The organism is Rhodococcus sp. KBS0724, from assembly GCF_005938745.2.
Classification (GTDB): domain Bacteria; phylum Actinomycetota; class Actinomycetes; order Mycobacteriales; family Mycobacteriaceae; genus Rhodococcus_F.
Window position 1 is genome coordinate 229884 of record NZ_VCBX02000001.1, and the last position, 115343, is coordinate 345226.

Below are 115343 nucleotides of genomic sequence, written 5' to 3' on the forward strand. Positions count from 1 at the left end.
CGCTGGGCCGGCTTCTCCATCGGCTGGCTGTACGCGTGGTTCTGGATCATCGTCCTCGGAATCGAAGCCACCGCAGGCGCTCTCATCATGAACCGCTGGGTGCCGGGAGTTCCGCAATGGACCTGGGCACTGATTCTGATGATCGTGCTGACCTTGACCAACATCATCTCGGTCAAGTCGTTCGGTGAGTTCGAGTTCTGGTTCGCATCCATCAAAGTTGTTGCCATCGTGGCGTTCCTCGGAATGGGCGTCGTAGCGATCTGCGGATGGATGCCCGGCGTCGAAGCACCAGGCATGACCAACCTGACCGGCCACGGCGGATTCCTGCCCAACGGCACGGGAGCGATGCTCGCCGCAGTCCTTGTGGTGGTGTTCTCGTTCTTCGGAGCGGAAATCGCCACGATTGCCGCTGGTGAATCGGCCAACCCGCTGGAAGCTGTTCGCGCAGCCGTCAAATCCGTCGTGTGGCGAATCCTCATCTTCTACATCGGCTCGATCGCCGTTGTCGTCACGCTGCTGCCGTGGGACAGCGCATCTGTCGCCTTGAGCCCGTACGTCGCCGTCATGGACTCGTACGGCATCCCGGCTGCAGGCAACATCATGGACGTCGTCGTGCTCACCTCAGTCCTGTCCTGCCTGAACTCCGGCCTGTACACCGCAAGCCGCATGATCTTCTCCCTCGCCGGCCGCGGCGACGCCCCGAAGTCGCTCTCCCGCATCGAGAAGACCGGCGTCCCGATGCGCGCCGTGCTGGTCTCCACCATCGTCGGATTCCTGACCGTCGGCATGAACTACCTGTCCCCGGACAAGGTCTTCCTGTTCCTGGTGAACTCCTCCGGTGCGATCGCGCTCTTCGTCTGGCTCGTTATCTCCGTGTCCCAGTTGCGAACCCGTCGCAAGCTCGAAGCGTCTGGCCAGGAACTGGAACTGAAGATGTGGCTGTTCCCGTACCTCACCTACGCCACCATTGCCGCGATCATCGCGCTCTGCATCGGAATGATCGTTCTCGACTCGACGCGTAGTCAGATGTTCGTGTCCCTGGGCCTGGCGGCGATCCTCGTGGGGATCGGGCTCTACCGCTACCGCAACGACGACAAGAGTGAGGCCGCGCCGGCGGAGGTAACCCCAACGGTGGAAGTCGCAACGGTGGAAGTCTCAACGGTGGAAGTCTCAACAAAGGCCTGACGCCTACGTCCCCATCTGCGCGATACTTAGATGTCCTAGTATCGGCCACGGACCGAGAATTTCGAGCGCCGTGCGCACAGCAGATGGGGACAATCATGACCACACCCGAACCGATCGTCATCGTCGACGGGGCTCGCACCCCGGTCGGTAGCTTCGGTGGCGTCTTCAAGGACGTTCCCGCCCACGAGCTCGGAGCCACGGCTGCCAAGGCCGCGCTGACCCGCGCCGGCGTTGCACCCGAGGACATCGACGAGGTTGTCATGGGCTGCATCGGCCAGGTCGGCCCCGACGCCTACAACGCGCGCCGTGTCGGCATCGCCGCCGGACTGCCCGAGAACGTTCCCGCCTACACCGTCAACCGCCTCTGTGGCAGCGGTCTGCAGGCAATCTGGTCGGCAGCGATGCAGATGCGCTGGGGCGCCGCCGCCATCACTCTCGCCGGTGGCGACGAGAGCATGTCCCGCATGCCGTTCTACGATTTCTCCGCCCGCGCCGGCTTCAAGTTGGGCGATCACGGCCTCGTCGACGGCACCGTCGCGATGCTCACCGACCCCTTCAGCAACGCCCACATGGGCCGCACCGCCGAAGCTGTCGCCCGTAAGTACGGCGTCAGCCGCGAGCAGCAGGACGAGTTTGCCGTCGAATCGCAGCGACGCGCAGCCACCGACGCCGCGAAGGCCGCCTTCGCCGAGGAGATCACCGCCGTCGAAACCGGTGGCCGTCGCTCCGTCACCGTCACCGAGGACGAGCACCCCAAGCCCGGCACCACGATGGAAACCCTCGCGAAGCTGCGCCCCGCATTCGAAGAGGGTGGCTCCGTCACCGCCGGTAATGCGTCTGGCATCAACGACGGCGCCGCAGCCCTCGTTCTTGCAACCGGCACGGAGGCAGCCAAGCGCGGCCTGACCGGTCTGGTCACCCTCGAAGCTGTCACGACGGCAGCCATGGAGCCGGGCCTGATGGGCTACGCTCCCGTGCTCGCCCTCGAAAAGCTCTTTGCGCAAACAGGTTTGAAGCCGTCCGACATCGGCACCGCCGAGGTCAACGAGGCATTTGCCTCGCAGGCCATCGCCGTCATCCGTGACGCCGGCCTCGACCCGGAGAAGACCAACCCGTACGGCGGCGCCATCGCGCTCGGACACCCCGTCGGCGCAACCGGCGCGATCCTGACCCTGCGCGCTGCCCGCGACATGGTCCGCCGCGACCTCGAATTCGGCATCGTCACCATGTGCATCGGCGGCGGCCAGGCCCTCGCAGCCCTGCTCAAGCGAGTCTGATCATGGGAACCAAGCGCAAGCCGTCGTGGTACGACGACGAGATCACCGCAGTCGCAGAACTGGCCCGCGGATTTTTCGATCGTGAGCTGATTGCGAAGCGCGAGCAATGGGACGCCCAGCATCGCGTCGACCGGTCCGTGTGGCTCGAAGCCGGCAAGCTCGGCCTGCTGTGCTGCTCCATCCCCGAGGAATACGGCGGGGGCGGCGGAACCTTCGCGCACGATCTCGCAGTCTTCGAGGCGCAGGGGTATTGCGGCGACTACGCGCTTGGTAACTCCGTGCACAGCGGCATCGTCGCGCACTACGTGCTCGAGTACGGCAACGAAGAGCAGAAGAAGGCCTGGCTGCCGGGCATGGCGACGGGTGAAATCCTCGGTGCCATCGGAATGACCGAGCCGGGAACAGGTTCCGACCTCAAGGCCATCACCACATCGGCTATCCGCGACGGTGACCACTACGTGGTGAACGGGTCGAAGACCTTCATCACCAACGGTGGCAGCGCCGACATGATCGTGCTCGCGGTCAAGACCGATCCCAAGGCCGGCGCCAAGGGCGTTTCGCTCCTGATCGTCGATCTTCGTGACTGCGAAGGCTTTGCCGTCGGCCGCGTGCTCGACAAGGTCGGCCAGCACGGAGCCGACACGTCCGAGCTCTCGTTCACCGACGTCCGCGTTCCCGTCTCGAACCTCCTCGGTGAGTCCGAAGGCCTCGGTTTCGGTCAGCTGATGGCGCAGTTGGTGCAGGAACGCCTCATCATCGGCGCTCAGGCCATCGGCACCATCGAACGGGCCGTCGAAGAGACCGTCGCCTACACCAAAGCGCGTCAAGCGTTCGGGCACAGCCTCTTCGAGTTCCAGAACACGGCATTCGAACTGGCCGAGTGCCAGACGATCGCACGCACCTGCCGGGTGTTCCTCGACAACTGCATCGAGGATCACCTCAACGGTGAACTCGACGGTGCGGACGCAGCGATGGTCAAGTACTGGCTCACCGAGCAGCAGTGTGCCGTCGTCGATCGTTGTGTTCAGCTCTACGGCGGCTACGGCTACATGCGCGAGTACCCGATCGCGCGCATGTACGAAGACTCCCGCGTGCAGAAGATCTACGCCGGCGCCAACGAAGTGATGAAGGGAATCATCGCTAAGAGCCTGTAGACGCCAGCTCTCGAGGACGCCCTGGCCATCTCACTCCAGGGCGTCTTCGATTACGGTGGCGGCAGAACGGACGCGAGAACACATGCTGGCGCGACTGACGTAGGTGTCGTCTTCCCTGATGACCACGATGCTGTTGTCCATCATGTCCAGGACGATCACGCAGCCGGGTTCGAACTCCTCCTCGGATTGGGTGAGAACAAATGCCTGATGTGTGCCGATGGTGATTTCTCTGCTGTCGGCTGAGACTTCCTGCGAAAGGCGCGCTGCAAAGGGGGCGGTGGCAACGTCGTAGCTCGCGATTCGCAACTCGAAATCCGGGCCACGCCACGCGCAGTCGTCCAGCAGCGTGGTAGCCGATTCCATCGACCGCTCAGCGGTGGACTTGTCGACGTTCAACTCCGTCGCGACGTCGTCGGGAATGTTGCACAGACCCTCGTCGGCTGCTGGTTCGGGGGACGGTGTGATGCTGGTAGGGGACTGTTCGAGCGTGGCCGTTGCCGCCTGCGCCCTCGCAGTCCCTTCGACGCTGCGACCACATCCGGTCACCACCGAGACCAGAATGGTCGCCAGCATCAGCGCTCCGACTATGCGTGTCATCTTCGGGCCCCACCTCCCGCTGCCCACCCGGGCAGCCCACGGGCTTGGACGTATCGAACCGGGGTGTCGGTTCCACAGCGGGTGTGATCACGACTGCTAATACGCCCCCGGTAGGGCAGGTCCGATACCCTGGTTCATCGTGACCGCTGCAAATTCAGAGACCGCCCTTGCTCAGTACGACCTCATCGTCGTCGGTTCGGGATTCTTCGGGCTGACCATCGCCGAGCGCGCCGCCACCCAGTTGGGTAAGCGAGTGCTGGTTCTGGATCGCCGTCACCACCTGGGTGGCAATGCCTACTCCGAGCCCGAGCCGGAGACAGGCATCGAGATCCACAAGTACGGTGCGCATCTGTTCCACACCTCCAACAAGAAGGTGTGGGACTACGTCACCCAGTTCACCGAATTCACGAACTACCAGCACCGTGTCTTTGCGCTGCACAAGGGCCAGGCGTACCAGTTCCCGATGGGATTGGGCCTCGTCTCGCAGTTCTTCGGCCGGTACTTCACGCCGGAAGAGGCACGCGCGCTCATCGCCGAGCAGTCCAGCGAGATCGATGCGAAGGACGCTTCCAACCTCGAGGAGAAGGCGATCTCGCTGATCGGCCGCCCGCTGTACGAAGCCTTTGTACGTGACTACACGGCAAAGCAGTGGCAGACCGACCCCACCGAGCTGCCCGCGGCGAACATCAGCCGCCTACCCGTCCGCTACAACTTCGACAACCGCTACTTCAACGACACGTACGAGGGCCTGCCCGTCGGCGGCTACACCGCGTGGCTCGAGAACATGGTCACGGACCCGAAGATCGAGGTCCGTCTCGACACCGACTACTTCGACGTCCGCGACGAATTGCGCAGCGCCAACCCCGACGCACCCGTCATCTACACCGGCCCGCTCGACCGCTACTTCGACTACTCCGAAGGTGAGCTGGGCTGGCGCACCCTCGACTTCGAGACCGAAGTTCTCCCCGTCGGCGACTTCCAAGGCACCCCGGTCATGAACTACAACGACGCGGACGTCCCGTTCACCCGCATCCACGAGTTCCGCCACTTCCACCCGGAACGCGAGTACCCGGCCGACAAGACCGTCATCATGCGCGAGTTCTCACGCTTCGCGGAGTCGACCGACGAGCCGTACTACCCGATCAACACGCCGGAGGATCGCGACAAGCTCGCCGCGTACCGCAGTCGCGCCAAGGCGGAAACCGCTGACAACAAGGTCCTGTTCGGTGGCCGCTTGGGCACCTACCAGTACCTGGACATGCACATGGCTATCGCCAGCGCACTGACGATGTTCGAGAACACCCTGCGTCCGCATCTGGAATCGGGTGCGGAATTGGCAGGGGAGAGCGAATGAACGCACGTCATCTACTCGAGGGCGAAAACGTCGACGCAGGGGACGAGGTGACCTACCTCGGTAAGTCGCTGCTCCAGCGGATCATCCTGCCGCGCGCCGGTGAACCACTCGACGTTCGCACGCTCTATTTGGAAGAGTCCTGGTCCAACAGTCGACGCGCACACTCCACCTCGCGCACCTCGGTAGCCCTCGGCGCCGAGACCGAGGTCTCGTTTGCCACCTACTTCAACGCTTTCCCCGCCAGCTACTGGCGACGCTGGTCCATCCTGAAATCGGTGGTCCTGCGTCTGGAACTGTCCGGCCACGGCCGCGTCGACATCTACCGTTCCAAGGCGGATTCCTCGCGTATTCACGTGGAGGGCAAGGAATTCCACGACGGCGACGCCGGTCTCGAGTTCGAGGTCGAGTTGGCGCCGTTCGAGGACGGTGGGTGGATCTGGTTCGACATCACCACCGATTCGGCCGTCGTTGTCGAGAGCGGCGGTTGGTATGCGCCCGTCGAGGCTCCCGGCGAAGCGACTGTCGCCGTAGGTATTCCGACGTTCAACCGCCCGACGGACGCCGTGAAGGCGCTTGCCGCCCTCGCATCCGATCCGTTGGTGTCCGACGTGATCAAGGCAGTCATCATGCCGGATCAGGGCACCCGCAAGGTGCGCGACGAGCCTGGATTCACCGAAGCTGCTGCAGCGCTTGGTGATCGCCTCACCATTCACGATCAGGGTAACCTCGGCGGCTCCGGCGGATACAGCCGAATCATGTACGAGGCACTCAAGAACACGTCGTGCCAGCACATCCTGTTCATGGACGACGACATCGAGATCGAACCAGACTCGATCCTGCGCGCCCTGTCCTTCTCGCGTTTCGCGAAATCGCCGATGCTGGTGGGCGGCCAGATGCTCAACCTGCAGGAACGCAGCCACCTCCACGTGATGGGTGAAGTGGTCAACCGCGGCATCTTCATGTGGACCGCAGCGCCGAACGTCGAATACGACCACGACTTCTCGAAGAAGCCGCTGCGCGAATCGAAGCTCCTGCACCGCCGCATCGACGTCGACTTCAACGGCTGGTGGATGTGCATGATCCCGCGTCAGGTCGCGGAAGAGATCAAGCAGCCCCTGCCGCTCTTCATCAAGTGGGACGACTGCGAATACGGCTTGCGCGCAAAGAAAGCCGGCTACCCGACAGTCACACTTCCGGGTGCGGCGATCTGGCACATGGCGTGGAGCGACAAGGACGACGCCATCGACTGGCAGGCGTACTTCCACCTCCGCAACCGTCTTGTCGTGGCCGCACTGCACATGCCGGGCAACGGCCGCGGTCTCGTGGTCAACACGGTGAAGGCAACGCTCAAGCACCTGCTGTGCCTCGAATACTCCACCGTCGCAATCCAGAACAAGGCCATCGCCGACTTCCTCGCCGGTCCTGAGCACGTCGCGAACATGCTGCCGACCGCACTCGGCGAGGTACACGCCCAGCGCAAGGAATTCTCCGACGCAGTCGTACTGCCGTCGTCGACGGAACTGCCACTGCCGTCGGGTGCCGACGTCGGGGATGTGAGCTTGCCGCTCACCACCGTCGCGAAGGTGACCCGCGTACTTCGCGCCGCCGTGCACAACGTGAAGCCGGCCAAGGCCGAACACCTCGAGCGCCCCCAGCTCAACGTGCCGACCATCGACGCCCGCTGGTTCCTGCTCTCGCAGGTGGACGGCGTCACCGTCACCACCGCCGACGGCCGCGGAGTCGTCTACCGCAAGCGCAATCCCAAGCAGGCACTCGAACTGCTCAAGGAAGCCACCCGGTTGCGCCGCGAACTCGCCGCCAGGTTCCCCGAACTGAAGAAGCAGTACCAGGATGCCGTTCCTTCACTGACCAGCACGGAAAGGTGGGAACGTGTCTTCGGTATCTCCTGAAGTACGGATTCTGGCCGGAATTCAGTCCACCGTCGGGCAGGTGCCGGGAGCAGTGAAGGTTGCCCGCGGCATGTCCCACTTCGGTGAGCACTCCCTCGGGTGGATCGCGATCGCTGCCGTCGGTGCTGCCGTAGACAAGCCGCGTCGCCGTGAATGGGCCGGTGCTGCCGTCGGCGCCTTCGGCGCGCACGCCGCGTCGGTCGTGATCAAGCGTGTCGTCCGGCGCAAACGCCCGTCCGATCCGTCGTTGCAGGTCAACGTCTCGACGCCGAGCAAGCTGAGCTTCCCGTCCTCGCACGCCACGTCGACGACGGCGGCGGCTGTCCTGATCGGTCGACTCACCGGGCTACCCTTACCGGCGTTGCTTGTGCCCCCGATGATGCTTTCGCGCCTGGTTCTGGGAGTTCATTACCCGACCGACGTGCTTGCCGGTGCGGCACTGGGCGCCGCATCCGCGGCGCTGGTGCATAAGGCCGAACAGAAATATGGAGAGAAATGAGCGAGGAAGCGGCCACGGTCAGCGGACCCCCTAAGTCCCTGCCCGCCGGCATCGTCAAGGCGCTCCGCCCGCGTCAGTGGGTCAAGAACGTTCTTGTGCTCGCCGCGCCCATCGCGGCCGGCACAGCCACCGAAGTCGACGTGCTCCTGCCCGTCGCGCTGGCATTTGTCGTGTTCTGCATGGCGGCGTCCGGCATCTACCTCGTCAACGACGCGATGGACGTCGAGGCAGACCGAGCGCACCCCACCAAGCGCTTCCGCCCCATCGCGGCCGGAGTTCTGCCCGTCAACATCGCGTACGGCATGGCCGTGGTGCTGCTGGCCGGTTCGATCGGTCTCTCGTTCTTCGCCAACTGGCAACTCGCCGTGGTCATGGGCGTGTACATCGTCATCCAGCTTGCGTACTGCTTCGGTTTGAAGCATCAGGCCGTCATCGACATCTGCATCGTGTCGTCCGGATTCCTGTTGCGCGCCATAGCCGGTGGTGTGGCAGCCGAGATCGAGCTGTCGCAGTGGTTCCTGCTGATGATGGCATTCGGTTCACTGTTCATGGCCGCCGGAAAGCGGTACGCCGAACTGAAACTGGCCGAACGTACCGGTGCCAAGATCCGCAAGTCGCTCGAGAGCTACACGATGACCTACCTGCGCTTCGTGTGGACGATGGCCGCGACGGCACTCGTCCTCTGCTACGGACTGTGGGCCTTCCAACAGGACGACATCAAGGGCACCAACTGGTACGCCATTTCGATGGTCCCCTTCACCGTTGCCGTGCTCCGGTACGCCGTGGACGTCGATGGCGGCGAAGCCGGCGAACCCGAGGAAATCGCGCTCGGTGACCGGGTTCTGCAATTCCTCGCAGTGGCGTGGATCGGAGTAGTGGGTGTCGCTGTCTACATCGTCTGAGCCGGCCACCGAAGCCGACCAGGTCGCCGACACCGCGGCACCGAGCACCACCCCTACCCGAGTAGTTTTCCTCGGCGGGGTGGTGCTTGCTGCCGTCCTCACGTTCTGGGGTGCGTGGGAGCGCCGATGGATCGCCGACGACGGACTCATAGTCCTGCGGACAGTGCGAAATCTCCTGGCCGGTAACGGTCCCGTCTTCAACGCCGGTGAACGCGTCGAGGCGAATACGAGTACCGCGTGGACATACATCGTCTACGCCTTCGGTTGGCTGACACAGATCCGACTCGAATATGTCGTCCTCGCAATCGCTTTGGTGCTCACGACCGCAGCCGTGGTCTTGGCGATGCTCGGAACGGCCCGCCTGTACCGCGATATGCGCCCAGGCGTCGGCGGGACGGTTTTCCTCGTTCCTGCCGGTGTTCTCGTCTACATTGCCGTGCCGCCCGCCCGAGATTTTGCGACGTCCGGACTCGAGACGTGCCTGGTGATCTTCTGGATCGCGCTGCTGTGGTTGCTGATGGTTCGGTGGGCCCAGGCGTCAGTGCCGTCGACGGTGTCGATTCTGGTCCTTTCCTTTGTTGCCGGACTCGGGCCACTCGTGCGCCCGGAGATGGCGATCCCTGGTGCTCTGGCGCTGATGATGATCGTCGTCTCCGCCGGTCTGACGTGGAAGGTCCGCGCGCTGATCGTGGTTGTCGCCGGGCTCGTTCCGGTGGCGTACCAGATCTGGCGTATGGGCTACTACGGACTTCCGTACCCCAACACCGCGGTCTCGAAGGATGCCGGCGGCGCAAAGTGGTCGCAAGGATTTGCCTACCTGTGGAATCTCGTCGGACCGTACTTGCTGTGGTTGCCGCTGCTGTTCCTCCTGGCCGGCGCGCTGATTATCTTTGCGATCGGCAGGACCGAGCGCACGTCCGTGGCCCAGGCGGTGTCAGGTTCACGCTGGGTGCGGTTGCAGGCATGGCTGCGCACCCCACGCGCTGTTGTCACGTTCATTCTCGGTAGCGGCCTGATCCTGGGTGTGTATTCGGTTCGAGTCGGTGGCGACTTCATGCACGGCCGCGTCCTGCTCCCCGTGCTGTTCTGCCTTCTGATCCCGGTGGCGGTTATTCCGCTTCGGGTTCCGGCGCGAACGGCATTCGGCCGGAACCGGGACACCGCGATCTTCGGCGTCTCCGCAGTGTTGTGGTTGGGAACCATAGTGTGGGCAGCCGCCGCGGCCAACACGACCGGCATGCCCGAGGGATCGATCGTCGGACGCTCGGGCATCGTCGACGAGCGTGCGTTCTACGCCCTCAACACCGGTCACGAGCATCCGATCCGAGCCGAGGATTACCTCGACTACCCCTGGATGCGAGCAATGGTCGAAACCATCGCAGACACCCCGGACGGTGGACTACTCATTCCGTCTCCCAGTTACAACGCGTGGTTCGTCGTTCCGCCGCCAGGGCCGATCGACGAACCGGGTGAGCACGTCGTTTTCTTCCTGAACCTCGGTATGACAAGCATGAATGTCGGACTCGATGTTCGCGTGCTCGATCAGATGGGGTTGGCGTACCCGCTCGCCGCGCACACGGAGAGGTTGGAAGACGGCCGTATCGGCCACGACAAGAACCTGTATCCGGACTGGGTGGTTGCGGACACCGGGATGATCGACGTCCACCCGTGGCTGCCCTTCTTCCTCGACGAGGAATGGGTAGCTGACGCGAAGCTGGCGCTGACCTGCCCGGAAACGCAGGAGTTGCTTACCTCCTACCGCAGTGAATTGACGTGGGCGCGATTCAAGCAGAACTTCCGTCAGGCATTCGACTTGGCGCAGTATCGATTCGATCGAGTGCCCGCCTACGAACTACAACGATGTGGTCTTGTGCCACTTGAAACCCAAAAGTGATGCGGATCACTGTGCCGCGGGAGAATGCATGTTGCGATCCCGTAACGCTCCCGTGATCGGCACCGATGTATCCGAAGACGATTCACCTACCCGAAATGCTCCCGTGAGCACCAGGGGAGAAGCGCCCGGTGGCTGAGATCCATTTGTCACAACCAAACCTGTGGCATAGGGTCCACCGAGCGCAGTGTGACTGGAACGAGGTCCGCTGCCAGTCTGGTTTGTCCAGGCTGGCGCACATACCTGTTCCCCGACGGAATCCGTCGGTACTTCCTCTCTCGAGGGGAGCTACCGCAGACGAAGAGAGAGAGCAGTATCCATGCGATTTGCCCCGACGAGGCTGACACAGCGCCTCAAGCACCGAGCACTTGCCATCGGTGCGGCAGCACTCGTGCTTCCCCTTGCCGCAGGCGTCGCCGGTAGCGCAGTTGCTACCGCTGCTCCCGCGCACGCAGCGCCGGTTCAGACCGCGCCGTGGGGCGGATTCGAAGAACTGTGGGTACCCTCCACAATGGGCAACATCAAGGTCCAGGTCCAGTGGGCCGCTCGCGGCGGAAACGCTGCCCTCTATTTGCTCGACGGCCTCCGCGCTCGTGACGACGCCAATGCGTGGTCCTTCGAGACCAACGCTCTCGAGCAGTACCGCAACGACAACATCACTCTCGTGATGCCCGTCGGCGGACAGTCCAGCTTCTACACCGACTGGTACGCACCCTCGAACTTCAACGGTCAGCAGATGACCTACAAGTGGGAGACCTTCCTCACGGAAGAGCTGCCCAACTTCCTCGAGAACTACGGCGTCTCGCGCAACAACAACGCTGTCCTCGGCCTGTCGATGGGTGGAAGTGCCGCACTGACACTCGCTGCGTACCACCGCGACCAGTTCAAGTTCGCCGGCTCGCTGTCGGGTTACCTGAACATCTCGGCTCCCGGTATGCGTGAAGCAATCCGCGTCGCGATGCTCGATGCCGGCCGCTTCAACGTCGACTCCATGTGGGGACCCCCGTGGAGCCCGGCATGGCTGCGCAACGACCCGTTCGTCTTCGCGCCTCGCCTCCAGGGCCTGTCGATGTACATCTCCGCAGCAAGCGGTTTGACCGGTAAGTACGACAACCCCAAGGGCTTGGTCGGCTACTACAACACGGCAAACGCCATGGGCCTCGAAGCACTTGCGCTGGCCAACACCCGGGCATTCCAGATCCGGATGAACACGCTCGGTATTCCGGCCACCTACAGCTTCCCGTCCAACGGCACCCACTCGTGGGCGTACTGGTCCGAGGAACTGTTCAAGGCCCGCGGCCAGATTCTCGACACCATGAACGCCTGGTGACCATGCTTCACCGCAAGACTTAATACAGACAAGTGCCGTTCCGGACTTCCGCGAGGAAGACCGGAACGGCACTTCTGTTTTGCAGGGGATGCCGTAAACAGGAACATCGGTAACAATTGCACCACCAGTAACAGCGCGGCAACACCTAGGCGGAGTCGTTTCCGTGTAGAAAGAGTTTCGACAGGGCTCTGGTCGCCGAGGTGGTGTGCGAGGCAGAGATGCCTCGCCGCGTAGGCACTGAACACGTGAGATACCGAGCACGTGAAGACACCGAGTACGTGAGACACCGGGTAGTAAGACACGCGGACCGGAAGTAAGGGAAAGAGAGTGAACTCATGCGAGTAGGCCTTGCCAAGCGGGACCGCAGTCGGTCCTTCGGGACCTATCGAACCAAGGTCGTCGGAGCGTTGGCAGCTCTGCTGGTTCTGCCGATCGCAGCAGGCCTGACCACGGCGGGCACTGCTGCCGCTGCGCCGAGTCCGGCTCTCACCGCGCCCGCCGCAACCCAGAACCAGGGCGGCGCCACCGTCGGCAAGGTCGAATGGCTCAGCGAGCGCCGGGTCGCACTCTGGATCAACTCCCCGTCGATGGGAATCCCCATTCAGGTCCAGATTCTTCTGGCCCGTGACTGGAACGTGAACCCGTCGGCCACCTTCCCGTCTGTCTGGATGCTCGACGGCCTTCGCGCCACGGACATCGAAAACGGCTGGACCGCCGAAACCGATGCCGAGTCGTTCTACGCGGACAAGAACGTCAACGTGATTCTCCCCGTCGGCGGACAGTCCAGCTTCTACTCCGACTGGCTCGAAGCCGACAACGGTGTGTTCTACCAGTGGGAAACGTTCCTCACCAAGGAACTTCCGTCCATCCTCGAGAATGATTGGCGCACAACGCAGACCCGCGGAGTGGTCGGTCTCTCCATGGGTGGCACCGCCGCGATGTCTCTTGCCGCGCGCAACCCCGGATTCTTCAAGTTCGCCGCATCGCTCTCCGGCATCCTCACCACGACGTCCCTCGGAATGCCGCAGGCAATCCAGTTCGCGATGAACGACGCAGGCAAGTTCAACTCCGCAGCAATGTGGGGCCCGCCGTCGAACCCGCAGTGGGCTGCCCACGATCCGTACACCCAGGCCGACAAGCTCAAGGGCGTCAGCCTGTACGTCTCGAGCGGTAGCGGCACCACCGGACCGTACGATCAGCCGTCGGGAATCCCCGGTGTCAGCACCAACTACGCCGGCATGGGCCTCGAGATTCTTGCGCGCCTGACCTCGCAGACGTTTGCGACCAAGCTCAACTCGCTCGGCATTCCCGCGCAGATCAATTACCGTCCGTCCGGCACGCACTCGTGGCCGTACTGGCAGTTCGAGCTTCATCAGCTGTGGCCGCAGCTCGCCAACGCGCTCGGCACCGAGGTCGAGAAGCCGGCGTGTGGCGCTTCGGGTGCCATCGCGGCAACCGCAGCGGCAAACAGCTGGATCGGTGACTGCGTCACTGCCGAGTACAGCGTCGCGGGTGGCCTGGCTCAGGACTTCCGCAACGGTCGCATCTACTGGACCTCCGCCACGGGCGCGAACCCCATCGCGGGCCGTATCGCCGGCGAATACATGAATACCGGCGCAGCTGCCGGTCCGCTCGGCTTCCCGACCACCGCTGAACTCGGAACCCCGGACGGTCAGGGACGGTTCAACCACTTCCAGAACGGCTCCATCTACTGGACCTGGTGGACCGGCGCCCACGCCATCCGCGGAGCGATCCTTTCCGAATGGGCCGCGCAGGGTTACGAGGGTGGACCGCTCAAGTACCCCACCGCAGCGGAGATCGCGACCCCCGGCAAGGCCGGCAACGTACAGGGCTTCGAAATCGGCGCTATGTACAACAGTGCAAACGGCACGTACGCCGTGCTCGGCATGATCATGGGCAAGTACGGCGAACTCGGTTGGGAAAACGGCTGGCTCGGGTTCCCGAAGTCCAACGAAGTGGGGATCAAGGACAACGGTCGCTTCACGGAGTTCGACGGCGGCAACATCTACTGGAGCCCCGCAACGGGTGCCTGGTCCGTCGCCAACGGCCCGATCTTCGACGCTTGGAAGAGCGTGGGCTACGAAACCGGCAAGCTCGGATACCCGCTCAGTGACAAGTTCGACATCGCCGGTGGAACTCAGCAGAACTTCCAGTTCGGCTGGATCACGGTGATCGACGGCAAGACCGAGATTCACCCGTAGGACGCAACGTACGACACACAACGCACGGCGGGCGGGCCCGATCACGGATCGGTGCCTGCCCGCTGTGCGTTGCGTAACCTGATGATGGACTTTCGACTGAAGGCAAGGACGGACATTGATGTCGCTTTTCTCGGGTAACCGAAATACTTTTGCGCGCGCGATCGCAGTGGGCTCGCTGACACTGATCACCGGTGGGATGCTCGTCGCTTGTGGAAGTGACGACTCGACGGTCACCTCCACCCCGCCCACGACGTCCGCCGCGGCATCATCGTCGGCTGCGAGCAGTTCGGCATCCGCGAGCGCGACCACAACGGCGTCCGCAGCGCCCACCAGTCCCGGAGCGGCAGCAACAGCTCCGCCGGAGCAGCCGCAGAGCATCGAGGGCTTCCCAGGTCCGACAGAAGTAGAGGTCAGTCCCGAAGCGCAGGCGTTCCTCGACGGTCTGAAGGCCAAGGGAATTACGCCAGAGGGTGACGGCAGCATCGCGGTCAACACGGCCAATTACATCTGTGCCGCCAACGCTCAGGGAACGTCGGACGAGGAGATCCTTGCTTTGGTGACGGCTGTCGTGGGTTCCGCGTCGACGGATGGCACCGCGATCACGTCCGAGCAGGCCACAGCGAATGCTCAGGTCTACATCGATGTCGCCAACGCCACATTCTGCAAATAAATGATGGCGCGAGGCGGAAAGCGTCGGGGTTGCCTGATCCCGCTGCTGATCATTCTGGTGGTCGCAGCCGTGGTGATCGGCGGTTGGTACATCCTTGCCGGGCGGGTGCCGACACCCGAGCCGTTGCCACCAGGACCGGAGAAGCCGGCGTCGCAGCCGGCTAGTTGCCCCGATGTCCAGGTAGTTGCCATCCCCGGAACGTGGGAGTCCAGCGCTACCGACGACCCGTACGCGCCATCGGCAAATCCGGCTTCGTTGATGCTCAACGTCACGGGGCCGTTGCAGAATCAGTTCGACGCTTCACGTGCGGACGTCTATACGGTTCCGTACGTTGCGCAGTTCTCGAATCCGGTGGCGTTTCCGCCGGACGGGCAACAGTCGTACAACAACAGCCGAGCTGCGGGAACTACTGCCACCAACGACTTTCTGGTGCAGCGGCATGCCGAGTGCCCGCTGACGAGTTACGTGCTCACCGGCTTTTCGCAGGGTGCGGTCATCGCTGGTGACGTTGCCGCGAGTATCGGCAACGGTACCGGCGCAGTGCCGGCCGATCTTGTGCTCGGTGTCGGCTTGATCGCGGACGGGCGTCGTGATCCCGCGTATGGAATTACCGTTGGCCCGAGCGTTGCCGGCGTGGGTGCCGAGTTGTCGCTGAACGGTTTGAAGTTGCCTGGTCTGACGATGACGGGTGCCCGTGAGGGTGGGTTCGGCAAACTGAACGATCGCACCTATCAGATCTGTGCACCGAGTGACGGAATCTGTGACGCGCCGGCAGGAGCCTTGAATCCCGGGAACCTTCTGACGTCGCTGCCCCGCTTGACGGAGTACTACAACAATCCTGTGCATGCGCTGTACAACACCTTCCAAGTTGATCCGGAGGGCACGACGGCGACCCAATGGATGGCACAGTGGGCAGCGGACAAAATTAACGGTGCGCCGACGCCGCCGCACAGTTGATCCTTTTTGTCGGGTTGGGGTGCGTGGGCAGGTACTCTGCTGGATTGGTCGTGGCAAAGTGCGACCACCGCTCGCCTGGTCCTCTAAAGTGCTGTCACGAACGTGACTGGCGAGTAAGTTCGGATGTTCAAGCCTGTTGACAACGGAGGAGTGATTCATGGGTTCCACCCATAGCCTTGGTGCGCGCCGCGCGCCCCGGCTCGCAGTTCGCTGCAGGGTGGGAATGATCACAACTCCAGGTCATGGCCTCCCGCGGGCTGCTGCCGTGGAGCGCACGCGCGGTGCCCCGGAGCCGCCAGGCTCTCCGTGCCTGGCACGTGGCACTTTCGAGGAGCGTGAGTCGGCTGCGTCGATGCAGCTGGGCGGGATCGCGTCGATCGGATCCTCGCTCGCCACGATCCCCGAGGCCGAGCACACGCGGCGATGCGGATGATGCCGATCTGTAACATATCGATGGTTTGGGATCGATGAAGTGATTCAGGTGAGTTGCGCACGTAGTGCGATTCGATTGATTGACGATATACCCGAGAGAGCGAAGGAAGTCTGGGGCGCAAGCATGACCAAAAATGCTTGTGTGATCGCTTCGGAGGAGATGGAATGAACGCGCTGTTCGATGGTTTTCTCGACGAGAAGGGCCGGATTCGCCTGAAAGAGGGCTTCACTCTGGTCGACTACGTCGAGCAACACTCGCGTGTGAACGCGGACGAGCTCGCGTACCGCTACATCGATTACTCGCGTGAGCGTGACGGTGAAGCGCAGGAGCTGACGTGGCACCAGTTCGGTGTGCGTCTGCGCGCTGTTGCCGCCCGCCTCCAGCAGGTCACCAAGCCTGGCGACCGCGTGGCGATCCTGGCACCTCAGGGTCTCGACTACGTCATTTCGTTCTTCGCGGCCATCCAGGCCGGTTCCATCGCCGTTCCGCTCTTCGATCCGGACGAGCCCGGCCACTCCGATCGCCTGCACGCCGTCCTCGGGGACTGTAAGCCGTCGGCAATTCTGACTGCCGGATCGTCGGCCGCCGGCGTCCGCGCGTTGTTCCGTTCGCTGCCCGCCGCCGAACGGCCGCGGATCATCGCCGTCGACGCCATTCCCGATACCGTCGGCGAAACCTGGGTTCGCCCGGACATCGGCTTCGACGACATCGCCTACCTGCAGTACACGTCGGGTTCGACGCGAGTTCCGGCCGGCGTGGAGATCACTCACCGCGCTGTCGGTACCAATGCACTGCAGATGGTCGACTCCATCGAGCTCACCGAAGATTCACGCGGCGTCACCTGGCTGCCCCTGTTCCACGACATGGGTCTGCTGACGGTCATCCTGCCTGCGTTCGGTGGCAAGTACATCACCATCATGAGTCCACGCGCCTTCGTTCAGCGGCCCAACCGCTGGATCAAGGAACTCGCTGCGGCCTCGGACGGCGCAGGCACCTTCGCGGCCGCCCCCAACTTCGCTTTCGAGCATGCCGCTGCCCGTGGTCTGCCCAAGGACGGCGAGCACCTCGACCTGAGCAACGTCATCGGCCTGATCAACGGCAGTGAGCCGGTCACGACGGCGTCGATGCGCAAGTTCAACGAAGCGTTTGCGCCGTACGGTCTGCCCAAGACGGCGATCAAGCCGTCGTACGGCATGGCCGAGGCGACGCTTTTCGTGTCCTCGACCAAGCATTCCGACGAGGCCAAGGTCATCTACGTCGACCGCAACGAGCTCAACAACGGCCGCATGGTTCTCGTCGATCAGTACGCCGACAACGCCATCGCGCAGGTGTCGTGTGGATACGTCTCCCGCAGCCAGTGGGCCGCCATCGTCGACCCCGAAACGCAAACCGAAGTTCCGGACAATCACGTCGGCGAGATCTGGTTGCACGGCGAGAACATCGGTGTCGGTTACTGGGGTCGCCCCGAAGAGACCGCCGAGACGTTCCACAACACGCTGATCAACCGCCTGTCGGAAGACAGTCACACCGACGATCTGCCGTTGGACGCCCACTGGATGCGTACCGGCGACTACGGCGTCTACGTCGACGGCGAGCTGTACATCACCGGTCGCGTCAAGGACCTCGTGATCGTCGACGGCCGCAATCACTACCCGCAGGATCTCGAGTCTTCCGCTCAGGACGCCAGCCCCGCATTGCGTCCGGGATTCATCGCGGCGTTTGCCGTTCCGGCAAACCAGTTGCCTGCCGTCGTCTTCTCGAATTCCCACTCGGGTCTGTCGTTCGACGACGACGATTCCTCGGAGCAGTTGGTCATCGTCGCCGAGCGTGCGCCCGGTGCCGGTAAAGCCGACCCGCAGCCGATCGCGGATACGGTCCGTGCCGCGATTTCCACTCGTCACGGTGTGACCGCACGCGACATCCTGCTTGTTCCGGCCGGTTCCATTCCTCGCACGTCCAGCGGCAAGATCGCCCGCCGCGCGTGCAAGGCAAGCTACATCGAGGGAACGCTGCGTGGTGGCTATCAGCAGACGGCATTCCCCGATAGCGTTTGAGGAACATCCCCTTCATGATCGGTAGCTTGGTGAGTTGATGGTTGAACAAGATGGTGCGCAGGACAGTTCCGTAGACGTGAGCGCTGCTGGTGATGCGAGCGGTGTCGACATGAGCGTTGCGCAGCTCCGCGAGTGGTTGCGCAACTGGATCGCCGACGCGACCGGTCAGCCGGCCGGCGCGATCACGGACGATCGTCCGATGGAGGAGTTCGGGCTCGCATCACGTGATGCGGTTGCCCTGAGCGGCGACATCGAGGATCTGCTCGGAATCACATTGACCGCGACCGTTGCGTATCAACACCCGACCATCGCGTCACTGGCTACACGCATCATCGAGGGTGAGCCCGAGGTGCCGGAGGAGAGCGTCGACGCGTCGTACTACGCGTCAGGCGCCGGCACGGATGCCCATGACATTGCCATCGTCGGCTTGTCGACCCGGTTCCCCGGTGCCGGACATACCCCGTCGCAGATGTGGGAGATGCTGGCCGCGGGCCGCGACGGCATCAGTGACCTGCCGGACGATCGTTGGGCCGAGTTCAAGTCCGATCCCGCCCTCAAGGCCGCGATCGAGAATGCCAACACCAAGGGCGGCTACCTCGACGACGTCAAGGGATTCGACGCGGAGTTCTTCGCGATGTCCCCGCTCGAGGTCGTCAACGTGGATCCGCAGCAGCGCCTCGCTCTCGAATTGACGTGGGAAGCGCTCGAGCATGCGCACATTCCCGCGAGCGATCTCAAAGGCAAGCAGGTCGGTGTCTTCATCGGCAGTTCCGCCAACGACTACCAGCTGCTCGCGGTAAGCGACCCCACGAACGCGCACCCGTATGCGCTGACGGGAACGTCGACGGCTGTCGTCGCGAACCGTGTCTCGTACTTCTTCGATTTCCGCGGGCCGTCCATCGCGTTGGACACCGCGTGCTCGTCTTCGCTGGTCGCGGTGCACGAGGCTGTGCGCTCGCTACGCAGCGGTGATTCCAACATCGCGCTTGCCGGCGGCATCAACATGCTGCTGGCCCCTCCCGGAACTCTCGGGTTCGATCAAATCGGCATGCTCGCTCCCGACGGAAAACTTCGCGCCTTCTCGGCGCAGGCGCAGGGAATCGTTCGCAGTGAGGGCGGCGGACTTGTCGTGCTCAAGCGTCTCGAAGACGCCGAGCGTGACGGGGATTCCATCCTCGCGGTCATCGCCGGTTCGGCCGTCAACCAGGATGGTCGCTCCAACGGACTGCTCGCGCCCAACCCGGACGCCCAGGCAGACGTGCTGCGTTTTGCGTACCGCGACGCCGGCATTCTGCCCAGCACCGTCGACTACATCGAAGCTCACGGCACGGGCACCGATCTCGGTGATCCCATCGAGGCCGACGCGCTCAGCCGGGTTGTCGGGCGTGGACGTGACGACAACAAGCCGGCACTGCTCGGCAGCGCAAAGACCAACTTCGGACACCTCGAGGCAGCAGCCGGCGCCGCCGGCCTGATCAAGGTTGTCCTGGCGATGCAGGAAAACAAGATTCCCGCGACGCTCAACTACCTGGGCCCGAACCCGCACATCGATTTCGAGAAGGCACACCTGCAGGTGACGCCCGAGGCCACCGACTGGCCGCGCTACACCGGTAAGGCCATTGCCGGTGTGTCCGGCTTCGGTTTCGGTGGAACCAACGCGCACGTAGTTGTTCGCGAGTACGTTCCCGCAGCTGATGATGCTGATCTGGATGTCGAGACTGAAGCTGCGGGAGTTCTTGCCGACGCAGCCGAGTCGATGGGGCTCGCAGAAGATCAGACGCTCGCAGAAGATAAGACGGTTGTGCTCGCGGTGTCCGGCGCATTGCCGTCGCGTCGTCGCCGAGCTGCCGCTGATCTGGCGGATTGGCTCGAAACCGAAGAGGGCAGCACGACGCCGTTGGTGGATGTCGCGCGCACACTCTCGCGTCGTAACCACGGCCGCTCGCGCGCCGCTGTGGTGGTCAAGACTCGTTCCGAGGCCATCAGCGCTTTGCGCGCCGTTGCTGCCGGAAAGCCCGCTGCCGGTGTGTTCTCGGCCGACGCGCCGTCGCCCAAGGGTGCGGTGTGGGTGTTCTCTGGCTTCGGTTCGCAGCACCGCAAGATGGCCAAGCAGCTGTATCTGGAGAACGCGGCGTTCAAGGCGGCCGTCGACGAGGTCGACGTGCTGATCCAGGACGAGGCCGGGTATTCGGTGGCGGAGATGTTCCTCGACGATTCGTTCGAGTACAACGTCGAAACCGCTCAGGTTGCGATCTTCACCATTCAGGTCGGCCTGGCGGCAGTGCTGCGTCATCACGGCGCCGATGCCGCCGCTGTTGTTCCGCACTCGATGGGTGAGGCTGCGGCTGCGTACGTGTCCGGTGGCTTGAACCTGGAAGATGCTGTCCGCGTTATCTGTTCGCGTTCGCGTCTGATGGGCGAAGCCGAGGGCGCTCTGGCCGGCGACGACATCCGCCTGATGGCTCTGCTCGAATACAGCGCGTCCGAGATCGAAGCGCTGCTCCCCACGTATCCCAAGCTCGAGGTCTGCGTCTACGCGGCGCCGACGCACACGGTGATCGGTGGACCGCAGCCTGACATCGAGGCAATCGTCGCTGCTGCTGAGGCCGACGGCAAGATGGCTCGCGTTCTGCAGACCAAGGGCGCAAGCCATACGTCGCAGGTTGATCCGCTGCTCGGCGAGTTGGCTGCCGAGTTGGCCGGTATCGAAGCGTCGACGTTGAAGGTGGGCGTCTACTCGTCCGTCGATCAGGACACTTTCTACAAGGCCGGCCACGAGCCGATCCACCAGGAAGCGTACTGGGTCAAGGGACTGCGCCACAGTGTGTACTTCACCAACGCTGTGCGTCTGGCAGTTGCCAACGGACACACCACGTTTGTGGAACTTGCTCCCAATCCGGTGACGCTGATGTCCGTTGCCGCAACGGCATTCGATGCGGGCTTGCACGACATGCAGCTCATTCAAACGCTCAAGCGCAAGGAAGACGAGCCTCTCGGCGTTCTGTCGGCTTTGGCTCAGCTGTACGTCCACGGCCACGCTGTGAATCTCGAATCCCTGCTTCCGGCAGGTGAATTCGCAGTGATCCCGCGCACCGCTTTTGTGCGCAAGCCGTACTGGCTCGACGTTCGGGTCAACGCGGGTGGTGCGGGACGCGTCCCCGGTTCGCACGTTGCCCTTCCTGACGGCCGCCACGTGTGGGAAGCCGACGCATCCGTCGTCTCCGACCTGGCCGCTCTGGTGACTGCCGCGGCAGCTCAGGTTCTTTCGGACGTGACGCTGACCGCCGCCGTGCCGCACGGTGAGATCGCGGGCGCCACGACGGTCACCACCACTCTCAACCCGCATCCGGGCGGCGCGTCAGTGCAGGTGCATGCCCGCGAGAACGGCTCCTTCCAGTTGCTGTTCGACGCTGTTGTCACCTCCGGTGAGGCATTGCCCGAGCTGGTCGTAGCCGCACCGGCTCGTCCGGCCGCTCCGATGGAAGCCCTCACCGCGGTAGTCGAAGACGCCGGCGACAAATGGGATCCCCAGGGTTCGCAGAGCCTCGACGACCGCCTGCGGATCGTTGTCGCGGAATCCATGGGCTACTCGCCCGAGGATCTACCGGCCGAGGTTCCGCTCATCGAACTGGGTCTCGATTCGCTCATGGCGATGCGCATCAAGAACCGCGTCGAGTACGAGTTCGACATTCCTCAGCTGCAGCTCCAGGCAGTCAAGGACGCAAGCCTGCTCGAGGTCAACAAGTACCTGCGCTACGCCATCGAGAACCGTGAAGAGGTTCAGGCGATGGCAGATCAGCAAGCGGCGGAGAAGGCGGCTGCTGATGAAGCCGGCGACGACGTTGCCCCCGCCGAGGTAGCGGTGGAACTGCCGGTCCCGGCTCCTGTTGCGCCCGCCGATTCTGCGCCTGCCGATCCTTCGCGTGCGGGTACGGCTGACGACGCCGGTTCCGACGTTCCGCCGCGAGATGCCGCTGAGCGTTTGACGTTTGCGACGTGGGCAGTAGTCACCGGAAAGTCCGCCAAGGGCATTTTCAATGCGCTACCGACCGTCGACGACGATCTCGCGGAGAAGCTGGCGGTCCGGCTTTCCGAGCGGGCCGGCGGCGAAGTCACCGCCGACGACGTGCGTGGTTCCGGCACGATCGAAGAACTCGCGGATGTTGTGCGTCAGTACCTCGAAGACGCGGGCAAGATCGACGGCGTTGTACGTGTTCTGCGCGCCCGCCCCGAAGGTTCCACTGCCGTACCGGTATTCGTGTTCCACCCGGCTGGTGGATCCACCGTCGCGTACGAACCGCTGCTCAAGCGTCTGCCTGCGGGAACGCCGATGTACGGGTTCGAGCGTGCCGAGGGCCCGATCGAGAAGCGTGCCGCAGAGTACGTGCCCCTGCTTCGGGAGATCCAGGGCGACGGACCGTACGTTCTGGGCGGTTGGTCGCTCGGCGGCGTGCTGGCGTATGCCGTTGCAACCATCCTGCGCGAGCAGGGTGCCGACGTGCGGGTAGTTGCCATGCTCGACACCGTGATGGCCGGCGAAGATACTCCGGACACCACGGAGGAGCGCCGTAAGCGCTGGGAGCGGTACGGAGCCTTCGCGAAGCGCACGTACAACCTGGATGTGCCACTGCCCGTGGATGTTCTGGCCGACATCGAATCCGATGAAGATCAGATGCAGTTCCTCATGGAAATGATCAAGTTGAGTGGCGTCAAGATCCCCGGCGGCATCATCGAGCATCAGCGGACGTCGTTCCTGGACAATCGCGCCATCCAGACCGCCAAGTTCCAGAGTTACGACGGCGACGTCGTGATCTACATGGCCGACAAGTACCACGACGAACTGATAACGCTCGAGCCTGCATTCAAAACCCGTAAGGCAGATGGCGGTTGGGGTGCGTACGTGAAGAACCTCGAGGTTGTCTACATCGGCGGGGATCACCTGCAGATCGTGGACGAGCCGTATATCTCGAAGGTTGCGGCAGACCTCACCACAAAGCTGGCCCAGATCGAGGCAGCCCAGACCAAAGCAGCGGAAACCGGAGTTCAGAAGTGACGACAACCACCGCGGAGAAGCTTGCTGAACTCCGCGAAAAGTTGGAGAAGGCAAAGGAACCCGGCTCTGCCCGGGCAATTGCCAAGCGCGAGGAGGCGGGCCACAGCACGCCGCGTCAACGCATCGACATGCTTCTCGATCCAGGTAGTTTCATCGAGATCGGCGCCCTCGTGAAGATGGCGGGCGACGGCAATCCGTACGGCGACGGCGTCATGACGGGCCACGGAACGGTCGACGGACGCCCCGTCGCTGTTTTTGCGCACGATCAGACGGTGTTCGGCGGCGCTGCCGGCGAGATGTTCGGCCGGAAGGTCGCGGCAGTCAACGACTTTGCTCTCAAGGTAGGTTGCCCGGTCGTCGGCATCAACGATTCCGGTGGAGCCCGAATCCAGGACGCTGTTTCCTCGCTCGCGTGGTACGCCAACATGGGTGCGCGCCAAGAGCCCCTGTCTGGCCTGTGCCCGCAGATTTCGGTGATTCTCGGCAAGTGCGCCGGTGGAGCGGTGTACGCGCCGATCAACACCGACGTCGTGGTCGCGACCGAAGAGTCCTACATGTTTGTCACCGGCCCCGACGTCATCAAGTCGGTGACCGGCGAAGAGGTCAGCCTCGACGACCTCGGTGGCGCGCGCAAGCAAGCGGAATACGGAAACATCCATCACGTCGCCCCCGACGAGAAGGCCGCGTTCGATTGGGTGCGTGAGTACCTGAGCTTCCTGCCGTCCTCGTGCCAGGAAAAGGCGCCGCTGATCAATCCGGGTCTCGAACCCGAGATCACCGAGACGGACCTCGAACTCGACACCTTCATGCCGGACGCCGACAATGCCGGCTACGACATGCACGACATCATTCTGCGGATCTTCGACGACGGTACATTCCACGAGATCGGTGCTCAGGTCGCGCACAACATCATCACCGGCTTCTCGCGCGTCGACGGCCGTCCCGTCGGTGTTGTCGCGAATCAGCCCACGTACCTCAGTGGTGCACTCGACGCTGCCAGTTCGGACAAGGCTGCACACTTCGTGCGCCTGTGCGACGCGTTCGACATCCCGCTCGTCTTCGTGGTCGACACACCGGGCTTCCTGCCCGGCGTCGAGCAGGAGAAGGTCGGCGTCATCAAGCGCGGCGGACGCTTCCTCTTTGCGTATCTCGAAGCCACGGTGCCGAAGGTGACTGTGGTGGTTCGTAAGTCGTATGGCGGCGGCTACGCAGTGATGGGCAGCAAGCAGCTCGGAGCCGACATCAACTTTGCGTGGCCGACGGCTCGCATCGCGGTGATGGGTGCAGAGGGTGCCGTCAACATCATGGGTCGCCGTCAGCTGGCCGAAGCCGGCGACAATGCACCTGCCGTGCGTGCGCAGCTGATCAATTTCTACAACGAGTTTGTTGCCACGCCGTACATTGCGGCCGAGCGTGGATACATCGACGCGGTGATCGAGCCTTCGCAGACGCGCCTCGAAATCCGCAAGGCGCTCAAGCTGTTGCAGGACAAGACGGTGTTCAAGAACCCGCGCAAGCACAACCTGATCCCGCTGTAACTTGGTGTGAGCACAACGGCACCGCACTTTCTTGGAAGTGCGGTGCCGTTGTCGTTGAACGGTGTGCCCGGTCTATTTAATCGCGTCCAGGGCGTCGAATTGTTTGCGCAGCGCTTCGACCGCTGCTCGCACAGCCGGCCGCTCACTGTCGGTTCGCCAGGCCACGTAGATGTCGCGTCGCAGCGGCGGAATGGTGTCTCGCATCCGAACACCTTCCGGTGGTGTGACTCTCGCGAGACGCGGAATCAGGGCCACGGCAAGACCCTGGGCTACAAATTCCACTTGCGCGGGGAACTCGGCGACTTCGTATTCGATTCGTGGGTCGAATCCCTGCGCACGCAGGACTCTGACGGTGAAGGTGTGGAAATCCGTGCCGCGGGTCCAACTCGCCCACGCGTGGTCGGATAATTCGCTGAGCACGACCACCTTGTTGTCGGCCAGTGGATGTGATGCGGGGATGGCTACTACCGCGACGTCGTCGTATACCGGCGTGAACGAGAGTCCTTCAGGGAGTTCGATAGGCAGAGTGCTCCAGCTGTCGACCACAACAACGTCCAGGTCGCGGCGGATGAGGGCGGGGAGCAGTTCTTCGGATTCGCCTTCGGTGAAGGTGATTTCGAGTTGCGGGTGTGCGTGTTTGATCTGGGCGATAGCCTGCGGCACCACGGTCCGGCTGGGGGACACCAGGGCGCCCAGGCGTAGGCGTCCCGTCACTTCGCTTTGCAGTGACGCGATTTCGGCCTCGGCCTGAGCGAGTACCGAGAGAACCTCGGCGGTTCGCCGGGCGAGGACGCGGCCCGCTTCGGTGAGCCGCACGCCGCGGCCTTGGGGAACGAGGAGCGCCACACCAACTTCGCGTTCGAGTTTGTTCAACTGTTGTGAGATGCCAGACGGCGTGACGTGCAGCGTGCGCGCGGCGGCGGCAACTGATCCGTTTTCTGCGACGGCATGCAGGGCACGTAGCCTCTCGAGGTTCAACACGGTAGTAATGCTACGCAATACGCGATCTGAATATTTGCTTGTGCTGAATAGTTAGCGGCAGGAACATTGTCGGAGTGACCACCGTGACCTCGCCAGCGCCAACACCCACCCGAATTACTCAGGGTCGCTTCGATCCTCGACTACTTGTCGTCGGCGGTGCCGCCGCTATCTCGATCAGTTCGATTCTGATCAAGCTGGCGGATGTATCGCCGTCGACGGCGGTGTTCTTCCGGTGCTTCCTGGCCCTGCCGCCGCTGGCGTGGTTGGCGTGGCGGGAGTACCGCCGGGTGGGAATGCCGACCCGGCGGGCGCTGGTGCTGCAGGCAGTGGGCGGCATCCTGCTCGGCCTGGACTTCGCTCTGTGGTCGCAGTCGATTCTCATGATCGGTGCCGGGATGGCAAGCGTCGTCGTGAACGTGCAGGTGATCGTGGTGCCCGCGTTGTCCTGGCTGGTGTTCGGCAATCGCGTTCCGCTGCGCTTTCTGTTTGCCTTGCCCTTCATGTTCACCGGAATTGCCTTGGCGGGAGGCGTATTCGGCGGCGGCGCGGCAGGCGAGGATCTGCTGTGGGGAACAGTGCTGTCCCTGATCTCCGGAATCGCCTACGGCGGCTACATCTTTGTGGTCGGCCGCACCGGTGCGGCCGACCGAGCGGCGAGTCAGGTGCTGGTATCGACGACGTCGGCAGGCATTGCCGGTTCCCTGATCGGATCACTGTGGGGGCAGATCGATTTCACCCCCGGCTGGGAAGCGTTCGCCTGGCTCGTGGCACTGGCACTGGTCGGCCAGGTGTTCGGCTGGATGCTGATGGGGTACTCGCTCCCTCGGCTGCCAGCCGAGGTGGGCGCAACGCTGCTGCTCATGCAGCCGGTGCTCGCCGTACTGCTGGCGGTTGTGCTGCTCGGCGAACGGCCGGGCGTCGGGCAACTACTCGGGTGCATCGTAGTTGTCGGAGCGGTCTCGGCCGTCTCCGTACGTCGCACCCGAGCAGTCTCCCGAGTAGGTGGTGCGGGTTAGTGCACCCGCATCTCGCCGGGCATCCACATGCCCGAGCGAGTTGCCGTACCCGTCTCCACATCTGCGGGAACGGCATTCGGGAAGTACCGGTCGTAGCGCTCGAGGGATCCCCAGTCGCGGGCCCAGTCGTTCTTCAGGTATGTCGGGACCGCGGTGGCCTCGGCCAGGACCTCGGTGAACCCGAGCGGCCCGCCGTTGTCCGCGGACTGCCACGTGTCGGTGGAACTGACGGCCAGCGGCCGGTCGGGGAGGATGCGGAAGTTCGGCATCTCCGCGACGCCGTTCACGTGCGAGAACGGACGCTGGCACGGGAACTGAAGGCCGACAGCCCAGTCCAGGAGAATCGGTTGCTCGCTGCCGAGGTACGAGTTGAGTGTCTCGAGCTTCGGTACCCGCGGCGGTGTGAACGCCATCCACTGATCGCCGGTGAGGTTGGGATCGAACGCAACGACGCGGACAGCGTCGGCATCCGGTGCAAGTTCGTCGATCGGGATACGAACGTTGCGCCACGACGGCGCCGGCCCGATGTCACGGGGCATGTACGAACCCTGCAGTGCCACTGTTCCGTCCGGCTGAGTCCTGCCGTACTCGACCAGTAGTGACTGCCCGTAGGTAACCGCGCCGGTGTTGTCGACGGACCAGACGCGTCCGGCTACCGACATGACAACCAGCGGCGATTGTTCGCTGCGAGTGGGTAATTGATACCAGCTCGAAGTCAGTGACGCGGGTTCCTGCACACCAGCCTGGTAGCTGCCCATGATGGGCGTCGTGGCCGGGTCGAGCCCGTAGGGGAGTTTGGCGGTGGAACCGTTGACACCGATATTGCCGGTGCCGCCGCTGGTTCCGGAGTCCGAACCGGTTTCGAATGTGGGGCCGACACTTTGGGTGTCCGTGTTACCCATGCCCTGCTTGACCTCGATGTAGTCCGCGGTCAGGTCGGTGGGAACGCCATTGGCGGAGAAGCCCTTCGCAGTTTCACCGGCCAAGGGATCTTCGGCATTGAATCCGGGGCCGGGGATGGGCGCCAGATTGCCGGAATTGACGTCGGTCTCGACCAACACGTCTTCGGCCATGCCGCAGGTTTTTCCGGCCAAAGCTTCGATGTTGCTACGGCCCAACGAGTAGGCCGGGTACTGGGAGACCGCGCCTTTGAGGAGGGAGAGGACTTCGAAGAGCACCATGAGGCCGGCAATCACTGTCAGCGGCGCTGCGGCAAACTTGCGAATCCGCTTGCCCTTGGCTGTGTTCGGCTTCTCCGGTGCCGCCGCAAATCCCTCGCGCAGGTACTGCCAGGCCGCGACGGCCAGAGCGAGTCCGAAGAGTGCAAGGAACAGGGTGTTGGATTCGTGTCCGCTCAGGGAGACGGTCTTGTCGAACCACGGCACACCGTAACTCGAGACGTACCAGTATCCGTTGATGCCGGCAAAGGTCAACGCCAGCATCAGGAGTAGCCCCGCCACGAATACCGAGCGGTTGCGGCGTGACCGCAGTGCCGATGCGGATACTGCAACAGCTGTCAGTGCTGCGAGCGAACCGGCGATGCCGGCGTACGCACCGAAGTGGTGAGTCCACTTGGTGGGGTTGAACATCATGAAGAAGATGGTGCCGAAGACAACTCCGACCAGACGCCAGGACGGACCCGTCGCAGCGCCGGGAACGCGGCCGCGTCGGAGCAACACGAAGAGCGTCGTGAAGAGGCACAGGATCATCGTCAGGAAGGCGAAGCGTCGCGCTACCGAGCCGTCGACCGTGTCGACAAAGAGGTAGTAGTACCGCAGGAAGTCCTTGTACCACTCGAGGTTCGGTCCGATGACGGTACGGACGCGGGTGGCTTCGAGAACACCGGCCAGGGTTTGATCCGCGAAGATGACCACCAGCACCAAGGTTCCGGCCGCCGCGATCGGTGCCAGGAGTGGAAGTGTGCCGACCTCGCGGTGACGCTTCACGACGATCCGGACGAGGGGTCGGATACCGGCGAGAAGTGCTGCGATACACATCAATCCGGTGGGGGCAGCAGCCAGCGTGAAGGCGCCGATCAGGACAGCGATGGCCGCCGGGAACAGTCGGCCCGTCGCGATGGCGCGTTCGATGGAGCACCACGTCAGCAGAGCGCCGAGCGCAACGATGGGCTCGGGTCGCAGGCCGTTGTTGTAGGCGAGCCAGAAAGCGAGGAAGACCATGCCGCCGGTCCACAGCGCGACGTTGCTCCGGCGAACTGCACGGCCGAGGCGTGGAACAACTTCACGGCTGATGACCATCCAGCACAGGATTCCGGCAATCAATGCGGGCAGACGCATGAACGGGCTGGCCGTCGAGATCTTGGCCATCACCGCCAGCACGTCGTAGTACCAACCGAACGGGGCTTCGGGGACTCCGAACCAACGGAAGTAGTTGGCCATGTACCCGGCGTCGGGGGCAACGCGGGCCATTGTGAGGAGATAACCGTCGTCGGAGGTGTTCGCGCCGATGAAGTGCCACAACGTCAACGTGCCGACAACAACGCCGTCGAGGGCGGAGAACTTCCACCAACGTGCAGGGAGGAAGCGTCGGTGAGTACGGCCGTCGATTCCGTCGAGCTTGGCGAGGGCGACCAGCGACACAATCGTGGCCAGGGCGGCCACGATCATCGCGACCAGCTTGAGCGTCGTCGGACTGGACGAGAACCGCGAATCGATGGTCATCGAGAATCCGAGGCCCTCGGGCGCCGCACCGTCGGGGAGGTCGCTGAAGACGCCGACTACCTGGGGGCGGAAGTCGCCGTCGAGCTGTCCACGAACCGGGTTGCCGTCTGGATAAGTGAGTCCCACGAATTCTGCGGCGGTCCGGTGGACGTCGGAGTTGAACGTGATGGCGCTGCAGCGGCTGGACTCGACGTCCTCGCGCGCGGCCGAGGCCACGACGACATTGCGGTCCAGGACGTCGACGTTGCTTTCGGACACACGAACGAACATGGAACTGAGGGCCGCACCGTCGCCCTGGGCGGGGGCCGTCGACAGGAGGATGCCGCCGCCCGCAGGAAGCGAGCCGACCGCGGTGCAGGGTATCGACACGTTGACGTCGATGGGGACCTGAGCCATCAGCGGTGCCTCGACGTCGCCGATGACGCCGTTCTGCGGCCAGTTGACCGCCGCCGTCGTCTGCACCACCGGTAGAAGCGGTGTGGCGAGTGCCAGAACAAATCCGATGAGGCCTGCGACTATCGCGATCAATCGCGTTCGCCGGAAGCGCATCCGTGCATCCGGAAGGGATGGCGGCGAACTCGGAGTCGGCGAACTGGGAGTCGAGGGTGGCACTGTAGCGACGTCTGGCACGGCTACCGATGTTATGCGAGTGTTACCCGTGGACCTACCGTGCCCGGAAGGTTTGGTAGGTCCACCGGTAACAGTTACGACTGGTAACGAATCGGACCTGGTGTCCAGGTACCTGAACGCGTCTCCGTTGTCACGTCGATCTGAGCGGGAACTGCCGCCGGATCCAGCGGCGTGTACTGCTCGAGTGAACCCCAGTCGCGATCCCAGTCGTTGTCGAGATACGTCGGCAAGGTGCGGGCTGCGAGCAACTCACTGGTCCAGCCGAGCGGACCGCCGCCGTAGTGGTCCTGCCAGGCATTGGTGGACTCTGCGCCGATGCGATCGGGAAGGATGCGCCAGTCCGGAACCTCGGCCACGCCGTAGAGATGGTCGACCGGACGCTGGCACGGGAACGCAAGGCCGACAGCCCAGTCCATCAGCACCGGATCGGTGGATCCGACGATGTCCTGCAGGGTGTGCATGTCGGAGACCCGCGGCGGAGTGAGGGCAACCCACTTCTCGCCGCTGATGTCGCTGTCATTGGCGATCAGACGCACGGTGTTCGCGTCGGCGGGAAGCTGATCCATCGGGACACGTAGGTTGCGCCACGACGGAGACGGGCCGATATCGATCGGGTCGATCTGGCCGAGCGCGGTCACGGTGCCGTCTGCCTGCGTCTTGCCGTACTCGACGTGAACAACCGCGCCGGGTGTGACGATGCCGTCGGTGTCGACGTAGCGAATCCGTCCGGCCGCAGCGATGGTCAGTAGCGGCGCCGCGTCACTGCGTTGCGGCAAGGCGTACCAACCGGTGGTGAGGGAAGCGGCTTCCGGCGAGCCGAAGCTGCCGAGAACCGGAGTGGTCGCGGGATCGAGGCCGAACGGGAGCGCGACATTGCTTCCGTTGATTCCGGCGGTCGACGCCGATCCGCCTCCGGTTCCGGCGCCGGTTCCCGAGGTGGTGGTGCCGTTTGCCGCGGTGGTGGTGTCGAGGCTGTTGGCGCTACCCGCCGCCTGGTCCTCGGCGTCAGCGGTCAGGTCGCTCGCCACTCCGTCCGGGGTGAATCCGGTTGATTCGGTTGCTCCGAAAGCGCCGGCGCCGGCAAGGTCGGTGGGCCGTTCGATCAACTGCAGAACCCCGGTATTGGGATCCGATTCGACGAGGACCTCACCGGCGAGTCCACAACTTCCGCCGAAGACGGATTCGACGTTGGACTTGCCGATCGAATACGCGGGATACTGCGCGACCGCGCCCTTGAGAAGGGACAACACCTCGAACAGCACAACTGCGGCTGCCGCGATCGTCAGCGGGGACGCTGCAAGTAGGCGAGCCGTCCGGCCGTTGCTCTTCTGCGGTTTCGGCTTCTCGAGCGGTTCACGCACGTGGTACCACGCAGCGAGCAGCAACGCGAGAATGGTCAGGCCCAGGAACGCCGTGGAGAAGCCCTTACCGGCGATGGACGGCGGCTTGTCCCACCACGGGACGCCGTAACTCGAGACGTACCACCAACCGTTGGAGCTGGTGAACGCCACGGCGAGGATGAACAGGATGCCTGCGGCAAAGAGCGCGCGGTTCCGTTTGGAACGCATGCTCGACGCACTGACTCCCACCGCCGCGAGCACAGCCACCGTTGCGGCCAACCCCGCGTACACACCGAAGTGGTGGGTCCACTTGGTCGGTGTGAACTGCATGAGGAGCAGCGACGCGAACACGATGCCCAGGATCCGGCGCGACGGCCCGATCGCGGTGCCCGGAATACGGCCCTTCCGCAGAATCAGCATGACGCAGAAGATCAGTCCGACGATCATCACGAACATGCCGAAGCGGCGCGCCAACGAGCCGTCGGGGGAGATGGTCATCAACGCGTCCCAGCGAACACGCTCCTCGAACCACGGGACGTTGGGGCCGATAGCTGTTCGCACCCTGGTCGATTCGAGCACCGTTGCCAATGTCTGATCGGCAAACACCGCAACAAGGACGACGGTTCCGGCCGCGAGGACCGGCATGATCTGCGAGAAGAATCCCACTCGTTTGCCGCGGGCGATCAAGATCTGCACGATGGGGCGCGCGCCGGCCAGCAGCGCACCGATCGCGATGAGTCCCGACGGGCCGGCAGCGAGCGAGAACGCGGCAATCAGCACCGCAACCGCCGCAGGTAGCAAACGGCCTGTGGCAACGGCACGTTCGATGGAGCACCACGTCAAGAGAGCGCCGAGCGCAATGATCGGCTCGGGACGCAAACCGTTGTTGTACGGCAACCAGAACGCCAGGAACACGAGGCCGCCGGTCCAGATGGCAACCTTGTTGCGGCGCACCGCAACACCGAGCCGTGGGATCACCTCGCGGCTGATCACCATCCAGCACAGAATGCCGGCGATCAACGCGGGCAACCGCATCCACATGCTGGCCGTGCTCACCTTGGTGAACGCCGCGAGGACGTCGTAGTACCAACCGAACGGCGCTTCGGGCACACCGAACCAGCGGAAGTAGTTGGCCATGTATCCCGAATGTTCCGAAACGCGGGCCATGCCGAGGAGGTACCCGTCGTCGGACGTGTTGGCGCCCACCACATGCCACAGCAGGAGCGTTCCGATGACGAGACCGTCGACGCCCGTGAATTTCCACCAGCGCGCCGGAAGGAAACGCCGCGCGCGACGGCCGTCGACGCCGTCGATCCGGTGAAGCGCGTAGAGCGAGACGATCGTGGAGAGTGCCGCGACGATCATCGCAAAGAGTTTGAGAAGTGTTGGGCTGGAGGAGAATCGGGAGTCGACGTCCATGTCGACGGAGAGGCCCGCAGGCGGTGCGCCTTGCAGATCGGTGAAGATGCCGACAACCTGCGGACGGTAGTCGCCGGTCAGGGTTGTTGTCAGACCGTCGATTCCGGTGACGGTGGCGACGGTCTGCTGGTAGTCGCTGGTGATGGTCAGCGCGGTGCATCCGCCGAGTTCGCTTAACGGCGCCGAGATCAGGACCGATTCGCGGGTGAGCGCTTCAAGACGCTCCGCGGTGGTCCGGACGGTCAGGCCGCGCGCATCACGGTCGGGCGCACCGTTCGGCATGGTGGAGATCAGCGTGCCGCCGCCTTCACCGAGTTGGCCCAGCGCCGAGCACGGGATGGTGATGTCGAGGGAGGTCGGGGAGTAGGAGATCAGCGGCGCCGAGACACTGTTCAGCGACCCGTCCTGCGGCCAGCTGAGACTCGCTACCTTCTGGTCGACCGGGAGGAACGGGGTGGCAAGCGCCAGCAACATGCCGAGCAGGCCCGTGACGATCGCGATGAGTCGTGCCTTCTGCACCCGGTGGGCATCCGACTCGGGACGAGCATCGGGGCCAGTGGGGGGAGACTGCGGGGGCACTACTACGTCAGACGGCACAAGGAACGATGTTAGGCGAGTGTCGGCGGTTACATCCTGAGAGACGACTTAAGGGAGTGCTACTTGTTGGTGGTCTTGCCACTCACCAGGGCACGGACGTCCCACACCCAGACGTCGTCGACCGAGGTGGCGTCGAAGCCCACGAGGGCATTGACCGTCTGGCGCAACGCGTTGTCGTTGCTCGCTTTCGGGAGCACCAGGACGTCGGCGCGCCAGAATCGCAGGTCGGTGAGTGCGTCGGCGCGAGTGGTGGCGTCGACAACGGGTATCTGGCCCGTTTCGTTGGTCTTCACCAGAAGCGACGACGTGGGGCGGGACTCAGCTCCGTAGATGCCGCCGCGGGTCACCGAATGCGGACCGACGAAGTAGCCGCCGGCGATCGGGAAGCCGAAATCGGCGTCGATCTGCCAGCGCATGGCCCGGGCTTCTTCGCCGCTGGACACGGGAACCGACACGAGGCTGCCGTCGCTGACGTAGTTCTCCCACGATCCGCTGGTGATGAACCGCGGGGTGTCCGGGCGTTCGACGGTATCGATGCGCGTCGGAATCAGGACGACCACCGCAATAGCCAGCACCGCCAACCACGCTCCGGGCACTATCCGGGCCGGGCCGCGAGGATTACGAAGCTCAATCAGCGCGCGATACGTGCCCAATGTCAGAAGCAACCCGATAGCGGGAATTGCGCCCATGGCAAAGCGCGACTCCAGGACCGACTCGAACAGCGGCAAATGCGCCAGGAACTTCCAGGGCAACGTGATGCCGGTGTGATCACCCTTGTAGACAAGCTCGGACCCCAGTGACAACACGCCCATCACGACGATGACAGCCGCAGCGGCCCGGGTGATTTTCATCTTCCACAGCCAGATGGTTGCAAAGAAGATCAGAATGACGATCGGCCAACCGAAGTACGAGTTCTCCTCGGTGGGGTTCATGCGGTACTCGGCGCCGGTTTTGTCGCCGCCCACCGATTCTGTGGGCAGGGTGGTGAACGCGCCGAAGTCGGCTCCCGCCTGGCCGTGGCCGACGCCGTCGTAGCTCGCGGGACCGAAGAACTGTGAATGGAGCGGTATCGCAGTGATGAGGATGGACACGATCGCGCCGACGGCCAAGCCGGGCAAGCTGCGTTTGATCGCCGCCCGCGCCCGTGGAAGATCCGAGAGTGCGTACACCGCACCGAACACCGCCGCGGACATCGTGAAGATAAGGAGCGGTTCTTCGCCGAGGAAGATCTGCCACGCCATGAGCAGGCCGAGGATGACGCCGTCCCTGACCGGCTTGGTTCCACGTGAAACGCGGATAACCTGCATGAAGATGAACGGAATGACAAAGAAGGCCACGAAATTCGGGTGACCGTTCGCGTGCGAAATCATCGCAGGTGCAAATCCGCAGAACCCGCCGCCGATTGCGGCTGCACACTTCGTCCGAACTGAAACGCCCGTAAGCACATGCCGGGAAAACGTCCAGTACCAGGCGATTGCGGTACCGGCCAGACCTAAGGTCAGCCCGATCGCATAGGTCGGCGTCGGCCCGAAAATCAAGGTGAGCGGTGCTAGCGGCATGCTGATGCCGAACATCGCGGTATTGGCCATCAAGTTCACACCGAGCGGATAATTCAGCAGGTCGCTGAACAACGGTGTGCGGAACTGCGAGAGCGCATGCGCCGTATCGGCGAAGAACCATTCCCACATCGACTGGTCACGGCCCGCGTTGACCAGATAACCGGAATCGAGATTGCGCCAGAGATTCGACATGACCCAGAACGCCGCAAGGACAAAAAGCACCATGACGGCGAGATCGACCATCCGGCCACGGCTGATAACTGAACGGACCCGCCCCGGTGTCGCCTCGACCAGCTGTTGTTGAGGTTCGGGCAGAGTCTCGGTCATGCAGTCGGCGCCTTTCGGATGAAACCAATCTCGGTGGTTGCCTCAGTGGCTGACTCGGTGGTTACGAGGTAGCACTCAAGGTATCGATTCGATAACTTATCCCGCCAGCGTAACGAACAATGCCCTTGAGGCCTGCCTGTAGCTGCGCGAGCAGGCCGTATTCGGGGCAGTTTCGGCACTCTCGTGCCTGGTTCGAGATAACCGGTCGGTCGAGTTTGGCGGCTTTGTGACATGGGTACCTCGGAGGTGTCCTGCTCGAATTCGTGTACCCCGAATTCGTTCACACAGCCCCGACGGATCGCGTTCCCAACAAAACGGGAACCCATCGGGGTCACAACCTGATGGGATGGTGCTTGTGCATGACGAAGACACGGGTTTGCGGCGGCGCAGGGGGTAAACGCGCATCGGGTAGGAACAGGGCTCGTATCGGGGCGGTCGGGGCAGTGGCCGCCCTTGCTGTCGCGTTCGGTGGCACCACCGCGTCGGCGGGGGTCGACAATGCGAGCTCAATCACGGACGTCAAAGGAAACCGGATAGAAGTCCTGCAGATGGATACGTCAATCCACACAGTCCCGCCGCTCGACAGTTCGCCACTGAGCGTCGAGTTCTTCCACGACGGCGTTGCGTCGGTGCGAATCGACGGCCCGGGCGCCGACAGTTTCACCGGAACAAAACTGACGATCGGTTATCAGATCGGCTATCCGATCGCGTTGACGGGTGCCACGGTTGTCCTCAACAGTCCCGGACTCGACTGGGCGGTGGATAGCGGAACGAACCTCGGTATCGGGTTCATTCCCGAACCGGCACTGGGCCTCGATATTTCGAACCACGTCATACTCGGCGGGGACATCATTCCGTCGCAGGAACTCGACGTGGATCTGGCGCCAGGCGGAATCACCGACGTGACGCTGTTGGCAGATCAGGCCTTCGACGGGCCTGAAGCGACGGTGAGGTTGTCAGGAATCCACGGTTACGTGCAGGGAGCCGTCGGCCCGGTCACCATTCGGCCATACGCAAAGGCAGTGACATCCAATGGGGACACTGTCGTCACATACGGTGCACCGCAGAGGCTTTAAGAGGTAAGAGGAAATTCCTCACTCTCACCGTCACGCTGCAACAGTGTGGCGGTGAGAGTTATTGGGAGCCTGAGTATTTGACCGGTAGCTGCTAGTGGTCGACCGGTGGCGAGCGCGGGAGGCGCGCAGGACCTTCATCGTGAGTGCCACTGCCGCCCACGCCGTACATGCCGCCGTGACAAGAAGTAAGAGCGCCCAGTCGTGAGCAAAGAATCCCACTATCGCCGCAATGGTGAATGCCAGCGACACAAAAACGATGCGGCCGGCAAGGTCGGTCGACAGTAAGTAGTCGACAGCAGGTTCGTCGACTGGGTGACTGTCGATCTCGGGGCCGTCGGTGTGAAGGTCGTGGGCGTGAAGCGTTTCCCTGGTGGGGAGATCGAGAATTGCTCCCCATTCCGCCACGGCGACGGTATGTGGCAGATCAGTCGGAAGACTCTCTTGCTCACGTGTTTGAGACACGTCGATGAGGGCCCTCGCCAACGTGAGCACCGCGATTCGATGCTGTGTCGCAACACTGAGCAACTCGTGAAATGCCTGCTCGGGGCCATACGGCTTGCCTCGTGCAATGACAAGAGTGTGCTCTGCTGCGTCCAGGATCGCGCGATGTGGAACCAATTCGTGACTCTGCGCAACGAGTTCGCTCAATGTCATCACCTGCCCCGCCACGATGGGTGCGCAGTTGTTATGTCAACCGCGTCGTGAAGCAGTCGAATACCCCAGTGGTGGCGAGGACAAACTCGACTCCTGTCTGGCTAGGAGTCTCGAGGGATCGGGTGCGATCAGATCTGGGGCGGCGGCGCGTTCAACGCGCCGAGGCAACTCTCGATCAGATCGGCCACGATGAGCTTGGCTTGCGCAGGGCTGTGAACTCGTCCTTCCCAAGTAGCAAATGTCACGATGCTCAAAATGCTGAGTGTGCCGGCGCGAAGTTCCGCGATGTCGGCCGGCAACGAGGACGCCGACGCAATGCGCTGCTGAACATCGCGAAAGGTCGCTGCCTGCAGGTGGTCCCGGATGACCGTCGACATCCCCGGATCGAAGATGGACTGCACCAGAAAACGTGCGTACAAACTGTGCTCACGTTCGATCGTCTGCTCGGCCAACGGCAGCACCGACGCCTCCACGAGTTGGCGCATCGTGGGCGGCTGCTGTGCGACGTCGATCGCGTTGAGGAGATCGTGTCGACGCTCTGCAGCCGGCTTCATCCGTGAGTCGATCACCGCGGACAGCAGGCCTTCGCGTGAACCGAAGTGGTACTGCGCTGCCGACTTGTTTGCCTGCCCAGCCTCGATCTGGACATCGCGCAAGGTCAGTGCTGCCAGACCACGTTCCGCCACCAATCGCTCAGCCGCGTCGATCATGGCTGTGCGGGCATCGGTTTTTGTCACGATATGAAGTTAGGGGTGTGGAGGGGGCACGTCAACGACCGTCGTCGGCAAGCCGACTGTGAAGAATATCCCGTTTGTTTAATGTTATCGGGGGTACCGGGTCAGTTGCGGGTGACAACTACGAACGGTCCCTGCTCGGTGACCGTGAAGCGAGGATCGTCGAACAGTTCCTTGGGGAAGGTAACCGTGTAGCGGCGGACATTGGGATCGTTGGGGTAGACGTCCTCGGCCAGACGCAGGGTGTATCCGTCGGCGCCCTGGCGGAAGACAAAGGCGTCGGGTGCCCGCCACGGCGCCGAGTCCAAGGCAGCTATCAGTTCGTCAGGGGTCGTCAGTTCCGACCACTGCTCGATCAGTTCGGCCCGGGCCCGGAAGTCCGCCAACGGATTTGCATAGTGCGACGTCAGTCCCTGGAAACCGAAATACGGGTAGAAGCTGAGGAATCCGATATCGGCTGTCAGGACCACGAGATCGTGGGGTTCGCGGCCGAGTTGTTCGCGGATGATGCGATCGATGTCCGCGTAGTTGGCCTCAGCTCCCGGCGGACGCTTGTCCCCACGTTCTCCATTGCCGTCGGTATCGCTGTATGCCACAGCGATATCCGGGGCCAGTACCTGCGGGATGTTCTGCGCAAAGGAAATCGCGCCGATGACGCCGAGTGCGACGAGTACCGCTTTGACCCGCGGATTCTCACTGGTCGCCAACACGATCCAACCGGCGAACTCGAAGAAGCCGAACACACCTGCCGCGGCAAGGAGTGCGATCAGCACGGGTTCGAGTCGGAACCCGAGAAGCGTGCTGCCGGCAACCGTGAACATCATCGACAGCAGCGCCCACAGGTACACGGCGATGACGCCGATACCCAGCGCCCGCGCTCGGCGTGAGAACAGGAACCGGGAAATCAACCAGATCGTGCCCAACATGCACAGTGCGCCGACGAGTGAGAAGTGCAGCATCGGGAAGGGAAGTACCGCGCCGGAATCGGGGAGGTAATGCATGGCGGTGCCCGACTCGGCGGGAGCGCCCGAAAGAGCCTCGAGCAAGTAGGGAGCCCACACGGTCAGGGCGATCAACCCTGCGATCACCGCTATCGCGACCAACCGGATCAGGGGATTGAGCGCCGCCTTCCAGGTGTTTTGGGCACGGGCGGCGAGTACCGCCGCAATTACCGCCATCAAGGTCACCGCAAAGGCAGCGAATCCGAGGTACAGCGTGTAGACAGTTGCTGCGTATCCGAGGAACACACCGGTGCCGAGAACTGCGCCCGCTCCGGCAAACCGGGACGAACCCGGCCGATCCAACGCACCCCACGCCAGAATCAGGACCGGCGGAATCAGAAGATTGACGACGGCGCCGTACGCCTCAGGTGAGTTGTACGCCAACACAACAGCGGTGACGGCCAACGCCGCGACTACTGCCCAATCGCGTCGAATGAGCTTGGTCCACAACACGAGTGCAATCACGGCGACAACTGCGATCGACCCGATTGCGTAGGGCTTGAAGGCTTCCCAACCGTCCATACCCAGCAGATTTGCGACGCGTCCACCGACCCAGAACCAGCCGGCCGGATAGAACGGCGGGAGATCCACATACGTCATGTCGTGCAGCGCAGCGGAATCCGTGAGCCGAGTCAGGTATTCGGTGCGGAATTGTTGATCGACCGAAACCCCGTGCAGATACAGCGTGGTCGCGGCGAGGGGGAGTCCGAGCGTCGTGGTGACGAAGCCCGAAAGCCCAGCCCACGAGAGGAGCTTTGCGGTCCGTTCGGCTTTGCGGGCGCGGAACATCAGAACGGCGACGCCGATCACGGCGATACAGACAACCTGCAAGACCGTCGTGACGGCCTGCGTGACATTCGACGACGTGAAAGCCGGCCAATCGACCTGGCTGAACGCGAACAGTCCGACAGCGGCGACGACTACGGCCACCAGTGCCGCGAGCGCCATTTCCACCACCGTCGCCGCGGCATTACGCCACGGCGACGGGGAGACAGTTGTCAGAGCTGGTTCAGCTGTTGTCTGAGACACGAAAAAGAGCTTAGACGGGCAGCTTCCGGAAGATAGGTCGCGGCACGTGGCGCAGAGCCATCATCACGAAGCGGAACGGGCCCGGTGCCCAGACAATCTCCTTGCCCTTGTCCGACGCTGCAACAGCAAGCCTCGCGACGTCTTCCTTGTTGACCGTCAAAGGCGCTTCCTTGACGTGGGCGCTGAACTTGGTGCGCACCATGCCCGGTCGAACCACGGTGACGCTCGGGCCGAACTCCGCCAAAGCCTCGCCGAGGCCCAGATAGAAGCCGTCCAGGCCCGCCTTGGTGGAGCCGTAGACGAAGTTGGCGCGCTTCACGCGCTCGCCGGCAACAGACGACATGGCAATGATCTTGCCGAAGCCCTGAGCCTTCATCTTCTCGCCGATCAGTACGCCCACCGAAACCGCTGCGGTGTAGTTGACGTTCGCGACCAGTACAGCCTTGCGCTGGTTCTGCCACAGTTCCTCGGCGTCACCGTCCAAGCCGAACGCAACGATCGCGACGTCGACATCGCCGCCCGCCCAGGCCTTGTCGATGACGTCGGGGTGGCTGTCGAACTTCACGGCGTCGAAGTCGACGACCTCAACCTTGGTGGCGCCCTTGGCTTCGAGCCCCTTGACTGCGGCATCGGTGCCGGGATCGCCGGGCAGCGTCGCCAAAATGATGCGCAGCGGCGACTTCTTCAGGTACTCCTCGCACATCGCGAGGCCGATCTCGGACGTTCCACCGAGAAGCAAAACAGTTTGCGGATTACCTACAGCGTTGATCACAGTTCCAGCCTTCTGGACATATCGGAGGCGAAAACGCCTGTGGGGTCGTACTTTCGGCGCGTCGCCATCCACTCGTCGATGCGCGGGTACATGGAATGGAAGGTCTCTGCGGATGTCCGCGAATCCTTCGCCGTGTACAAGCGTCCGCCGAATTCGAGGACCCGCTTGTCGAGTTCGGTGACGAATTCGTTGAGGCCCGGCTTGATGCGGAAATCGACGCAGATGTTCCAACCCGGGATCGGGAAGCTGAGCGGCGCCTGATTGCCCTCGCCGAAGAGCTTGAACACATTCAGGAACGAATGATGACCACTGCGCTGAATGTCGACAATGATCTTCTTGAACTCTTCGACAGCCTCCGGCGGAACCACGAACTGGTACTGCAGGAATCCGTTGGAACCGTAGGCGCGGTTCCACTCACCGAACATGTCGAGCGGGTGGTAGAACTGCGTCAGATTCTGGACCTTGCCGCGGTACGTTCCCGACTTACGGAACCAGACTTCGCCGATCGCCGAGAAGTTGAACTTGTTGGCGAGGCCGTTCGGGAAGATATCGGGGAACGTCAGCAACTGCGGCGCATCGAAGGCGAGCGGGTTCTTCTGCAGCTTGGCCGGAAGCTGATCGAGCTTCGCCAGGGATCCTCGCGAGATTGCCGCACGGCCGAGCTTCGGCGGCGCTGCGATCGCGTCGAACCAGGCGCTCGAGTACTCGTAGTTGGCCTCGCTGCCGTCGCTGTGCAGCGCGATGGTCTCGTCGAGGCTGTTGGTGACGTCGCCGTCGGCGATGAAATATGCCGTCTCGGTCGGTGTCATCTTGATAGTGGCGCGCAGGATGATGCCCGTCAGGCCCATACCGCCGATCGTGGCCCAGAACAGCGCGGCCTTGGGATCGTTACGCCCGCCCTTAGGGGTGAGGGTACGAACCTTGCCGTCGGCCGTCAGCAGATCCAACGACACGACGTGGTTGCCGAAGCTGCCTGCGCTGTGGTGGTTCTTGCCGTGTATGTCGGAACCGATGGCGCCGCCGATCGTGACCTGACGAGTACCCGGCAGCACCGGAACCCACAGACCGAACGGCAGAGCAGCCTTCATCAGCTGATCCAGATTCACCCCGGCATCGACGTCCACCAACGCGGTGTCACGATCGATGCGATGAATACGGTTGAGCGCATTCATGTCGATGACCAGGCCGCCCGCGTTCTGCGCCGGATCACCGTACGAACGGCCGAGACCGCGTGCGATGACACCGCGTCGCAGGTGCGACGGCTTGGACTCGTTCTTCTCCGCAACCTGGGCGACCGCGCTGGCGATCACTTCCACGTCGGGGGTGGACAACACCTGTGCGGTGGTGGCGGCGGTGCGTCCCCAACCGGTGAGGGTGCGGGCTTGGGTGTGGAGAGCCTGCTTGGGCGTCTCTTCTGCTGTCGTGGACATCAACGTAGAGGTTACCTGGGAGTAGAGCCGGACGGCTTGGGCCGGAGTCGTTACGCTCGTCGTCGTGCCCGAAACGCCTGCGAACCACCAGCACGAACCCCACGTCCCTTTGCCGGTGGAGATTCCCGTCACGACGGACCTCGCCGATGATGCAATTGACCTGAAGACGCAGATCGTCCGGTTTGTTGCGACGGGTGGGCTGTCCGCGATCGTGGATTACGGGCTGTACGCGCTGCTCCACGCGTTGGGATTGTCGTTCACCGCAGCAAAAGCTCTGAGCTTCGTTGCCGGCACCACTACGGCGTATCTGATCAATCGCCGGTGGACATTCAAAGCGGAGCCGTCGCGTGCCCGGTTTATCGCCGTTGTTGTGCTGTACGCGGTGACCTTTGGCGTTCAGGTCGGTCTCAATGCGGTGATGTTGCACGTGTTGGCCGACGAATGGTGGCGTATGCCTCTGGCGTTTGTCATCGCGCAGGGCACCGCAACGGTCATCAACTTCATCGTTCAGCGAGCTGTGATCTTCAATATCAAGTAAATGAGGGCTGCGTGAATTAGCGCATTCGTCCCGTTCTTGGGGGAGAATGCAGGTCATGATCATCGTCCTCGACTCCTCTGCCTTGGTCCGGGGCGCACGGTTCGACAATTCCGTCGCCGACGCCAAGGCCCGCGGACTCCGCATTGTCGTACCGCGTCTCGCTGTCCTCGACGTCGCCAATCGCTACCGCAAGGAATCCGCGGACATGATCGCCGCACTCAGCGTGCAAGCGCGGATGTACGACCGCCTCGGCCTACGCCGGGATCTCACCCGATTCATCGACGCGGCCCACGACAAAGCGGACGGCTATGTCCAGGATCTGGTCGACGACCTGCAGGGAATCGGCATCGAGGTCATCGACCCAGTCGATGTGCCGCACCTGCTCGTGGCGGAGCGCGCGATAGCGATGCAACGACCGTACGTCGACAAGAAAAAGCGCGACGGCTATCCCGCGACACTGAACTGGTTGACCCTGCTCGATCTCGCCGATCGGAATCCCGGCACCGAAATACTTTGGGTCAGCGACGACACACGGGCGTTCGGTGACACTCAGGAAGCGTCGTGGCATCCGGATCTTCTTCGCGAACTCGACTCGCGATGGTTGGACAGCCGCGTCCGCTGGGCACTGGAATTCCCCGTGTTCGACGGGCCGGCGCAGGTCGAGGCGACGGTTGCCTTGCCTGAGCTTGTCGAAGCAGCCGAGCTTGTTGAAGTAGCCGGGGTTGTGGAAGTGGCTGAGGTTGTGGTGCCTGAGGTTGAAGGGCCCGAAGTTGTCGAGGTGGCTGAGCTGATTGTCGACACCGCGCCGGCCGTTCCTGCTGCTTCTGTTGTTCCTGCTGCGCCCGTTGTTCCTGCTGTGCCGGTGGCGCCCGCTCCTAAACCGGTGCAACGTGCAGCCCGTACTCGCGTTGCACCCCAGCGCATCCCGCCCGCACCCAAGCCGGCATCCGGCGGACTACGCAACCTCGGGAAAGTGATCGGCGGACGGAAACGAAAAGTCACCATCGTCGAAGATCTTGACGAAGTCGACCTCACCGGGAACTGACCGCACATAATCTAGGCGGATGTCCCTGTCTCCGATAATCACTCGCCGAACCGGCACGCGGTACGGCAGTCCGAGTGCCACGTCCCGGATTCTGTACAACGTGTGTCGCGCGATGGTGCGTCCGGTTGTCGGAGTGGCGCCGTTGACGCACGGCGCAATTCGTCGCGCTGCGGTATTGGACTCCGCGGCACGGATGCGAATTCCGTCGGGAATCGATCGAGAGATGATTCGTTTCCCTGATTTCGGCGGGGGATCGGGCTTCGACGGAGAATTGGTGCGCACCGCCGGTTCGACGGCCGATATTCGCGACGGAGCGGTTTTGTACCTGCACGGGGGCGGCTTCATGTGTTGCGGACTCAACACACATCGTCCCGTGGTCGCGAGCATTGCCAAGCGGACGGGCCTGCCGGTATTGCATCTTGCGTACCGGCAGTTGCCGTACACGAGCATCAGCGGATCGGCCGATGATTGCCTGAGCGCCTATCACTGGCTTCTCGAACAGGGCGGACTGCCGGAAAAGACTGTCTTCGTCGGTGATTCGGCGGGCGGATTTCTGGTGTTCGCGACAGCGTTGGCTGCGTCGGCCACTGATCTTGCGCCTGCCGGGTTGGTTGGGTTGTCGCCATTCCTCGATCTGGACTGCACCGCAAAATCTGCACACGACAATGCTCGACGCGATGTCATCGCCCCGGTTTCTGCCTTGACGGCAATCGGTGCTTTGGGCGGGGTGATGGCGTCTCCGGTCGACGGAGACCTTGCAGGACTTCCGTCGTCGCTGCTGATAGTGGCGGAATCCGAAGTGCTCAGAGTGGATTCGGAATTGATGGCGCAACGACTTTCGGTAGCCGGTGTCGAATGTTCACTGCAGATCTGGGACGGTCAGATTCACGCTTTCCCGGCGGTGTGGCCGAGTCTTCCGGAAAGTCGTGCGGCTCTCCGTGACGTCGCAACGTTCATTCGGGCGCGCATCGCCTGAGTCTTGACGGATGCTCGTTGGGCCTGGAGTTCTTGTCGGACCCTCGGAATAGGGTGTGGTGCAAGTTCGAACCGGGGGGTTCAGTGAGCGATATTGCACCAGATGACGGGGGTCATCACCAGTTGGTCGATGTGTTGTCGTGCGCTGCCGAAGAATTGGTGCAGTGCTCGTCTTCGGCGTTGACCGACGACGGCATCATTTCAGCTTTGCGAGATCTCGAGCGAGCAGTTCGGCTGGTCGATGCTGTTGGGTACCAACTCGTGGCCGAAGGAATGGAACGTTGCCTCCACGTGGGGCAGGGGCTTCGATCGCCCAATCAACTGCTCGTGCAGGTTCTCCGAATCTCTGCATCCGATGCGTCGCGGCGCGTACGGGCGGCACGGTCTGTGGTGCAACAAGTCTCGGCGTTCGGGGAATCAACTCCAGCGGTACTTCCCGAGACCGGAGACGCTGCGCGTGACGGGGATATCGGCCGTGATCACATATCGGCGATAGCGGATGTCATGCACAAAGCGCCTGCGGCACTTGATTTCGAGGACCGAGAAAGCCTCGAAATGGTGCTTGCCGAACACGCGCGGACTGGCACTCCCGAAGCAGTGACGGCAGCTGGCATCGAGGCATTGGCCTGGCTCAACCCCGACGGCGAACTAACCGATGACCGGGATCGGCGACGCCGGCGGTACCTCAGCGTGCGAAGGCAAGACGCAGATCTGATGTCGCGGATCTCCGGTGAGCTCGATCCGGTTGCAAAGGCCCAACTTGACGTTGTGCTCGCCAAATGGGCGAGACCAGGAATGAACAACCCGGATGATCCGGAATCGCCTGGTGGGGACTGCTCCGAGGTGGGCGAGTCGGCAATTGCGGCAGCCGCATCTCGCGACACGCGTACCGCCGGCCAGCGAAATCACGACGCGTTTTCTGCACTGATGAAATGTGTTCTCGACGGAGGTGTGTTGGGCAACCATCGCGGCCTTCCTGCGACGGTCATCGTCACCATGACGTTGGAGCAGTTGGAGGAATCGATCGGTGGTGTCGCAACCACTGCGACCGGCGGTATTCTGCCGATTCGAGACGCACTCGCGATGTCCGAGAAATCTCATCCGGTGTTGGTTCTCTTCGATCATGACGGCCGTCCGCTGCATTTCGGCCGTGGGAAGCGCCTCGCAACTGTTGATCAGCGCCTGGCGCTGATTGCAGCTGATCGAGGATGTACGCGGCCCGACTGTGACGCACCGCCGTCGCGGTGCGCCGTCCACCACATGACCGAATGGAATGATGACGGACTCACCGACATCGAAAACCTCACCCTCGTCTGCGACAGCTGCCACGGCCTGGTCAAAAAGGGTTCGCACGGCTGGAAAACCAACTCGCGGAACGAGAACGACGGATACACCGGACGAACGGAGTGGACACCGCCGGTGCACATCGATCCGGAACGGCGGCCACGAGTGAACTCCCGGCACCATCCACGAGAATTGCTGGAACGAGCGCATTCGATCATCGCGTGGCGCAAGAAACTCCACCGAGGAGACCCGAATCGGCAGCGAAGGTCTTCGAAAGAGGATCAAGATCCTGAGCCGAGCTGACGAGCTTGATGCGGTTCAGCGCGGCGGTCCCTCGTCGAGGATGAGGGAACCTGACCGCTGTTGACCTTGCGCGTCGAACCAGATCAAATCGACCGTATCGCCAGGGTGACGCATGCTCATCGCGATATTCAGGTCGGACGTCGAGGTGATGGGAGCCCCGCCGAACCCGGTGATCACGTCGCCTTTGGTCACCCCGGCAACTTCGGCAGGCGAATCGAAGCTCACTGCAACCACTTCCGCGCCGGCAGGCGAGCCCACGTGATCTTTGACTGCCACGCCCAGCACGGGCGTGGGGCCCACCCGTACCGTTTCCGAGGAGCGACCACTGAGTATTTGGTCGACAATCGGAAGAGCCGTGTCGATCGGGATCGCGTAAGACTGCGGGGCGGGCGAGACTTCCGTTCGATCTTCGATGGCATTGCCGGCGCTACTGACTCCGATCAATTCGGCAGCCGCATTCACTAGAGGTCCGCCGGAATCGCCAGGCCGGATATCGGCATTCACCTCGATGAGGCCCTTCAATTGATTTCGTGAGCCATCCGTCGAATTGCGGGTGTTGACTGTGACCCCGAAACCGGTGATGGTGCCGGGCGCAGGAAGTGGAACTCCTTCTCCGTCAGCATTTCCGATGGCGGTAACCGGATCGCCTCGAGCGGCTCTCTGTGAACTTCCCACCGTGGCAGTCGGAAGGTCGGATGCTCCGACGAGTCGGAGTAATGCGAGATCCTGACCGCTGTCGTAGCCAAGTACTTCCACGTCGTAGATCAGTCCGTTGGACATGTTCACCGCCGTGATTTCGGTGCCGCCGCTGATCACGTGATGGTTGGTCAACACAACCCCGTCCGGAGACAGGACGATGCCAGTTCCTGCTGTGGTGGTGAACCTGGCGGAAGAAGTGATGGTGACGATGCTGGGGACGACTCGCGCGACCAGTTCCTGTGGCGTGAGCGAAATCGCAGGCGGCGGTGGGGTGGTGGTGATGACCGTGACTGGAGATTGCGCGTCTGGTTGCAGTGAGCTCGGCGCGTGCAGTGAGCTGGGTGTCAGCGGCGGCGCGGCCAGAGTGAGGCCACCGAGCCCCAGTACGAGTAGGGCGGCGATCCACAGGCCACGTTTGATGCCCCCGCTACCACTGCTTTCGCTCATCCGTGGACCCATGTTGTCGGTGTACCCATGTTGTTGGTGTACTCATGCCGTTGGTGTACTCATGCCAGTCGGTGTACCCAGTACCCCTTGCCGAGTACCCCGTACCCAATAACGCTGTACCTTCTTTGGTGCAGATTACCGATTCGGCGCTGGCGCGATCACAAAACGAGGCACCTATCTATCAGGCCCAGCAATCTAGTAGGCCCTAGAAACGGGGCAACAGTCCTTGCGCACGAAGTGTCTCGAGTGACGGTGCATCAGCATCTTTCGCGGACAGTTCGTAGGCCAGGGGTTGACCTGCCCGGTCGGTGGTGGGCCAGGCGATGTTCAGTTCCGGATCGAATGGGTTGAGATCGCGGTCGAATTGTGGGGAGTACTCGATGCTGCAGAGATACATGACTGTTGATCCGTCTTCGAGGGACAGGATGGCGTGCCCCAGGCCTTCGGACAGGTAGACAGCTTTGCGGTCGATGTCGTCAATCAGGACGGAATCCCATTCGCCGAAGGTCGGGGATCCGACGCGCAGGTCGACGATGACGTCGAGGAATGCTCCTTTGACGCAGGTGACGTACTTGGCTTGCCCGGGAGGGGTGTCGGTGAAGTGGATTCCGCGCAGACTTCCTGCTGCGGATACCGAGCAATTAGCTTGCGCCAGTTCGAGGTTGCGGCCTGTTGCGGCGGTGAAGGCTGAGCTTTTGAACCATTCGAGGAAGACTCCGCGGTTGTCTCCGAATTGTCGGGGAGTGATTTCCCAGGCTCCGGCAATTTTCAGTTCACGGATGTCCATGTCACCATTCCTTGCCGTGTTCGAGTAGGGCGAGGAGGTAGTCGCCGTAGCCAGATTTTCCCAAAGTTTCTGCTTGGGAGCGCATTTGGTCGGAGGTGATGAATCCTTGCCTCCAGGCAACTTCTTCGGGCGAGCCGATTTTGAGGCCCTGGCGGTGTTCGATTGTTCGCACGTAGTTGGCGGCTTCGAGTAGGGAGTCCGAGGTTCCGGTATCGAGCCACGCGGTTCCGCGGGGGAGGATGTCCACTTGTAGGCGGCCGGCATCGAGGTAGTGACGGTTGACGTCGGATATTTCGAATTCGCCTCGGTCGGAGGGCTTCAGGTCTCGCGCGACGTCCACAACGTCGCTGTCGTAGAAGTACAGTCCGGGGATGGCGTAGTTCGATTTCGGAGATTCGGGCTTTTCTTCGATGGAGATAGCGCGTCCGGCGTCGTCGAACTCGATGACACCGTAGGCGGTGGGATCGGAGACCCAGTAGGCGAAGATCGCCCCTCCGTCGATGTCCGAGAATCGTTTCAGTTGAGTGCCCAGGCCGGGGCCGTAGAAGATGTTGTCGCCCAAGACAAGTGCAACGGAGTCGTTCCCGATGTGTTCGGCGCCGAGGACGAATGCTGTTGCGAGTCCGTTCGGTTCGTGCTGGATTGCGTAGGTCAGATTGACGCCGAATTGGGAACCGTCACCGAGCAGTCGCCTGAACTGTTCGGCGTCGTGCGGTGTCGTGATGATGAGGATGTCGCGAATATTCGCCAGCATCAGTGTGGAAAGCGGGTAGTAGATCATCGGCTTGTCGTAGATCGGCAGCATCTGCTTGCTCACTCCGAGAGTGATCGGGTGCAGGCGAGAGCCTGTGCCGCCGGCCAGAATGATTCCACGCATACGTGCAGTGTCCTGTACGCGTGCGGATCGAAGCAAACGGATCGGGCACCGATGGGCAAACGGATCCGGCACCAATGAGCGGTAAGGTTCGAAGGGGTTCGGCAAGCTTGAGGAGATGAACGTGCGACTGCTGGTCACCGGGGGTGCCGGGTTTATCGGCGCCAATTTTGTTCACCAGACGGTGGCGTCGCATCCGGGCGTCGAGGTTACGGTTGTCGATGCCCTGACCTATGCCGGTAATCGGAGCTCGCTTATCGAGGTGGAGGATCGCATCCACTTCGTCCACGGTGATGTCGCCGATCAGGCACTGGTTGACGAGTTGGTATCGCGATCCGATGCAGTGGTCCATTTTGCGGCCGAAAGCCACAATGACAATTCGTTGAATGATCCGGAACCGTTTATCCGGACGAACGTGATGGGTACGTTCTCGCTGCTGCAAGCTGTTCGGGCGCACAAGGTCCGGTACCACCACATCTCGACGGACGAGGTGTACGGCGATCTCGAGTTGGATGACCCGACGCGATTCACCGAGTCGACGCCGTACAACCCTTCGAGTCCGTATTCGGCGTCGAAGGCGTCGAGCGATCTGATTGTGCGGGCGTGGGTGCGTTCGTTCGGTATCGAGGCAACGATCTCCAATTGCTCCAACAATTACGGCCCGTTTCAGCATGTCGAGAAGTTCATTCCACGTCAGATCACAAATCTGATCGACGGCGTGCGTCCCCGGTTGTACGGGGAAGGTCGCAACGTTCGCGATTGGATTCACGTGGACGATCACAACCGTGCGGTGTGGGACATCCTGGAGCGGGGCAAGTCCGGTGAAACGTACCTGATTGGCGCGGATGGTGAAACGGATAACCGGACGGTGATTGCAGCTCTGCTCGAGATTTTTGGGCGCAAACCGGACGAATTCGACTTCGTCACCGACCGTCCAGGTCACGATATGCGGTACGCGATCGACCCGAGAAGAATTCAACGGGAACTGGGATGGCAGCCGCTGTACCGCAATTTCCGCAGTGGATTAGAAGCCACCGTGGAGTGGTACCGCGACAACGAACAGTGGTGGCGTCCGCAGAAAGCCGTCACCGAGGCGGGCTATTCAGCCTCGGAAGCTGTCGTGGACTGAGATCTCAGGCTTTGCTGGGATCCGGCACTCGTGAATGTTCGTGAACAAGCGCGTTGCGAAGAACCCGCGATCCGGACAGCGCAGCTACGACGCCCGCAAATACTTCACAGAGAGTGAAGAGCAGCCGCGACGCCAGGGCGAGGCCGAGCGCGACGCCGGCGTCCATGAATGGTGACAGCGCTGCGACGATGACGGCCTCGCGGACGCCGATGCCGGAGGGCACCACGAATACCAGGACGCCTGCGCACATGCCGAGGGCGAGGGCACCGATGCATTGGACGAGCCCACGAATTTCGAAGCCTGCGGAACTGGATGCGAGTAGCCACAGTTGGATTCCGTAGAGCACCCAACTCACCGCGCACCAGCCCAATGCGAGGGCAATTTTGTGCATCGTGAGCGGTTTGTGGAGTGGCGTGCGGCGGAGCAGTTTCAGTGCGAGGTTCACCAGACGCGTGAGCACCGGCGGGTACGCGCAGACGAGAGCGATCGGGACCAGGATGATCACGCCGACCGCGGCTACCGTGCTGACCTCAAACAGGGCAGGTAGGCCGAAGAGTCCAACGACCAATGCCGAAGTTGTACTCAAACCCACCGTGACCAGCACTGCGACGAAGCCCGCTGCCCGAGATACACCGGCGCGCCTGACAAGTTCCGTTTGCAGAACGAATGCCCAGACACTGCCGGGAAGGTACTTGCCGAGCTGGCCGACCAGATAAGCGCGCGCGGCGTCGAATGCCGGGATCGGTTGTTCGAGGGCGCCGAGTGCGTGTTGCCAGGCCCGCACTGCGGCACCCATACCGAGGAAGATGAACAGCGACGACGCAGCGAGCGTCCACCAGTTCAGCTCGGTGATGGTGTTCTTGACTTCGGCCCATTGGGACTTCACCGCGAAGATGATCGCGACGACGATCGCGAGGGTGACGAGAACCTTGAACCCGTTGATGAGAAGACCGCGCAGAGCGTTCGGTTGTGCAGCCGGTTCGACCGTCTGTTCGGATTCGGGTTGTTCGGATTCGGGAGAAGTACTCACGTGCCTGAAACTTCCCACCCGCTCGTCATTTCGCTGACGATACCAATCAGGATTCTCACAGCTAAACCACGAGTGGTTTGTCAGCCCGCTCGCGCCACCATGTGAATGTCCCGGAAAGTGAGTCGGGGATGGTCGGTGACGCACCGAAGCTTGCGGCAGCGTAGATCGCTGCGACTGCGTCGATGTCTTCTTCGGAGATACCCGAGCGACTCATACCGATCCGGTTGACGCCGTGCAGGGACACCGGATTGCCGAAGGCTTTGGCGAAAGGGGGAACGTCTTTGACCACCACTGTTCCCATGCCGATCATGGACCCGGATCCGATGACGCGTCGCTGGTGGGCAACGGTGTGCATCCCCAGATTGACGCCGTCGCCGACGCTGACATGCCCGGCGAGCGTCGTTCCGGATGACACAACGCACCGGTCGCCGATCTGGACGTCGTGTTCGATGCCGACGCGGTTCATCACGAAGCAGTCTTCGCCGATTTCGGTGCGTCGTTCGCTGCCTTGGTGAACGGTGGTGAGTTCACGGATTGTGGTTCGGGCGCCGATTCGGATTCCGAGGCCCGCACTCTCGGACCACGATGTGGGATGGACTGCGCCGAGGATCTCGGGTGGTGCCCCTAGCACTGTTCCCGCGCCGATCCAGCAGTCGTCGCCGATCTCGAGTGGGCCGGTCAGGACGGCGTTCGGTCCGATCGTCACACCGGTGCCGATCTGTACTTCGGCGCCGACCAGGGCGGTGGGATGGATATGGCAGTCAGGTCGTGAAGACATGCGGGTTCCGGAATCCTCTCGAAGTATCGAATTGCGTTTCGATACGCTTCGTTGGTTGTCGGGGTATTTCGTTCCGACGACAGTCGGATGAATCTATCGGAGGTAACTCAGTGATCGCGATATCCAGCATCTCGTTCGGGGAAGAAGTCGAGCGCGAGGTGCTGGACACTCTGCGATCGGGGATCGTCGCGCAGGGGCCCAAGGTCAAGCGGCTCGAGGACGAGTTCGCGGCTCTCGTCGGCACTCGTCATGCGGTGGCGGTGAACAATGGCACTACGGCGCTGATCGCGGCACTTCAGGTCCAGGATCTGCAACCCGGTGACGAGGTTCTGACCACACCGTTCACCTTTGTTGCCACGTTGAACGCGATTCTCGAGGCGGGGGCAACGGCTAGGTTCGCCGATATTTCGGAGTCCGATTTCAATCTGGACTCCGCTGCCGCCGCGGCTCGAATCGGCGACCGCACGAAGGTCTTGATGCCTGTTCATCTCTACGGTCAGTCAGCCGACATGGGTGCGTTGATGCCGCTGGCGCAGACGCACGGCCTGACCGTCGTCGAGGATGCCGCTCAAGCGCACGGTGCGACTTTCGAGGGACGCGGCGCCGGCAGTTTCGGTTTGGGCTGCTTCTCGTTTTACGCGACGAAGAACCTCACGACCGCCGAAGGCGGAATGATCACCACCGACGACGACGCGACAGCCGACCGACTTCGTGTCCTGCGTAACCAGGGCATGCGGGCGCGCTACCAGTACGAGATGGTCGGCCAGAACTACCGGATGACCGATCTGCAGGCAAGCTTGGCGCTGCCGCAGATGGCGACGTACATGCAGCAGGTCGAGGCACGCCGACGCAACGCGGAAGCCTTGCGCGTCGGTTTGAAAGATGTCGACGGGCTGATCCTGCCGACCGAGCTGTCCGGTCGCGGACATGTCTGGCACCAGTTCACGTTGCTGTTGGCCGAGGATGCACCGATCACTCGCGACGAACTCAGCGAGCGTCTCGCCGCGAAGGACATCGGCAGCGGGATCTACTACCCGAAGGCCGTGTACGACTACGAGTGCTACCGCGACCATCCGCGGGTAGTCATCGAGGAGACGCCGGTTGCCACGTCGGTGGCGTCGCGGTGCCTGAGTATTCCGGTCCACGCGGCGTTGTCCGCCGGGGACGTCGATCAGATTATTGCCGCAGTACGCGGCGCTATGGAGGCCTGAAGATGACTGCGAGCCTGAATACGACTGCAAGCAAGCCCCGTATCGCCCTTGTCGGCTCCGGCCAGATGGGTTCGCTGCATGCGCGTGTCATCGCGCAGTCGGCCTTGTGCGAGTTGGAGTTGCTGATCGAGCCACGCGAGGAGCAGGGTAAAGCTGTTGCTGAGCGCTTCGATACGCGCTGGGCTGCGGATTTCGACACGCTGGACGGCATCGACGCCGTGGTGATCGCCGCTGCTACACCGGCCCACTACGAGTTGGCCGGACGGGTTCTCGATCTGGGCAAGCCTGTTCTGGTGGAGAAGCCGTTGGCCGCGACGTACGAGCAGAGCGTCGACCTGGTCGATCGTTCACGCGCGTCCGGTGTTCCGCTGATGTGTGGTCTCCTCGAACGTTTCAATCCAGCTGTTCGCACTGCTCGTGAGTTCTCCGGCGACGTTTGGCAGGTTAACGGTATTCGTCACTCTCCGTTCGTTTCTCGCATCCCGACGGGCGTCGCGACGGACCTGTTGATTCACGACGTCGACTTGGCTATCGGATTTGCCGGATCGGAGCCGAGTTTGGCGAAAGGCGAGTTCGGCTACTTCCATCCGACTTCCGTGCAGAACCGGTCGGAAGATTGCGCCGACGCGGTTCTGCGTTTCGGTTCGGGTGCGGTAGCGACGATTTCGGCCAGCCGGATCAGCCAGCGCAAGATCCGTCAACTGTCGTTGCTCGAGGCTGACCGACTCATCGAGATCGACCTGCTTCGCCGCGGCATCACGATTTACCGGCACATTGACGACAGCATGCCCGCCGATCGGGACGGCTACCAGCAGCAGACGGTTATCGAGATTCCGACGATCCGCTACAGCGACGAGCCGTTGGCAGCGCAGCTGACGCATTTCCTCGGATTGGTGCAGGGAACAGGTGACGCGGACGGTGAGCGGGCGTCGATCCTGCCCGCTCACCGCGCGGTTCACGAGGTCACGGAATCTGCAGTCGCTGCGACGCTTTCTTCCTGATCACTGCGGCCTTCTTGATCCTTACGGCGCGCTCGGAACGCCCAGGCGCCCTGGGACAAGGCGACGAGTAGTCCGACGCCGGCGATACCCCATCCGAATGTGCTTCCTGGCGGGCTGAATTCGATGGTGAGTATCGATCCGTCGTCGGCGCTCGGCGGTACATCGACCTGCAGCAAGCCGCCGGGGCTGGCCTTCGTTTCTACGGACTGTCCGTCCACTGTTGCGGTCCAGCCGGGCCAGGCGAGCAGTGCGAAGGTGAGGGTGCCGGATCCGGTGTACTCGACGGTTTCCCGAGTGTCCGTTGCGGCGGCATCGCTACGGACGTCGAGCCCCGGTGTGGTTGCGGAAACCCGGCCGTCTGGCCACTGATGTTCGGTGGTGCGTCGACCGACAGTGACGACGCGATCAGGCGAAACGGACCAGTCGCTCTCGGGAAGTGCGTCGAGAGCGCGTTTTCCACCGTATGGTCCGGAATTCTGAACGACGACGGTATCGACGCGCATCGCGTCGAGCCAGGACACACCGGTGCCCGGTGATTCGGCGAGTAGTCGATCGACTGCGTCGGGACACTGCACGCCGCCGTAGTAGTTCAGGCACAGGGCTTGAACGAAGTCGTTGTAGCTGATTCCCGCGTAGCTGTTGACGGCGTCGACACCCGCAGGCTGCCAGGCGTTTCCGAACAGCAGATCGCCCCACTGCCCGGTTTGGTTGTCGGGCGGAATGTTGATGGGATCTGCGATCGCGAAAGTGGTTCCTTGGTATCGGTCTTCGAATTTCGATTCCAGGAAGGCGATCTGCCGCGGGAACTTCCACGGTGTGACGTTGTAGTTTCCGGTGAACCAGAAGTTTGTCTGGGCGCTGAGCACCACGACGATTCCGGCCGCGAGTGCGCCAACCAGGTATCGGGGTTTCCGGTAGGCCACGACCAGTGCGATAGCCGTCAGGACCACGGTGATGACAAGCGACGCAGCGTGAATGCCGATGTCTTCGGGCACATTCGACCACGCGAGATAGAACTGGAGTGCCAGCAATCCGGCGGTGATGATCGATCTCGCGCGGATTCGATCACGATGCAATCCCGCGGACAACGCGACCGCAGTGACGACAATGGCAGGCAACTGCCCGTATTCGAGAAGCCGTGCCGGCCAGCGGAACAGCCAGAGATTCGACGGGCCGAGAAGCAGCACCACGTAGATTCCGCCGAAGACGAAGAGCGAAACACTGTGACGCCCCAGCGCCTTGAGCGAGCTCCATCGAATCCACGGAGCAAGCGGGATGAGGAACCAGGCCAGGTAGACCAGGGGAATCGTCATCGCCGGGAGTGCAAACGCCGTGACGTACGGCTGGTTCGACGGACCGGAGAGGTTGAGCAGGTCGCCGAGATCGGGTCGTAGCGAGCCGTCGTTCGCGATTCCGGACTGCGTGCGCACGGACACGCCGGTGGTGAACAGAAGTGGCAGGTACACGATCAGCGACATCATGAGGATCGCTGCGCCGGTGATCAGAAGGGATTTGATACTGCCTGCCCGTTTGACCGCTATGCATTCCGCGATGACGGCGATGTAGACGACAGCGACGCCCACCGCTCCGTATGGGTTGCCGGTGGTCATGGCGAGATAGCCGAAGGCGATCGGTACCAGCGGATTCACGCGACCGAGTGCGCTGGCCCGCGTAGACCACCACACGTGGGGGATCCACGCGAAGGCGATCAGTCCGGATGCCCAGCTCGAGGCGTCGAAGTAGAGCGTGTAACCGGCGAACGGCATGGCAAATCCGGCGATGAAGGCCATCGACCGGTTGGCGCCGTACTGGCGAGCCACCAGGTAGACACCGATGGCGAGTATCGCCATGAATTGCATTTTGACGAGGGTGATTCCGATGCCCAGGTTCGGAATGAGTGCGATGGCAACCGAATCCAGAAGGATCACGGGATTGTATGTCCCGTACAGGGCTTCGGCGGTGACGTTTCCACCGGCCCACAATTCGGGGATGAGCGTCGGCCACGATCCCGACAGAATTTTTTCGCCGATCGTGTGCCATCCGGGCGTGAAAGCTGCTGCACTGTCGTCCCAGTAGTAGAACCAGCGATTGGAGATCAGTGGGATCGCCGCGACGATCGACACCAGAGCGGCGAGCAGTATCGGCGGCACTACGCGTTGAGCGAGCGTCAAGTCAGATTTCACGATGCGCTTTCGTCGTCGGGTCGATGGCTGTACTTCGGAGGCTGGGGCGTGCCCTGTCTCGCGGAGCCTGGGCCGTGCTCTGTCTTGGAGCCCATTTACCTGGAGCGTAGTATTCCGACGAGTTCGAACTGCAGTCGGGGAAGAAGGAGATCGGGACGTGGCGACATCGCGGACGGAGCCCGTTCGTGGGGAATCAGCTACGCCGGAGCTTTCGGTCGTCATCCCCGCATACAACTCAGGTGAGGTACTGGAGTCGACGGTGCGACAGTTCGCCGAGTACTTCAGCACCAGCCCTACCAAGAGCGCCAGCACTACCAAAATCGCCAGCCCAGTCGAGATCATCGTCGTGGAGAACGGTTCCACCGACAACACGGCGGACGTGTGTGCCTCGTTGTCGGAAGCCTGGTCGTGGCCAGGTGTGACGTTCCGTCCCATGAGCAGCGACAAAGGTATGGGTGCGGCACTGCGCGCGGGAATCATCGCGTCGCGGGGAGAGCGTGTGTTGCTCACCGCGGACGATTTGCCGTTCGGCTTCGGCGACATCGAAGGCGCGAATCGTGTGATGGCGGATTTGGGGTCTGTTCCTCCCGTGGTCATCGGTTCAAAGGCCCACGCGGATTCCGAGGTGCAGCGTGGTCTGCTGCGAGCGATCATGACCGGTGGTTTTGCCACTCTTCGGCGAGCCATCTTGGGTACCCGGACGGGTGATCCGCAGGGAACGTTTATCGTCGACGGCACTTTGGCGCGTCGGATCGCGCCCGCTTTGGCCGAGCGAGGTTTCCTGTTCACGACAGAACTGGACTACGCGCTCGAGTTGGCGGGCGTGCGACCAGTGGAGGTTCCCATTCGTCTCAGTGACGATCACCTCGCGCATGCAAGCCGGATTTCGCCCAAGGACGTCGTTCAGATGGCAAACGGATTGTTGTCCCTGCGTCGGCGTAAGAAGGAACTCGCGGCAGTGGCCGGGACGGACTACAGCGGGTAGAGCTGTGATCTAGAGCAGCGCGGCCTGGTGCTCGCGGCATCGCCGAGTGGGTTCGCGATACCCTGCGGGGTGTGGATACCGTGAAAGTGACCGATGACCAGTCCGACTCCGGGCAGTCCGACAGCGGGCAGTCTGACACCGGGCAGTCTGACACCGGGGTCGAGTTGACCGAACATCGTGCGAGCTCGGACCGCCTGGTGGCACAGCGCACGTTGTTCACCGGAACCTCGCCGGTCGCCAGTGACGAGTTGTACGCGGTCACCAAAGTCGGGATGTCGACACGATCTCGGTTCGAGCTGCGACTTCAGCCCGGAGCTGTTGCGCACACCAACACATTCTTCGGTCGATTCCCGGCCAGCTACTGGCAGCGCTGGACGGCCGTCACCGAGGTCACCGTGACCGCGCGCGTCGTAGCCGAGACGGCCTGCCGCGTCCAGATTCAGGCGTCCGACATCGGCGGTCACCGTCGTATCGTGACGAACGTCGTAGTGACCGGCACCGAGCAGATTTCCATGACTGCTCCGCTCGACACATTTGTCGACGGCGGCGCCTTGTGGTTGCAGTTCGAAGCGCAGGGCGGCGGCGCAGTTGTCAACGACGTCGAATGGTCCGTCGCGTCGCCGGAGACGATCCGGCCGGTAGCGGTTGCGATCTGCACGTTCAACCGCGCCGACGACTGCGCTCGCACGGTTGAAGCGCTTGCGTCCGACGAACGCGTACTGGCATTGCTCGACGCTCTGTACGTCGTCGATCAGGGAACGGATCCGGTCGAGAGCCGCGAGTTGTTCCAGGAAGTGTCGAAGAAGTTCGGTTCACGGTTGCAGTACCTGCGGCAGGCGAACCTCGGCGGGGCCGGCGGCTTCACCCGTGGCCTGTACGAGGCGTCGGAGGCCGGACCGCACTCTGACGTGATCTTGATGGACGACGACATCCTGTGTGAACCGGAATCGGTCCTTCGGCTGAGTGCGTTTGCGAACATGACAACGGAACCGGCTCTGATCGGCGCTCAGATGCTCTTCCTGTTCAATCCCGACTACCTGTTGGCTTCGGGTGAGCGCGTCGATCTGGGCACGCTTCAGCGCGGTGTGCCGACGGACGAGCACGGAGTCCGCAACCGGAGTGTGTTGGAGAAGCTGCCGGAGCGCCGAGTGGACGCCGAATACAACGGCTGGTGGACGTGCCTGATCCCCGCCGAAGCCATCGAGCGCATCGGGTTGCCCCTGCCGGTGTTCTTCCAGTGGGACGACGTCGAGTACAGCCTGCGCGCTGGGCGGGCTGGGATCCCCACGATCACGTTGCCGTCGGCTGCCGTCTGGCATGCGGACTTCTACTGGAAGGACGTCGACGGTTTTGCCCACTACTTCAGTACTCGCAACGGTCTGATCACCGCGGCACTCGACCCGGGTTTTGCGCCGAAGGCACTGGCCAAGCAACTCGCCCGAGACATTTCGCATTCCATCGTCGGGTTGCAGTACGGCCTAGCGCACACACAAATCCGGGCGATCGAAGGATTCCTCGAAGGTCCGGCAGGCTTGGCCGATGGTGGCCAGAAGGCGTTGGCGACGATCAACCAGGAGCGAAAGCGGTTCCCGGAGACGGTGACTCGTCCAGCGTCCGAGTTGCCGGGACGACTGCCGATCCGACGCGTTGCGCCCAGCCCGAAGACCGGTTTGTGGACCGACCTCGTCCTCGCGAAACGTGCTGTGACGCAGGCTCGTAATCAGCTCGAGCGCGGTCCGGTGGCGATCTCGTACGAGGATGCGCAGTGGTGGCACGTCGGACGGTTCGATCATGTTTTCGTGACCGACGCCTCGCAGGGAGGCGTGCGCGAACGCCGCTTCGACAGCGAGAAGGCTGCCGAGATGAGTGGCCGCCTCGCCGGCGTGATCAAGCGATTCCTTTCCGAAGCACCAAGTGTCGCTCAGGCATTCGCTCAGGAGTTCCCGCAGCTCACCAGCCGCGAGAACTGGGCTCGCCTGTACGAGAAGTGACGCTCACCTGACTATCTTCGCTCACCTGATTATCTTGGCGATCACCTGCTCGTTGTCGAAGGTGTAACCGACGTACTCGAACGAGATGCCGGTGCGTGTGACGTATTCCGTCCACGCCCGGTACTCGTGATTTTGCCACCCGGGGTAGTTGAAGAATTCGTCGAACACGATGACCGATCCCGGGACAAGGCGGTCTCCGAGGAGATCGAGCACTGTCTTGGTAGACGAGTAGAGGTCGGCGTCGAGGTGCAGGAACGCAATAGTTTCGAGTTCCTGCTCCAAGAACGCCGGTAGCGTGTCTTCGAAAAGTCCTGGAACAAGTTGTGCCCCAGGTACTTCGGGGAGCGAGTCCTGAGCGAACTCGCCGGCCGGAAATCCGGTTCGCCATGTTTCCGGGAGACCCGAGAACACATCGAAACCTGCGACGATGCCCTCACGTTCGTGGAATTCGTCGGCGATGATCTTCAAGGTCGTTCCGGATGCGACGCCGAATTCGAGTGCTATTCCTGGAATCTCGACCAAATTCAGTGCGTGCCGCAGCGTGTCGTGAGGATGACCGAACGTCTGCGCCGCCCGCATGTGTTCCAGAATGAACGACGCGCTCGACGCGGTTGCTTCCAGATCGACTGCGTACGCAAGGTCGCGGCGTTGGCGGAATTCCAGTTCGTCGATTCTGTTCCGAAGGCCCGCGATATCTTCGCGGGCCCCGGCCAGTTCTTCGTGTGAGCGCGCCAGCTCGTCGAGAATCTGCCGTGTGCGATCGGCATTATGGCGGTCGGCATTCTCGATCACCTCGGATACCGCACGCTGAAGCTTGGTCCTGGCGCTGGAACGGAACTGCTCGAACATGGCAACCTCTCGTCGGGATCACCTCCCATGCTGCCAGGATTCGGCCGCTACTGTCTTCGCCCCCGGTAATGATCTTTGATGCGGCGGGAGAGCACCTTCATCTCTCGCGCGCGTTCCGCCTGCAGACGGGTATCACTGCGGGCGGCATTCCACGCGTTCTCTCGCTGTAGTTTCCGGTAGCTCCGCAGTCTTCGCTCGTCGATGTCGCCGCTCTCGAGTGCGCCCAGGACGGCGCACCCAGGCTCGGAGTTGTGCGCGCAATCGGAGAACCGGCAGCTCGAGATGAATTCTTCGATCTCGGGGAACGTCTTCTCGATGCCCTCGGCGGCGTTCCACATTCCGACGCCCCGCAGCCCTGGAGTGTCGATGAGCGTCCGGCCGCCGGAAAACGGGATCAGTTCCCTCGTGACGGTGGTGTGGCGTCCTTTGCCGTCGCCCGTCCGCACGCTGCCTGTTTCGAGCACCCGGCCTGTTTCGAGGCACCCGTGCCCGGCGAGGAGCGCATTGGCAAGGGTCGATTTTCCCGCTCCGGAAGGGCCGAGGATCGCCACTGTTCCGTCCAGTGCAGCGTCGAGTACATCCATGCATTCGCCGGTTTCGGCGCTGACAGCGAGCGCTGTTGCGCCGGGTGCGATAGCGGAGGCTTCGGCGAGAATGGTGGAAATATTATGAGCTGCATCGGATTTGGTAAGTACGACGACAGGAGTTGCCCCACTTTCCCACGTGAGTGCGAGTAGTCGCTCGATGCGTCCGAGATCGACATCGCCGTCCGACGCCGTGGTGATGACAACAGTGTCGACATTCGCGGCCAGAATGTGGCCTTCGGATTTTCCGGACGCGGAGGATCGAACGATGCTGCTCGATCGTGGAAATATCGAAGTGACCGTGGGTGTTTCGGTCTCACCCGTAGCGTTGGCGACTGCAACCCAGTCGCCCGTACACAGCGAATTGCTGCCACTGAGTGCGCGGACAGTGCCCGCGGCGACCACAACGTCACATTGGCCGCGGTCGACACGGATGACGCGTCCGGGTACGGAATCCCGTGAGCCCAGGTTGTCGGCCGAGCTGTCGGGCAGGTTGTCGAAAATATCCGAGAGTGTTGTGTTCCAACCGTATTCGGTCAGTAATGTGCTGTTTTCCGGCATGGTGAATGTGTCCTCGAGTACGAAGAATCGTGAGTATTGACGGTGCTGAAAGTGCGGAACACGACAGTCATCAATACTCACTCCTCGAAAACTTCAGGACGCACCATGCGTCGATGCAGAATCGTCTCAGGCAGTGGCCGGGCTGTGCAACCGAATTAACGGGCAACCGAATTAACGGGGCAACCGAATTAACTCGGTCGCTCGAACTTCTCTTCCCGGCCGAGTTTGCGCAGTCGCATCCACTCGCGCAGACCGGCCGGATCGCGGCGGGTGATCAGGAAGTACCAGCCGAATCGAACCCATTCCTGGGGAAGCAGTTTGCGCATTCCGGGTTGCGAGAGGAGATACCCGCGATTGCGGTAGGTGAAGAATCGCTTGGTGTCGTTGTCCGGGTATTGCGTGTGCATCCGCCCGCCGAGGATCGGCTTGAATTCTTCGGCGCCGTTGGGATGCACGTAAGCGGTCTGCAGGCACGTGCCGAATTTCAGGCCGGATCGCACGAGCCGGCGGTGTACTTCCACTTCGTCGCCGCGGACGAACAGTCGAAGATCCGGTACTCCGACGGCGTCGATGGCGTCGGCGGTGAACAGTGCGCCGTTGAAGAGAGACGCGATCCCGGGCAGGAGATCCTCGGAGCCCAGCTCACTACGCAGCCGTCGCCAGGAGGTGCCGCGGCGCAGTGGGAATGCCAGGCGGTCTGGATCGTCGATGTCGCAGACGACGGGGGAGACCTCGGCAAGGTCGTGTCGCAGTGCGCATGCGAGCAGGGTTTCGAGCACTTCGGGTCCCTCGGGGCGACCGTCGTCATCGGCGAGCCAGACCCGGTCTGCGCCGAGTGACAATGCATACAGAATGCCCAGGGCAAATCCTCCGGCACCGCCGAGATTGTGCTTCGAGCCGATGTAACTGGTGGGCAGAGAAGCACCCTCGACGAGTTCGCGCACCGCATCTTCGTCGGCGTTGTCGATCACAACGAGGTGATCGAGCGGCCGGGACTGAGTGCTGAGCACCTTCAGGGATTCGGCCAGCAGTTCACGACGCTTGTGTGTGACAACGACCCCGACAATTTTCTCGGGTGTGCTCACGCGGGCGTCTCCCGTTCCATGTCTCTGATCACGTGGCGGACGTGTTCGGCTGCGTCGTCGCCCTCGTACGCGCGGACGACGTCTTCGATGTCACCGTGCATGCGGATCTGGCCGTGGTCGATCCACATTGCGCTGTTGCAGAGTTGCGCGAGGAACTCGTTGGAGTGGCTTGCGAAGACCAGGATTCCCGAGCGTTCCACCAGTTTCTGCAGGCGGACGCGCGCCTTCTTCATGAATTCTGCGTCGACGGCGCCGATGCCTTCGTCGAGGAGAAGGATTTCCGGGTCGATGCTGGTGACAACGCCCATGGCGACGCGCACGCGCATGCCGGTGGAGTAGGTGCGCAGCGGCATCGAGAGGTATTCGCCGAGTTCGGTGAAGTCGGCTATCTCATCCATCTTCGCGAGCATCTGCTTGCGGGTCTGCCCGAGGAACAAGCCGCGGATGATGATGTTCTCGTAGCCGGAGATTTCGGGGTCCATGCCGACACCGAGGTCGAAGACGGGTGCGACGCGGCCGCGGATGGTGGCTGTTCCGCGGGTCGGTTCGTAGATCCCGGAGAGTAGGCGCAGGAGGGTGGATTTGCCGGCGCCGTTGTGGCCGACCAGTCCGATGCGGTCGCCTTCCTTGAGCGACATGGTGATGTCGCGGAGTGCTTCGACGACAACGACATCGGAGTCGTTGCGGCCGATGGATCCGCCGGCCTTGCCGAGGAAGGCCTTCTTGAGGGACCGTGACTTAGCGTCGAAGATCGGGAAGTCGACGCATGCGTTCTGCGTGTGAATGCTGACTGGCTGACTCATGTGTTTCCTCTAGCCCTTTTTCCTCTAGACCCAGTAGGGCACGCGGGCCCGGTACTTGCGGAGTGCCAGGATCGCGATGGCCCAGCCGATCACGGTGAGGGCGATGACGATGTACCAGTGGTAAGCCTGCTGGTCGGCTCCGATGAGTGGTGCTCGGATGATCTCGAGGTAGTGGTACAGCGGGTTGAGTTCGGCGAGCTTCACGCGCTCCGCGGCTTCCGGGCTTTGATCCTTGAGCGCCTGCGTCGTCCACATGATGGGCGTCAGCACGAACAGCAGCAAGGTGAGGCTGCCGAGGATGGGGGCGATGTCGCGGTACCGGGTGGAGAAGATGCCGAACACGATCGACACCCACAGTGTGTTCGCCACGATCAGCACAAACGCCGGTATTGCAGCGAGTGCTGTCCAGCTCATGTTCTGCCAGATGCTGAACGCGAACAGGAGAACTATGTAGATCGCGAAGTTGTGCGCGAAGAACAGCACCTGACGCCACACCAGGCGATACACGTGCACGCTCAGCGCCGACGGCAACTGCTTGATCAGGCCTTCGTTCGCAATGAAGACTTCGGAGCCTTCGAGGATGCTGGCGCTGATCAGGTTCCAGACGATCAGTCCGACCGTGACGTACGGCAGGAACTCCTTGAGCGGGATGTTCAGCAAGGCCGAGTACAGAAGGCCCATTGCCGCAGCCTGGACGCCGGTGGCGATGGTGATCCAGAAAGGGCCGATCACCGACCGGCGGTACCGCTGCTTGATGTCCTGCCAGCCGAGGCTCAGCCACAACTCACGCTGCTGCAATCCGTCGCGCAGGTCTTTGAAAGCGCGATGGAAGCTCTGGGAGTCGGACACGGGCACGGGTTGCTCCGACGTCTCGGATTCGGTTGCGGATGCTGACACGGAGGTCGAGCCTACCGGCCCCGGTGCAGCGCGGACTTTTCCTCGGGTGTTGTGGTGGTCGGAGTTACAGATATTGGCCGGTGCCGGGTGACTGTTGGTCGGGGTGTCCGGGGTTCCCCGGCGTGTGGGGGACGCCGATGCTCATGCCCGGAGGTAGTGCGCCCTGACGCATTTGTTCGAGCTGGGCGCGTGCCGCCATCTGCTGGGCGAACAGTGCCGTTTGAATGCCGTGGAAGAGGCCTTCCAGCCATCCGACGAGCTGGGCCTGCGCGATCCGCAGTTCTGCGTCGCTCGGAACGGAGTCGTCGGTGAAGGGAAGGGTCAAGCGTTCGAGTTCTTCGCGAAGTTCCGGAGCGAGGCCCTGTTCGAGCTCACGGATCGAGGATCGGTGGATTTCCTTGAGTCGTACTCGGCTGGCGTCGTCGAGCGGTGCGGCGCGCACTTCTTCGAGGAGCTGTTTGATCATGGTGCCGATTCGCATGACCTTGGCCGGCTGCTCGACCATGTCGGCGATGGATTCGCCTTCCGGTTCCTTGGCGTCCTGCCGATCGGTGTTTGTCTCCGCGCCGTCGGGGCCGATGACCAGGATCCGTTCTTCCTCTGGCTTGTTCATAGCTCCATCTTGACGTGTCAGGCCGACAAACTGCACTTAACCCCAAAAAGGTAACCGAATGATAACTGTACTGACGGGTATTTCGGTGTCTGCCTTCGACTACAGAGCCGCTTGCCCCTAGAGTGTCGAGCATGGCTTACGACGTTGCCCGCGTTCGGGGATTGATTCCCTCACTCGGTGACGGCTGGATCCACCTCGACCCGCAGGCGGGTATGCAGATTCCCGACGCAGTCTCTCGGACAGTGTCCACCGCATTCCGGGCAGCCGCGTCGTCGTCGTCCGGTCGGCACGTCTCGAACCGTCGTAGCGCGGCAATCCTGGACAGTGCTCGGTCTGCCGTCGCGGATCTCGTCGGCGGGGATCCGGCGGGTGTTGTCCTGGGTTCGGATCGGGCGGTCCTGCTGGCCTGGCTGGCGGAGTCTCTGAGTTCGCGCCTGGGCCTCGGTACCGGGTTGGTGCTCTCCCGGCTCGACGAGGAAGCGAATGTGGCGCCCTGGCTGCGCGTCGCCGGTCGGTACGGCGCACAGGTGCGTTGGGCGGAAGTTGAAATCGAGACTTGTGAACTGCCTAGTTGGCAGTTCAACGAACTTATTACCTCCACGACGCGACTTGTAGCTTTGACTGCGGCTTCGCCGATCGTAGGTTCGGCGCCCAATGTGCGTGCCGCGGCGGATCGACTGCACGAATTCGGTGGCCTCATGGTCGTCGACGCTGTTGGTGCTGCTCCCTACGCGCATTTGGATATGGCCGAACTCGGCGCGGACATCATCGCCGTCAGTGCTCCGTCCTGGGGTGGTCCGCAAGTGGGTGCGCTGGTGTTCCGCGATCCCGGTCTGCTCGACCGCATCCCGGCGGTTTCGCTCAATCCGTACGCGCGTGGCGCCGAGCGTCTCGAAGTGGGTGGGCATCAGTTCGCGCTGTTGTCCGGACTCACAGCGTCCATCGATTTCCTCGCCGGCCTCGACGAATCGGCCACCGGCAGCCGCCGCGAGCGCCTCGAGACGTCGATCAGTTCATTGCAGAACTATCAAGACGGTCTTTTCGAGCACCTGCTGCGTTCCCTGTCCGCGCTGCCTCACGTCATGGTCATCGGGCATGCGCCGACGCGAGTTCCGACGGTCAGTTTCACGCTCGAAGGTACGGCTGCCGACAAGGTGGCCGCTCATCTCGCAGACAAGCGGATTGCGGTCATGAGCGGCACGCACGGCAACTCGCGCCTCCTCGACGCGTTGGGTGTCAACGACGAGGGTGGCGCGGTCACGATCGGCTTGGCGCCGTACACGACGCGGTACGAGATCAACCAACTCGTTGCCGAACTCGGCACGCTGGGCTGACCTCGTACCTGTTACGTCACTTCACGGTGAGGATGACCTTGCCTACCGTTTCGGGCGAATCCAGCAATTGATGAGCTAATGGCGCTTCGGCGATCGGTAGCTCAATGGAAACGACCGGTTGGACGGAACCGTCGGCGATCAGCGGCCACAGTTTGGCTAGGACGTCGGCCACGATTTCTGCTTTTCCGCCCGGGCCGGTCAGCGGACGTCCACGTAGACCGGTCGCGGTGATGCTTCCGCGTTTCCCCATCAACTTGCTGAGGTCCACTTCACCCTTGCGTCCGCCCTGCATCCCGATGACGACGATGTGCCCGTCCATCGCGAGGGCGTCCACGTTCCGGCCCAGGTACGACGCTCCCATGTTGTCGAGAATGATGTCCGCGCCGTGTCCGTCGGTGGCTTCGGAGAGGGCGGCGACGAAGTCCTGGTCGCGGTAGTTGATCGTGATGTCCGCGCCCAGCTCACGGCAGCGAGCCAGTTTTTCCTCCGAGCCGGCGGTGACGGCAACTCGAGCACCGAGGGCTTTGCCGACCTGGATGGCGTGCGTACCGATTCCGCCGCCGCCGCCGTGGATCAGCAGCGTGTGCCCGCGGCGCAGTCCGGCGCGCATGACCACATTGGACCAGACGGTGCAGGCGACTTCCGGCAAGGATGCAGCGACTCGCAGATCCACTCCCTCGGGCGCCGGAAGGAGTTGTGTCGCAGGTACTGCCACCTTCTCGGCGTATCCGCCACCGGCAAGCAGTGCGCACACTTCGTCGCCGACGGCCCAATCGGTGACACCTTCGCCGAGTTGGCTGATGACGCCGGAGCATTCGAGTCCGAGGACGTCGCTCGTGCCGGGTGGCGGCGGGTAGAAACCTTGGCGTTGCAGGAGGTCCGCACGGTTGACGGCGGTGGCGGCGACGTCCACCAGAACGTGCCCGCGAGGCACTTCCGGATCGGGCTGCTGCGCCCAGGTCATGACCTCGGGGCCGCCTGGCTGGTCGATAGTGGTGGCGTACATGGATACGACGCTAGCGAATCCCCCCGCAGTAGGCGGGTTTGGCGCTACGGTCGCTGTCGTGACTTACTTCGGGAACATGCAGAACGAGATCTATCTGAGCGGCCTCGGCGGTACCGTCCCGTCGCTGCCCATGACGGCGGCCGGGCTGGAAGCTGCCGCGCGTGAGCAACTCTCACCCGAAGCCTTCGGGTATATCGCGGGCAGCGCCGGGACCGAGCGCACTGCCTCATCGAACCTGCGGGCGTTCGAGAAGCACGCGATCGTGCCGCGCATGTTTCGGGGTACCGCTGCCCCAGACGCCCGTGATCTGAGCGTCGAGGTGCTCGGTACGCGTTTGGCTGCGCCGATTTTGACTGCGCCCATCGGTGTACTCGGTTTGGTTCACGACGACGCGGAGGTCGCGGTCGGTTCGGTCACCGCGGAATTGGGGATCGGCTCGGTTCTGTCGACTGCGGCTTCGTCGACCATCGAAGACGTCGGCGCGGTGTCGGGCGAGAACTGGTGGTACCAGTTGTACTGGCCGGCGGACGACGAGCTTGCCGAATCGCTTGTCCGCCGTGCTGACCTTGCGGGAGCCAAGGCTATCGTGGTGACGGCCGATACGCCCGGCATGGGTTGGCGTCCAAGAGATCTGACATTGGGGCACCTGCCGTTCCTGCGGGCGAAAGGCATCGCGAACTACCTCTCCGATCCGGTCTTCCGCTCGAAGTTGGCGTCGCCGCCCGAGGAAAGTGCGGAGGCGCTGCAGATTGCGGTCCTGACGTGGGTGTCGCTCTTCGGCAATCACACCGTTCGGATGGCGGATATCGCGAAACTTCGCCAGTGGACGTCACTTCCGATCGCGGTCAAGGGAATTGTGCATCCCGACGACGCTCGCGCCGCGGTTGCGGCGGGCGCCGACGGAATCATCGTGAGCAACCACGGTGGCCGTCAGGTGGACGGCGCGATATCGGCATTGGATGCGTTGGGGCCGATTGCGTCGGCCGTCGGACATGAAGCCGACATTCTGATGGATTCGGGTATTCGGTGCGGTGCCGACGTGATCATCGCGCTGGCTCTCGGGGCAAAGGCGGTTTTGTACGGGCGGCCGTGGGTATACGGCTTGGGGTTGGCAGGCGCAGACGGCGTCCGTCATGCTTTGCGGAGCTTGCTTGCCGATTTCGATCTCACGATGGGACTGGCTGGGTTGTCGTCGGTGAGGGAAATCGACAGGTCCCTAGTGGTGGACACTTCCGGACATTAGCGACAGTGGCCGCTTCAGGACTTCGCACCGATGAAGAAGACTGAATTTGGCCTCTGCAGGTCTAAACTGGGGAGCCGTGACAACTGACACGACAACCGACGAGGCCCCGGTGGTGCGGGAGCCATCCAGTGTGGTGGCGGAGCCGTCCGCTGCGCAGCAGGAAACGCCCACTGCGCAGCAAGAGACAACCACTGCGCAGCAAGAGACGCCCTGGCTGACGTCTGCCGAGATGCGCGCCTGGCGCGGTTACATGGACGGCAATCAGCGGCTCATGGAGGTCTTGAACCGGGAGCTGCAGGACTCGCATGACCTCTCGTTGGCGGATTACCGCATCCTCGTGATGTTGTCGGAATCTCCGGACGGTTCAACTCGGATGAGCGACTTGGCGGACGGCGTCCTGTCCTCACGTAGCCGCCTCACGCACCAGATCCGTCGGATGGAGTCTCAGGGCATAGTCGTGCGCACCACCTGCGCCGAGGACGGGCGAGGCGTGCTTGCGCAGATTACGGACGAGGGGCGTCGACGGCTTGCTGCTGCCGCACCCACCCACGTCGCGGGCGTCCGCAAGAATCTTGTGGATTTGTTGACCCCGACGGAGCTGGAAGTGCTGGCAGACGTCTTCTCGAAGGTTGATGCGGCCATCGGAGATCGCTGAGTAACGGGGAGCCGTTTTCACAGTTCGCGAGTGCACCGGATAGTATCGCCCACGGAAGCGTGGCAGAGCGGCCGAATGCACTCGCCTTGAAAGCGAGCGTGGCGTTAAACCCACCGGGGGTTCAAATCCCTCCGCTTCCGCCAAGGGTCCCCCACCTGCTGATGCAGGTGGGGGACTTTTTTGTCTGACCGAATTTGTCGGTTATTTGTTGCAGTGCGCAACTTTATGGGATATTTCAAGAATAGGATTTCCGCCGCTCGTGAAATTTCCCTCACTAGCGGAATGTAAATGTATTTCTAAATATCCAATGAATGCTCAACTGAACACTTGAGCCACTTTCGACGCCAGCGCCTGGCCAATTGGGTAGGTATCGAGCGGGACCTTTGTAACTTTAAATTCGAGGCTGATGTTTCGGAATCGATAGCTTGCCGAAGAAGTGCTTCAGCTGATATCTCGCTGTGACGATGCTGATCGACACTTGTTACCGATCGGTGATCCTTAGAGTGAAATCTGCTCTGTCCGTTACTGTTTCGATGCCAATTTCAGGACCGATCCCTAAATCAGTAAAACCGCGCAAACCCGCCATTCGGTACAAAATGTGCAACCATGGCACCGACGCCTTCGGTTGGACATTTGCTGTCGGTGTTAACCGCGCACCGTCGTTCATACGTATTACGAGAAATGTCGAGACCTATTGCGGTCTCCTTACTCGGAGGTGGTTTTACCGATGCTTGCGGAAACGGTAATAAATAGTGGTGACACGGCCTGGGTGCTTATTTCTGCAGGTCTCGTGCTCTTTATGGTCCCAGGTCTCGCGTTTTTCTACGCAGGATTGGTGCGTGGCAGTAGCGCGCTGGTGATGTTGCAGCAGAACCTGGTTCCGCTCGGCCTGGTGTCCATCACCTGGATTGTCTTCGGCTACAGCTTTGCGTTCAGCGGCGACTGGGGATCAGGCTTCCTCGGGGATCTGAAACTCTTCGGCTTGCAGGACATTCATACTGCCGCTGCGCCGGGCTTCCACTTGATCGAGGGTGCGGTCGCAGTCCCGACCTTGGCATTTGTGGCCTATCAGATGATGTTCGCGATCATCACGCCCGCTTTGATCACCGGCGCGACGGCAAACCGTCTCAAGCCGTTGGGTTGGGCTGTTCTCCTCGTTTTGTGGTCGATCATCGTCTACCCGCCGATCGCGCACTGGCTCTTCAACCCCGAGGGGTGGCTCGCTCTGCGCGGGGCGCAGGACTGGGCCGGCGGAATCGTGGTCCACGCCTCCGCCGGTGCGGCGGCACTCGCGATCTTGCTGGTTGTCGGTAAACGCCCCGGCTGGCCGAACGCGGAGGCCGTTCCGCACTCCGTCCCGTTGGCTCTGATCGGCGCAGGCATCTTGTGGTTCGGCTGGTTCGGCTTCAACGCCGGCGACGGTCTGGCGGCGGATGGTGTTGCGGCGCAAGCCTTGATCAACACTCACATTGCCGCTGCGGGCGGCATGGTCGTCTGGCTGGTTATCGAGCGATATACCGAGGGCAAAGCCACGGCGATCGGTGGAATCACGGGCGCTGTCGGCGGTTTGGCGACCATCACGCCCTGTGCCGGCTACGTCAGTACGTTCTCCGCCTTGGCAATTGGTGCGCTCGCCGGATTGATCTGCCACTTCGCGTTGGCACTCAAGTCGATCTTCAAGTTCGACGATGCTCTCGACGTCATCGCAGTCCACTTTGTCGGCGGCATCCTCGGATCGTTGCTTCTGGGGCTGTTTGCAGAGAAGGCGATCAATCCGATCGGACGCGACGGGCTTCTGTTCGGCGGCGGACTCGGTTTACTCGGTGAGCAGGCCTTGGCCTTGGTCGTCGTCATCGCCTTCTCGTTTGTCGTGACCTGGTTGATCGCCACGGGAATCGAGAAGACCATCGGGCTCAAGTTGGCTCCGAAAGACCAGGTCAACATCGATCGTCGTCAGCAAGGAATGGACGCGTACCGCTACAACGCGGCATTTGTCGACGCGGGTGGAGCGCCGCAATCGAGCGGCTTCGACGGGGGAGCCACGGTCGAGGGAGAGAAACTTGCTCCCAATCCCGGTGCGCAGAAACATGAACTCATCACCGCCGTCCTCCAGACCATCGAGTCCGAGAAGCTACGCGAGGCGCTGCTGGCGGCGGGAGCGGAATCGATTGTGGTATCGGAAGCCCATGTGTCCGCGGGTGATTCGGATTCTCTCAAGTTCCGCGGCCAACGCAATGACGTCGTCTTCGCGGAGCGATTGCGGGTCGAAGTTCTTGCACCGTCCGACCGCACCCAAGCCGTGCTCGATGCAATCAATCGGCACTCCCTTGGGAGGAGGAGCGGATTCGTGCAGCAATCCGCTGAACCGTTGTCCGGGCCGCGCGCCCCGGAATCGGACGCTGACCCTTTCGACCCTGACCACACGGAAGTGAAGATATGAGCGAGAAGGAGTCGTCGGAATGCATCTGACACCGAGAGAACTCGACAAGCTGACCATCCTCATGTTGGCTGAAGTCGCCCTACGACGAAAAGCGAAGGGGCTCAAGCTTAATCATCCGGAATCGGTGGCCGTCATCACGGCAGCGGCTTTGGAGGGTGCTCGCGAGGGGAAAACTCTCGAGGAAGTCATGGCGGACGCGTCGCACGCATTGACGGTCGACGACGTCATGGAAGGTGTTGCGGACATGATTCCGCGCGTGCAGGTCGAGGCGGTGTTCCTCGACGGTAGCCGCCTTGTCACTGTGCATTCACCTATCCAGTAGCCCGGCACACACTCCAGCATCACAGACATTCCAGCCCGGCCGACCAACTCAGGAGCATCGAAGATGGCATCAAAATCATCGAAGAAGGATTCCGGCGACGACAAGAAGGTTCCGGTCGGGGGATACGTCCTGCGGGATGAACCGATCGAGATCAACGAGGGCCGGCCGCGTCTGAAGCTGCGCGTTCGAAATACGGGTGACCGGCCCATTCAGGTGGGGTCGCACTATCACTTCATGGAGGTCAATCGCGCATTGTCCTTCGATCGTGAGCAGGCGTTCGGTTGGCGCCTGGACATCCCGGCTGGAACGGCAGTGCGCTTCGAACCGGGTGACGAGAAGGAAGTGACGCTGGTGCCGTTCGGTGGCAAGCAGCGCGCCCACGGTTTCAACAGTCTGGTGGACGGTTGGGCTCCCACGCATGCTGCGTATCGCCCGCGCCTGCCGCGTGCCGTCGCTCTCGCAGACGAGCTCGGTTTCCTGTCCGAACCACAATCCGACTGATTCTCGTTCACGGCGGTCGAAGGAGCACAATACCCATGACAAGCATTTCACGGCAAGAGTATTCGGGGCTGTTCGGTGTCACGAAGGGCGACCAGATCAGGCTCGGCAACACCGACCTCTACATCGAGGTCGAGGAAGATCTTCGCACGATCGGCGACGAGTCGATCTACGGTGGCGGCAAGACGCTACGCGACGGTATGGGTCAGGATCCGGCGTCGTGCAGTCGTGACGGCGCGCTCGACCTGGTGATCACCAACGTCGTGATCGTCGACGCCACGATCGGTGTCGTCAAGGCAGATGTCGGTATCAAGGACGGCAAGATCGTCGGGTGGGGCAAGGCAGGCAACTCGAGCACGATGGAGGGGGTGACGCCGGGACTCACGACGGGACCGGCAACGGATGCCATCTCCGGCGAGCAGTTGATTCTGACTGCAGCGGGTATCGATCCGCACGTGCACCTCGTTTCTCCTCAGCAGGCATACCACGCACTCAGCGGTGGTGTGACAACGCTGATCGGCGGCGGTATCGGGCCGTCCGACGGCACCAACGGCACTACCATCACCTCGGGCATCTGGAACATGGAGATGATGCTCAAGGCCAATGAGGGTCTTCCCGTCAACATCGCGATGTTGGGCAAGGGAAACTCGTCGGGCTATCCGTCTCTGATCGAGCAGATCAAGGCGGGGGCTGCGGGATTGAAGGTCCACGAGGACTGGGGCGCAACACCGGCGGCGATCCGGGCGTCGCTGCGCGCGGCGGACGAGATGGACGTTCAGGTTGCCATTCACACGGATACCTTGAACGAAGCCGGCTACGTCGAGGACACGATTGCGGCCTTCGAGGGGCGCACCATTCACACCTATCACAGTGAGGGCGCAGGCGGCGGTCACGCACCGGACATCCTGAGGGTGACCGGTGAGGACAATGTTCTTCCGGCGTCGACCAACCCGACGTTGCCGTACGGCATCAACACGCAAGCCGAGCTCTTCGACATGATCATGGTCTGCCACAACCTCAATCCCAAAGTGCCGTCGGATGTTTCGTTTGCCGAGTCGCGTGTTCGTGCGGAGACGATCGGTGCGGAGAACGTGCTGCAGGATATGGGAGTCATCTCGATGTTCTCGAGCGACTCGCAGGCAATGGGCCGGGTCGGCGAGAACTGGCTCCGGGCGATCCAGACGGCCGACTGTATGAAACGTGCTCGTGGAAAGTTGCCGGAGGACTCTCCGACACACGATAACTTCCGGGTCCTGCGGTACGTCGCGAAGACGACGATCAACCCGGCCATGACGTTCGGATTGTCCCACGTCATCGGATCCATCGCTCCCGGGAAAATGGCGGATCTTGTTCTCTGGGAAACCGCTTTCTTCGGTGCGAAGCCTAAAATGATCATCAAGAACGGAATGATCAGTTGGCACGCCATGGGAGATCCGAACGCATCACTACCGACCCCGCAGCCGGTGATCTACCGGCCGATGTTCGGCGGGTTCGGTAAGGCGCTCCCCGAGAGTTCGGTCTCGTTCGTGTCCCAGGCCGCACTCGACGACGGCATCAAGGATCGTCTTGGTCTCGAGCGTCAGGTTATCGCCGTCGAAGGCACTCGCACCGTGACCAAACGCGACCTCGTGCGCAACTCGGCCACTCCGGAGATCAAGGTCGATCCGGAGACCTTCGCGGTGACAGCGGACGGCGTTCACGCCTACGTCGAACCGGCTGAATCCATTCGCCTGAACCAACTTTACTTCTTCAGTTAGGGGAGACCAGTGTCGGGAACAATCACGCATACGCACGGCGGCGATACGGCGCCGCACACACACGCCGAGCCGCACGGCGAGATGACCACGCCGACGGGCAAGCCGATTCGCGTCGACGCGCTGCTCGGCAAGGAAACCGATGAGGAATGGGCGTCGCGCATCGAAAGCGCTGTGATCGACGTGCTTTCACTGGATCAGTGGGAGGCGCAGAAGAGCCGGTTGCGGCGTACGACGCTCGGCGGTCGTGAATTGGCGGTCTCTCTCGATCGTGGGGTTCAACTGCAGGACGGCGACATCCTGCTGTGGGACGAGCCGGAGAACACCGTCGTCGTCGCCCGGATCAACCTCAAGGACGTTCTCGAGATCGACCTCAGTGCATTGCTCGACGTGACGCCGGAGAAGATGATTCAGACGTGTCTCGAGTTGGGTCACGCTGTGGGTAACCAGCATTGGCCGGCAGTGGTGAAGGGAATGAAGGTCTATGTACCGCTGACGGTAGACAAGGCAGTCATGGGTTCGGTAATGCGCACGCATGCTTTCGAGGGCATCGAGTACACCTTCATTCCCGGCGCCGAGGTCATTCCCTACATCGCTCCGCACGAGGCACGCCGACTGTTCGGTGCGGCAGCGCGCGAGGGCGAGGGCCATACCCATGACCCCCTCATGTGAAGGGTCGCAGCTGAGCATCAACCGTGCGATGCGGATGATGCAATTTGCCGATTCGATGTTTCCGGTCGGTTCCTTCTCGTTCTCGAACGGGTTGGAATCGGCCGTGGCACAGGGAATTGTCACGGACGGTCCGTCGTTGCGGGAGTTTGTACTCTCTGCCGCCCATCAGGGTGCAACGTGCGACGGTATCGCCGTGCTCGCTGCCCACCGCGGTGCATCGGACGGTGATTTCTCGACAATTCTGGCGGCCGATCATGCCGTGATCGAACGCAAATTGAACGAAGAGTCCCGAACGATGACCACCCGGATGGGAAAGAAACTGGCGGAGCTCGGTGGCCGACTCGTAGGCGAGACGTTGTTCACCAAGTGGCTGGCGGCGATCGAGGCGGGCGAGACTCCCGGTACGTATCCGGCGGGGCTTGGAATTGCTTTCGCGGAGATGGGTTCTCCGGAGCAGGATGCCTTCACCGTTCATCAGTACGGTGTGGCGATGACGTTGCTCGGTGCCGCACTCCGTATCGTGCGGGTAGATCACCTTGCCACGCAAGAGATTTTGTTCGAAGTGAATCGGACCACCGACGGCGAGTATGCGGCCGTTCGCGAGTACGGGCTCGACGACATGTCCAACTTTTCCCCGATGATCGACATTCTGGCTGCGGTTCACGTCAAGGCGCATGTCCGAATGTTCATGAACTAGAAGGAGAATCATGAAGAAGACAACGCGCATCGGAATCGGCGGCCCTGTGGGTTCGGGCAAGACTGCCCTCATTGAGGCGATCACGCCGGAATTCGTGAAGCGGGGAACCAGTGTTCTGATCATCACCAACGACGTGGTCACCACCGAGGACGCCAAGCATGTGCGTAAGGCGCTCAAAGGTGTTCTCGTGGAGGAACGCATCGTCGGCGTCGAGACTGGCGCGTGTCCTCATACCGCCGTTCGTGAAGACCCCAGTATGAACCTCGCGGCGGTCGAAGATATGGAGCGAACTTTCCCGGACACCGACATCGTGTTCATCGAAAGTGGTGGTGACAACCTCACGCTGACGTTCAGTCCTGCTCTCGTCGACTTTTTCATCTACGTCATCGACGTAGCTGCAGGAGACAAGATTCCGCGTAAGAACGGGCCCGGGATTTCGCAGTCGGACATTCTGGTTATCAACAAGACGGACCTGGCGCCGTACGTGAAAGCCGATTTGGGGGTCATGGATCGGGATTCGAAGGGCATGCGCGGTGACAAGCCGTTTGTCTTCACCAATTGCATGACCGGCGAAGGTATCCAGGAAGTGGTAGACCTCATCGTGCACGGTGTCCTCTTCGACGAAGAGGAAGTGGGAGCGAGCGCGCAGTGAGCGCTCCCGCCCTTCCGGGAGGCGCGCGGTCGCTGCCGGGGCCGATCCCGACCATTCCGGAACTCGATCAGTACCAGGATCAGCCGAAGCAAGCCCCAGCCGGCAAGGTGGGCAAGACCGGGGTGCTCGAGATGCGTTTTGTCGATCGTGGTGACAAGACGATTCTCCGGGACATGTACCGCAAGACTCCGTTGCTCGTTCAACAGGCGCTGTACTGGGACGAAGCGCTGCCGACAATGCCGTGTGTCTACATGATCTCGACGTCTGGCAGTGTGCTGCAGGGTGATCGGCTGTTTCTGACCATCGACATGGAACCTGGATCCTTGGCGCACGTCACGACGCAGTCGGCCACCAAGGTGCATCAGATGGACGCGAATCATGCGTCGCAGTTGCAGAAGGTGACCTTGGCCGAGAATTCGTATCTCGAATTGATGCCTGGTGTCACGATTCCGCACAGCAATGCGAGGTACTTTGCGCGAACCGACGTCACAGTGGATCCTTCTGCAACGCTGCTATTTTCGGAGATCGTGATGCCGGGTCGCAAGTACCACCGGACTGCCCAGTCCGATACCGAGCTGTTTGTCTACGATCTGTACTCCACCTTGATCAAGGCGCGACGCCCAGACGGACAGGATCTCTTCACCGAGAAACTGGTGATCGAACCGCAGCGGTTCCCGGTGCGACACAAGGGAATCATGAGCGATTACGACGTATTCGGAAACGTCGTACTGCTCACCCCGAAAGATCATGCCGACGAGATACTGGAACAGGTCGTTCCGGGACCCGACGGGAAGGTCTTCTCGGGCGCCAGTCGACTCCCGAACGATGCCGGGTTGATCTTCAAGGTCCTGGGTCCCGAGAGCGAACCTGTCAAATCCAAGGTTCGTGATTTCTGGGCGCTCGTTCGAAAGTCGGTTCTGGATACCACTATTCCGCCCGTCCCGCTCTGGGGATGACGCGGTTCGCCGCGAAAAGGATTGAGGGACGTGCGATGACCATCATCACCAAACCCTGGGACGATATCGCGGACAAGAATGTTGTACTGCGGTTCGTCGACACCAACCTCAAAGGTTCCGGGCAGGTGATGTTTCAGGGCAATGCCCTGACGGGCCTGCTGTTTCTCGTCGGCATTTTCTGGGGTGCGATAGCGGCCGACACGATCACCGTGGCGATCGGCGCGGTAGTGGGATTGGTGGTGTCCACGGTGACGGGGATGCTGCTGCATTCGGATGACGATTCGATGCGCATCGGTTTGTACGGCTACAACGGAATCCTCGTCGGCGCAGCATTTCCCACGTTCCTCGCTGGTGGGGTGATGCTGTGGATCTACCTGGTTGTCGGTGCCGCGGCGTCCACCGTCGCCTTTCTCGCGGTTGCCAACGTCTTCAAGACGTGGGGCGTGCCGGCGCTGACGTTTCCGTTCAACCTCGTCAACTGGTTCTTTCTGCTCGCGGCCTTTCAGTTTCTCCGGATCGAAACGTCGGACCTCAGCGCCGCACAATTCCCGCAGCACATCGGGGATGCGTCGGTTCATGCCGATGTCACCGTGGGATTTCTCTGGGACACCCTGTTTCGCAATGTCTCCCAGATCTTCTTGATCAACAACACCATTACGGGCATCATCTTCGTGGTCGCCCTGCTGGTCGCGTCGCGCTGGGCGGCGGTGTTCGCCCTTATCGGTTCGGCCGTCGCGATCGGGTCGGTTCTCGCGCTCGGCGCCAACACCGTCGACATCGGCAACGGTCTCTACGGGCTCAGTTCCGTATTGACGGCCATCGCCTTGGGTTCTGTTTTCTACAACCCGTCGTGGCGCGTGTTTGTCTACACAGTCTTCGGTGTGCTTGTCACCGTTGTCATTCACGGCACCCTCGTCTCGGCCTTCGCGCCGATCAGCCTGCCCGCCGGAACGGGTCCGTTTGTCTTCGCGACGTGGCTGTTCCTGCTGCCGAAGAAGAAGTTCGTTCCCGTCCAGCACGACACCATCAAGGGTGGAGCGGCCGAGGGCAAGGACTCGATCGTGAAAGCGAACGGTTGAGCGGAGCCTAGATCGTTCCGCTATGGCACCCTCGCGAACCGGTATCGCTCGAGTATTGCCTGGCCTGCGGTAGTCGGGCATGGTCGAAGGATGACGGTGCAGGTAGTTGTGATGGGTGTGGCGGGCGCTGGAAAGAGCACCGTGGCAGTAGGTCTCGCCACGTCCCTCGGAGCAGACTTCGTCGACGGCGACGATCTGCACCCCGAGTCCAATGTCGCCAAGATGCGATCGGGCACGCCGTTGACCGACGAGGACCGAGCGCCGTGGCTCGACGCAATCGCGGCCTGGCTGTCCGAACGCGCCGATGCCGGTCGTACCGGCGTCGTTGCCTGTTCGGCTCTGCGGAAGCACTACCGGGACCGGCTGCGTCCCGACGGTCTCGACGTACAGTTTGTGCACCTGGACGGTGATTTCGAGACGATCGTGACGAGGATGCGTGCCCGAGCCGGTCACTTCATGCCGGAGAGTTTGCTCATCTCCCAGTTCGACGCCCTGGAACCGCTTACGGACGACGAGCGTGGGATCACGCTGAACGTTGTCTCGAAACCGAGCACACTGGTGGGCGAGGCAGCCGATTACATTCATACATCTCAGAGGAGCGTCACAGCGTGAGTAGCACCGTCAATCCCGGCCCGTTCGATATTTCCGGGAAGGTTGCCCTGGTGACGGGTTCGAGCCGGGGTATCGGTTCGGCACTCGCCACGGGACTTGCCGAGGCCGGCGCCGTGGTCGTTCTCAACAGTCGAAATGCCGAGGTGCTGGAGACGGAGCGTCGACGCATTGCCGAGGCGACCGGCGCGAGCGTGCATGCATACGCGTTCGACGTCACCGATTCGGCTGCCGTCCGCGACGCGGCGATGCGCATCGAATCCGAGGTCGGTCCGGTCGAGATCGTCGTCAACAACACCGGTGTCCAGCATCGGGCTCCGCTGCTCGAATTCGGCGACGACGATTTCCGGCGCGTCATGGACACCAACCTGACCAGCGCGTTCTATGTCGGACGTGAATTCGCTCGGGCCATGGTTGAGCGTGGACGCGGCAAGATCGTCAACATCTGCTCCGTGCAGAGCGAATTGGGCCGAGCGGGCATCGCGCCGTACGCGGCCAGCAAGGGCGGGCTCAAGATGCTCACCCGCGGCATGTGCGCCGACTGGGCACCGTTTGGTTTGCAGATCAATGCGATCGCACCGGGATACTTCGACACCGAACTGACTTCTGCACTGGTCAACGATCCGGAGTTCACAGCGTGGCTCTCCAAGCGGACCCCCGCCGGACGCTGGGGTCGCACCGAGGAGCTGATCGGATCGCTACTGTTCTTGGCGTCCCCGGCATCGGATTTTGTCAACGGTCAGATCCTCTACGTCGACGGCGGTATGACAGCCGTTGTTTGATCGTCCGCTGTTTGATCGCCCGCCACTCTCCAATTAGAAAGTACCCACATGACAGACGCCAGCGCCCCCCGCATCCACCTCGGTCCCGTCGAGGAGCCGCACCTTGCCGACGGAATTCGCCGGGCCGGTGGAGTTCTCGTTCCACTGGCCGAGGCCGAGGGTGTCGTCTGGGCGCAGGGTCCGGATACGTTCCCGTCGTCGCTGCCTGATGCGGTTCGCTGGGTACAGTTGCCGTTCGCCGGCATCGAGCCGTGGTTCGACGCCGGTGTCATCGACGACAAGCGGGTCTGGACATCAGCTGCCGGAGCCTATGCGGGCAACGTCGCCGAGCATACGATGATGCTCCTCCTCGCCGGAGTGCGTTCTCTCCCCGAACAATTGGCGGCGCAATCGTGGCGCAAGGAAGAGTTCGATCCGCGAGTGGGCACGTTGCAGGGTTCGACCGTGGCGATCATCGGCTGCGGCGGAATCGGCCGCGCGTTGATCCCGTACCTCGCCGCGTCCAAGGTCAAGGTCATCGCGATCACCCGTTCGGGAACTCCCGTCGAGGGTGCTGCCGAAACCCTCTCGGCTGACCGTACCGGTGAAATCTGGTCCAAGGCAGATCACTTCGTGATCGCCGCGCCGTCGACATCAGCGACGCGCCATCTGGTCGGCAAGGCCGAACTGGACCAGATGTCGGAGTCGAGCTGGATCGTGAACATCGCGCGCGGCACCCTCGTCGACACGGATGCACTGGTCGACGCTCTCGAGGCCGGTTCGATCGGCGGTGCGGCACTGGACGTTACCGATCCGGAACCGCTGCCGGACGGACACCGGTTGTGGAAGCTGCCCAACGCGATCATCACTCCGCACGTCGCCAACCCCGCTACCACGCTCACCCGCGTTCTGGCAGATCACGTGGCCGCCAACGTCGCTCGATTCGCTGCGGGCGAGGACTTGGCTGCCGTAATCGATCCGTCGGCAGGCTACTGACCGCTCGCGTTGGTTCCCTTCACATAGTCGGCCACGACGGTACGCAGAACATCGCGTACCGCCTCGGCCGGCTTGGAGAGGGGCTGATTGGCCGGAGTACCCAGGGAGACATGGACTTCGATGCCCGGCTCGATGCGTCGTAGCTCCAGGGCCTCGACGTCCATGACCCGGCGGGCAACCGACCACGGCAGGACCGTCGCGCCTAATCCGGTGCGCACGGCCTCGGACAGCGTCATCACCGATTCCACTTCGGCCACGACGTTCGGTTGCTGCTCCGCACGGTCGAAAGCCTGCTCCACCACTTTTCGGATGGTGTGCATCCGACCCGGAAGCAACAGGGGCAGTTCGGTGATCTCGGACAGGGAGATGTCGGATCCCGATTCACCTGCCAGTCCGGTACCGAACGGCGCGACCACCACCAATTCCTCGGTGAGCAGCCGTTCGAACGTCACACCCTTGATCGGGCCGGCGTCGTACAACAACGCCAGGTCCATGCGGCCGGTCATCATTGCTTCGCTGAGCACACCACCGAAGTTCTCGTTGATGTGCAACAAGATGTTCGGGTGCTGTTCGCGCACGCGGGCCAAGAGCGGCAAGGCAATTGCCGTCGCGGTGCTGTACGGAGCGAGGCCGACGGAGACGCCGCCCGCGAGCGCCCGCCCGACCACGGATACCTCGGCCTGCGCACTCTCCACCTGACGCAGAATCACCTGAGCATGCCGATACAACGCATGCCCCGCATCGGTCGGTTCGACGCCCTGTTTACTGCGGATCAGGAGTTGCTGACCGAACTGCGTTTCGAGCGACGTCATCTGCTGGCTCAGCGCGGGTTGCGCGATATGCAGAATGTCGGCAGCTCGGGTGATGCTGCCGGCATCCACAATTCGTACGAACGAGTAGAGCCTTCTCGTATCCATGGTGTGCAAACTACCAGCTCAACCGACATATCGAATTCCGATCACCCCAACGCAAAATGGTATTAACAACCCTTTGGAGATCCTGAGTAGCGTCCCAGAAACACAAAAGGCAACACACAGGACAACGACGGGCAACGGCGCCCGTACGACTCCGCAAACAAACCGGGAGGACCGAAATGGCAACCTGTGTTGATCTTGTCGCCGATCTCGGCGAAGGTTTCGGCGCGTGGACTATGGGCGCCGACGAAGCTTTGCTCGACACTTTGACGTCGGCCAATATCGCCTGCGGATTCCACGCGGGTGATCCACGCACGATGGATTCCACAGTTCGCGGCTGCGTGGCCCGCGGAATCGGAATCGGCGCGCATCCGAGTTTCCCGGACCTCGCCGGGTTCGGCCGTCGCGCGATGGATCTCAGTGAGAACGAGGTGCGCACCGATGTGCTGTTCCAGCTGGGTGCACTCCATGCTTTTGCGGTCGCGCACGGAACATCGTTGTCCCACATCGCTCCCCACGGCAAGCTCGGGAATCTTGTTGCCGTACGCCAGGATTACGCCCGCGCAGTGGTCGATGCGGTCACGGCCTTCGATCCGTCGTTGATCGTGCTCGCCCAGGACGGGGCGTTGGCGGACGAGGCGAACACCCGGGGATTGAGCGTCGGCATCGTCGGCATCGCGGATCGTGCCTACAACGCCGACGGAACCCTTGTGGCCCGCAGCGAGCCGGGAGCGGTGATTCACGACATCGACGTTCTGGTCGAGCGGACTGTTCGCATGGTGGTCGAAGAAGTCATCGAAGCGGTGGACGGCACCATGATCCCGGTTGTCGCCGATACCGTCCTCGTGCACGGTGACAATCCCGGCGCCGTCGCGAACGCGAAAGCGATCCGCGCTGCTCTCGAAGCTGCCGGTGTCACCATTGCGCCACTGGCCCAGGTCGTGGCGTCACGTCACGCACGTGATGTCGGGTGTTCGGCGTGAAGACCGCCGTCGACGACTGCGGTGACGCCGCAGTCCGGGTCTGTGTCCGAGGCGGAACCGTCGAGCAGAACTGGGACACCGTCCGCTCGATCGCAGCACGCCTCGACCCCAGCTCGGACGGCATCGTCAGTGTCATCCCGACGTACGACGCCCTGCTCGTCGAGTTCGACAACCTCCTCACTGACCACGACGCCGTCCGCGCACTGGTGTCCGATGCAGCGGCCGCCCCCGAGCCACGGTGGGGCGCACCCCGGACGTTCGAGATCCCCGTCGTCTACGGCGGCGAGTACGGCCCAGACCTGCGCGAGACGGCACAGTTCCTCGGCGTCTCCGACACCGAAGTGATTCGGCTGCACTCCGCGGCTCCGCTCGTCATGCGTTGTTACGGCTCACCCGGCGGCGCCCCGATGCTCGACGGCCCGGCGTTCGGCCTTCCCATCCCGCGTCGATCGAGCCCGCGGCCCCGCGTCGCGGCCGGTTCGGTTGCGGTGGCCGGACGTCAGGCAGTCGTTTCGGCAAAGCCGGCACCCGGCGGTTGGGCCGTCATCGGCCGCACTCCACTCACTTTGGTCGATCCGGCGGCGGAGCAGATTTCTGTCTACCGCCCGGGCGATCTGTTCGTCTTCCGCGCGATCGACGCCGATCGCTGGGACGAATTCGACGGACGCTCGCTCCTTCCGATCGGAGGCGATTCCCATGGCTGAGACCATTACCGTCCTGACACCCGGAATCAGTTCCGTGCAGGATTTGGGCCGTGGATCGGCGTCGCAGTTCGGCCAGGCTACAGGCGGCGCAGCCGACCAGATCAGCGCGGAGATCGCGAACGCGTTGGTAGGCAGCAGGCGCGCGGCCCCGCTGCTGGAGCTGACGGCGCTCGACTTCGCCGCGTCGGCGTCCACGGATCTGCTGATCGCGGTCACGGGTGCACCGGCAACGGTGACCGTCGACGGCCATCGGCAACCGCAATGGGAGCCAATCGTCTGGCGCGCCGGTCAGCGGCTTGCCGTCACCGGAATCCACGACGGGCTGCGCGTCTACATCGCCGTCCACGGGGAGCTGACGGCCGACTACCTTCTGGGGAGCTGCGCTCCCGACCAGGTGCTCGGATTCGGCCATCACCTGACTGCGGGGGAGTCGCTCGTCATCGACGTCGACTGCCCGCCGATCGACCACCCGGTGTTCCGGTTGCCGCTGTTCCGGCTCCTACCGGACCGGCCCGCCTTCGGCAGCGTGTGGACGCTCGACGTGACGGACGGCCCCGACATCGAGGACTTCGGCGACAGCGCTGCCGCGCTCTTCGACACCGAATTTGTCGTGGGCGATCAGAGCAACCACATCGGGCTGAGGCTGGCGCCTACCGATCAGCGACCGCTCCCACAACGCACCAGTACCGGCGAGGTCCTTTCCCGCGGCGTCCCCATCGGAGCCATCGAAGTACCCGCAGGCAACGAACTTCTGGTCCTGCATCGAGGTAGAGGCGTCACTGCCGGCTATCCGGTGCTAGCCGTCGTCACCACCGTTTCACTCTCACAGCTGGGACAGGCCCGACCAGGGCACCGTGTCCGATTCCGGAACTGCAGCGTCGCAACGGCCGTTGCAGAGCACCGTGAACAGCAGCACCGCATCGCCTTGCTGAGGCGGCGTGTGGAGAACGTATTCACCACCCTCCGGATACCTCTTCACACCTCGGAAGCCCGAGTACCGAGCCACGTCGGCACCACACGCCCCGCGAGCGCTCCGCGCCGCGCGTCTATTTTGGAGACAGCATGACCAACACCATCGAAGCGGTAGACGGCCAGGTGGCCGACCCGCGCAAGGTCCGGAAAGTCGTCGCAGCGGGCTGCGTCGGCATCTTCGTCGAGCTCTACGACAACGGCGTCTTCGCGTTCATGGCGACGGCACTGGCCATCGTGTTCTTCGACGTCTCGAAGTCGAGCGACGCTCTCATGCTGGTGTTCGCCGGCTACGCGGTCTCGTTCTTCGTCCGGCCCCTCGGCGCGGTGGTCTGCGGCATCCTCGGCGACCGGATCGGCCGACAGAAGATGTTGGTGTTCGTCATCATGCTGATCAGCGTGGCGACCGCCGGTATCGGCTTGCTGCCCACCTACGCGGCCATCGGCATCGCGGCACCGGCGCTACTGATCTTCCTGCGGATCGTGCAGGGATTCTCCGTCGGTGGTGAAGCGGCCGGCGCCATGACGTTCCTCGCCGAGCACGCTCCGGAAGGCAAGCGCGGCCTGATCACCAGCTACGCGCAGATCGCGTCGTTCCTGGCACTGCTGACCGGAACGATGATCGCGTTTGCCATGTCACCGTGGCTCAATGCCGAAGCCATCAACGGCGGCGGACTCGCATCGTGGGCGTGGCGCATCCCGTTCCTCATGGCGATTCCGATGGGAATCATCGGCTGGTACATCCGTCGCGCGATCTCCGATACCCCGAACTTCGAGCGGCTCAAGGAATCCGGCGGCTTGTCGCGCAATCCGCTCAAGGAAGCGTTCTCCACTCCCGAGCACCGTCGCGCCATGATTCTCGCCCTGTTCATCCCGCTGATGAACGGATCCGGCTACTACGTTCTGTTCTCGTACATGCCCACGTTCCTCAAGGGCGATCAGATCGGATTCTCCACCAGTACGGCACTTCTCGTCACCGCCTCCAGCCTCGTGGCGATCTGTCTCGCGATCCCGTTCATGGGTGCCCTTTCCGACCGGATCGGCCGTAAGAAGGTCATCGCCGGTGCTGCTGCGGCAATGGCGATCGGCGCGATCCCCTGCTACGCCATGATCGTGACCGGCAATATCGGACTCGCTGTTCTCGGTGCCTGCCTCATGGCGGTGATCTTCGCCGGACACACGGCCGTCATCCACATCCTGATCGTCGAACTGTTCCCCACTCGGGTTCGCTACTCCGCCTACGGTTTGGGATACAACATCTCGTCCGCACTCTTCGGTGGTACCGCGCCGCTGCTGATGACGTGGCTGATCCCCGAATTCGGCATCTACGTTCCCGCGTTCTACGCGGTCATCACCGCAGTCGGCACCCTGATCGCGGTCAGCACCATCACCGATCGCGCCCACGTTCCGCTTCGCGACACTCTGTGACTTCATTCGTGAGTCACTCCTGAACCGGCCCGGTGGTCGCCTGCAGTTGCGGCGGCCGCCGGGTCATACCAATTTCTTCCTGTAGGAGCACACAATGCCTTTCTCCGATTACCGCACAGCACTTGTCACCGGCGCCAACACCGGGATGGGCGCCGCAGTCACCGAGATGTTCACCAAGCGTGGACTGACGGTTTACGGCGTCGCCCGCAACGCCGACAAGCTCGGTGAGGTTGCCGATCGCACCGGAATGATCCCGCTGCCCGTGGACATCACCGACACCGCAGCGCTCGCCGAAGCTGTCGGCGGACTGGAGATCGACATCCTGGTCAACAATGCCGGTGTGTCCGCTACGGGAAACATTCTCGACGCCGAAGAAGCGTCCGTCGACGCGATGGTGGACGTGAACCTTCGTGCCGTGCTGCACCTGTGCCGCATTCTGCTGCCGGGAATGGTGGAGCGCGATCTCGGCCACGTCGTCAACATCAGTTCCATCGCCGGCCTGTACAACTTCTACGGCCACACTGCCTACCACGCGACCAAGGCTGCGGTGCACCAGATTTCGCGTCAGCTGCGCAACGACTGCATCGGCAAGCGGATCCGAGTGACCGAGATCTGCCCCGGCCGGGTCGAGACCGAGATCTTCGGCCGCAACCTCGGTGGCACGCCCGAAGCCATGAAGGAAGCGTGGGAAACCTTCTACGAGGGCTACGAATCCATCACCACCAAGGACATCGCGGATACCATCGAGTTCGCGATCGACGCTCCCGGCCACGTAAACCTGGGTCTCATCGAGGTGCTTCCCACCTTCCAGGTTCCCGGTGGCCTCGACTTCATCCGCCGCAACGACTGAGAGAGCGCATCATGAGTTTTGCACTACCGGATACGACGCTCGGAGTGGTGGCTCACGCCGCCGGCGACCTGCGAGTTGAGCAACGTGCGCTGACCGCGCCGACCGCCGAGCAGGCCGTGGTCGAGATCGCCTACGGCGGTGTCTGTGGATCGGATCTGCACTACTGGACGCACGGCGCGGCGGGGGAGTCGATTCTCAAGGCACCGATGCTGCTCGGCCATGAGGTAGTCGGCACGGTCGTGGCGGCCGCCGCCGACGGAACCGGGCCGGCAGTCGGAACTTCCGTAGCCGTACACCCCGCAACGCCCGGCGGCACCACTCCGCGGTTCCCGAGCGATCGACCCAACCTCTCACCCTGCTGCACGTACCTGGGCAGTGCGGCGCAATACCCGCACACCGAAGGCGCATTCGTGAAATACGCGGTGCTCCCGACGCGCATGCTCCGCGAACTGCCCGAGCGGCTGGACCTGCGGACCGCGTCGGTGGCCGAGCCGGCAAGCGTTGCCTGGCACGCTGTTTCACGAGCAGGCGACGTTCGCGGCAAGAAAGCGCTGGTCGTCGGTTGCGGTCCCATTGGCGCCCTGGTCGTAGCCGTGCTCAAACGGGCGGGCGCGCAGTCGATCACCGCGGTGGACATGCACGACGTCCCGCTGCAGATCGCGTCGACGCTCGGGGCGGATCGGGTTCTGAAGGCCACCGATGCCGATGCTGTCGCCGCATCCGATGCCGACGTGGTCATCGAGTGCACCGGCAATCATCGCGGACTCGAATCCGCCATTCGCGGTGCGACGCGAGGTGGACGGGTAGTCATGCTCGGGCTCCTTCCGTCCGGACCCCAACCGGTACACATCTCGCTGGCGATCACACGAGAGTTGGAGTTGGTGGGCTCATTCCGCTTCAACGACGAAATCGACGAGGTGCTTCTCGCACTCGCCGACGGTTCCCTGGCTGTTGATGCTGTTCTCACCCACGAATATCCGGTCGAGGAGGCTTTGGAAGCCTTCGCGGTGGCCAAGGATGCTTCGGTGTCGGGGAAGGTGTTGCTGAGGTTCTAAGGCCTTCGGCCCTGTGCGCCTTTATTAACCGCGGGCGGTTAATAAAGGCGCACAGCAGGTTATTCCACCACCAAGCCCTTGGCTTCCAAGAGCGCGGTCAGATTGCTTACCTCGAGCGGGGTTTCGCCCTGCTTGTAACGCTCGATGTACCCGGCCTCGGCTTCGTCGCGGGCGCGCGAGAGTTCGATCGCCTCGGCAACCTCCTCACGGCGGATGACAACAACGCCGTCGCAATCGCCCTTGATGACGTCACCGGGGTAGATGACCTGATCGCCGAAGACGAGGGGATGGTTGATCGGGCCGAGTGATTCCTTGACGGTTCCCTCGATGTACACATGCTTGGAGAAGACGGGGAATCCGAGTTCACGGATCTCGCGGGTATCGCGGACTCCGCCGTCGGTGACGAGAGCGGTAATGCCTCGTGCGACACAGGCATTGGCCAGGACGTCGCCGAACTGGCCGGCTGCCTGATCGCCCGACGAGACGATCAGAACGTCGCCCGGCTGGGCGTAGCTGATCGCTACCTGCAGCATGAGATTGTCGCGGGGGTGGCACTTGACGGTGAAAGCTGAACCGCAGAACTTCATGTCGCGATCGATCGGCTTGATCGCCGGATGCAGCGAACCCTTGCGCCCCTGTGCCTCGTGAATCGTGGCCGCGGAGAACGTCCCCAGTTCGGCAATCAGGTCTTTGTCCGCGCGGTCGATCTTGGTCTTGACGTGAATCATCTTGTACTCCAGAAGGTATGGAAAATCAGGAAAGGCGTTCGACTGCGTCGGCGATCTGTGCCGCAGCCTTTTCGAGGACAGCCTCCGACGTGGCGAAGGAAATGCGGAAGTACGGAGATGCGCCGTAGGCCGAACCCTGGATGGTGGCAACCGACGCTTCGTCGAGGAGGTAGAGAACCAGATCCTGGTCGGACTCGATCACGGTGCCGTCCGGGGTCTGCTTGCCGATCAGGCCGGCGCAGTTGACGAAAAGGTAGAACGCACCCTGCGGAACGACGGGCTCGAGCCCGGGGATCGCACCGAGGAGCCGAGCGGAGAGGTCGCGCCGAAGGCGGTAGCTCCGAACGGATTCGGTGAGAAAGCTCTGGTCGCCGGTAAGAGCTTCCACCGCTGCGGCCTGGCTGATCGAGGACGGGCAGGAAGAACTCTGCCCCTGCAGTTTGTTGATGGCGCCGATCAGACCGGAATTACCGAGACCGTATCCGAGCCGCCACCCGGTCATGGCGTGAGACTTCGAAACGCCGTTGGTGACGAGTACCTGATCGCGAAGGTGCGGGGCGACCTGCAGCAGACTCGGGACGGGAGCGTCGCCGAAGTTGATCTCGTCGTAGATCTCGTCGACCAGCACGCTGACGTGGGGGTTAGCCTCGATCACGTCGGCGATGGCCTGCAACTGCTCGCGGGTGTACACCGATCCGGTGGGGTTGCCCGGGGCATTGAGGATGACCCACTTGGTATTCGGGGTGATCGCAGCGGCGAGAGCTTCGGGGGTGAGAAGGAAGTTGTCGGACTCCTCGCAGTTGACGATCACCGGAGTTCCGTCGTGTGCGAGCACCATATCCGGGTACGAAACCCAGTACGGCGCGGGAACGATGACCTCGACGCCGGATTCGACGGTCGCCATCAAAGCGAGGAAGATGACCTGCTTTGCGCCGCCGCCGACGGTGATCTGATTGTCCGCGTACGCGATTCCGGTTCGCGAAGCCGCGCGTGCTGCGATCGCCTCGCGCAGTGCCGGGATGCCGTTGACTGCCGTGTACTTCGTCTGGCCGGTGTTGATGGCCGTGATCGCCGCCGACTTGATGTTGTCCGGTGTGTCGAAGTCGGGCTCACCGACCGTGAGGTCGAGTATCTCGCGGCCCTGTGCCTTCAGCTCGCGCACTCGTTGTGCGGCAGCCACACTCGGCGACTCCCTGATTCTGTCGACGCGCGCAGCCGGAACGAATGTCGCCATGATGGTCTGCTCCTGGGTCCGGGGTGAGCGTGGATTCCCGTCGTCGACGAGCCACAATTCTCACTCGGTGATCCGTTCGACCATAGGGGTCTACCAGGGCATCTGACCAAGACCGAACTGTTGTGGCCCGATAAGCAAACGTGATGGAGCGCCGGTGAAATCAGACCGACAGCACGCGCAGATCTTCGAGGCCGTCGACCACGGGGATCCGCCAGGCCGCGAGCTCTTCGGGTCCCTGCTCGTCCCACAGTTCGAACAGTTCCGAATCGGTCGACGCGATGGTGCGTTCCACCATTTCGATCAGCCACGTGAGCCGCTCACTGGTCAAGGCGTCGGCGAAGGCGTCGAGATCAAGTTCCTCGACGGCAGGATCGCGTTTGCGATCGGCGCGCACGATGAGCACCAATTCGAGCAATGCGACGGCGATTTGGCCGCCGTCCACCTCGAGGTAATCGTCCTCGAATGCCCATTCCACGGATTCGAAGGTGAAGTCACCGTGCCCGATGGATGCAATCAAATCCCCCGCACCGTCGTTCTCGAACGGTCCCGATCCCCACGCGCCCACTGTCTGCTCTTCTCTGATGTGTCGACTCAGCGCGCTTCCAGCGCGATCTTCGCTCCGAATCCTAGAAGAACCGTGCCGGTTATGCGCTCTAGTGCCTGCCGCACTTTCGGCTTCTCGAAGGTGCTACGGGCCCGGGAGAGCAGCATGACGTAGGCACTGAGCCAGGCGATGGAGATTGCGGCGTGGATGAGGACCAACAGCGTGAGTGACGGACCCGTCGGCCATCCCGCAGGAACCAGTTGTGGCAGCAGGCTCGTGTAGAAGACCGCAATCTTGGGGTTGAGCAGGTTGGTGGTGAAACCGGTTTTCCAGGTTCCGGGCTTCTGGGAACGGGCGGCAGTCGAATGTTGTTGCATTCGCGACGTGCGGCTTTCCCACAACGCTCGCGCACCCAGATAGATCAGATAGGCAGCGCCGGCCAGCTTCACGGCGGTGTATGCCTCTGCGGAAGCGGCCAGCAGGGCCGACAAGCCGAGCACGGTGAGCAAGCCCCACACGAGCAGTCCGCTGATGATGCCAACCGCTACCCGGAATCCGGACGATCGGCCGCCGGTAAGCGATGCCTGCGTCACGACGGCCATGTCCGGTCCCGGCACGAGTGTGAGGAGCGCCAGAACGGCGGCAGCGGCCAGGAGGGCGGAGATCATGCACTCAGTATGGGGAGTTTGCCTCCTTGTGAACAAATCATGTCGTGTTGGGTCGGAACTGCGTGGACACGCCCGAAATGGCAACGCTTCGGCGAATCCGAGGACAAAGTTATCCACACTGTGTAGAACCCTGTCAGTCGAGGTAGATGGAATAACCTTGATGTAATTCAGGTGGTTGTGCACAGGTTATGCACAGTCATGGGCGGGATGTGAATGAAGTTATCCACACCTGTGTGTGCATCGGTGGAGAACTTGCCAACAGTGACGCATACCCGGCGCCTCATCCACTCAAACGAGGGTTGCCCGCAGTGCCGTCAATCGGGTCGGGCGGTATGTGAGAGGGTGCTCACTTATGCGGACGTCAGTGGCATTCGGAGTGGTTCTCTCGTTGTGTGCATTCGGTGTAGTCGGCGCCGCCCAAGCAGCCCACGCAGAAACAGTCGCTCACATCGATCGGATCGAGCAATTGACGCCCACCCGCAGTGCAGTCTTCGTCGACTCCCCGTCGATGGGTCGCGAAGTTCAGGTTCAGGTTCTGTACCCCGCGAGTGCGGCAGGCACTCGGCCCACGTTCTATCTCCTCGACGGGGTCAGTGCCGGTTCCGAATCGGAGTACACGGAAAGTACGTGGACGCAGAACACGGACATCGAGGCATTCTTTGCCGACAAGGATGTCAATGTGGTTCTGCCGGTCGGAGGTACCGGCAGTTTCTATACCGACTGGCGCAGCGACGACCCGAACCTCGGTGTGAACAAGTGGGAGTCGTTTCTGACCCGGGAGTTGCCACCCCTCATCGACGAGGCCTTCGACGGAAACGGCACCAATGCTGTCGGCGGTGTATCCATGGGTGCGCTCGGCGCGGGTAACCTGATCACTCGGAATCCGGACTTGTACACGGGATTAGCTTCGTACAGTGGATGTCTCGACACCACGCAGTTGTATTCGCAGGATTTCGTGCGTGCCACGGTGGCCAGCAAGGGCGGTGACGCCACGAATATGTGGGGGTCTGCCGGCGATCCGGATTGGCTCAGTCACAATCCGTCGAACAACGTAGAGGCGTTGCGCGGCAAAACGATCTACAGCTCGGCGAGCACCGGACTGCCCGGAGCGCACAACACAGCCCTCACCCTGGATGGAGTGACGGCGATAATCAGGGGCGGACCGCTCGAAGCGCTCGTCAATTCGTGCACCCAGTCCTTCGAGAGCAAGCTCGAAGGACTGGGCATCGCGGGCGTGTTTGCGTACCGGGACAGCGGAACCCATTCGTGGCCGTACTACCAAGACGCGCTGCACGATTCCTGGCCGACGCTACAAACCGCGCTCGGCCGCTGAGGGTCTACGCGGCGAGAGCCAATTCCAGCAGTTTCATCGCATCGTCGCGGGTGTGTGCGGCAGCGATGAAACCGGCCTTGTGGCAGAACACGGACGAGTCGACACCGGTTTCGGCCGCCAGATCCGAACCGTTGAGGCCGCGCCACCCCTCCGGCAACAGCTTTCGTGAACCGAACTTGGAATCAGCCGGCTTGACGGTCTGAATGGACCAGCCGCCGTTGGTGTTCGGGAAGATCGTGAACAGCAGTTCCGGCTGAGCCGACGCTGCCCGGCCGTGCGGAATGAAGCGTTCCAGCACGACGAACCGTGGATCCGACGCCTTGGCGTACGTGTCGGCGAACTCCTTTTCGGCCGCTGCGTCACCGGCGTACTTGGCGCGCAAGCGAATCAGGATCTGCGATGCGAGAACAACTGCGAGCTCGAATTGCGTGTCGAACTCCTCGTCCGTGGACGAGATGGGATTGAACAGATCCAGAACCGAGGACAAGTCGAAAGGCTTGGTGCCGAAGTCGTTGAGGGTGTAGATCTCCTGGCCGTTGTCGACGGCGTCGATGCCCTCGACCAGGCGGCCGTCGATGCGACGGCACACGGACTCGTCGCCGTTGCAGAACTTCAGGCCGTATTCCTGCCACAGCAACCCGAAGGCCGAGTACAGGATGCCGTTGCTGCGTTCGCCCGCGCCTCGCTGATGGTGGTCGAACCGGCCGGCCGCCGGTTCGTAGCGTCCGCCGACGTCGAGCACGATGTCTGCGCTGTTCAGGACGTCCTCGTCACGGGTGCGGACGACGGTCGCGTCGGGGTACAGCTGCTTCAGGAGCGATACGCCGAAGACGTCGTCTGCGTGGAACTTGCCGTTATGGGTCGCGATGATCACCAGTCGAGACTAGGCAATCGGCTCGCTGATGCCTATTCAGCCGACTGTGCGGATGCGATCGGTGGCCGGCGACGAGACCGGTGAGCCGGAGGTGAACAGGGCTACCAAGGCGTCGAGGTCGGTTCCGGCTCCGGCCGTTTCCGTGGCGCTGCGAAGGGCAGTGAACCCGTCGCCGCCTTCGGCCAGGAACTTGTTGACGGCAACACGATAAACCGTGTCCGGGTTGATGTTTTCCCCGTTCAGGCGCATATCCGAGATGCGTGAGCCTGCGGGAGCATTGCGATCGAGGGTGTACGTGAAACCGGCCGACGGGGCCAGGATTCGTTCGAACGCCGCGTACTCCGGCGAGAATTGGAACTGCTGTTCCAAAGTGTCTTTCAGTACGGCGCCTGTGATCGACAGCACCTCGAGGCTGTTGCCGAACGGTTGCACCGCGTGAGCTTGGCGGTACGTCACGGTTCCGGCGTCGAGGTCTTCGCGCATTCCACCGGGGTTGGTCAGCGCGATCTGCGCTCCGCGTGGGGTGCCTGCCGCCAGTTGAGCGTCGGCAACAAGATTGCCGAGGGCGGATTCGCCGCTGGGCACCTGGTCGCGGGTCAGGTCGGCGGTGATCGTCCCGACCGGACGTTGCGCCACTTCAGCGGCTGCATCCCACGCTTTTTCGGCAAGCGCCGCAGTGTCGGGGTCCGGCGAAATATCGTGTGTCACTATCTGATTGAACGACGATGTCTGATCTCGCAGTACGTCCCGTGTGGTGCGGTCGATCACGACGTCCGCGACGGAGACGATGCGACCGTGCGACGCGCCCTGCATCACCACGCGGGGATTTCCGGCGGGATCGGGGTATTCGCAGTTGTATTGCTGATGACTGTCCGCGGTAAAAATGACGTCGACTTTCGAGGACGCCCGCAATGCGATGTCGCGCGCTGGGCCCGACGTGACATTGCAGTCGTTGGGTCCACCCGCAATATCCGGTTCGTCGCCGCGGTGCAGCAGCACGGTGATGGCTTTGACGCCGAAGAAGTCGAGAACGTCCGCGGTGCGATCGATTGCCTCGACCTCGTCGCCGAATTTCAGGTTCGAGACGCCGTCCGGTGCCACGATCTGAGCTGTGTTGCTAGCGGCAATCGCTATCACTCCGAGGGGAACGCCGTCCACGATGTTGACCGTGAAGGGCAGCGTCGCCGGGGTGCCGTCGGCGTACGTCATGTTGGCGGCCATCAGCGGGAAGTTGGCTCCGCCGAAGGACGGACTGAAGGTGCACGCGTTGTCCGCCGAGCACCCGCCCGATTCCATCCGACGGAATTCCGCGAGTCCGTCGTCGAGTTCGTGATTACCGATCGCCGACGCGTTGATCTGCATGCGGTTGAGAAGTTCGACAGTCGGTTCGTCGTTGAACATCGCAGATTCCAGCGCGGACGATCCCCAGTTGTCACCGACCGAGTACAGCAGCGAATTCGATGCCTGGCCCCGCAGTTGGGACACGTACGCAGCGAGGTAGGCGGCTCCGCCCGCGGGGGTGTGCGAACCGTCGGCCTGCATGATCTTGCTGCGTTCGCCTTCGGGTGGCAGCAGCGAGCCGTGGAGATCGTTGAACGCGAGCAGTCGAACGGAGAGGGTATCGGCGCCTTGGGTCCTCACCACATCGGCACCGGCCACACCCAGGGAGGTTGCGGTTGTTGCGAGGACAGAAGTCGCGAGCACAGCACAGGCGCGTGTGATGCCTCGCGTCATATGTCGTGCTCCTTCGTCCGGACCGGTTTTGAGCCTTCCTGAGTGTGCCTGGCCGTGAGAACGAATTCTAGGGCTGGGCGTAACAGTTATGTATCAAGTGTCACGCGCTGACGCCGATTCCCGCCAAACGCTTTGCCTCTTCCGTCAAGGCGAAGGCAAGGAAGGCGTCGTTCTCGGCCGGGTCGCCGATGGTCATGCGGACACCCTCGGTGCCGTACTGGCGGATCAGAATGCCCGCTTCGGTACTGGCGTCGGCATAGCCGGGGGAGAGCTCACGGAGCGGTAGGTAGACAAAATTCGCCGACGATTCGGGAACCGTGTAGCCGGCCTCGATCAGAGCGGCGCGAACGCGAGTCCGCTCCGCGATGACGGTGTCGGTGCGGGCGAGCAGCTCGTCGGCAGCAGCCAACGACGCGATGGCGGCGGTCTGTGCGAGCGCGCTCACCGAGAACGGTGTGTGGACCTTGCCGAGCGCGACGATGATCTCCGGATGTGCCACCGCGTAACCCACCCGGATGCCGGCCAATCCGTACGCCTTCGAGAACGTGCGCAGTACAACCACATTCGGTCGATCGCGGAAAAGTTCGATGCCATCGGCATCGGAACGGGAGTACTCGTAGTACGCCTCGTCCAGCGCGACGACGACGCGGGGCGGGACGGCGTCGAGGAAGTTCTCGAGTTCCGCCTTCGACAGTGCATTGCCGGTCGGATTGTTGGGGTTGCAGATGAAGATCAGGCGCGTGCGGTCCGTGATCGCGGCAAGCATCGCGTCGAGGTCGTGCCCGAAATCCTCGGCCAGCGGAACCTTCACGGACACCGCGTGGCCAACCTGAGTCACCACCGGGTACGCCTCGAAGGAGCGCCACGCGTAGATGACCTCGTCGCCCGGATCGCACGTGACCTGCACCAACTCCTGGCACAGCGTCACAGAGCCGCAACCAGCAGCGACATTTGCCGGTTCGACATTCAAGAATGACGCAAGCGTCTCGATCAACGCCACCGCGCCGTTGTCGGGGTAACGATTCGCGTGCCCGACAGCCTCGGCGACGGCATCGCGGACGCTGGGCAGCGGGCCCAGCGTCGTTTCGTTGCTCGCGAGTTTGATCGCGCCCGGAAAATTGCGTCCGGGAACGTAGGCGGGGATCGAAGCGAGGTCGGGGCGAATGTGTGGGGTCACAGTCCGATTATGCGCGCTCGCATTCGGTGCGCTCGAGCCGTCCACGTGTCAGAGTAGGAACATGTCGGGAATGTTCCGAGATGCCGCGAATCTGCGGGTGGCCGACGGCGGCGTCGCCACTGTGCCACTGACCGTGGTGGAACCCGACGGCCCGACTCGTGGCGCGATCGTCGTATTGCACGAGGCCAGGCAGTTCAGCAAAGCCCTCGTGGAGTTGATGGCGGCCCTTGCCCTCGACGGCTGGCTGGTGGTGGCTCCCCACCTTTTTCACCGGGAGCCCGAGCATATGCAGGGCGACGTTTTCGGCGACAACCTTTTCGCCGACGTCGACGCGACCCTCGATTGGCTGACGGGCCGCGACGTCCCCACCGACACCACCGGCGTCCTCGGTTTCGACGCGGCCGGCACCGCGGCCATGCTCGTCGCAACCAGTCGCCCCGTCGGTGCGGCTGTGAGCGTCGCCGCCCGCGGAATCGTCGAATCCCTGTCCGTCGACGCGCAGGCATTGGTCGACGCCGCAAGGTCTCTGCAAGCTCCGTGGCTAGCACTCTTCGGCGACGACGATCCCGATACTCCGCCCGAGCACGTCAATCGATTGAGGGAGGCGACGGCCAAAGCCGACGTGGCGACCCTGGTGGTGAGTTACACCGGGCTGTCGCATCGAGCCGACGAACCACCGCAGGTACTGGAAGACCGAGACGAGGACGACCCGTGTGCAGCCGCGATCATCGACGCCCGCACCCGGATCTTCGACTGGTTCGACGGCAACCTGCGATAACGCCATGTATTGGGCCTCTGACCACTCGTTTTGCCTTTGGTGGTGAGAAGTGTGTAATCTTTCGTCCCGGCGGTCCGAAAGGATCGGAACCCCCAGGGAGGCGTGCCAGAGCGGCCGAATGGGACTCACTGCTAATGAGTTGTCCCTTTTACGAGGGACCGGAGGTTCAAATCCTCTCGCCTCCGCCACGCCGGTGATTTTGACCGGCGGGTAAGAAATGATAGAAAGTACGACGGTAAGACACGCAAGACCAGCAATACAACAGAACATGCGCCCGTAGCTCAACGGATAGAGCACTTGACTACGGATCAAGAGGTTAGGGGTTCGAATCCCTTCGGGCGCACAACAGAAAGCCCCTCACCAGCAGAGATGCCGGTGAGGGGCTTTCTTGTAATTTCTGCACACCTTCACACGAATTCGGTACGAGTTAGACGAGCATCGCGATATCCGTCACACCGCCGCCGTGGATCACGTGCCGCAAGTACCGCTCCGGAGTGGTGAGGACAGTGAGATCCACCTCTGGGTCTCCGTCCAGCACGAGGAGGTCCGCGTGAGCACCTGGGGCGAGTGTGCCGATCTCTCCTTCCATACCGAGTAGGCGCGCAGCAGTACTGGTGGCGCTGCGGATCACGTCGAGGATCGGCTGGACGCGCGCGCGGATCGTGAACTCTTCGAGTTGACGCGTCTGCAGATGGCCGAGCAAGTCGCTGCCGTAGACCAGATTCACTCCTGCCCGGTGGGCCTGTTCGAGCGCGCCGACGGCCGCTGTGCGAACCTCGTCGAGCTTCTTCAGTGACCCTGCGGACAGGCCTGATGCAGCACCGGCCTCGTACATCGCTTCGTAGGTGATGATCGTCGGTACCAGGAAGGCATCGTTCTCGACGAGCAGGCGGATCGACTCGTCGTCGATGAGGTTGCCGTGCTCGACGCATCGCACTCCGGCCCTCAGCGCTTGATTCACCGAGCGCGGGTGGTAGGCGTGCACCGTGACGTACCGATTGTGGTTCTCGGCCTCGATGACGGCCGCCCGTATCTCTTCCTCCGTGTACTGGACAGCTGAGATCTCGTCAGTCGGGGATGCGACTCCGCCGGAGACGACAAGCTTGAGGTGATACGCGCCTTTGCGAAACTCGTCACGGGCCGCGTGGCGCACGGCATCGACACCGTCCGCGATACGTCCGAAGTCTGGTTTGAGCTGACAGCAGGGCGCAGAGGTGTCATTGAGAGAGCGGAAGTCTCCGTGGCCACCGGTCTGCGAAAGTGCCTTACCGCCGAAGATCAGTCGCGGCCCGGGCACCAAGCCTTCCTTCAAGGCTCGGGCCATTCCATGGTCGGCGCCACCGACATCACGCACGGTGGTGAAACCGCGTCGGAGCATGGCGCCCGCCGCGCGCAGCGCTCTCGAAGTCGTGTAACTCGGCGCCCAGCCGGCAATTTCGGCGGTATTTGTCGTCGTCACCAGGATATGGACGTGGGCATCGACCAAGCCGGGCATGACGGTGCCCCCACCTGCATCGATGATTCGAATGTCACCGTGCGAAGCGGGGGGCTGCCCCACTCCGCTGTCGACGATCCGTCCGTCCGCGATATCGATCCAAGCATTTTTCTGCCGCTCGCCAGTCGAGGGTTCGAGCGTGTGGGCGTTTACTACCCGAGTGTGCATGGTCTCTCTCCTTGAAAGCGCTTGATTGTTGCCTGTGAGCTGCGGGAATGCTGTCGTCGAGGTTGCGGCCGGGCGTTTGCATCGAAGATCGCCACCACGGCCACGGTCAAGAGCCCATCAGAATGCGTGCAACATTAGATGTATCAATTTGATTCATGCAACATTTTGTTTGTACTCGCGATTCTCGCCCTTCACGTTTTCACCGGACCCACGTTTTCACCGGACCCACGTTTTCACCGCACCACAGCGACGAAGTTCATCGCTGTTACGAAGCAGACGACTGCGCCCCGCGAGCCGAGTTTTCTCGAGCAATCCTGGGAGTTGTGGGTGATAGCGTGACTGCGACCGGTGAGGTGTTTCAGGTCGTCATCGCCGCGTGATGTCCGTGTATGAGATGCAGTGAAAAGAGGCACTTCGAGGTGACGGTAGGGACGATGCTCGTGCAAAGGGCAGAGCGCGCGAACCTCGGAGCCCAGGCCGATCGAGTGCTACAGGTTCTTGCACAGATGCCGCAGTTCGCCTCTTATGCATCTGGCCGCGAAGTCGCCGAGCGCGCTGGGGTGAATGTCTCCACTGTTGTGCGGACCGCCCAGCAGCTCCAGTTCGAAGGGTGGAGCGATCTTCGTCAAGCGCTCCGGGCCGAATATCTCGACTCGCTCGTGACAACAAATCCCGAGCGTCCCGAATCAACGGAGGCGGCGGCGCAAATGTTGAGGCAGGACGTGGCGAACCTCGCCGCCGTCTCGTCCGCGGCCAACGTCACTGCTATCAAGAGCGTCGCCGACGCGATGAAGGCGGCGCGCCGAATCGTGGTGATCACCAGCGGATCCGGTGCGGGACCCGCTCAGATACTCAGTTACCTGGCATCCATTTACGGATACGACATCCACCTCTCGGCAGGATCCGCGACGTCGCAGACGGTTCACGTGTCACACCTGGACGAACGCGACTGCATCATCGTCATCAATGTTTGGCGCCTCACTCGGTCATTACGTGGACTGACCCGTCTTGCACACGAGCGGGGCGCGACTGTCGCCGTTCTCACCGACCTCCACTCGTCACCCCTGAACACATACGCCGATCACGTCGTGATCACTCCGATCGAGGGGGTTTACGTGACTCCATCGCTGACAGCCATGGTCGCTGTAGTCCAGGCCATCCTCGCCGAGCTCGAAAGCTCCGATTCCCGTTTTTCGGCCGGCCGCATCGAGCAGGCTTGGGAGACGCTCAGTCTCATGGACGATCAGGCTTGATGCACACGCCGCGATGAGTTTGACCTCTCCGCCGAGTCTGAACACAGGTATCACCATCCTCGAGAGTGTGGGAGCGCACAGTGAATCAGCTACTACGGGTCCAGAACTTCAATGTCTCCAGCGACGGAGTCGCCGCGGGTGAGAACCAGAGTTTCGAGAGTCCGTTCGGGTTCGATCATTCCGATATGTTCGCGTGGGCCGGAGCCACGGCCAGCTGGCCGAATCGAACCGATCCCGGCGGAAGCCGCGGCCTCGACGATTACTTCACTCGCGACTTCGCGCAGAACATCGGCGCCGAAATCATGGGCCGCAATAAATTCGGATTCCAGCGTGGACCCTGGAAAGACCTCGAGTGGCAGGGATGGTGGGGCGACGAGCCGCCGTTCCACACGCCGGTGTTTGTCATGACCCACCACCCGAGGCCGTCGTTCACTCTGTCCGACACGACTTTTCATTTTGTCGACGCAGACCCGGCGACAGTGCTCGAGCAGGCCCGCGAGGCCGCGCAGGGCAAGGACGTCCGGCTCGGAGGTGGAGTGACCACAGTCAGGGAGTTTCTCGACGCGGATCTTGTCGACACCATGCACGTCGCGGTTTCCCCGATCGAACTCGGATCCGGACTCCGGCTCTGGGATTCACCGGACGAGTTGCGCGACCGCTTCAATCTCGAGATCGTGCCAAGCCCGAGTGGGGTAACCCATCACCTGTTCTGGCGGAAGTGACCGATGGCGGTGACGCGCCGTTGACGTGATCGCAGGCACATCTGTCCCAAATGCCCGATAATGATCCGTGCCTTCAATTGCCTCGTCGCTGTTCTGGATCGCGCTGATCGCCGCGCTGGCGCCCTTTGTCGCCGGCCTGTTCCCACGGCGCCTGGTGCCGGAAGTTGTGCTGCTGCTGGTTGCCGGCGCGGTGGTCGGGCCGTTCGCACTCAACCTCGCCGCGGACAGCGAGGCCATCGAGATCCTCCGGGAACTGGGACTTGGCATGCTGTTCTTGCTCGCCGGCTACGAGATCGACCGCAAGGAACTGAGCGGCGCTGGTGGTCGGCGAGCGTTGTACACGTGGCTGTTCTGCCTCGCTCTGGCGTTTGCGATTGTCGCGCTGCTGGGGGCGCAGGGTGTGATTTCCGCAGAAGCGGCAGTTGCGATCGCGATGACGTCGACGGCGTTGGGTACCTTGCTGCCGATTCTCAAGGACAACAAAATCCTCGATACCCGGTTGGGGCGGACGGTCCTCAACCACGGCGCTGTCGGCGAACTCGGCCCCGTCGTTGCGATGGCCCTACTACTCGGTGCGCGTGGCGCTGTCCTGTCACTACTGGTCCTCGCGGCATTCGCGCTGATCGCGGTAATTCTTGCGGTGCTGCCGACAAAGCTGATTTCGCGGGGATCGTGGACGCACAGGCTTGTCCGTTCCGGCGAGGACACCACAGCGCAGACAACGGTGCGCCTGACGATCCTGCTGCTGGTTGGATTGGGCGCGCTCTCGGCTGTGTTCTCTCTGGACGTCGTCCTCGGCGCCTTTGCGGCCGGATTCATCCTGCGACGACTGATGCCCGACGGTGACGAGCGACTGGAAATCAAGCTCGACGGTATTGCTTTCGGTTTCCTCATTCCGATCTTCTTCATCACGTCCGGTATGGCAATCGACGTGTCCGCGGTCGCGGAGAATCCCACTGCCCTGCTGGCCTTCCTGATTCTCATCATCGTGGTTCGCGGTGTGCCGGTGTTCCTCACGACGAAGTACGAGAAGGTTGAACCGCCCTTCAGCACGAGGGAGAGTGCGCAGGTCGCGCTGTACGGGGCCACCGGGTTGCCGATGATCGTGGCCGTCACTGGTGCTGCTGTCAGTGCCGGTCAGATGTCGTCGGCCAACGCGTCGATTCTGGTGGCCGCGGGCGCGATCACCGTTCTGTTGCTCCCGATGTGTGCAACGCTACTGAATCGTCCGGCGAAGGTCGGTGCGGCGGTCTAGAGCCCCAACTGCTCGTCGAGCCAATCGAACATGCGTTGGTCGGTGAGGCGCCGGGCCATCGGTTGGCAGTGAAAGCTTGCGCCTTCGGCGGCAGTGAACGGAACCAGCGTGGTGGGTCCGCCGGACAACGAGGCGAGGCGTTGCGATTGCCCCGGCCAGAACTGTTCGTGTTCGGGATCGGTAAGCAGTAGGGGAGTGGTGATCGAGCCCGCAACATGTTCGAGGCGGTATTTCCGCACCTCGGCGAGAGTGTTGTAGTAGCCGTCGGTCAAGTACGGCCGGGCTCGGAACCGCCAGATGCGAGCGGTTTCCTTCGACGCTCGCAACCCCATCGCCATATCGCGGTCGAAGGCCTCCGCCTTGCCTTCTTCCAGCAAATTCTGCAGGCCGCGCGGGATATGGACGAGCCACGACGCGGATACGTCGACCACACCGGGGTCGGCGATTGCTGCGGCGATCCGATGCTCGAACGCCAAAGACTGCGGCACCCAATAGCCGCCCTGACTGACGCCGTACATCGCCAACTTCGACGCGTCGACGTCCGGTCGGTCGATCAAGAAGTCGACGACAGGGGTGATGACAGCTTCCCAGTCGTGGCGGAACGGAACATTGTTCTCGAACAGCATGGACTGCTGACCCGGTCCGTCGAACATCAGCACGTTGTAGCCGCGTTCGAGTGCGCCGGCGCCGCCGTTGACCCACATCGAACTGATAGGGCCGTCGCTGCCGTTCACCAGGATGAGCGTCGGGCGTCGTACATCTCCGGGAGGGCGGAAGAAGTACCCCGGCATCGTGGTGTCCTCGTACGGAATCCGCACACGCTCCACTGCCTGCGAGGTGGTGTCGACAAAGGCGTCCCACGCGGCACGGTGATGCCGGAACGTGGGAACCAGAACCGAATCGTCACGCAGTCCGTCGACGGCATTGACCGCAACACCGAAGTACGACGCTGCTCGCAAGTACGCACTCGACGCGCTGCGCGGGTGTCCGGCACGGGCGGATTCCTCGGCTTCCTCGAAGATCCGTGATCCGAGGTCGAACCACGCGACGTACCAACCTTCGTGGTCTTTGTCGCCGACTTCAGCGATGGCAGCAAGCACTTCTCCGGTATCGGAGCCGCCGTACGTTGCGTGGCCGAGGAGAACTCGCAGTTCGTAGTCGAAGGACTCGTTGCGATAAAACCCCGTGGTAAACGCCTGATGCGGGTGGGAGAAGAACGTCGACGCGAGTGACATGGGCACACCCTTCGGTAGGTCCGTGTATGTCAGGATCGCCCGAAATCGCTGTTCAAAAACCTTTCCTGTTGCCGCACTACCGCACAACCCAGGGTGCACAGCCACAAAGACATTCCCAAAACCTGTGCACGTTGGGCGATTCCCAAGCCCAGGTTACCTCCGCCGGCGAGCGCAATACCGTTAGTTGTCAACATCCATACCGTCGCAAGGGAAGTCACGATCAGAAGGCCCAATCCGACGGTGCGCAGTAACGGATGCTCGCGATAACGGAAGGCGCCGACGGTGAATGCGATCATCGTGGTGAAGATGGCAAAGACCGCTACGCTGCTGGTCAGGGCGTGAACGTGATGCAGTTGCGGTAGCAGTCCGCCGGGCGCGCTCGCCTCACAATCGGGCCCAGAACATTCCAGCGGAAACGACGCGTCCGCGATGGTCGCTATACCGAACACCGCCAGCGCTACCCAGCCTGTCACGTAAAGCCTGCGTCGCCGCGTAACCAGTAGTCCGAGCGTGGCGGCCACCAACAGCAAGACCGCGGAGACGATGTCGGCATTACCGAATACGTCGCGGTACTTCTGATTTGCCGCGTCGAGTTCACTGAGGAACGACGTCACGGGGTCGAGTCCGGTGTCGAGGAAGAACTCCAGAATCCACGACGAGTAGACGATTCCACCGAGAATCAGCGCCACCGCCAAAACCCACCGAGCCCCGTTGCGTTCCTTCACGCTGAAAGCTTACGGAGCCAGAAGTGTGTTCCGGACGCGTTCGGCTGCCGTCAGCGGATCTTCGTGCTCCCAGATACGGATAACCGTCCAACCCTGTTCGGCCAGGCGCGCGTCGGTGTCACGGTCTCGCACCACATTGGCGGCCAACTTGTCCGCCCACCACTGCGCATTGTTCTTGGGGTATGTCGCGTGTAGCGGGCAGCAGTGCCAGAAACAGCCGTCGACGAACACGGCCACCTTCCGCCGCGGAAACACCAGATCAGCCCGTCTACGAACACCTTTGACGGGAGCCCGATCGACGAAGTACCGCAACCCGCTCCGATGCAGTTCGCGCCGGATCGCGATCTCGGGTTTGGTGTCGCGTCGACGTTGCGCGCTCATCCGGGCGCTGGTTGTCGGATCCGTCGCGGGCACGCTCATTCACCTTCGTCAGGCTCAGCTGTCGGAGTCGTCGCTGTCGTCCGGGTCTGACCATGTGGGTGCAAACCTGTTGCGACGCTCCACTTCACCGTGCACTATGGCGACAAAATCGTCAAACGAGAGTGTTTGGCTCTCGGTCGGGCGGCCGTTGCGGGGAGGCGGCTCGTCGACGTCGAAAAAGCGTACGCCGCCATCGGTTTCGTACAGTCCGATGAAAACCTTCTCGAAGAGGTCGTAGCGTGTGTCCTCGGCACCCAGATCAACCCACGCCTTACCCGGAACGCCGACGACGGCACGCTTGCCGCGGCCGGACCGCTTCGACAGCGTGGTGACATGGTGCGCGAACGAGGATTTGCCGGTGTCGCTGGTCTTGGTGGGGTCGCCGTCGTCGCACGTGGCATACGGCTCGAACATCACGGCCACCAGCACGCTGTACGGCTGGCGCTGATGCAAAACCATTGCCTCGCCGCGTAATTCGTGATCATTGCGGACAATGTTCTTGGTCCAGCGACCGAGCTTTCCGCTCCGGGGGCTGTAGTCCTGGAAGTTGTACGTCTTGATCGACACGCACAGGATCAAGCCGAGAGTGGGGTCGAGTGCCTTGACATCCAAGCGCTTTCGGCCTTTGGCGACATCCACCGTCGCTTCCTGGCCCTCGCCCGTCGCGGTGGGGGTGATGTTGGGGTACAGCGGGCGCAAGGCGTCGGCCACCGTCTGCGCGAGTTGATTGGAAAGCCGCTGAGCGTAGTTCTTCTTCTCGCCGCGATCGGCGTCTGCGGCCGGTTTGTCACCCGCGAGTCGCAGTGCGTCCCAGAGTGGTTCGTGCTGGGGTTCCGGAAACAGGGTCTCCGGTTCGGGAAACAGCGAGTCCTCGATCATGTAACTGCCCCGCTCATGCAACTGCCTCGGGATATCCGCCCATCCGCTCGAGATGGCTCTCGACGTCCTCGATGAATCCGGGGATGAAGCGGAGATTGCCCATGCGTGCGCGTTTGAGGAAACCAGCGGTGGCCCGGGCGGACAACAGCCGCGTGTCTTCGAGGAACCCGCTCAGATCCTCGTAGTCGTGTTGAACGGGCCACGTCGAGGTGTGGACGCGGAACGCTTGGCGGTTGCGGCCCCACGCGGCGCTCGGCCAGGCGTCACCGGGTTCGAGGGGCGTCTCGCTGTCGGCGTCGTATTCGATGGGATCGCCCAGACGGCTACCTACCCATGACGCCATTCGCACGCTCACGGCATTGCCGACGAGCTTCCAGCGATGGCTGTGTCGCAAGCCCGGGACGTCGACGGCTGGCAGTGTCCAGTCGGGATCGAAACCCTGCAGCCGCTCCGCGTCGATCAGGCCGGGGGTGACGATCTCACCGGACGGCAGCCGCACCGCCGGTTGGCTGGGGATTCCGACGGAAGATCCACCCTTGAGTGTCGGTACGGCGTTGACGGCCCAACCGAGTCCGCGGGTGCCCTCGGTCCAGTAAAAGCCACACGGGAAGTCTGCAGGGTCGCCGCCGAGTCGCTCACCGGCATCTTGGCCGAAGAGGATTTCGCGGGGATCTTCGGTACGCGAGGCGAGCATGATGACGCGCTGGCGGCGCTGCGGCAGGCCGAATGCCCGGGCGTCGACAACGCGGTACGCCCACGTGTACCCGAGGTCTTCGAGGGCGTCGGTGATGTGACGCATCGCGGCGCCCTTGCCCAGCTGCAGCATGAAGGGAACGTTTTCGATGACCAGCCACCGCGGACCCTTTTTGCGCTTGACCAGTCGGAATACCTCGTCGACGAGACCTGAGCGGGCGCCGGTGATGCCCGCCGTCTTGCCGGCTTGCGAGAGGTCCTGGCAGGGAAATCCTGCAGCCACCAAGTCGATGTCGGCGGGGAGCGCGCGCAGTTTCGTGACATCACCGTGCAACGGGACATCCGAGAACCGGGAGCGGAGAACTGCTTGGGCGCCTGGGTCGATTTCACACAGCAGTTCGGTGTTCCACCCGTGCTCAGACAGACCCAACTCGAGCCCGCCGATACCGGCAAACAACCCCACCATGCTTTGCGACGACGTCACAGCACCCTTCCTCACGAACCGACTTGTAAGCACGTTACTCGAGAAGTCCGACAGCTTTTGCCACAACTTTTTGTGCACGGGCATTCCGCACGTATCGGCAGCCGAATTGGACTGTGAATCGCCTTACACACGCAGTCCCAGGTCACCGACGCGGCAGCAAAGGTCCCTGATCGCGGTGATAATCACCAGCCAGCAGTGCTCTCGAGGGCATCGTCCATTACCGTGGTCGGGTGAGCATCCAACCTTCCGATAGCGCATCCTGGCCTGCGGTATTGACCTGGCAGGCGCACAACGCTCCTCGCATGGAGTCGGTACGTGTGCAGTTGAGCGGCAATCGCATCAAGGCGTCAGGCCGGATCATCGGTGGCGCGTGCAGCGAACATCCCGCATTCAGTGCGTCATATGACCTGGTCACAGACGAGGCGGGTATCACGCGCAGGTTGTCAGTGCGCACCGCCCTCGCTGCGGGTGAGCGTCAGATGTCGATCAGCCGCGACGAAGAGGGAACCTGGATGGTGGAGAACGGCGCCAACCACCAGCGCTCCTCCTTTTCCGGTGCGCTCGACGTCGACGTAATCCTCAGCCCGTTCTTCAACACCCTTCCCATCCGACGCTTCGGCCTGCAGAACGACACCGAAGACGTCGAGGTTCCGGTGGTGTACGTCAACCTTCTTGACCTGCGCGTCGAGGCCGCAACCATCACCTACAGCAGCGGCACCGACGGCATCAGCGTGCTCTCGCCGGTATCGAGTGCAACGGTGACCGTCGACCACGAAGGATTCATCCTCGATTACCCCGGACTGGCCGGCCGGATCTAACAGCGCGGATTTACCGGCAGCGCGGATCTACCGGCGTCGCCGGATCACGCCACCACGGCGGCCGGCGTCGCGCATCCGGTCGATCCAGTCGGATTCTCCGACGCTCACATCGGTGATGTCCCAGCGTTCATGCGATTCGTAGGCTCCGCGGGCCGCGAATCCCGCGTCGACGAGTTCCGCTGTCGAACCGTGCGCGTGCAGTTCGCTTCGCGCGCTCTGCAATAGGGCAAGAGCCTCGTCCAGTGCGACCAGGAGGGCGTCGCGGTTGCCCTCGCACATCGCCCGCACCAAAGTTGGGGCACTGCCGGCCACGCGGGTGCCGTCGCGGAACGATCCCGCAGCCAGCCCCAGAGCAAGCTCACCGCCGGCAGCGCCGGTAATCGCCAACGATTCGGCGAGAAGGTGCGGCAGATGCGAAATCCGGGCCACAGCCCGGTCATGCTCGAGAGATTCGGCCGGAACGACGACGGAACCGCAGTCCAGAGCAAGGTCCGCTACTTGCGTCCACACCTGCGCGTCGACGCCGTCGTCGGTGGCCACGACCCACACAGCATCGACGAACAGATCTGCGTCGCCCACAGCCCAGCCTGACGCCGAGGTTCCGGTCATGGGATGCCCGCCGACAAATCGGGCGTTGAGGCCACGACGCTCGACGGCTGCCTTCACCTCACCCTTCACGCTCACGACGTCGGTGATCGGGTTGTTCGGGGCATGGGCGGCAATGGCTTCGAGGGTGGCGTCTACGGCCGGCATGGGCACAGCGATCACGATGATCGCGCCGGTCTCGTGAGCTTGTCGAAGAGCGAGCGCCAGATCGGTGTGTGCTTCGAATCCGTCGGCGCGCGCTGCGTCCGCCGACTCGCTCGAACGGTTGTAACCCCACACCTCGCGTCCGGCGCGAGCAGCGGCTCGCAGCAGCGAACCACCGATCAAACCGAGGCCGAGGACGCAGACAGGAGGGGCAGAATCGGTCGCAGACACACGTTCAGGTTGGCATATCCGGACTCGGACTTCTCTCACGGGCACTAGCCGGGCTACCGTTGCGCCATGGGTGCACAGCGCGCGAGTAATAAGAGCGCCTCCTCGAACCAGTCGGAGGAGTTCGAAGGCTTCGGCGTGGCGGTGGTACGTGACGAAGGCAAGTGGACGGTCAAGGCTTTGACCTCTGCGGCTTTGACGTCGTTGGCAAGCGCCGAAACCGAACTCCGCGAGCTTCGTAGCTCAGGTGCCGTGTTCGGCCTCCTCGACGTCGACGAAGAGTTCTTTGTCATCTTGCGTCCCGCGCCGACGGGAACGCATCTGCTGATTTCCGACGCGACTGCAGCGATCGATTACGACATCGCGGCGGACGTCCTCGACGCATTGAACGTCGAAATCCCCGACATCGATCCGGATGAGCTCGACAATGTCGAGCCATGGGAAGAAGGGGATTTGTCGGTCCTGGCTGATCTGGGGCTACCGGAACCCGTCCTCGCGGTGATCGCTGCCGATACTGATCTGTATCCCGACGAGCAGTTGACGATGATCGCGCAGCGACTCGGATTCGAATCCGAATTCTCTGCGGTGCTCGACAAGCTCCCGCGATAGATGTCACTCGCTGACGATCAGCGCATGATCCGTGCGGCCATCGATGCCGCGCGTAGTGCATCGGACGCCGACGTTCCTGTGGGCGCTGTGGTATTCGACGCAGACGGCGTCGAGGTTGCTCGTGCGGCCAATGCGCGGGAAGCGTCCTCCGATCCGACCGCCCACGCCGAAATTCTGGCCCTGCGGGCGGCGGCACGTGTCTACGGCGACGGTTGGCGCCTGGAAGGTGCGACGCTCGCCGTGACTCTCGAGCCGTGCACGATGTGCGCCGGAGCGTTGGTTCTCGCCCGCGTCTCGCGGGTCGTATTCGGAGCCTGGGAGCCCAAAACCGGTGCCGTCGGGTCGCTGTGGGACGTCGTTCGGGACAGAAGATTGACGTACCGTCCGCAGGTGCGTGGTGGGGTGCTCGAAGACGAATGCGCTGGGCTTTTGGAGGATTTCTTTCGCGGCCAACGGGCCTGATTTCGCTATTCCCGATCGAGATGGATTCCACATCGGGGTGGCAGTAATCGGAAGACGCAGGCATCGTGGAGGGCAGATGCCGTCACGGTATCTGCGAATTGCCGGAAGGTGATTTGTTTCGCGTTCACTCAAGGGAGTACTCGTGGGAATCGCAGACAAAGCTCAGAACAAGGCAGAAGATCTTGGCGGTAAGGCCAAGGAAGCTACCGGCAGTGTTACCGGTGACAAAGACCTCGAAAACGAAGGCAAAGGCGACCAGGTGAAATCAGCGGTCAAAGACGCTGGTGAGAAGGTCAAGGATGCTGCTTCCAGCATCAAGGACAAGCTGACCTAGCGATCCGCCACCAGGCGATTTCGGTCTCGGGCACACCATCCGGTAAAGTCACCAACGGTGGCGTGTCCGAGCGGCCTAAGGAGCACGCCTCGAAAGCGTGTGACGGGTAACCCCCGTCCGAGGGTTCAAATCCCTCCGCCACCGCCAAAGCTCCCCACCTGTTCACACAGGTGGGGAGCTTTTTTATGCGACGAGTCACCGCGGGTGGACTACGGCGACCTCGGGCAGATGGGCGCCCGACAATATGCGGTTGTGTACTTGGGTGGTGCGAGGTTTCCTCGACTGTAGGTGGAGCTGTTGAGGGTTCCCGCGAAGAGCGCTACTGACCGTTGGCAAGTTCCCGCAATTTTGCGCGAGACACTTTGCCTGCGGCCGATCGTGGAAAGTCCTGCACGAAGATGTATTCGCGCGGGCGTTTGAATCCGGCGATCTGATCACGTACGTGCTGGTCCAGTGCCGTGCGAAGGTCGTCGTCGCCGTTGAATCCGGATGCCAACTGGATAACCGCCACCACTTTCTGGCCCCACTCCGGGTCGGCCACGCCGATGACTCCGGCATCGTCGACGCCAGGATGCTCGAGCAGTGCGCCCTCGACCTCCGCCGGGTATACGTTCACTCCGCCGGTGAGAATCAAGTCTGCGCGGCGATCCAGGACGTACAGGTAGCCGTCGTCGTCGAAGCGTCCGACGTCTCCTGACGTGGCGAAGTCGCCCCAGAACGCAGCAGCGGTTTTCTCCGGGTCACCCAAGTATTCGAACGGGCTGGCCTTGAAGTAGATAGTGCCCTCTTCGCCCGGAGCGGCCAGTTCTCCGTCCAACCCCCGGAGCACTACGGCGCCCGGCGCCGGTCGCCCGATAGTGCCCGGATGTTCGAGCCACTCTTGCGTGGAGCACGTCGCCACTTGGCCCTCAGTCGAGCCGAGATACTCCCACAGCACCGGTCCGAACCAATCGATCATGGCGCGTTTGGTCGCCGGGGGGCACGGGGCACCGGCGTGAAGCAGGGACTGGATGCTCGAGACATCGGCAGCAACTCGAACGCCGGCAGGCAAATCGAGGAGTCGCTGAAAGTGCGTCGGAACCATGTGGGAGGTAGTGATCGCGTTGTCGCTGATCGAGCGAAGAACATCTTCGGCTTTGAAGCCCGGCAAGACGTACAGCGTATGCCCCGAATGCGAGAGGAACATTGAGTTGCCGCCGGGAGCAGCGTGATACACGGGCGAACAAACCAAATGGCGTCCAGGTTGCCCCGGTAAGATTCCCACAGTCGGCAAGTACTGAGCGGCCATTGCGAGTGAACTCTCGGGAGTTGCATCGGGGAGCGGACGGCGTACACCCTTCGGTCGTCCCGTGGTGCCGGACGTGTACATCATCAGCGAGCCGAGTGTCCGTGTGGCAGGAGTGTCGTCCGAGACGTCGGTAAAGGACTCGTAGCTGGACCAGTCGGCCGGCGCGCTACCGATAACCACGCGGTGCTGCACTGCGTCCTCGACCCGGCCGACGACCTTGTCGGCGAGTTCTGCATGCACGATAATGACGGACGCGTTGGAATCACGCACGATGTATTCGACTTCGGGCGCAGCCAGGTGGGTGTTGATCGGAACGAAGTACAAACCACTCTGCGTGCACGCCAGGGCAATTTCGTAGTACTCGGCACCGTTCAACAGCAGACCCGCGACGACGTCGCCTCGGCGCAGACCCACAGCGGTGAACTTGTTGCTGAGCTGGTTGACCTTGCTGATGAGCTCGCCGAAAGTTTTTGTCTTGCCGTCGATTACGATTGCGGGACGAGTGGGGTCGCGTTGGCCCAGAAGCCAGGCCCCCGGCGTTGAAGGATCAGACAGTGGTTGGGGATCCTCGCGCTCGCTGTTGACCACGGTAGACATGAGTGTCCTCTTTCTGGGGGGTATTAGTAACTATTGCGAAGTGTTCGTAATTTCTCGACTGTGTGCGTTGCCGGGATCGCAAACGCGTTCTGATCACCCTCACCACTGGAAGTCCGATGGCAACCAACGTCCAACTCTCCGGACGTTGGTTGCCGATGGCCGCCCCGCACCGTTGCGTCGACGCGGCGTGGCCGTCAGCCGCATCTTTATCGAGCGATCATCCGGTTGACGATCAGAATGGGAGGCATGTTGCTACTGACGCGAGGGGCCGGCGATCACCTGTAGTTCGGTGAAGCTGTGCAGACCCCACGGGCCGTTTTCCACTCCGACGCCGCTGTGCTTGTGACCACCGAAGGGGAGGTGGGGTAGTACACCTGCACCGTGCGCGTTGATCGAGACCTGTCCGGCTTCGAATTGCGGTGCGAGCTGCGCGGCGTGGTCGGCATCCCCCGACCACACGGACGCGGTGAGCCCGTACTCACTTCGGTTGGCGCGGACAATGGCGTCGGCTTCGTCTCGGAACGAGATGATGGGAAGCACGGGGCCGAATTGCTCTTCGTCGACGATGCGCATTCCGTCGTTGACCTGGTCGAGGATGGTCGGCTGATGAAAGTAGCCATCTCGGTCGATTGTCTTGCCGCCGGCGGTGGCACGCGCACCGTTGCTGACGGCGTCCGCAATCAATTCCTTGACTCGTTCGAACTGCGGCTTGTTGTTGATGGGCCCGAGTTCTGTTCCTTCGACGGTGCCCTCGTCGACCTTGACGGATCTGGCGATTTCACTGAGTGCCTCGACCAGTTGGGGCTGGATGCTTTCGTGTGCGTACACGCGCTTGATCGCGAGGCAGATCTGTCCGTTGTTGGTGAACGCGCTTCGGAAGAGGCTGGGTGCGATCTTCTCCACGTCCACGTCGCCGAGAATGACGGCGGGATCGTTTCCGCCGAGTTCCAGAGTGACGCGCTTGAGGTCGTCAGCGGCCCCGAGCGCGACCTTTCGCCCAACTGCGGTTGATCCGGTAAAGCTGACTTTCCGCGGAACGGGGTGTGAAACCATTGTTGCGCCAAGAGGATCAGGCCCGGTGACCACGTTCAGCACACCGTCGGGAAAGGTGCCACGGAGAATTCGGGCGAGCGCAAGTGTTGCCAGCGGCGTGTACGGCGAGGGTTTGACGACGATCGTGTTGCCCGCCCGCAGCGCCGGCGCAATCTTCCACATAGCGAGCGTGATCGGAAAATTCCACGGGGTGATGGCACTGACAACGCCCAACGGTCGACGGGTGACCTCCTCGAAGGCCTCCGCGTCGTTTCGGATGATTTCCCGCGGGATCTCGAGATCGGCGTAGTAGCGCAACCACGTCGCCGCAATATGGAATTCCATCGTAGAGTCGGCGAGCGACTTGCCCTGTTCGAAGGTCAGGATCGGGGCGAGTTCGCTGATCCGACTTTCGATGACGTCTGCTGCCTGGCGCAATGCGTCACGACGGAACTCCTCGTTGATTCGCCACGACGTGTACGCATTCTGAGCCGCGGCGAACACCTCGTCGAGTTGATCCGGTGTGACGGACGGAGCCTGTGCGAATACCTCGCCTGTCGCGGGGTTGATCACGCCGAAGGTGCCGGCGGTGAGGAGATCGCGTCCATTCGAGGTTGCTGCCGCCGATAAAGCTAGCGAATCCGTTGAGGTCATTCTCGATCCCATTTCGTGGTCAGTGTTGTGCCGGCGTCAGCACCGGCTTGATGGTCTTGCCGGAGAGCGAATCCTCCACGGCCTGGTTGATCTGTTCGAGCGGGTAGGTCTGGACGAGCTTGTCGAAGGGGAACCAACCGCGCTGCCACAGATCCACGAGTTGGGGAAGGAAAACCTGTGGGATCGAACTCCCTTCCAAGGCATACGTCACGGTCCGGCCGGTCAGCAAAGTCGGGTCGATTTCGAATTTCGCCTGGCTTCCGCCCACCAGCACGGCTTTACCTGGCATGTCGAGGACGCTGATAGCTGTCGTGATAACCGAAGGCACACCGGTTGTCTCGAAGGAGAAGTCGAGTCCGCGCCCGCCGTTCTTGACCGCTTCGACGAGGTCAGGTGTGTCGCCGCGGGCAGTTCGGGTAGCGCCGACTTCCAACGCTGTTTCGAGCCTGGAGTCGACCAGGTCGACGACGACGATGTCGCGGGCGCCTGCAGCCTTGGCGGCCATCACAGCAGCGAGGCCGACGCCGCCTGCCCCGAACACTGCAATACTCTGTCCGGCAGCCAGTTTCATCTCGTTGAGGACTGAACCGGCTCCGGTCTGCAGGCCGCAGCCAAGAGGGCCGAGAAGCTCGAGTGGGAGCGATTTGTCCACCACGACCAGATTGCGCTCTGTTGCGATGGCGTGCGTGGCGAAGGATGACTGTCCGAACCATCGGTTCGCCAGCGGGAGGCCGTTCTGATCGACCGCGCTCGTGCTGAAGTCCGGGCGGCGCCCCGTAACATTGCGAGGCATGAATTCGTCACAGTAGGAAGGTATTCCGGATCGACAGTTGCGGCAGTGATCGCAGGAATCGTAGCTGATCAGCACGTGGTCACCGACTTCGATGCCTCTGACTGCGCTACCAACCTCTTCGACGATGCCAGAACCTTCGTGGCCGAGAATGATCGGGCCCATCTGCGCAACCAAATCGGGATCCAGTATGTGAAGGTCGGTGTGACACATCCCGGCGCCGACTACCTTCACGAGAAGTTCGTCCGACGCCAGCGGTCCGAGCTCGATCTCCTCGAGTTCGAACTTGCCGTCGCCGTTACGCAGTACGGCGGCAGTTGCGGTAGTGGTCATGATTTCTTCTCCGTGGGGTTGAGGAGCTCGAGCGCATCTGCCCAGGTGCCCTTTTTGGCAATAATGCGGCGCAGCTTCATGATCTTGCGTTGTTCATTCAGCGTGGCGGCGCCGACCAGGCGGTCACCTGAGCGGTACAGTGCCACGAATTTGTCAGCCTCCGGATCGCCGGAAGCGAAGACAACTTCGTCGGCGACTGCGTTGCCTACGAACTGGATTCGGCTCTCGTACCAGTCGCTCCAGAAGTAGGGGACTGTCTCGTAAGGCTTGGCATCCTCCGGTGCGACGGCATTGACAGCTGCCTGGTTCGCCTGATCAGCAGCATTCGTCCAGTTCTCCAGCCGCACTGAGAGTCCGTCGAACGCGGGGTTGGCCAGTGGACCACATCGCCTGCCGCATAGACGTCTTCGAGCGAGGTTTGAAGGAACTCGTTTGCTATCACCCCGCCGTCTACTGGATGTAGTTCGATGCCCGAATCTGCCAGCCACCCGGTTGCGGGAGCCGCTCCCACGCCGACGACGACTAGTTCAGCGGGCAGCGAAGTTCCGGTACTGAGCCGAACGGCCTCGACGTGGGTGGTGCCGATCAGCTCTTCGACCTGGACGTCGCACAAGAGCGGAATTCCGTTGCGTTCGTGTAGCTTTGCGAGGGCCTGACCGACTGTCTCGCCGACTGCGCGGACGAGTGGAATGGGCGCAGCCTCGACGATTGTCACGTCTGCGCCTCGGTCCCGGGCGGACGACGCAAGCTCGGACCCGATGAATCCGGCGCCGACTATCACGAGCTTTGTTCCGGGGCGCAGTCTTTCGCGGAGTGCGAGTGCGTCATCGATCGTGCGAAGCCCGATAACGCCGTCCAAATCCGGGGCGTGGGGCAAGGAGCGTGGCGAAGCACCTGTCGCAATGATCAACTTCTGGTAGGGAATCCAGTCGCTGTCTCCAACACGCACGCGGTGCGATGTGGGGTCGAGTCCCGTCGCCGGCGCCCCGAGGCGAAGCTTCACATCCAGGGCGGCGAGCTCCTCGGCGGTTGTGTGAAAGTCGACCTCGGCGCCGTCTTTCAGGAACTGCTTGCTCAGGGGTGGCCGGTCGTAGGGGAGATGGAATTCGTCGCCGACCAGAGTGATCGGTCCCTCGTACCCTGCCAGGCGAGCGGACTCCGCGGCCCGCAGGCCGGCCAGAGACGCTCCGACAACTACGAGTCCCGCGCCGTGATCGATATCTGTTGCGCTCACGATCATGTCTCGTCGAGGGTCAACGCTTTGGCCGGGCATGCACGAACCGCCTCCCGGACGAGGTTTTCGTCGCCGTCATCGACCAATTCCTTGTGGAGAATCAGCGATCCGTCGTCGGCTACCTCGAAGTAGTCCTCGGTTACGGATTCACAGATTCCGATTCCTGTGCACCGCCCGCGATCGACAATGATTTTCATAGCGCCGTTCCTGTTCTTTACTGGGGTTTGTTACACGCGTACCGGGAGGTGCTTGATCCCGTTGATGAACTCGCTGAAGAGGTACACCGGCTCGCCGACCTCCATGGTGGGGAGTTT

102 protein-coding genes and 4 tRNA genes (2 of these 106 cut by a window edge) are annotated in these 115343 nt (G+C 62.5%); 61 read left to right on the top strand and 45 right to left on the bottom strand.

Annotated features, from left to right (window positions below):
• From FFI94_RS01030 to FFI94_RS01040, 3 genes are all read left to right on the top strand, one after another.
• A protein-coding gene (locus FFI94_RS01030; protein ID WP_138871356.1) for an amino acid permease crosses the window boundary here: on the top strand, positions 1 to 1185 show its 3' portion. Its footprint begins 258 nt before the window's first position; 1185 of the gene's 1443 nt are visible here — the last part of the coding sequence; its start codon lies off the left edge, out of view; it ends in the stop codon at positions 1183 to 1185.
• Positions 1186 to 1280: 95 nt separating this feature from the next.
• Positions 1281 to 2462 (top strand): thiolase family protein, encoded by a 1182-nt coding sequence (locus FFI94_RS01035; protein ID WP_045066844.1) that lies wholly within the window; start codon positions 1281 to 1283, stop codon positions 2460 to 2462.
• Between the two features lie 2 nt (positions 2463 to 2464).
• Positions 2465 to 3616: an acyl-CoA dehydrogenase family protein gene (locus FFI94_RS01040; RefSeq protein ID WP_095887643.1), complete on the top strand. Its 1152-nt coding sequence runs from the start codon at positions 2465 to 2467 to the stop codon at positions 3614 to 3616.
• A gap of 30 nt (positions 3617 to 3646) precedes the next feature.
• Here FFI94_RS01040 and FFI94_RS01045 read toward each other — a convergent pair whose 3' ends face one another.
• Positions 3647 to 4213 carry a DUF3558 family protein gene (locus tag FFI94_RS01045; RefSeq protein ID WP_138871357.1) on the bottom strand — a complete coding sequence of 189 codons (567 nt, stop codon included), beginning with the start codon at positions 4211 to 4213 and terminating at the stop codon, positions 3647 to 3649.
• A gap of 139 nt (positions 4214 to 4352) precedes the next feature.
• Here FFI94_RS01045 and glf point away from each other — a divergent pair, with 139 nt between their 5' ends.
• The 13 genes from glf (at position 4353) to FFI94_RS01110 (ending at position 25026) form a co-directional block, all read left to right on the top strand.
• Entirely contained in the window at positions 4353 to 5567 is a 1215-nt protein-coding gene (glf, locus tag FFI94_RS01050; RefSeq protein WP_138871358.1) for a UDP-galactopyranose mutase, read from the top strand.
• Positions 5564 to 7477, top strand: coding sequence for a glycosyltransferase (locus FFI94_RS01055; RefSeq protein ID WP_138871359.1), 1914 nt, complete (start codon positions 5564 to 5566; stop codon positions 7475 to 7477). The genes glf and FFI94_RS01055 overlap by 4 nt, the downstream gene beginning before the upstream one ends.
• Positions 7458 to 7976 carry a phosphatase PAP2 family protein gene (locus FFI94_RS01060; protein ID WP_138871360.1) on the top strand — a complete coding sequence of 173 codons (519 nt, stop codon included), beginning with the start codon at positions 7458 to 7460 and terminating at the stop codon, positions 7974 to 7976. Before FFI94_RS01055 ends, FFI94_RS01060 begins: the two co-directional genes overlap by 20 nt.
• Positions 7973 to 8878, top strand: coding sequence for a decaprenyl-phosphate phosphoribosyltransferase (locus tag FFI94_RS01065; protein ID WP_138871361.1), 906 nt, complete (start codon positions 7973 to 7975; stop codon positions 8876 to 8878). Before FFI94_RS01060 ends, FFI94_RS01065 begins: the two co-directional genes overlap by 4 nt.
• Positions 8856 to 10772 carry a flagellar motor control protein ZomB gene (zomB, locus tag FFI94_RS01070; protein ID WP_138871362.1) on the top strand — a complete coding sequence of 639 codons (1917 nt, stop codon included), beginning with the start codon at positions 8856 to 8858 and terminating at the stop codon, positions 10770 to 10772. The genes FFI94_RS01065 and zomB overlap by 23 nt, the downstream gene beginning before the upstream one ends.
• A 316-nt stretch (positions 10773 to 11088) precedes the next feature.
• The gene (locus FFI94_RS01075; RefSeq protein WP_138871363.1) at positions 11089 to 12099 is read left to right on the top strand and encodes an alpha/beta hydrolase family protein; all 1011 of its coding nucleotides are present in this window, start codon (positions 11089 to 11091) and stop codon (positions 12097 to 12099) included.
• A gap of 335 nt (positions 12100 to 12434) precedes the next feature.
• Positions 12435 to 14321 (top strand): alpha/beta hydrolase-fold protein, encoded by a 1887-nt coding sequence (locus FFI94_RS01080; RefSeq protein WP_138871364.1) that lies wholly within the window; start codon positions 12435 to 12437, stop codon positions 14319 to 14321.
• A 118-nt stretch (positions 14322 to 14439) separates the two neighbouring features.
• On the top strand, positions 14440 to 14991 hold the full coding sequence (locus FFI94_RS01085) for a DUF732 domain-containing protein (protein WP_138871365.1): 552 nt from the start codon (positions 14440 to 14442) through the stop codon (positions 14989 to 14991).
• A 3-nt stretch (positions 14992 to 14994) separates the two neighbouring features.
• Positions 14995 to 15948, top strand: coding sequence for a cutinase family protein (locus FFI94_RS01090; protein WP_138873538.1), 954 nt, complete (start codon positions 14995 to 14997; stop codon positions 15946 to 15948).
• 157 nt (positions 15949 to 16105) lie between these two features.
• Positions 16106 to 16381: a hypothetical protein gene (locus FFI94_RS01095; protein ID WP_138871366.1), complete on the top strand. Its 276-nt coding sequence runs from the start codon at positions 16106 to 16108 to the stop codon at positions 16379 to 16381.
• A 164-nt stretch (positions 16382 to 16545) separates the two neighbouring features.
• Complete coding sequence (fadD32, locus tag FFI94_RS01100; protein WP_138871367.1) at positions 16546 to 18435, top strand: long-chain-fatty-acid--AMP ligase FadD32; 1890 nt, start codon at positions 16546 to 16548, stop codon at positions 18433 to 18435.
• Between the two features lie 37 nt (positions 18436 to 18472).
• Complete coding sequence (gene pks13 / locus FFI94_RS01105) at positions 18473 to 23488, top strand: polyketide synthase Pks13 (RefSeq protein ID WP_138871368.1); 5016 nt, start codon at positions 18473 to 18475, stop codon at positions 23486 to 23488.
• The gene (locus tag FFI94_RS01110; RefSeq protein WP_138871369.1) at positions 23485 to 25026 is read left to right on the top strand and encodes an acyl-CoA carboxylase subunit beta; all 1542 of its coding nucleotides are present in this window, start codon (positions 23485 to 23487) and stop codon (positions 25024 to 25026) included. The genes pks13 and FFI94_RS01110 overlap by 4 nt, the downstream gene beginning before the upstream one ends.
• A gap of 72 nt (positions 25027 to 25098) precedes the next feature.
• On the opposite strand, the gene FFI94_RS01115 is transcribed toward FFI94_RS01110, so the two are convergent.
• Entirely contained in the window at positions 25099 to 26007 is a 909-nt protein-coding gene (locus FFI94_RS01115; RefSeq protein ID WP_138871370.1) for a LysR family transcriptional regulator, read from the bottom strand.
• 74 nt (positions 26008 to 26081) lie between these two features.
• Between FFI94_RS01115 and FFI94_RS01120 the strand changes: the two genes are divergently transcribed.
• Positions 26082 to 27023 (top strand): DMT family transporter, encoded by a 942-nt coding sequence (locus FFI94_RS01120; protein WP_260683784.1) that lies wholly within the window; start codon positions 26082 to 26084, stop codon positions 27021 to 27023.
• Here the strand turns inward: FFI94_RS01120 and FFI94_RS01125 are convergent.
• The 3 genes from FFI94_RS01125 to FFI94_RS01135 all read right to left on the bottom strand — a co-directional run bounded on the left by FFI94_RS01125 (position 27020) and on the right by FFI94_RS01135 (position 35576).
• On the bottom strand, positions 27020 to 30253 hold the full coding sequence (locus FFI94_RS01125) for an arabinosyltransferase domain-containing protein (protein ID WP_260683785.1): 3234 nt from the start codon (positions 30251 to 30253) through the stop codon (positions 27020 to 27022). The genes FFI94_RS01120 and FFI94_RS01125 overlap by 4 nt on opposite strands.
• A 155-nt stretch (positions 30254 to 30408) precedes the next feature.
• The gene (locus FFI94_RS01130; protein WP_397495024.1) at positions 30409 to 33690 is read right to left on the bottom strand and encodes an arabinosyltransferase domain-containing protein; all 3282 of its coding nucleotides are present in this window, start codon (positions 33688 to 33690) and stop codon (positions 30409 to 30411) included.
• A 59-nt stretch (positions 33691 to 33749) separates the two neighbouring features.
• Entirely contained in the window at positions 33750 to 35576 is a 1827-nt protein-coding gene (locus tag FFI94_RS01135; protein WP_138871373.1) for a glycosyl transferase, read from the bottom strand.
• A gap of 359 nt (positions 35577 to 35935) precedes the next feature.
• Here FFI94_RS01135 and FFI94_RS01140 point away from each other — a divergent pair, with 359 nt between their 5' ends.
• Complete coding sequence (locus FFI94_RS01140) at positions 35936 to 36652, top strand: MspA family porin (RefSeq protein ID WP_260683787.1); 717 nt, start codon at positions 35936 to 35938, stop codon at positions 36650 to 36652.
• 30 nt (positions 36653 to 36682) lie between these two features.
• Here the strand turns inward: FFI94_RS01140 and FFI94_RS01145 are convergent, their stop codons facing one another.
• From FFI94_RS01145 to FFI94_RS01165, 5 genes are all read right to left on the bottom strand, one after another.
• The gene (locus FFI94_RS01145) at positions 36683 to 37306 is read right to left on the bottom strand and encodes a hypothetical protein (protein WP_260683789.1); all 624 of its coding nucleotides are present in this window, start codon (positions 37304 to 37306) and stop codon (positions 36683 to 36685) included.
• A gap of 128 nt (positions 37307 to 37434) precedes the next feature.
• The gene (locus tag FFI94_RS01150) at positions 37435 to 38043 is read right to left on the bottom strand and encodes a TetR/AcrR family transcriptional regulator (protein WP_260683790.1); all 609 of its coding nucleotides are present in this window, start codon (positions 38041 to 38043) and stop codon (positions 37435 to 37437) included.
• A gap of 101 nt (positions 38044 to 38144) precedes the next feature.
• Complete coding sequence (locus FFI94_RS01155; protein ID WP_138873541.1) at positions 38145 to 39989, bottom strand: galactan 5-O-arabinofuranosyltransferase; 1845 nt, start codon at positions 39987 to 39989, stop codon at positions 38145 to 38147.
• A 91-nt stretch (positions 39990 to 40080) separates the two neighbouring features.
• Positions 40081 to 40842, bottom strand: coding sequence for a decaprenylphospho-beta-D-erythro-pentofuranosid-2-ulose 2-reductase (locus tag FFI94_RS01160; RefSeq protein WP_033235147.1), 762 nt, complete (start codon positions 40840 to 40842; stop codon positions 40081 to 40083).
• The gene (locus tag FFI94_RS01165; RefSeq protein WP_033235146.1) at positions 40839 to 42272 is read right to left on the bottom strand and encodes an FAD-binding oxidoreductase; all 1434 of its coding nucleotides are present in this window, start codon (positions 42270 to 42272) and stop codon (positions 40839 to 40841) included. Before FFI94_RS01165 ends, FFI94_RS01160 begins: the two co-directional genes overlap by 4 nt.
• Positions 42273 to 42336: 64 nt before the next feature.
• On the opposite strand from FFI94_RS01165, the gene FFI94_RS01170 reads away from it, so the two are divergent.
• From FFI94_RS01170 to FFI94_RS01185, 4 genes are all read left to right on the top strand, one after another.
• On the top strand, positions 42337 to 42810 hold the full coding sequence (locus tag FFI94_RS01170; protein WP_185993104.1) for a GtrA family protein: 474 nt from the start codon (positions 42337 to 42339) through the stop codon (positions 42808 to 42810).
• 55 nt (positions 42811 to 42865) lie between these two features.
• Complete coding sequence (locus FFI94_RS01175) at positions 42866 to 43855, top strand: PIN domain-containing protein (protein ID WP_138871376.1); 990 nt, start codon at positions 42866 to 42868, stop codon at positions 43853 to 43855.
• Positions 43856 to 43874: 19 nt separating this feature from the next.
• Positions 43875 to 44831 (top strand): alpha/beta hydrolase, encoded by a 957-nt coding sequence (locus tag FFI94_RS01180; RefSeq protein ID WP_138871377.1) that lies wholly within the window; start codon positions 43875 to 43877, stop codon positions 44829 to 44831.
• A gap of 83 nt (positions 44832 to 44914) precedes the next feature.
• Positions 44915 to 46417: an HNH endonuclease signature motif containing protein gene (locus FFI94_RS01185; protein ID WP_260683792.1), complete on the top strand. Its 1503-nt coding sequence runs from the start codon at positions 44915 to 44917 to the stop codon at positions 46415 to 46417.
• Between the two features lie 15 nt (positions 46418 to 46432).
• Here the strand turns inward: FFI94_RS01185 and FFI94_RS01190 are convergent, their stop codons facing one another.
• From FFI94_RS01190 to rfbA, 3 genes are all read right to left on the bottom strand, one after another.
• The gene (locus FFI94_RS01190; protein WP_138871378.1) at positions 46433 to 47563 is read right to left on the bottom strand and encodes a S1C family serine protease; all 1131 of its coding nucleotides are present in this window, start codon (positions 47561 to 47563) and stop codon (positions 46433 to 46435) included.
• A 205-nt stretch (positions 47564 to 47768) separates the two neighbouring features.
• Positions 47769 to 48350 (bottom strand): dTDP-4-dehydrorhamnose 3,5-epimerase family protein, encoded by a 582-nt coding sequence (locus FFI94_RS01195; RefSeq protein ID WP_138871379.1) that lies wholly within the window; start codon positions 48348 to 48350, stop codon positions 47769 to 47771.
• A 1-nt stretch (position 48351) separates the two neighbouring features.
• Positions 48352 to 49227, bottom strand: a complete 876-nt coding sequence (gene rfbA, locus FFI94_RS01200; protein ID WP_138871380.1) for a glucose-1-phosphate thymidylyltransferase RfbA — start codon at positions 49225 to 49227, stop codon at positions 48352 to 48354.
• 121 nt (positions 49228 to 49348) lie between these two features.
• Between rfbA and rfbB the strand changes: the two genes are divergently transcribed.
• Entirely contained in the window at positions 49349 to 50353 is a 1005-nt protein-coding gene (gene rfbB, locus FFI94_RS01205) for a dTDP-glucose 4,6-dehydratase (RefSeq protein ID WP_138873544.1), read from the top strand.
• Between the two features lie 4 nt (positions 50354 to 50357).
• Here the strand turns inward: rfbB and FFI94_RS01210 are convergent, their stop codons facing one another.
• Together FFI94_RS01210 and FFI94_RS01215 are read right to left on the bottom strand one after the other, a co-directional pair.
• The gene (locus tag FFI94_RS01210) at positions 50358 to 51311 is read right to left on the bottom strand and encodes a lysylphosphatidylglycerol synthase domain-containing protein (RefSeq protein WP_185993367.1); all 954 of its coding nucleotides are present in this window, start codon (positions 51309 to 51311) and stop codon (positions 50358 to 50360) included.
• A gap of 133 nt (positions 51312 to 51444) precedes the next feature.
• On the bottom strand, positions 51445 to 52161 hold the full coding sequence (locus tag FFI94_RS01215) for a DapH/DapD/GlmU-related protein (RefSeq protein WP_138871382.1): 717 nt from the start codon (positions 52159 to 52161) through the stop codon (positions 51445 to 51447).
• Positions 52162 to 52271: 110 nt separating this feature from the next.
• Here FFI94_RS01215 and FFI94_RS01220 point away from each other — a divergent pair, with 110 nt between their 5' ends.
• Positions 52272 to 53372 (top strand): DegT/DnrJ/EryC1/StrS aminotransferase family protein, encoded by a 1101-nt coding sequence (locus FFI94_RS01220; protein WP_138871383.1) that lies wholly within the window; start codon positions 52272 to 52274, stop codon positions 53370 to 53372.
• A gap of 2 nt (positions 53373 to 53374) precedes the next feature.
• Positions 53375 to 54373, top strand: a complete 999-nt coding sequence (locus tag FFI94_RS01225; RefSeq protein WP_138871384.1) for a Gfo/Idh/MocA family protein — start codon at positions 53375 to 53377, stop codon at positions 54371 to 54373.
• Here FFI94_RS01225 and FFI94_RS01230 read toward each other — a convergent pair.
• Positions 54328 to 56556 (bottom strand): hypothetical protein, encoded by a 2229-nt coding sequence (locus tag FFI94_RS01230; protein WP_138871385.1) that lies wholly within the window; start codon positions 56554 to 56556, stop codon positions 54328 to 54330. The two genes, FFI94_RS01225 and FFI94_RS01230, sit on opposite strands and share 46 nt — an antisense overlap.
• Positions 56557 to 56713: 157 nt before the next feature.
• On the opposite strand from FFI94_RS01230, the gene FFI94_RS01235 reads away from it, so the two are divergent.
• Together FFI94_RS01235 and FFI94_RS01240 are read left to right on the top strand one after the other, a co-directional pair.
• Entirely contained in the window at positions 56714 to 57541 is an 828-nt protein-coding gene (locus tag FFI94_RS01235) for a glycosyltransferase (RefSeq protein ID WP_138871386.1), read from the top strand.
• 164 nt (positions 57542 to 57705) lie between these two features.
• On the top strand, positions 57706 to 59532 hold the full coding sequence (locus FFI94_RS01240) for a glycosyltransferase (protein ID WP_138873545.1): 1827 nt from the start codon (positions 57706 to 57708) through the stop codon (positions 59530 to 59532).
• Positions 59533 to 59553: 21 nt separating this feature from the next.
• On the opposite strand, the gene FFI94_RS01245 is transcribed toward FFI94_RS01240, so the two are convergent.
• From FFI94_RS01245 to FFI94_RS01270, 6 genes are all read right to left on the bottom strand, one after another.
• Positions 59554 to 60381 carry a TylF/MycF/NovP-related O-methyltransferase gene (locus FFI94_RS01245; protein ID WP_138871387.1) on the bottom strand — a complete coding sequence of 276 codons (828 nt, stop codon included), beginning with the start codon at positions 60379 to 60381 and terminating at the stop codon, positions 59554 to 59556.
• Positions 60382 to 60428: 47 nt separating this feature from the next.
• Complete coding sequence (gene rsgA / locus FFI94_RS01250; RefSeq protein WP_138871388.1) at positions 60429 to 61526, bottom strand: ribosome small subunit-dependent GTPase A; 1098 nt, start codon at positions 61524 to 61526, stop codon at positions 60429 to 60431.
• Positions 61527 to 61714: 188 nt separating this feature from the next.
• Positions 61715 to 62611, bottom strand: coding sequence for a glycosyltransferase (locus FFI94_RS01255; RefSeq protein ID WP_138871389.1), 897 nt, complete (start codon positions 62609 to 62611; stop codon positions 61715 to 61717).
• Positions 62608 to 63414, bottom strand: coding sequence for an ABC transporter ATP-binding protein (locus FFI94_RS01260; protein ID WP_138871390.1), 807 nt, complete (start codon positions 63412 to 63414; stop codon positions 62608 to 62610). The genes FFI94_RS01255 and FFI94_RS01260 overlap by 4 nt, the downstream gene beginning before the upstream one ends.
• A 24-nt stretch (positions 63415 to 63438) precedes the next feature.
• Positions 63439 to 64311 (bottom strand): ABC transporter permease, encoded by an 873-nt coding sequence (locus FFI94_RS01265; protein ID WP_138871391.1) that lies wholly within the window; start codon positions 64309 to 64311, stop codon positions 63439 to 63441.
• A gap of 64 nt (positions 64312 to 64375) precedes the next feature.
• A complete protein-coding gene (locus FFI94_RS01270) occupies positions 64376 to 64924 on the bottom strand; it encodes a bacterial proteasome activator family protein (RefSeq protein ID WP_138871392.1) in 549 nt (182 codons plus the stop codon).
• A gap of 131 nt (positions 64925 to 65055) precedes the next feature.
• On the opposite strand from FFI94_RS01270, the gene FFI94_RS01275 reads away from it, so the two are divergent.
• Positions 65056 to 66258, top strand: coding sequence for a cysteine desulfurase-like protein (locus FFI94_RS01275; RefSeq protein WP_138871393.1), 1203 nt, complete (start codon positions 65056 to 65058; stop codon positions 66256 to 66258).
• Positions 66259 to 66274: 16 nt separating this feature from the next.
• Here the strand turns inward: FFI94_RS01275 and FFI94_RS01280 are convergent, their stop codons facing one another.
• Positions 66275 to 67264: an NAD(P)H-quinone oxidoreductase gene (locus FFI94_RS01280; protein WP_138871394.1), complete on the bottom strand. Its 990-nt coding sequence runs from the start codon at positions 67262 to 67264 to the stop codon at positions 66275 to 66277.
• Between FFI94_RS01280 and FFI94_RS01285 the strand changes: the two genes are divergently transcribed.
• The 15 genes from FFI94_RS01285 (at position 67263) to FFI94_RS01355 (ending at position 80598) form a co-directional block, all read left to right on the top strand.
• Positions 67263 to 68507: an alpha-hydroxy-acid oxidizing protein gene (locus FFI94_RS01285; RefSeq protein WP_138871395.1), complete on the top strand. Its 1245-nt coding sequence runs from the start codon at positions 67263 to 67265 to the stop codon at positions 68505 to 68507. The genes FFI94_RS01280 and FFI94_RS01285 overlap by 2 nt on opposite strands.
• Before the next feature lie 229 nt (positions 68508 to 68736).
• Positions 68737 to 69162 (top strand): MarR family winged helix-turn-helix transcriptional regulator, encoded by a 426-nt coding sequence (locus tag FFI94_RS01290; RefSeq protein WP_138873546.1) that lies wholly within the window; start codon positions 68737 to 68739, stop codon positions 69160 to 69162.
• Between the two features lie 53 nt (positions 69163 to 69215).
• Positions 69216 to 69305 (top strand) — tRNA-Ser (locus FFI94_RS01295).
• A gap of 584 nt (positions 69306 to 69889) precedes the next feature.
• Positions 69890 to 71602: an ammonium transporter gene (gene amt / locus FFI94_RS01300; protein ID WP_138871396.1), complete on the top strand. Its 1713-nt coding sequence runs from the start codon at positions 69890 to 69892 to the stop codon at positions 71600 to 71602.
• Positions 71603 to 71621: 19 nt separating this feature from the next.
• Entirely contained in the window at positions 71622 to 71924 is a 303-nt protein-coding gene (locus FFI94_RS01305; protein WP_138871397.1) for an urease subunit gamma, read from the top strand.
• Between the two features lie 63 nt (positions 71925 to 71987).
• On the top strand, positions 71988 to 72425 hold the full coding sequence (locus FFI94_RS01310) for an urease subunit beta (protein ID WP_138871398.1): 438 nt from the start codon (positions 71988 to 71990) through the stop codon (positions 72423 to 72425).
• A gap of 35 nt (positions 72426 to 72460) precedes the next feature.
• Positions 72461 to 74179, top strand: a complete 1719-nt coding sequence (locus FFI94_RS01315; protein ID WP_138871399.1) for an urease subunit alpha — start codon at positions 72461 to 72463, stop codon at positions 74177 to 74179.
• A gap of 9 nt (positions 74180 to 74188) precedes the next feature.
• On the top strand, positions 74189 to 74848 hold the full coding sequence (ureE, locus tag FFI94_RS01320) for an urease accessory protein UreE (protein ID WP_138871400.1): 660 nt from the start codon (positions 74189 to 74191) through the stop codon (positions 74846 to 74848).
• On the top strand, positions 74832 to 75545 hold the full coding sequence (locus FFI94_RS01325; protein ID WP_138871401.1) for an urease accessory protein UreF: 714 nt from the start codon (positions 74832 to 74834) through the stop codon (positions 75543 to 75545). Before ureE ends, FFI94_RS01325 begins: the two co-directional genes overlap by 17 nt.
• Positions 75546 to 75555: 10 nt before the next feature.
• Positions 75556 to 76197, top strand: a complete 642-nt coding sequence (gene ureG / locus FFI94_RS01330; protein WP_138871402.1) for an urease accessory protein UreG — start codon at positions 75556 to 75558, stop codon at positions 76195 to 76197.
• Positions 76194 to 77153 (top strand): urease accessory protein UreD, encoded by a 960-nt coding sequence (locus FFI94_RS01335; RefSeq protein ID WP_138871403.1) that lies wholly within the window; start codon positions 76194 to 76196, stop codon positions 77151 to 77153. The genes ureG and FFI94_RS01335 overlap by 4 nt, the downstream gene beginning before the upstream one ends.
• A gap of 35 nt (positions 77154 to 77188) precedes the next feature.
• Entirely contained in the window at positions 77189 to 78232 is a 1044-nt protein-coding gene (yut, locus tag FFI94_RS01340) for an urea transporter (protein WP_138871404.1), read from the top strand.
• Between the two features lie 90 nt (positions 78233 to 78322).
• A complete protein-coding gene (locus tag FFI94_RS01345) occupies positions 78323 to 78844 on the top strand; it encodes a gluconokinase (protein ID WP_185993105.1) in 522 nt (173 codons plus the stop codon).
• Positions 78841 to 79623: an SDR family oxidoreductase gene (locus tag FFI94_RS01350; protein ID WP_138871405.1), complete on the top strand. Its 783-nt coding sequence runs from the start codon at positions 78841 to 78843 to the stop codon at positions 79621 to 79623. Before FFI94_RS01345 ends, FFI94_RS01350 begins: the two co-directional genes overlap by 4 nt.
• 48 nt (positions 79624 to 79671) lie before the next feature.
• Positions 79672 to 80598, top strand: coding sequence for a D-isomer specific 2-hydroxyacid dehydrogenase family protein (locus FFI94_RS01355; protein WP_138871406.1), 927 nt, complete (start codon positions 79672 to 79674; stop codon positions 80596 to 80598).
• Here the strand turns inward: FFI94_RS01355 and nac are convergent.
• Positions 80592 to 81515 carry a nitrogen assimilation transcriptional regulator NAC gene (gene nac / locus FFI94_RS01360; RefSeq protein ID WP_138871407.1) on the bottom strand — a complete coding sequence of 308 codons (924 nt, stop codon included), beginning with the start codon at positions 81513 to 81515 and terminating at the stop codon, positions 80592 to 80594. The genes FFI94_RS01355 and nac overlap by 7 nt on opposite strands.
• Positions 81516 to 81691: 176 nt before the next feature.
• Between nac and FFI94_RS01365 the strand changes: the two genes are divergently transcribed.
• The 6 genes from FFI94_RS01365 (at position 81692) to FFI94_RS01390 (ending at position 87501) form a co-directional block, all read left to right on the top strand.
• On the top strand, positions 81692 to 82495 hold the full coding sequence (locus FFI94_RS01365; protein ID WP_138871408.1) for a LamB/YcsF family protein: 804 nt from the start codon (positions 81692 to 81694) through the stop codon (positions 82493 to 82495).
• The gene (locus tag FFI94_RS01370; protein ID WP_260683793.1) at positions 82492 to 83199 is read left to right on the top strand and encodes an allophanate hydrolase subunit 1; all 708 of its coding nucleotides are present in this window, start codon (positions 82492 to 82494) and stop codon (positions 83197 to 83199) included. Before FFI94_RS01365 ends, FFI94_RS01370 begins: the two co-directional genes overlap by 4 nt.
• Positions 83192 to 84265, top strand: coding sequence for a biotin-dependent carboxyltransferase family protein (locus tag FFI94_RS01375; protein WP_138871410.1), 1074 nt, complete (start codon positions 83192 to 83194; stop codon positions 84263 to 84265). Before FFI94_RS01370 ends, FFI94_RS01375 begins: the two co-directional genes overlap by 8 nt.
• Positions 84262 to 85596 (top strand): MFS transporter, encoded by a 1335-nt coding sequence (locus tag FFI94_RS01380; protein WP_138871411.1) that lies wholly within the window; start codon positions 84262 to 84264, stop codon positions 85594 to 85596. The genes FFI94_RS01375 and FFI94_RS01380 overlap by 4 nt, the downstream gene beginning before the upstream one ends.
• Before the next feature lie 94 nt (positions 85597 to 85690).
• On the top strand, positions 85691 to 86446 hold the full coding sequence (locus tag FFI94_RS01385) for an SDR family oxidoreductase (RefSeq protein WP_007731698.1): 756 nt from the start codon (positions 85691 to 85693) through the stop codon (positions 86444 to 86446).
• 11 nt (positions 86447 to 86457) lie between these two features.
• A complete protein-coding gene (locus FFI94_RS01390) occupies positions 86458 to 87501 on the top strand; it encodes an L-idonate 5-dehydrogenase (RefSeq protein WP_138871412.1) in 1044 nt (347 codons plus the stop codon).
• Positions 87502 to 87560: 59 nt separating this feature from the next.
• Here FFI94_RS01390 and FFI94_RS01395 read toward each other — a convergent pair whose 3' ends face one another.
• The 4 genes from FFI94_RS01395 to FFI94_RS01410 all read right to left on the bottom strand — a co-directional run bounded on the left by FFI94_RS01395 (position 87561) and on the right by FFI94_RS01410 (position 90675).
• Positions 87561 to 88229, bottom strand: coding sequence for a 4-carboxy-4-hydroxy-2-oxoadipate aldolase/oxaloacetate decarboxylase (locus FFI94_RS01395; RefSeq protein ID WP_138871413.1), 669 nt, complete (start codon positions 88227 to 88229; stop codon positions 87561 to 87563).
• Between the two features lie 25 nt (positions 88230 to 88254).
• Positions 88255 to 89463 (bottom strand): aspartate transaminase, encoded by a 1209-nt coding sequence (locus FFI94_RS01400; protein WP_138871414.1) that lies wholly within the window; start codon positions 89461 to 89463, stop codon positions 88255 to 88257.
• Between the two features lie 160 nt (positions 89464 to 89623).
• Positions 89624 to 90028 carry a DUF4259 domain-containing protein gene (locus tag FFI94_RS01405; RefSeq protein WP_033235119.1) on the bottom strand — a complete coding sequence of 135 codons (405 nt, stop codon included), beginning with the start codon at positions 90026 to 90028 and terminating at the stop codon, positions 89624 to 89626.
• Positions 90029 to 90054: 26 nt separating this feature from the next.
• Positions 90055 to 90675: a LysE family translocator gene (locus tag FFI94_RS01410; protein ID WP_138871415.1), complete on the bottom strand. Its 621-nt coding sequence runs from the start codon at positions 90673 to 90675 to the stop codon at positions 90055 to 90057.
• A gap of 352 nt (positions 90676 to 91027) precedes the next feature.
• Here FFI94_RS01410 and FFI94_RS01415 point away from each other — a divergent pair, with 352 nt between their 5' ends.
• Positions 91028 to 92008, top strand: a complete 981-nt coding sequence (locus FFI94_RS01415; protein WP_138871416.1) for an alpha/beta hydrolase family protein — start codon at positions 91028 to 91030, stop codon at positions 92006 to 92008.
• 4 nt (positions 92009 to 92012) lie between these two features.
• Here FFI94_RS01415 and FFI94_RS01420 read toward each other — a convergent pair whose 3' ends face one another.
• The 3 genes from FFI94_RS01420 to hisC form a co-directional block, all read right to left on the bottom strand.
• Entirely contained in the window at positions 92013 to 92882 is an 870-nt protein-coding gene (locus FFI94_RS01420; RefSeq protein WP_138871417.1) for an MYG1 family protein, read from the bottom strand.
• 36 nt (positions 92883 to 92918) lie between these two features.
• Positions 92919 to 94616 (bottom strand): bifunctional UDP-sugar hydrolase/5'-nucleotidase, encoded by a 1698-nt coding sequence (locus tag FFI94_RS01425; protein ID WP_138871418.1) that lies wholly within the window; start codon positions 94614 to 94616, stop codon positions 92919 to 92921.
• A 100-nt stretch (positions 94617 to 94716) separates the two neighbouring features.
• Entirely contained in the window at positions 94717 to 95793 is a 1077-nt protein-coding gene (gene hisC / locus FFI94_RS01430) for a histidinol-phosphate transaminase (protein ID WP_138871419.1), read from the bottom strand.
• Between the two features lie 61 nt (positions 95794 to 95854).
• Here hisC and FFI94_RS01435 point away from each other — a divergent pair, with 61 nt between their 5' ends.
• The 3 genes from FFI94_RS01435 (at position 95855) to FFI94_RS01445 (ending at position 96914) form a co-directional block, all read left to right on the top strand.
• Entirely contained in the window at positions 95855 to 96571 is a 717-nt protein-coding gene (locus FFI94_RS01435; protein ID WP_138871420.1) for a dienelactone hydrolase family protein, read from the top strand.
• Positions 96572 to 96667: 96 nt separating this feature from the next.
• Positions 96668 to 96759: transfer RNA gene (locus FFI94_RS01440), tRNA-Ser, on the top strand.
• An 82-nt stretch (positions 96760 to 96841) separates the two neighbouring features.
• Positions 96842 to 96914: transfer RNA gene (locus FFI94_RS01445), tRNA-Arg, on the top strand.
• Between the two features lie 84 nt (positions 96915 to 96998).
• On the opposite strand, the gene FFI94_RS01450 is transcribed toward FFI94_RS01445, so the two are convergent.
• Positions 96999 to 98234, bottom strand: a complete 1236-nt coding sequence (locus tag FFI94_RS01450; RefSeq protein WP_138871421.1) for an amidohydrolase family protein — start codon at positions 98232 to 98234, stop codon at positions 96999 to 97001.
• A gap of 434 nt (positions 98235 to 98668) precedes the next feature.
• Here FFI94_RS01450 and FFI94_RS01455 point away from each other — a divergent pair, with 434 nt between their 5' ends.
• The 3 genes from FFI94_RS01455 (at position 98669) to FFI94_RS01465 (ending at position 101464) form a co-directional block, all read left to right on the top strand.
• Positions 98669 to 99487 carry a MurR/RpiR family transcriptional regulator gene (locus tag FFI94_RS01455; RefSeq protein WP_260683794.1) on the top strand — a complete coding sequence of 273 codons (819 nt, stop codon included), beginning with the start codon at positions 98669 to 98671 and terminating at the stop codon, positions 99485 to 99487.
• Between the two features lie 80 nt (positions 99488 to 99567).
• Positions 99568 to 100209 carry a dihydrofolate reductase family protein gene (locus FFI94_RS01460; RefSeq protein ID WP_138871423.1) on the top strand — a complete coding sequence of 214 codons (642 nt, stop codon included), beginning with the start codon at positions 99568 to 99570 and terminating at the stop codon, positions 100207 to 100209.
• A 67-nt stretch (positions 100210 to 100276) separates the two neighbouring features.
• A complete protein-coding gene (locus FFI94_RS01465; protein ID WP_138871424.1) occupies positions 100277 to 101464 on the top strand; it encodes a cation:proton antiporter in 1188 nt (395 codons plus the stop codon).
• Here FFI94_RS01465 and FFI94_RS01470 read toward each other — a convergent pair.
• Genes FFI94_RS01470 through FFI94_RS01490 form a run of 5 tightly spaced genes read right to left on the bottom strand, consistent with a single transcriptional unit; the run spans position 101461 to position 105882 of the window.
• Positions 101461 to 102699 carry a S9 family peptidase gene (locus FFI94_RS01470; RefSeq protein WP_138871425.1) on the bottom strand — a complete coding sequence of 413 codons (1239 nt, stop codon included), beginning with the start codon at positions 102697 to 102699 and terminating at the stop codon, positions 101461 to 101463. The genes FFI94_RS01465 and FFI94_RS01470 overlap by 4 nt on opposite strands.
• A gap of 29 nt (positions 102700 to 102728) precedes the next feature.
• Complete coding sequence (locus tag FFI94_RS01475) at positions 102729 to 103424, bottom strand: DUF998 domain-containing protein (RefSeq protein ID WP_138871426.1); 696 nt, start codon at positions 103422 to 103424, stop codon at positions 102729 to 102731.
• 9 nt (positions 103425 to 103433) lie between these two features.
• Positions 103434 to 103838 (bottom strand): very short patch repair endonuclease, encoded by a 405-nt coding sequence (locus FFI94_RS01480; protein WP_138871427.1) that lies wholly within the window; start codon positions 103836 to 103838, stop codon positions 103434 to 103436.
• A gap of 21 nt (positions 103839 to 103859) precedes the next feature.
• On the bottom strand, positions 103860 to 104723 hold the full coding sequence (locus FFI94_RS01485) for a hypothetical protein (RefSeq protein ID WP_260683795.1): 864 nt from the start codon (positions 104721 to 104723) through the stop codon (positions 103860 to 103862).
• 13 nt (positions 104724 to 104736) lie between these two features.
• Positions 104737 to 105882 (bottom strand): DNA cytosine methyltransferase, encoded by a 1146-nt coding sequence (locus tag FFI94_RS01490; protein WP_185993368.1) that lies wholly within the window; start codon positions 105880 to 105882, stop codon positions 104737 to 104739.
• A 248-nt stretch (positions 105883 to 106130) separates the two neighbouring features.
• Between FFI94_RS01490 and FFI94_RS01495 the strand changes: the two genes are divergently transcribed.
• Entirely contained in the window at positions 106131 to 106718 is a 588-nt protein-coding gene (locus FFI94_RS01495; protein ID WP_138871429.1) for a putative glycolipid-binding domain-containing protein, read from the top strand.
• 27 nt (positions 106719 to 106745) lie between these two features.
• Here the strand turns inward: FFI94_RS01495 and FFI94_RS01500 are convergent, their stop codons facing one another.
• Positions 106746 to 107717 (bottom strand): prephenate dehydrogenase, encoded by a 972-nt coding sequence (locus FFI94_RS01500; protein ID WP_138873549.1) that lies wholly within the window; start codon positions 107715 to 107717, stop codon positions 106746 to 106748.
• Positions 107718 to 107765: 48 nt separating this feature from the next.
• Between FFI94_RS01500 and FFI94_RS01505 the strand changes: the two genes are divergently transcribed.
• The 4 genes from FFI94_RS01505 (at position 107766) to FFI94_RS01520 (ending at position 109248) form a co-directional block, all read left to right on the top strand.
• Positions 107766 to 108305 carry a tRNA adenosine deaminase-associated protein gene (locus FFI94_RS01505; RefSeq protein WP_138871430.1) on the top strand — a complete coding sequence of 180 codons (540 nt, stop codon included), beginning with the start codon at positions 107766 to 107768 and terminating at the stop codon, positions 108303 to 108305.
• On the top strand, positions 108306 to 108767 hold the full coding sequence (locus tag FFI94_RS01510; protein WP_138871431.1) for a nucleoside deaminase: 462 nt from the start codon (positions 108306 to 108308) through the stop codon (positions 108765 to 108767). It abuts the gene before it with no gap.
• A gap of 142 nt (positions 108768 to 108909) precedes the next feature.
• A complete protein-coding gene (locus FFI94_RS01515; RefSeq protein ID WP_138871432.1) occupies positions 108910 to 109101 on the top strand; it encodes a CsbD family protein in 192 nt (63 codons plus the stop codon).
• Positions 109102 to 109157: 56 nt separating this feature from the next.
• Positions 109158 to 109248: transfer RNA gene (locus FFI94_RS01520), tRNA-Ser, on the top strand.
• 172 nt (positions 109249 to 109420) lie between these two features.
• Here FFI94_RS01520 and FFI94_RS01525 read toward each other — a convergent pair.
• From FFI94_RS01525 to FFI94_RS01550, 7 genes are all read right to left on the bottom strand, one after another.
• Positions 109421 to 110986, bottom strand: a complete 1566-nt coding sequence (locus tag FFI94_RS01525) for an AMP-binding protein (RefSeq protein ID WP_138871433.1) — start codon at positions 110984 to 110986, stop codon at positions 109421 to 109423.
• 252 nt (positions 110987 to 111238) lie between these two features.
• On the bottom strand, positions 111239 to 112672 hold the full coding sequence (locus FFI94_RS01530; protein WP_138871434.1) for an aldehyde dehydrogenase family protein: 1434 nt from the start codon (positions 112670 to 112672) through the stop codon (positions 111239 to 111241).
• Positions 112673 to 112691: 19 nt separating this feature from the next.
• Positions 112692 to 113795 carry an NAD(P)-dependent alcohol dehydrogenase gene (locus FFI94_RS01535; protein ID WP_138871435.1) on the bottom strand — a complete coding sequence of 368 codons (1104 nt, stop codon included), beginning with the start codon at positions 113793 to 113795 and terminating at the stop codon, positions 112692 to 112694.
• Positions 113792 to 114013: an oxidoreductase C-terminal domain-containing protein gene (locus tag FFI94_RS34585; protein WP_313905566.1), complete on the bottom strand. Its 222-nt coding sequence runs from the start codon at positions 114011 to 114013 to the stop codon at positions 113792 to 113794. Before FFI94_RS34585 ends, FFI94_RS01535 begins: the two co-directional genes overlap by 4 nt.
• Positions 114001 to 115029, bottom strand: a complete 1029-nt coding sequence (locus FFI94_RS01540) for an NAD(P)/FAD-dependent oxidoreductase (RefSeq protein ID WP_313905497.1) — start codon at positions 115027 to 115029, stop codon at positions 114001 to 114003. Before FFI94_RS01540 ends, FFI94_RS34585 begins: the two co-directional genes overlap by 13 nt.
• Positions 115030 to 115031: 2 nt before the next feature.
• Positions 115032 to 115226 (bottom strand): ferredoxin, encoded by a 195-nt coding sequence (locus FFI94_RS01545; protein ID WP_138871436.1) that lies wholly within the window; start codon positions 115224 to 115226, stop codon positions 115032 to 115034.
• Between the two features lie 30 nt (positions 115227 to 115256).
• Positions 115257 to 115343, bottom strand: the final stretch of a protein-coding gene (locus tag FFI94_RS01550) for a cytochrome P450 (protein ID WP_138871437.1). 1197 nt of this gene lie beyond the right edge of the window; the window shows 87 of its 1284 coding nt (coding positions 1198-1284); its start codon lies off the right edge, out of view; it ends in the stop codon at positions 115257 to 115259.

Bases quoted from the DNA above. Each gene is read 5' to 3' on its own strand.
- FFI94_RS01315 (WP_138871399.1), top strand. From the start codon at position 72,461: ATGACAAGCATTTCACGGCAAGAGTATTCGGGGCTGTTCGGTGTCACG.
- FFI94_RS01535 (WP_138871435.1), bottom strand. From the start codon at position 113,795: ATGACCACTACCGCAACTGCCGCCGTACTGCGTAACGGCGACGGCAAG.
- FFI94_RS01410 (WP_138871415.1), bottom strand. From the start codon at position 90,675: ATGATCTCCGCCCTCCTGGCCGCTGCCGCCGTTCTGGCGCTCCTCACA.
- FFI94_RS01525 (WP_138871433.1), bottom strand. From the start codon at position 110,986: ATGTCTACCGTGGTCAACAGCGAGCGCGAGGATCCCCAACCACTGTCT.
- FFI94_RS01285 (WP_138871395.1), top strand. From the start codon at position 67,263: ATGGATACGACGCTAGCGAATCCCCCCGCAGTAGGCGGGTTTGGCGCT.
- FFI94_RS01400 (WP_138871414.1), bottom strand. From the start codon at position 89,463: ATGGCGACATTCGTTCCGGCTGCGCGCGTCGACAGAATCAGGGAGTCG.
- FFI94_RS01455 (WP_260683794.1), top strand. From the start codon at position 98,669: ATGCTCGTGCAAAGGGCAGAGCGCGCGAACCTCGGAGCCCAGGCCGAT.
- FFI94_RS01310 (WP_138871398.1), top strand. From the start codon at position 71,988: ATGGCATCAAAATCATCGAAGAAGGATTCCGGCGACGACAAGAAGGTT.
- FFI94_RS01485 (WP_260683795.1), bottom strand. From the start codon at position 104,723: ATGATCGAGGACTCGCTGTTTCCCGAACCGGAGACCCTGTTTCCGGAA.
- FFI94_RS01135 (WP_138871373.1), bottom strand. From the start codon at position 35,576: ATGACCGAGACTCTGCCCGAACCTCAACAACAGCTGGTCGAGGCGACA.
- FFI94_RS01140 (WP_260683787.1), top strand. From the start codon at position 35,936: ATGACGAAGACACGGGTTTGCGGCGGCGCAGGGGGTAAACGCGCATCG.
- yut (WP_138871404.1), top strand. From the start codon at position 77,189: ATGACCATCATCACCAAACCCTGGGACGATATCGCGGACAAGAATGTT.
- FFI94_RS01530 (WP_138871434.1), bottom strand. From the start codon at position 112,672: ATGACCTCAACGGATTCGCTAGCTTTATCGGCGGCAGCAACCTCGAAT.
- rfbA (WP_138871380.1), bottom strand. From the start codon at position 49,227: ATGCGTGGAATCATTCTGGCCGGCGGCACAGGCTCTCGCCTGCACCCG.
- fadD32 (WP_138871367.1), top strand. From the start codon at position 16,546: ATGAACGCGCTGTTCGATGGTTTTCTCGACGAGAAGGGCCGGATTCGC.
- FFI94_RS01490 (WP_185993368.1), bottom strand. From the start codon at position 105,882: ATGGTGGGGTTGTTTGCCGGTATCGGCGGGCTCGAGTTGGGTCTGTCT.
- FFI94_RS01155 (WP_138873541.1), bottom strand. From the start codon at position 39,989: ATGGCGCTCGCGGCACTGGTGGCCGTAGTCGTCGCCGCTGTCGGACTG.
- FFI94_RS01095 (WP_138871366.1), top strand. From the start codon at position 16,106: ATGGGTTCCACCCATAGCCTTGGTGCGCGCCGCGCGCCCCGGCTCGCA.
- FFI94_RS01395 (WP_138871413.1), bottom strand. From the start codon at position 88,229: ATGATTCACGTCAAGACCAAGATCGACCGCGCGGACAAAGACCTGATT.
- FFI94_RS01290 (WP_138873546.1), top strand. From the start codon at position 68,737: ATGCGCGCCTGGCGCGGTTACATGGACGGCAATCAGCGGCTCATGGAG.
- FFI94_RS01270 (WP_138871392.1), bottom strand. From the start codon at position 64,924: ATGAACAAGCCAGAGGAAGAACGGATCCTGGTCATCGGCCCCGACGGC.
- FFI94_RS01385 (WP_007731698.1), top strand. From the start codon at position 85,691: ATGCCTTTCTCCGATTACCGCACAGCACTTGTCACCGGCGCCAACACC.
- FFI94_RS01245 (WP_138871387.1), bottom strand. From the start codon at position 60,381: ATGTTCGAGCAGTTCCGTTCCAGCGCCAGGACCAAGCTTCAGCGTGCG.
- FFI94_RS01035 (WP_045066844.1), top strand. From the start codon at position 1,281: ATGACCACACCCGAACCGATCGTCATCGTCGACGGGGCTCGCACCCCG.
- amt (WP_138871396.1), top strand. From the start codon at position 69,890: ATGCTTGCGGAAACGGTAATAAATAGTGGTGACACGGCCTGGGTGCTT.
- FFI94_RS01375 (WP_138871410.1), top strand. From the start codon at position 83,192: ATGGCTGAGACCATTACCGTCCTGACACCCGGAATCAGTTCCGTGCAG.
- pks13 (WP_138871368.1), top strand. From the start codon at position 18,473: ATGGTTGAACAAGATGGTGCGCAGGACAGTTCCGTAGACGTGAGCGCT.
- FFI94_RS01275 (WP_138871393.1), top strand. From the start codon at position 65,056: ATGGCTTACGACGTTGCCCGCGTTCGGGGATTGATTCCCTCACTCGGT.
- FFI94_RS01075 (WP_138871363.1), top strand. From the start codon at position 11,089: ATGCGATTTGCCCCGACGAGGCTGACACAGCGCCTCAAGCACCGAGCA.
- FFI94_RS01425 (WP_138871418.1), bottom strand. From the start codon at position 94,616: ATGACGCGAGGCATCACACGCGCCTGTGCTGTGCTCGCGACTTCTGTC.
- FFI94_RS01175 (WP_138871376.1), top strand. From the start codon at position 42,866: ATGATCATCGTCCTCGACTCCTCTGCCTTGGTCCGGGGCGCACGGTTC.
- FFI94_RS01055 (WP_138871359.1), top strand. From the start codon at position 5,564: ATGAACGCACGTCATCTACTCGAGGGCGAAAACGTCGACGCAGGGGAC.
- ureG (WP_138871402.1), top strand. From the start codon at position 75,556: ATGAAGAAGACAACGCGCATCGGAATCGGCGGCCCTGTGGGTTCGGGC.
- FFI94_RS01080 (WP_138871364.1), top strand. From the start codon at position 12,435: ATGCGAGTAGGCCTTGCCAAGCGGGACCGCAGTCGGTCCTTCGGGACC.
- FFI94_RS01345 (WP_185993105.1), top strand. From the start codon at position 78,323: ATGACGGTGCAGGTAGTTGTGATGGGTGTGGCGGGCGCTGGAAAGAGC.
- FFI94_RS01450 (WP_138871421.1), bottom strand. From the start codon at position 98,234: ATGCACACTCGGGTAGTAAACGCCCACACGCTCGAACCCTCGACTGGC.
- FFI94_RS01225 (WP_138871384.1), top strand. From the start codon at position 53,375: ATGACTGCGAGCCTGAATACGACTGCAAGCAAGCCCCGTATCGCCCTT.
- FFI94_RS01045 (WP_138871357.1), bottom strand. From the start codon at position 4,213: ATGACACGCATAGTCGGAGCGCTGATGCTGGCGACCATTCTGGTCTCG.
- FFI94_RS01260 (WP_138871390.1), bottom strand. From the start codon at position 63,414: ATGAGTCAGCCAGTCAGCATTCACACGCAGAACGCATGCGTCGACTTC.
- FFI94_RS01545 (WP_138871436.1), bottom strand. From the start codon at position 115,226: ATGAAAATCATTGTCGATCGCGGGCGGTGCACAGGAATCGGAATCTGT.
- FFI94_RS01195 (WP_138871379.1), bottom strand. From the start codon at position 48,350: ATGGACATCCGTGAACTGAAAATTGCCGGAGCCTGGGAAATCACTCCC.
- FFI94_RS01470 (WP_138871425.1), bottom strand. From the start codon at position 102,699: ATGTCACTCGCGTCGACGTTCTTCTCCCACCCGCATCAGGCGTTTACC.
- FFI94_RS01365 (WP_138871408.1), top strand. From the start codon at position 81,692: ATGGCAACCTGTGTTGATCTTGTCGCCGATCTCGGCGAAGGTTTCGGC.
- FFI94_RS01040 (WP_095887643.1), top strand. From the start codon at position 2,465: ATGGGAACCAAGCGCAAGCCGTCGTGGTACGACGACGAGATCACCGCA.
- nac (WP_138871407.1), bottom strand. From the start codon at position 81,515: ATGGATACGAGAAGGCTCTACTCGTTCGTACGAATTGTGGATGCCGGC.
- FFI94_RS01215 (WP_138871382.1), bottom strand. From the start codon at position 52,161: ATGTCTTCACGACCTGACTGCCATATCCATCCCACCGCCCTGGTCGGC.
- FFI94_RS01510 (WP_138871431.1), top strand. From the start codon at position 108,306: ATGTCACTCGCTGACGATCAGCGCATGATCCGTGCGGCCATCGATGCC.
- FFI94_RS01435 (WP_138871420.1), top strand. From the start codon at position 95,855: ATGTCGGGAATGTTCCGAGATGCCGCGAATCTGCGGGTGGCCGACGGC.
- FFI94_RS01415 (WP_138871416.1), top strand. From the start codon at position 91,028: ATGCGGACGTCAGTGGCATTCGGAGTGGTTCTCTCGTTGTGTGCATTC.
- FFI94_RS01165 (WP_033235146.1), bottom strand. From the start codon at position 42,272: ATGTCCACGACAGCAGAAGAGACGCCCAAGCAGGCTCTCCACACCCAA.
- rsgA (WP_138871388.1), bottom strand. From the start codon at position 61,526: ATGCCGGAAAACAGCACATTACTGACCGAATACGGTTGGAACACAACA.
- FFI94_RS01065 (WP_138871361.1), top strand. From the start codon at position 7,973: ATGAGCGAGGAAGCGGCCACGGTCAGCGGACCCCCTAAGTCCCTGCCC.
- FFI94_RS01190 (WP_138871378.1), bottom strand. From the start codon at position 47,563: ATGAGCGAAAGCAGTGGTAGCGGGGGCATCAAACGTGGCCTGTGGATC.
- FFI94_RS01125 (WP_260683785.1), bottom strand. From the start codon at position 30,253: ATGCGCTTCCGGCGAACGCGATTGATCGCGATAGTCGCAGGCCTCATC.
- FFI94_RS01180 (WP_138871377.1), top strand. From the start codon at position 43,875: ATGTCCCTGTCTCCGATAATCACTCGCCGAACCGGCACGCGGTACGGC.
- FFI94_RS01355 (WP_138871406.1), top strand. From the start codon at position 79,672: ATGACAGACGCCAGCGCCCCCCGCATCCACCTCGGTCCCGTCGAGGAG.
- FFI94_RS01390 (WP_138871412.1), top strand. From the start codon at position 86,458: ATGAGTTTTGCACTACCGGATACGACGCTCGGAGTGGTGGCTCACGCC.
- FFI94_RS01325 (WP_138871401.1), top strand. From the start codon at position 74,832: ATGACCCCCTCATGTGAAGGGTCGCAGCTGAGCATCAACCGTGCGATG.
- FFI94_RS01280 (WP_138871394.1), bottom strand. From the start codon at position 67,264: ATGTACGCCACCACTATCGACCAGCCAGGCGGCCCCGAGGTCATGACC.
- FFI94_RS01145 (WP_260683789.1), bottom strand. From the start codon at position 37,306: ATGACATTGAGCGAACTCGTTGCGCAGAGTCACGAATTGGTTCCACAT.
- FFI94_RS01505 (WP_138871430.1), top strand. From the start codon at position 107,766: ATGGGTGCACAGCGCGCGAGTAATAAGAGCGCCTCCTCGAACCAGTCG.
- FFI94_RS01380 (WP_138871411.1), top strand. From the start codon at position 84,262: ATGACCAACACCATCGAAGCGGTAGACGGCCAGGTGGCCGACCCGCGC.
- FFI94_RS01090 (WP_138873538.1), top strand. From the start codon at position 14,995: ATGGCGCGAGGCGGAAAGCGTCGGGGTTGCCTGATCCCGCTGCTGATC.
- FFI94_RS01085 (WP_138871365.1), top strand. From the start codon at position 14,440: ATGTCGCTTTTCTCGGGTAACCGAAATACTTTTGCGCGCGCGATCGCA.
- FFI94_RS01305 (WP_138871397.1), top strand. From the start codon at position 71,622: ATGCATCTGACACCGAGAGAACTCGACAAGCTGACCATCCTCATGTTG.